The following is a 115,343-nucleotide window of genomic DNA, read 5'->3' on the forward strand; positions in this document are numbered from 1 at the left end:
TGGCCAAAATATCGACGTTGGCAGCGACAGGTTTGAGCTTATGGTAGCGGTCAGGGCGAGAGACGAGAGAGGTGCGTGGTTTGACGGACTCAATACGGCCAAATCCAGTATTGGAGTCGGCATTCCATCGCACTTGGTCACCAGCGGCTAGCATCGGCAGGTTGGTACGTACATGACAACGCCAAATATCACCCAACTCAAGCGTTTGCCAAAATGGTTCAGGATCATCAGGCCCAATCTCTGGCTGCTCAGGTATCACAGCAGGCAAACTGGTGACTTGTACTTCTAGTTGCTTACCGTAATGCGCCATGACCACGCCATCCATCAAACTGTCATCGATGCTGTCTTGACTTAACAATTGCTGCTTGTCGATGCGACGAATCTGCTGTTTGGTCAGTTTGCGTTGCCGGATTAATGCCATGGGTTTGAACCTATTAAAAAAATATTGCTAAGTGTAGCGTGAAAATTTGCTAACATACAGCCTAAAGCGTCTATACCAGACGGTGGTTTTGTAATGTTTTAAGTTTTTGAGACGTTATGAATCCGTCAGCGCAATATAATATCATTTGAGCATGACCATTTATATGTGGTTTATTTAGTTCACATTGCCCCAAAGTTGTTCCAAGATTTATTGACCATAGGACAAAATATGAGTACCGATGACCATCCCAATAAAATCAAAATCAGAAACCAAGGCAAAAAAGGGCTGGTATGGATTGACCTAGAAATGACAGGTCTTGATACCGTCAATGACGAGATTATCGAGATTGCCACTGTCGTCACTGACGAAGATTTGAATGTATTGGCAGAAGGCCCTGTGTTTGCCATTAAGGTATCTGATCAAGTCTTAAATAAGATGGATGATTGGAATACCAAGCAGCATGGCCAGTCAGGATTGGTCGACCGTGTGCGTCGTAGTACCGTGACATTGGCAGAAGCCGAAGCTGAGACCATTAAGTTTTTAAACAAATGGGTCGATAGTGGCAGGTCGCCAATGTGCGGCAACTCAATCTGTCAAGATCGTCGCTTTATGGCACGCCAAATGCCAGAGCTTGAGCGCTTCTTTCATTATCGTAACCTCGATGTGTCCTCTATCAAAGAGCTTTGCTTCCGCTGGCGCCCTGATATCTTAAGAAACTTTGAAAAAGGCGGCAGTCATTTAGCCCTAGATGATATCCGTGATTCTATCCGTGAGCTAAAACACTATCGTCAGCATTTCTTTAAGTTAATTCCTTAAAGCGAAAAATGCTCTATATACAAGCGAGCAATTGCGAGACAGTAAAAAGGGTCTGTTGATAGTTCAACAGACCCTTTTTGTTTTTAATATATATGCAAAAGCTACATCAAACGAGTGCTTTAAATTCAAACAATCCAAACTCAGCATCATTACTACTAAAACTATCATTTGATTGTTCATCATCTATCACTGCACCAATAACGGCACTGACTTTCGGCTGGCGTGTCTCTTTGTCTAGTAGTCGCCAATCACCTAAGACATAACGAATTTTATCATTGGCAGTTTGATGAATGTCTGGACGATGCGTATGACCATGTAGTAAGGCATCACTATCAGCCATCACCGTACTGACTGCGTCTGCATTGACATCCATGATATGGGTGGCTTTATTGGCGTTATTTCTCTGACTCTTCTGTCGCATTTTATCAGCGATTGCCAAGCGTTTTTCTAACGATTTATTGAGTAAATACCATTGAGTCAAACGGTTGCGCATTATCTTGCGAAAGAACTGATACTTTTTATCATCGGTACAGAGCGCATCGCCATGCTCTAATCGGTAGTTTTTCTGCCCAACGTTTAGGGTGTATGGCTCATAAATAAGCTCACCACCGAATAAATTACAGAATGGTTGATCTAATAGAAAATCACGATTGCCATGCATCACCAAAATCTCACAGCCATCCACTCGCAGTGCTTTTAACTTCACGATAAGCGGGGTGAGCCAATGGGTCTGGCGTTCATCCACTGACAACGATAGATAAACATCATCACCTAGCCATACTTCGAACCAATCACCTAAGATAAATAGGCGTTTGAGAGCAGGTAAGGCAAGGCAATCATCAAGCAGCGCCAAAAAAGCCTGCACTAAGGCAGGCTCTTCAGGCGATAAATGCAAATCGCTAATCAAAACTTGCCGCACCTCATGAGGGCGGGTCGTGATTAAATGATTAAAATTTTGCATTTATCTTTATCCTCGTGACTTATCAGAATGCTTTTTGAAAAGTTATTCTAATAAGTGCTTATTGAGTAAATATGACTACTTAGCCTGCTAATGAGAAACAATTACTGAGTAATGATGGTCGCTGAGTTGATAACGACTGGCTCTTTTGGCACATCAGCATGCATGCCGAAACGACCAGTAGGAACGCTTTTCATTTTTTCAATAACATCCATGCCGCTTGTGACTTTACCAAATACAGTATAGCCCCAACCTTGCATGTTTTTGCCAGTGTGGTTTAGGAAATCATTGTCTTTCACGTTTACGAAGAACTGGCTGGTTGCTGAATGCGGATCTTGCGTACGCGCCATCGCAATCGTACCTTTGTCATTTTTTAGACCGTTGTCTGCTTCGTTTTCAACGGGAGCATTGGTTGGTTTTTCGTTCATTTCAGCGTCCATTCCGCCGCCTTGAATCATGAAACCATCAATGATGCGATGAAAAATCGTACCGTCATATTGACCAGATTTCACATAGTTCAAAAAGTTTTCTACGGTTTTTGGTGCTTTTTCTTCATTGAGTTCGATAACGATCGCACCCATACTGGTGTCTAGTTCTACTACTGGTGGCATGTCTACCATGTGATATTCCTCTTTCGATTGCAGCGCCTTAAATGATGCTGTCAAGTGGTGGGTAAAAAGTTGGTTAATAAAAAGTCATGGGTAGTCTAACGGCTTTTTTAGTCTGTGTCATGTATCAGGCTGTTAATGCGTTCGCAAAAGCTGATAGAATAACGCAACTTTAACTTTTTATTATCATTTTTGATAACCTGTTTTTAATAGTTTGGTTTGAATTTTCCATGATGTGTGATGGCATGCATCATGAACTGACAATTTGCGTTAGGAGCAATACCCGATGAGTGAGAACTCAAGCAATAATGCACAAAAAGACGAACACAAAAACGACTTTATTCGTAATATTATTCGTGACGATATCAAAGCGCAAAAACAGCAACAGATTGTGACGCGTTTTCCGCCTGAGCCAAACGGCTACCTACATTTGGGTCATGTAAAATCTATCTGTTTAAACTTTGGTGTGGCCAAAGAGTTCGACGGTGTGTGTAACCTGCGTTTTGATGACACAAATCCAACGGCAGAAAAGCAAGACTTCATCGACAACATCGAAAACGATGTGAAATGGCTAGGATTTGAGTGGTCAGGTGAAGCGCACCATGCGTCAGGCTACTTTGGTCAGTTGCATGCATGGGCAGTACAGTTGATTGAACAAGGTGATGCATATGTTGACTTGCAATCGCCTGAACAGATGAAAGAAAACCGTGGCTCATTCAATGAGGCAGGCACGCCGTCTCCGCAGCGTGATGCCAGTGTTGAAGAAAACCTAGCACTATTCAATGATATGAAAGATGGCAAGTATACTGAAGGCAAAGCCGTGTTGCGCGCCAAGATTGATATGGCAAGCCCAAACATGAACATGCGTGACCCTGTCATCTACCGTGTCATGCATCAAGCGCATCATCAAACAGGGGATAAATGGTGCATCTATCCTATGTATGATTTTGCCCATCCGCTCTCTGATGCGCTCGAAGGGATTACTCACTCACTATGTACGCTAGAGTTTGAAGACCATCGCCCGTTCTATGATTGGGTCATCGAAAAAGTTGGCTTTGCCACGCCGCCGCACCAGTACGAGTTCAGCCGCTTGAATGTGGACCATACGTTGACCAGTAAACGCAAACTTAAGCAATTGGTTGATGAAAACATCGTTAGTGGTTGGGATGATCCACGTATGCCAACGGTCGCTGGTATGCGTCGCCGTGGTTATACGCCAGAGGGTTTACGTGACTTCTGTGAACGTGTGGGCGTGACGAAAGTAGATAGCGTGGTTGATTTTCGCTTATTGGAGTTTAGTATTCGTCAATCATTAGAGACGACGACTGCCCGTGGTATGGCAGTACTCAAACCGTTAAAAGTGACCATCACTAACTTTGCAGAAGCGGTTAGCAGTTGGGAATCTCTAAAAGCGGATAGCGTCAACGCGCGTTTTGATGATGCCGCACAAACCTTATGGTTGACTCAGCCGAACCATCCCAATGTCGATATGGGTGAGCGTGAAATCCCATTCACTGAGACGATATATATCGATCAAGGCGATTACGAGATTGAACCGCCAGCAGGCTATAAGCGCTTGTCACCAGAAAAGCCAGAAATTCGTCTGCGTAATACCTATGTGTTGGCAGTGACTGAGCATATTACGGATGAAGCGGGCAATGTGGTCGAACTAAAAGCCACCATTGATCCGACTACCTTGGGTCAAAATCCCGAAGGCCGTAAGGTTAAAGGTGTCATTCACTGGGTATCGGCCAGTCAAGGCGTTTCAGCAACCGTGCGTATGTATGAGCAACTATTTAGTGTTGAAGACCCAAGCAGCGTTGCTGACGTCCATCAAGCATTGAATCCTAACTCATTAACTGAACTCAATGCCGTGGTTGAGCCATCACTTGCCAATGCTAATGCTGGCACGCGTTTTCAGTTTGAGCGCGAAGGTTATTTTATCTCTGATAGTGAAGACCATAGCACTGATAAACCAGTCTTTAACCAGATCGTTAGCTTGCGTGACAGCTATAAACCTGCTTAACACACAACAAGCAATGCAAATGGCATTTGTTTTGAGACAATACTGAACAATAGTGGTTTGCAAGCCCGCCCATTTCTAGTACGCTAGGGATGGGCTTTTTTGTGCATCTGTAAAATTGAGTATCGTAATATTTGAGGAAATAAAAATGGCAAAGTTTTTAAACAGTAGTGGTACGACTTATCATCTAGAAGAATTGATTAAAAATACCTCTGAGAGATAAGGGTCTGTTGAACATTCAAATATTAGGGCTGCTGATGGCTAAAATTGCACCAAACTAGGCGCAAGCCGACGATAATGTCGAGACCTTAGCTAGGCTTGTAACAACGTTTGGGATAATTTTAGCATCAGCCTTTCAGGGCAGTACTATTTTTTGCCAATATATGGCGAAATTGTTTCACCTAGAATAACTATGCATCAAAAATTTCACTGCATATTGTCTAAAAAAATAGTGACTGCCAGCACCACATTTGAATGTTCAACAGACCCCAATTATTATTAGTCCGTATCTAAAGCTTAATGAGCGTATTAAAGAATTATTAGAAGACCATAATCGTCTCAAAATTGATATTAGAATCGTTTATGGTAAAAATGATCTGCACCCTGAAGAAATAAATTGGCTCAAAAACTTAACCTTTATTCGTACCAGTTTTTGCAAAAATCTGCATGCGAAATGCTATCTGAATGAAAATGAGTGCATCATTACCAGTCTGAATCTGTATGAGTTTAGCCAAGTCAATAATAATGAAATGGGCGTGCTGATTTATCGTAATGAAGACAGTAAGCTTTATGCCGATACTTATGAAGAAGCCCAACGCATCATCCGAATCAGTGATGAAGTGAGAATGTCGCTTGAAAAAGTGACTGAAATTGAATCTGGAAACGATGCTAGCACTGATAAAAAATCCGCCTCTAATCACACTGCGGCAAGTGCTAATAATGCTAATACAACGGCAAAACCTATCACAGAAGCGGCGACACCGAATTACTCTAGGTTGACGACTGCCAAGCTTGCTAAAGAACTGGGGTTTAAAACTCAGGAGTTAAATGATAAGTTGTTGGCAGTAGGTTATTTAGAAGCGCAAGATGGCGAGCTAGTATTGACTGATGCTGGACGAGCAGCTGGTGGCACTAGTAAAAAGGGCAAGTTTGGTGAGTTTTGCTTATGGGATGCAGGGATGGTCATCTAGTTGACCCTCTAGAAATGTATGGGTTTATTTATTGCCAAATAGAATAACCGTATTACAATCCGTCACAAGACATTCATAACCAGTTTGTTAAGATAAAGTCAGTTTTTACTGAGGCGCTCTGTGTTATATTTGATCACGGAGCACGTCGATGATAATAATAGAGCGCGAGGCCGACGTGTCGATATAAGCGTTCATCAACATAGCTAAGGAATAGAGCATGGCACATTTACGTTTAGGTGATACCGCACCAAATTTTGACGCTACAACCACAGAGGGTGACATCAATTTCCACGAGTGGGCGGGTGATAACTGGGTTGTTTTCTTCTCACATCCAGCTGACTTCACGCCAGTTTGTACGACCGAGCTTGGCCGTGCTGCTGCACTTAATGGTGAATTTCAAAAGCGTGGTGTCAAGCCAATCTGTATCTCAGTTGACGGTATAGATGATCACCATGCTTGGGCAAAAGATATCGGTGAGACACAAGGGACTGAGCTGAACTTCCCAATCATTGCCGATCCAAACAAAGAAGTGGCTGAGCTATATGACATGATGCATCCAAATGCAGACAGCACTCATACCGTACGCAGCGTATTCATCATTGATCCAAGCAAAAAAATCCGTTTAACCTTAACGTATCCTGCGAGCTGTGGTCGTAACTTTGACGAGATTCTTCGCGTTATTGATGCTCTGCAACTGTCTGACGAATATAACATTGCGACGCCAGTAGATTGGAAAGATGGTGATGACGTGATCATTCCACCAAGTGTGAAAAACGAAGATATTGCTGCTAAATACCCTAAAGGCTATACAGAGGTTAAGCCGTATCTACGTACCACACCTGCACCAAATAAGTAAGTTGAGCGTACTTGCCCTGTGATAATAGATATTAAGCCCTATAACGTAACGTTATGGGGCTTTTTGCTGTTCATATAACAGTAGCGGTGGGTTTAGCAGTTCACTGACTATATGATGGCAAAAGAACCATAGATTATGTCTAGGTAATATCGTCTTTGAATGATATATTTTTAATGAGCGTTATCTACTATAAAAACCAATAGTACCCATTTGCTTTTCAATCCATATTTTAAGGAGTTTGCCATGAAAAAACTATACGTCACCCGTACTGCACCGAATCCACGCAAAGCACTTATCTTATTAGCATCAAAAGGTATCGATGTTGATGACATGGACGATATTGATGTCATTGACATAGATTTTGCTGCTAATGAGCAGAATTCAGATGAGTTCACTGCAATGAATCCGATGCGTACTGTGCCAGTTTTAACCTTGTCTGATGGTACCGTACTCAATGATTCACAGGCCGTTTGTGAATACCTCGACCGTGTCTATGGCGAGCGCTCAGTGATGGGTAATGACGTCATACAACGCGCACAAGTTTGTTCTATGCGCCGCATTGCAGAGTTTGAAGTGCTATATAACTTCATGTTGGCATTCCAACACAGTAATCCCGCTAAAGCCCAACGTGTTGAGCAAGTGCCAGAGTTTGTTGCGCCATCTATCGCACGAGGGGTCAAAACACTCGCGTACTTTGAAAGCATACTAGAAGGCCGTGAGTATTTGGTCGGTGAGCAATTGAGTTTTGCTGATATTGTTCTATATATAGGTTTAGACTTTGGTAAAGTGCTCAAAGTTGATCCCAATGAGCAAGGTAAAAATCTTGCCCGTTTTTATCACATGATGAATGAGCGTTTTAGTATCAAAAACATGGCAAAAGCCAAGCCTACTCATAAAGAAGACTGAAACAAACACTAAGAATTAAGAATCATTTATAATCAGCGGTCTTAGGTAGTTGATAGTAATGTCAATTGCCTAAGACTATTTTTATGGGTGTATGACAAGTAAGAATAACCCGTAAAATAGTAGTTATACCAAACCCAAGAAATACGATTAGCTGCGTCAAACTCGTTTAGTCTACAATGCGTAGTACTTGCACTTGTTTTCCTTGCTACTCTAATTTTTGTGAATGGTATTACTATGACTACATAAAATTAAACACTTTGTTACAACCGCTATAGTCATCAGCGCTATAGTGGTGAAATCATTACGCTTTTTGTGTTAGATACGGTTCGCCATCTGACCCTAAAATTCGTAATTTAGCCTCAAAGAGTTGATGGTTTAAAGCTTAGTTCTGCAAAAAGGATAATCGCGATGCATGTAAATGGCCAAAAGGTATGATTGTTATGACATCGTTTGTTAGAAAACAGCCTGTTCGTTTGATGTTGGTATTAAGTATGCTAGCTACCGGTTTGGCATTAAGTGCTTGCCACGGGTCTGCTGACGAAAATCAAGGGCCAGACGATACGGATGTGGCTGCTAGTGAAGTAAATAATACAGCTGCTGATAGCAATACTGCTAATCAAGATGTTATTAATACCGATGCGATGGCCAGCGAGGCGATATCCGGTAAGATGAGCATTGAAGATGCAATGATTAGCAATCTTTCACGTTATCGTTGGACACTGATATCTGCAACGGACAGTCATGATCAGCCATTAGATATGTTGATGCAAATCACAGACCAAGTGCGACTGTCACTCAACCAGTATCAGGGTCAGAATACCTTAAACTATAGTGTTGGTTGTAACACCATAAGTGCGACTTATCAGTTGCAAGGTGCCGCTTTGACCGTTGAAGATAGCATGAGTACTAAAATGTCTTGCGGTGATCTTAACAAGGCTGAAGACAACTTAAGTACGCTAATGCAAGGTGATAGTGAACTGGTATTGGCAATGGCTAACAATGCTAGCGTTGACAGTCTCAAAAGTGATACACCAATATTGACGCAGACTACCAGTGATGCAGCTACTTTAGTTTGGCAAGGAAAGCTGACCCCACAAGCCAGATATAATAGTAAGGGCGAGGCTGTATTTTGGGCAGTAAGTGCAGACATGGTACCGTGTGCTGATAATAACTCACAGATGTGTTTACGAGTGAAGCCCGTTACTTATAACAGTCAGGGTATTAAAATCAATGAAGGTAAATGGCGCGTATTTATTGGTGAAATCGATGGTTATCAGCATGATGGCCAGCATGAAGAGGTGTTACGTCTACAGCGCTATCGATTAGACGGCAGCGATACGGCAGAGGATGATACTTCCAACACATCAGATGAAGAATATGCTTATGTATTGGATGCAGTCATTGAAAGTTCAGTAGTAGAATAGATTCGTTCATTATCGTTATGAATATATTGGGTCAATGATTCAAAAAACACGCGTCCATGTGAAGCGTGTTTTTTTATGGTTGTTTATATTTAACGTAAATTACCTAAATCTTCTTCCGTTAAGCGCCAACGGCCTTTCTTTTTAGAAGCCCCGCGTCCACGCATAGCACTATTCAATATCAGTTTGTTCATTGAATGGCTTGAGTGTGCGTGACAGATGGCGCAGGCGAGTCCATCAGCAGCATCCTGTTGTGGTACCACATCTAGAGACAATATACGGCAGACCATCTCTTGCACCTGCTCTTTTGCTGCGGCACCATAGCCGCAGACGGCTTGCTTGATTTGGCGGGCCGTATATTCTGATACTTCTAGGTCCAGTGCTACCATAGCAGCAATCGCTGCACCTCGCGCCTGACCAAGCTTAAGCGCAGAGTCTGGATTTTCAGCCATAAACACCTGTTCAATAGCCGTATAGATAGGCTCGTCTGCATATTTCAAATGATGCTGGGTGATTCGTGTCAGACCATTAAAAATACGCTTAAGTCGTTCAGGCATCTCTTTGGTATCCGTACGAATAGTACCTGCATCGATATAAGTCAGTTTGTCGCCGGTTTGTTGAACAATTCCATAACCCGTCATGCGTGAGCCTGGATCAATCCCGATAATAATGGCCATAATATCCCGTCTTGCTTACATTTTATTTTATACTCAATCCTATATAAATCGGATAGGGTGTCAGACTCGTTCAGCCTACTCTCGTAGCACTTTTACTTACCGTCCTTTTATCCAAATTATATTGTACCGACTATATGGCTTAAAAATTAGCCGTAAGTTTGATAGTATAGCAATCAATCCCCATATACATCATATGTTAGCCATCTTAATTTGCATGGCGCTCAATTTATTGGTTTTTATTTTATAGGACGACACTTTATGGGTCAGATAGTTGGTATTGCCATCGTTTGGTTTATTATCGAGATGCTGCTTTGGTATTTGCTTGCTCAGTTTATGAGTGGTTGGTGGGTGTTTATGTGGTTTATCATTGCCGCCGTCATCGGTATCTCACTGTTGCGTAAAGGAATGGCAGCACTGAATCCAATGGCACAGCAGATGAAAGCTGGTGGGATGACGAATCCGTCGATGCGTCCGCAAGAGTCGACCATGATTAAAAGTGTCGCGATGGCAGCAGCGGGTGTTTTACTGCTTATACCTGGGGTGCTCAGTGATTTGCTCGCATTATTGGTCGTATTGCCACCAGTACAGAAAAAACTTAAAGACTTTGCCAATAACTATGTCATGAACAATCAGCAAAAAATGATGGAAATGATGGCGAAGCAGATGGGTGGTCAAATGGGCGGCGGTCAAAATCCGTTTGGCGGTATGGGTGGTCAGAACCCATTCGGTGGAGCAGGCGGCACGAACGGTCAAACCCCATTTGGTCAGCAACAACAAAACCCGTTCGGCGATGTGTTCAAACAGCATACGACTGTTGATGGTACAGCAAAAAATATTCCTAAAGATGTGAAAAAAATCACAAAGTCAGCTAATGATGAATAGTGTATCGTCTATAGACTAGGAATACAGAAAAGTCATAAAAAAGCCCCTTTCGTCGATGACAAAAGGGGCTTTTTGTTGGTTGTAACCGTATTATCGTAAACTTATTTGTTATGAATAAAACGGTCAATAACCGAATAAAACAACCGAAGTGCCGCTGTAAGATGGTGACCCATGAACCGTGAAGTTCAGGGCGGATGCGTCATCATCTCTGCAGGTTTCCTGATACACCGCAAGCGGTGCAGGCATACACAATGAGATGATAGGTACCACATCCTGGTAAAGCATTATCGGCTCAGGGAATAAACATCTACTAGCCAACACTTCAGAATATATTCATATTAACTAATGGTTTGAGTGATTGCAAGTATGATTTACAGATTGATACGTAGGGTTGATGATTACAAGATTCATGTCGAGTTTTAACCCTTTTTCCAATGATACAAGAGCATATTAGATGCTTAATTACTAGTTAAAAATAGCGATTTTTCAGCTATTTTAAGATGTGTGTTAATATAGAGGGCTTTAAACATCCTAATACAGCATCATAGGCGTTCATTCACTTGAGGAGCGGTAATTCATGACCCATAATCACCAACAATCAGAATTTATCAACGATAGTCAGGCTCAACTCAATAATAAAAAAGACAGTGATAACAATAAAAAAACACCGCATGTCTTAATGATATTAGATGGTTTTGGGCATCGTGAAGACGATAAGGACAACGCAATTGCTGCTGCCGATATGCCAAATCTTGATAAGATTTATCAGCAGTATTCACACGGATTGATATCTGCTTCAGGAGAAGACGTTGGTTTGCCAGACGGTCAATTTGGCAACTCAGAAGTTGGGCATATGAACTTGGGTGCTGGCCGTGTTCTTTATCAAGACTCAACTCGTATCTCAAGTGAAGTGAGTAATCGTGAGTTTTATAAAAACGAAGCATTAGTAAATGCCGTAAAAGCGGCAAATGAGCTTGGTGGCAACGTACATATTATGGGGCTGTTGTCGGACGGTGGCGTGCATTCGCATCAAGACCATATCGAAGCGATGTGCCATTCAGCACTTGTCCATGGTGCCAAAAACGTCTTTGTGCATTGCTTTTTAGACGGCCGTGATACACCGCCAAAGTCTGCTGATAAATACATCAATCGTTTGCGTACGCATATCGGTAAGCTCAATGAGCATTATGAAGGTGGTCGAGTACAGATTGCGAGTATTATCGGTCGTTATTATGCGATGGATCGTGACAATCGTTGGGATCGCGTACAAAAGGCCTATGAGCTTATTACGGAAGGTAAGGCTGATCGCTTGTCGACCCGAGCTGACGGTGCTGTACAAGCCGCTTATAAAGCACGTGAGACAGATGAGTTTATCAGTCCTACGACTGTGATTGGACGTGATGAAGTGCCATACACGGTTGATGACAATGATGCTTTAATTTTTATGAACTTCCGTTCTGACCGTGCCCGTGAACTTGCACAAGCATTTGTACTGCCGGATCATGAGTTTTCTGGGTTTGCACGTAATAAGCAACCTAGACTGGCGGCTTTTGTGATGCTGACCAAGTATTCAGATATTTTAGCGGATAACTCAAAGACTAGCATCGCGTATTATCCAACGTCATTGACCAATACACTTGGTGAATATCTGCAAGACCAAGGTAAGACACAGCTGCGTATCGCAGAAACCGAAAAATACGCTCACGTGACATTTTTCTTTAGTGGTGGCCGTGAGGATGAGTACAACGGTGAGACACGTATTTTAGTGCCTTCTCCAAATGTTGCCACTTATGATTTGCAGCCTGAAATGAGTGCGCCTGAAGTGACAGATAAGTTGGTAGAAGCGATTGAATCTGGTAAATATGACGTGCTGATCGTGAACTATGCCAATGGGGATATGGTTGGACACACAGGTATCTTTAATGCTGCTGTACAAGCGGTAGAGGCGTTGGACGTATGTGTGGGTCGTGTTGCGACTGCAGTGCGAGCAGCTGGAGGTGATATGTTAATCACGGCCGATCATGGTAACTGTGAGCAGATGCAGGACTATGACAGCGGTCAAGTACATACTCAACATACTACTGAACTGGTACCTTTTATTTATGTTGGTGACAAAAAGTTAAAAGTGCGTCATGGTGGTAAGCTGAGCGATATCGCACCGACTATTTTGGCACTGATGAATATCGAAGCACCAATTGAGATGACGGGTGAAAGCTTATTATTACCAGTATCGTAATTGATAATTAAAAGATTTTAGCCTTCGTATTCTGATAGCAGATTATCGTTGTTAGACACTAAAGTCTTTGGACACTAAAAAAGGAAAGATATCTATTATCTTTCCTTTTTTTGATACATTTTGCCTAAGTTATTTGCAATACTATTCTAGTCTTAAACATACGCTTGATGTTATGTTATGAGGCATGTTTGATAAATATATCTATAATAATAACGTTGTACATTCTATTATTTAAACGAGTTCTCTTATGCATCCTATCTATTCTGTGCGATCGTCTGTCTCTAAGCGATTGGGTAAACCAACGCTGAAGATATCTGCCACACCAACTTTTTTTAAGCCTGTATTAATGATAGGTTTACTGGGATTGAGTACTTTTGGTGTCTATGCACAGGCAGAAATACTACCTAACAAGGATGCAGGTAATCCTACAGCCAACCTACAACTTATCAGTTTAAATGATGACGAGATAGCGGCCAAAAATGACACTAATAATTTAGCAGATATTGCTGATATGCTTGAAGCTGCAGACGATGCGGATGACTCAATAGATAGTGTGCCAGATGAAAGTGCTTTAACTGACGATACGGATGATATCGATACCAGTATTCCTTCTGACGTTGCACAAGTATCACTGAATGCCATTTCTCCAGAGACGCTTAAGACGTTCGTCGCAGTAGTGGATTTAGTGCGCCGCGAATATGTGGATACGGTGAATGATGAAGAGCTATTTAGTAATGCGATGAGTGGTATGCTGACCAAGCTTGACAGTCATGCTGAGTTTTTAGATGCTGAGGCTTACGAAAACCTACGTGCTTTTACAGAAGGTGATGTGGGCGATGTCGGTATCAAAGTTACTTATCAACCTGTGGCTGGCTACTGGGTAGTTACAGACGTCGATGATGACTCACCTGCTGATAAAAAAGATATCGCTGTTGGTGATTATTTGCATCAAATTGGCGATCTTAAACTGGATGCTAATAAAGAAAGTAACGATATCAAGCAACTCCTGACAGGGATTGCGGGTACGCAAGTAGATATCGTAACCTCGAGAGCTGGTCGCCGCAAACATACCACTACCTTACAGCGTAATAATAGTCACCCTCAAGTCGTTGAAGCAAAGCTCATCAATGGTATTGCCGTTATTAAGTTGCCTGCGTTTCAAAATAATAGCCGTGAAAAATTATTGGAAAGCTTGATTGATTTAGAAGCACCCGTATCTGGTATTTTGTTAGACATGCGCGACAATCCAGGTGGTGTATTAACGTCAGCGGTGAGCGTTGCCAGTTTATTCATGACTGATACTGATGTGGTACAAGTAAAAGCTCGTCAAAGTGACACACGGACTCTATCGACTCAAGGTGCCGCCTTATTCGAATCACTGCCAGTCGTTGTTTTACAAAACAGATATTCGGCATCAGCAGCAGAGGTATTGGCCAGTAGTTTACAAGCACAACAGCGAGCCACTATTGCTGGTGAGATCAGTTATGGTAAGGGGTCAGTGCAGTCAGTCATCCCGCTCAATGATGAGCAAGCCGTTAAATTGACAGTTGCTAACTATATGACAGCATCAGGCAAAAAGATAGATGGTATCGGTGTAAAGCCTGATGTCACATTATCAGGCAATGAGGGCACATGGGAGCAGCAGGCACTCGAGATACTACAAGCACAAAAGTTAGGTTCAGGTATTCGTTTTGTTCGAAAGCCTACTGAAAATAACAAAGCGCCATAGGCCGAAGGTAGCTGGCTAAGCGCTATTTATTATAGGTAGGCTATAGTGTCATCATCACTATAGTCAATCCTTTATAAAAGAGTGACAGCGTTAACCTCGCTTGAAGTATCACATATACATTTGCGCTCGGTTGCCTTGAATCTCTTTTGAACTGAATCAACTATATAAAGGTTTATGATTCAGACTCATCCTCAGATATCTCTAACTTTTTCATGCGGTAGCGTAAAGAGCGAAAAGTCGTACCTAATAGTTCGGCAGCCTGAGTTTTGTTCCATCCGGTTTTTTTGAGCGCAGTAATAATCAGTTGCTTTTCTTGCTCTTGCAAGTAAGTTTCTAACCCTTGAGCGGGTAATTGGCCTTCAGATAACTCGCTTAGATTAACCTTTTCATTGCCTTCCTGTTGAGTAGAGTCAGGGTTGATGGACTCTTCATCGTTATAAGATGTTGTAGGGTTCAGTATTTCTGCTTGATTGACTGATGAACGCTGTCTCATAGCAGGGAAGTGCTGAGTGCTAGTGCGATAAGGGTGCAGATTGGTTGGTACTTGCTGGATCTGCGGTGCTATTGCTTCATTTGCTTGTTGTATTGTTTTTTCACTTGCTTCTAGCGTTGAAACGACTGCTCTATTCTTTAGCTCAGTTTCTGGTATTTGCGCATGACTGATATCAATATCTGTAAGGCCTAAGTGATTGACGTCGATTTGTGAGCTCTCTGCTAGAGTCACGGCTCGCTCAAGGATATTGCGTAGCTCACGGACGTTGCCAGCAAAGTTATGATGTTGCAAGCGCTCGCAAGCCTCATTGGTCAAGGATGGTGGCGTCTCTAACTGCCATTCATTAGTAATCATTGCTAAAAAATGCTCAGCTAAAACAGGTATGTCGTCACGACGTGCATTTAGAGTAGGGAGTTTTAGTTCAATCACATTGATACGGTAGTACAAATCTTGTCGAAAAGCACCACCTTGTACCAATTGACTTAAGTCTTTATGGGTCGCAGACAATATACGAATATCTACTGGCACTTCCTTGGTATCACCGATGGCTCTTACTGTTTTTTCTTGAATAGCACGTAGTAGTTTTACCTGCATTGCGAGCGGCAAGTCTGCTACCTCGTCTAAAAATAACGTGCCACCATTTGCTTGTTGGAACAGTCCTTGTTTGTCAGCGACAGCACCAGTAAAGCTGCCTTTTTTGTGACCAAAAAACTCTGACTCCATGAGCTCTGAAGGTATAGCACCGCAGTTGACTGGCACAAAGCTACCATCTCGTCGCGGGCTCAGATCATGAATCAGTCTGGCAACCACTTCTTTACCTGTACCCGATGCGCCTGATAAAAAAACAGGCGCTTGTGAGCGTGCCAGTTTTAAAATAGTTTTTTTCAGAGGATGCATCACGGCAGAATTACCGATAAGCCTGCTGTCTAACATCTTTTGCTCAGGTGAGGATTCAGGTGTAGCACTTGCTACATTGTCTTGGTGTATAACCTTCAAGGCATTTTCGACCAGTTGGCGTAAGCGCGGTAGCTCTAGTGGTTTATTAACGAAATCAAAAGCACCAAGTTTGAGTGCCTCAATCGCTAGGTCCATACTGCCGTGGGCGGTAATAACCGCTATTGGAGTGCTAGAGCTGTCACTTATTTCCTTCACTAACTCTAACCCTGACCCATCAGGGAGGTTTAAGTCGGTCAAGCAAAAGTCATAGTCATTGTCTTTCCAGAATGATCTTGCTTGTGACAACGTATATGCGACATCACTTTTGATGCCCATTTTGGTCAAAGTAATTTGCATTAATCGGCACAAATCTACTTCATCATCGACGACTAGCGCGGTTGTTGTCATACATTATCTCATTGTGTTCAATAGCTATAGTCTGTCCTATATAATTCAGGTACGATGTCAGGAGCGTTCAGTCTACTGTTTGTAGTACTTTCTCTCGCCCTTTTTGTATCTAAATTATCTTACAACTGACTATATAGAATTAAAAAAATAAATAGTAAACCTTAAAATAAACATAACTCAATGGTAAAAATTTTGCCACAGGATAAGACTGCTATTTACAAAACGCTTTTATTCACGTTTTTTTGTTCATTGATCCGTATGTACCAGCATCAGCAGAAGGCGCTATCAAGCGAAAGCATGTTTTCTTATGCTCAGGTATATAAAGTAAACGAGTCTGGTTGGCCTCACAAAATGCTTGTGATAGGTACAGTCCTAAGCCTGTACCTGCTTGATCTGTAGTAAAGAACGGATTAAATAAATGCTTTAAACTTTCGGTGCTCACGCCAGCACCATCGTCTAAAACATCAATTATAACATCGTTGTCGGCACAATAAATCTCGATTTCTACATAAGCATGAGGGTTAGCATAGCTACTATAACGTAGGCCATTATTGATTAAATTGATCAAAACTTGCTCTAACTGATGAGTATCAAATGATATGGTAGGTTGCGTTTTTACTCGTAAAAAAATATCATGTCCTTGAAAATAATTTTCTAAAAAGGTTGGCATCCACTCAGCCAATACGATCGATTGTTGACTGGCTGCTTGCTGGCGCGACAGTTTTAATACATCTTCTATAATACGATTGACGCGCTTGGTTTGCGCAAATATCATCTTATAAAGCTCATAATTACCAGACAGGTCATCATTTGAGTTACTAACCGCTGTGCTTCCATTTGTGGTATTTCTTTCCTCGATCTCTATCACATCTTCCATTAATAGCTGACTGGCCTGAGAAATAGCCGCTAAAGGATTTCTTATTTCGTGAGCGATACTGGCGGTCAATTGTCCTAGAGATGCCAGCTTTAACTGTTGAGCACTGGCTTGCTCACGGCGTAAATCTTCTAGCATTATTAGCTTGCTACCATCCGTTAGTGGAATGATATGTACGCGTAGCTTACCAAATATAGAGGCATTTGCTACTGAAGGCAGGTCGTACGTAAAGGTGCAAGATTGACCCGCTGAGACTGACAAACAGGCATGCAAGAGCTGCGTATGTTGTTTGCTCAGCTGTTGCTCAAAGTCGGTTAATAGTTCGGTGTAGCTCTCATGTCGTGTACTACTATCTGCTTCGTTAGATACGCTTGGTAATGTTATTGATGCATTATAGGGAAGGCTAAGTAATTGATGAGCGGCAAGGTTAGCTAATACGACATGCTGATTATCGATGACAATGACACCATTAGCCATTTGCGTGATGACTTCTTGATTGATAACGTTCAGTCGTTCTACTTCTTTAGCATGACTCGCTGCTACTTTTTCTAACTGTACTAAGCGATAGGAGATCGACCAACTTAATCCGCCAACTGCCAAAAAACTGGCGGACATGAGTAAAGCATTACCTAAATTGGCCAAATTCATACTATTAGCAATCGCATAAAAAAATTGCTGATAAATGACAAAGATAATAGCAAGTAGCGTAATGATTAGTGCTTGTGAGCTGTGTAATAGCATAAAACTCGCTGCGACTACTACCATATACAGCATGGTTAACTGCAAATCAGGTGCGCCAGCTGTGTAAAGCAATAAGCTTAAGATAGTAACGTCTAAGACCAAGCCAAAGGCTAGCTGACGCCGCATCTTTTTGTGCACGACATAAAACAGTCCTAGCAGGATTAAACTCAGTAAAATATAAAAGCTGAGGACGGTTTGTTGCAAAAAGCTTGGTAGAGAGGCGATATTGCCAGTCTGAGCGGTGATATACACCATCAACATAGAAAATAGGCCAACGATGAAGCGGTAACTGCTATAGATCAGCCCTAATCTGCGTAACTGTATCAGCGGAAGGGTTTCATCTTGATGCAAATAATGCGTAATAGCAGGCTTCATAAATTGACCATGGCAAAGAAAGGGTGGTTAAACGATTTATGGTTGGATAAGACCGTGACGAATGGCCAAATGAGTCAATTTAACATCACTATCCACACCGACTTTTTCGTAAATGCGATAGCGATACGTATTGATGGTTTTAACACTGACGAATAACTGATCGGCTATCTGTTGAGGACTTTGACAGTTAACCACCATCATAGCCACTTGCTTTTCACGGTCACTTAACAATTCAAACGGTGAGTTGGCATTATCTGATAATAGAACATCGGCCAATTGTTCAGCAACATCTTGACTGAAATAACGTCCGCCTTGATAGATTTTTTTGACTGCTCTTATCATCTCATCAAGTGGTGTACCTTTAGTGATGTAACCGTTGACACCTGCTTTGATAAGCATTGAAGGATAGGGCTGTGCGGACATACTACTGACGGCTAGTATTTTAACGCCTATATCAAGCTGAATTAAGCGTTTAGTTGCTTCGAGGCCACCGATATTAGGCATGTTGACATCAAGTAATATCACGTCAGGGCGCAGATGTTTAGCCAGTTTAATAGCCATATCGCCACTATCAGCTTCACCGATGACTTCAATGTCGATACTGTCTGATAACATACGGCTAATACCCATTCTCACCAAATCATGATCATCTACTACCAATACTTTAATCATAACGATACTCTTTATTATTTGTCAGAATGAAGGTGTTGACTGATGTTAAATGACAAGTAGTTTCAAGTCATCTGAACCATTTTTTAGTTCTGAAAACATCATATACTGCTAACATATTGTGTCGTTATCGCTGCGCAATATAACGAAATATAAATGGTTGCTTTGTGCACGATGAACATATGTTTCTGAAATGTGAAGCATTGTTTCTATAGTATCAAGTGGTTGTAGCGAAATTTGAATTAGGTCAAAATAAACTACTAAATCAGTTTGATAGATTAAACTTAAATGCAATCCATGATACACTAAAAATACAAAAACTCTATATGAGTACTCATAAACACATCCATAAAGGCTACGTACGTTTGTGGCGTCAGGCAGTGTATAACTGGCGTGATAACGACAGCAGGGGGCATAATGAAGCAACTACCATTAACCAAACAGCAATTAATCGCTGCTATGATTTCATTGAGTTTGGGCAGTGCTGCACAAGCCGCACTTACGATTAATGGTAGCGCTGACAACGGTTCTAGTGCCCGCATGAGTTGGGGCGGTGCGGACAGTCTATCTGAAGCACGTAATATCATGTACAAGTCTAACAGCTCTACTATCAAAAAAATTGATAATGGTTCTGGTTCAACGACTTCTAATAGTTTTGGTAGTAGCAGTAATAGTTACAATACCACTTACCGCGGTGCATTCGGTAGTAGTGATATGATTCCTATCAGCACTGACTCTCGTAGTGTCGCTGTCATTGATGCCGAGACTGGCGAGTCTATTTACGAAAAAGATGCTGATGTTGCACGTCCGATGGCCAGTATTACTAAAGTAATGACGGCTATGGTTGTACTTGATGCTGGTCTCGACATGCGTGAAGAGATTACCCTTGATCCAGAAGATTTCGTCGGTCCTAAGCGTGCAAGCTCGAAGCTAAAGTCTGGCGATCGCATGAATCGTGCTGAAATTTTATTAATGGCATTGATGAAATCAGAAAATCCGGCTGCAAAAAGTCTAGCGCGTAACTATCCAGGTGGTTATAGTGCCTTTATGCGAGCGATGAACCGTAAGGCTCAAGACTTAGGCATGACGACCGCTTTCTTCGGTGACCCAACAGGGCTTGATAAGCGCAACGTCGCTTCACCAAAAGATCTTGTAAAAATGGTACGTGCTGCTGGTAATTACGATGTCATTCGCCGTTTCTCTACTACTAAGAGCTATGACTTTTTTGTCTCAAACTACTCAAGTGGTAACCGTACATATAAAGCCAATAACACCAGTAGTTTGGTCCGTGATGGCAGTTATCCAATCGGTATCTCAAAAACAGGATTTATCAATGAAGCGGGTCGTTGCGTAGTAATGGAAACTCGTGTCAATAACCGCCCAGCGATTATCGTGATCTTAGGGGCGAACAGCTCAGCCACGCGTTGGGGTGATGCCAAAAATATTCTGAACAGTCTAGCGACACGCCGCACGGTGTAAGCTTATTGGTTTGGTACTTATAAAAAAGCTGTTATATCACATAACAGCTTTTTTATTGTGTGAATATTAAGGACACATTATATGATTCAGTCATCAAATTTTTTAATGCCGCAGTTATACTTGTTGACCAACGACGATGAGTTTTCACTTCTCTATCAAAAGTTAGAAGCAGCATTAGCAACTGGCTTAATTGCGCTACTACAAATCAGGCGCAAGAAGATACTCGCATTACCCGATGGTGACTCGCAACTATATGATGAGGCTCTACAGATCGTTGATTTGGCCAGTGTGTACAAGGTTCCAGTTGTCATAAATGATGATATTGGCTTAGCAGCGAAGCTGGGTGTCGGTGTGCATCTGGGTCAAAAAGATGGCAATGTTAGTGATGCTAAGCAGTCTTTAGCACCCAATCAAATTATCGGACGTACTTGTCATCGTGACTCAGCATTAGTTAAAGAAGCAAAAAGTGATGGCGCAAGTTACGCTGCAATGGGTGCAGTCTTTACTTCTACAACTAAACCAAATGCCGATATCGTATCCCATGAGCAGCTTGTTTTGGGTTGTCAGCAAGGCATAGACATGTGTGTGATAGGTGGTCTAACGGCTGAAAATATCTCGACTCTAGCAGGGTTACCTATCAAATATGTCGCGGTAGTAGGCGATATTATGGATTTACCAGTCGCACAAATCGCTGAACGTTGCCAACAGTGGAAGCAGGCATTTTCTAAGTGGGAAAAGCCTGCTTTATAATCTATTTATTGAAAATAGAAGCCAAACGTTATTCAGCATGTTCCATACATAGTGTGGCGTAGGGTAGGGCTTCTAAGCGTTGCACTTCGATCTGCTTGCCGCATACCTCACACTCGCCGTACGTACCGTTTTCGATACGGCTTAAAGCATTATCGACATAAATTAAACTTTGACGAGCTTCACCCATGAGGTTTTTGCGCATGTCATTTTGACGATATGAGATGGCTTGGTCGTCCCAATGCTCATTGAGATCGTCTTGTGGGTTTTGAATATGGTCTTCAATTTTATCGATTCGAGTCTCATAGTCGTTTTTTAGTGTTAACAGGTTTTGCTTGGCAGTCTCTAAGTTGATGCTCATTGTATTCTCCTAAGGATGGGTTGTTTTTATTATCCACACTTCTATCGTAGAGATGCTGACGGTTAAGTACCACCACAAAATGTTACTGGCTCTTTAACAAGGCTCAAAGAATAAGCGTTAAGTTTTTGGCAAGTTCCGTATGAGCTTTTGACAGAAAACTGGTAGAATGCACCGCCGTTAATTTTTGCCTAAACAGATATGTTGATAATCGAATAACAAATATAAAAAATTATCACAAAGGTAAAGCTCAACTCAAGAATATGAAGATCAATATAGACAACAGTTGATCACCTTCTTTTATAAAAATCATGTCATAACACATGTCATAGCAATAGTAACCGTAAATTAACCAATAGATTGATGCATAGGAGCAGGTAATGAATTTTTTGCGTATGAGTGAGCTGAGCTTGACGGATAAAGTCGTGTTAGTTCGAGAAGATCTAAACGTACCTATCAAAAATGGTAAAGTTACGAGTGCTGCTCGTCTGCAAGCAAGCCTACCTACTATAAAGATGGCACTAGAAAAAGGCGCTGCAGTTATCGTTTGCTCACATCTAGGACGTCCGACTGAAGGCAACCCTGAAGCAATATATTCATTAGCGCCTGTTGCTGACTATTTGAGCGAAAAACTAGCAGCACCAGTGAGTTTGAATCGTGATTATTTGACGCAAGGTGCTTCTATCAAAGCTGGTGAAGTCGTACTACTAGAAAACGTGCGTTTCAATGAAGGCGAAAAGAAAAACGATGCCGCTTTAGCAAAAAAATACGCAGATTTATGCGATGTATTTGTGATGGATGCTTTTGGTACGGCACATCGTGCGCAAGCATCAACAGAAGGCGTTACTCAAGCTATGCGTCAAGCGGGCAAAACAGTTTGCGCAGGCCCTCTATTAGCTGCTGAACTTGATGCACTGAGTCTAGCACTTGAAACGCCAGCTCAGCCGATGTTAGCTATTGTCGGCGGATCGAAGGTATCGACGAAATTAGAAGTTTTGCACAGTTTGGCAGAAGTATGCACACAGATTATTGTTGGTGGTGGTATTGCCAATACTTTCTTAGCCGCTCAAGGTCATAGTGTTGGTGCATCATTGTATGAAGCAGATTTAGTAGAGACGGCTCGTGACATCATGAGTAAAACTGAGATTTTATTACCTGAGTACGTCGTAGTCGCTGATAAAAATGATATCGACTTCGCTGACTTTACTGGCTCACTGCAAAAGGCAGCCGCAACGATTAAGTCTGTTGATGCGATTGGTGACGATGACATGATATTGGACATTGCACCAGAGAGCGCAAAGCAGCTTGCCGATGCGATTATCAATGCAAAAACGATCTTGTGGAACGGCCCAGTGGGTGTGTTTGAAGTAGACGCTTTCGGCCAAGGTACGCATATAGTGGCAAATGCTGTTAAAGCCAGCCAAGGTTTTTCAATTGCTGGTGGTGGCGATACATTAGCAGCCATCGATAAATATCAAATTGCTGATGGTGTCAGTTATATGTCAACGGGCGGCGGTGCGTTTTTGGAATTTGTAGAAGGTAAGGTGCTTCCAGCGGTTGCTGCTTTGCAAATTGACGCTTAATTAAGTCGATGTTACCTAGCCGTTTGGTAACATTAGACGTACAACTAGAGCTAAGTATCTCATGTAGGCTATCGACATAATGTAATGGCTATCGCTTTTTTAGTCTGTCTTCAGACCAGTTATAAGCAATAGCCGTTGATTATTAAGTCATTATTATTTATCTATATACTTAAAATTATTATTGCATGTCTCATTTGCACTCTATAAAATAGTGCCACCATGTATTTTGACATGTCTTATTTACGAGAGGTTTATTATGTTAAAACGTCATTTGTTACTTGCTAGCGTACTTGCTGGTACTTTTGCAGTTACTGCATGTAGCCAACAGACAGAAGAAAACGCTGAAGCGACTACTGAGTCTGCTGCTGACGACATTTCTGCTGAAACTGAAGCGACTGCTGCTGACGCTGAAGCGGCTGCTCAAGACGCTGGTACTGAAGTTACCGAAGGCGCAGAAACTGCTGGTGCTGCTGCTACAGATGCATTGCAAAACACTGGTGATGCTATCGCTGAAGGTACTAGTACTGTCGTTGAAGGTACTGCTTCTGCGGTATCTGAAGGCGCTACTGCTGTTGCTGAAGGTGCAGACGACATCGCTGTTGACGCTGAGCAACAGTACTAAGTTAAGTAACAAGCTAAGTAACAAACCAAGTAATAAGCTACTTCATTACTGACTTATTGACGCGCTATTGATGGAATAAATTAATAGGTTAGTAACGAACATAGATTTTTGTATTATAAGCCCTCATGATATATTAGAGAAGCCTTGGTGATTACCAAGGCTTTTTGCATTTTTATGATTAACTTAAATTTTTTATAGAAACCAATACATGAGCTGACTCCTTGCAGAATTTGCTAAAATAAAGCATAGACTAAACATATAAACAAATAGTCAGGCAACGACTACGAAGACAGAGCAATTTTTGTTATAATCATCGCGTATTCATTGTCCTGAAATGATTCACTATTATGCTGATTGGCAGTGCTGTTACTGTTATCAAGCAATGCTTTTTGCTAATGGCTTTTAAAGCCATAATTTCAAGAGCTATTTTTAAAATACTATTCAAAACTCAATCAGAGAGCGTTTTATGGCCTTAATATCTTTACGTCAACTTCTAGATCATGCCGCTGAACACAGCTATGGTGTTCCTGCCTTCAACGTCAATAACCTAGAGCAGATGCGTGCAATTATGATGGCTGCAGATGCCTGTGATTCACCTGTTATCGTCCAAGCCAGCGCTGGCGCACGTAGTTATGCAGGGTCAGCATTTTTGCGTCATTTGATTATTGCTGCTATCGAAGAGTGGCCACATATTCCAGTCGTTATGCATCAAGATCATGGCATGTCACCAGCGATTTGCCAACGTTCAATCCAGCTTGGTTTTTCATCAGTGATGATGGACGGCTCACTGGGCGAAGATGGTAAGACGCCGATGGATTATGATTATAATGCTAGCGTTACTCGTGAAGTCGTTAAGATGGCACATGCTTGCGGTGTGTCTGTAGAAGGCGAAATAGGTTGCTTAGGTAGTCTTGAGACTGGTATGGCAGGCGAAGAAGACGGCTCTGGTGCAGAAGGCGTATTGGATCATGAGCAACTATTGACCAGTGCTGACGAAGCTGAGCAGTTCGTTAAAGACACCAACGTCGATGCGCTAGCTATTGCTATCGGTACGAGCCACGGTGCGTATAAATTCACGCGTCCACCTACAGGTGACATCCTGTCTATTGAACGTGTAAAAGAGATTCATGCCCGTATTCCTAACACTCATTTGGTGATGCATGGTTCATCATCAGTACCGCAAGAGTGGCTAAAAGTCATCAATGAAAATGGTGGTAATATTGGTGAAACTTATGGCGTACCTGTTGAGCAAATCGTTGAAGCGATTAAGCATGGTGTCCGTAAGGTCAATATCGATACAGATTTACGTTTGGCCTCAACAGGTGCTATTCGTAAATTTCTTGCAGAAAACCCTAATGAATTTGATCCGCGTAAATACTTCAAAGCATCTATGGTCGCAATGTCAGACATCTGCACCAATCGTTTTGAAGCTTTCGGTTCTGCAGGTCAAGCGCATAAAATTCGTCCAACTAGCCTTGAAGGTATGGTGAACTTTTACCAGTAAAATTTGTCTGGTGAAAAGTCGCGAACAATAACATGGCAGCTGATGTTCTTTATGCTGATATTCTTTATACAATGGCCTATGTAAGAGGTAGTGAGTGATGATTGGATTGATTACCGGACAAGTGCAATATTTAATGGCACCAACCGCTTGTATCATGACTACCTCTGGTGTTGGTTATGATATTGAGCTGCCATTGCCTTCATTTTGTCAGCTACATCTCAATGAGCAGGCAAGTATTTGGACGCATTTTCATGTGCGTGAAGATGCGCAGCTGCTCTATGGATTTATCGATCGCAAAGAGCGAGATGTCTTTCGTCAGTTGATTAAAATCAATGGCGTTGGGGCCAAAATGGCATTGGCTATGTTATCTGCGATGTCGGCAGCTGAGCTCAAAATGCACGTTGAGCAGGATTCGGAGACAGCTCTGACTCGTATTCCAGGTATCGGTAAAAAGACGGCGCAACGTTTGCTGATTGAACTAAAAGACAAGCTGAAAAATATTGAAGTGGATAATAGCAATTTAGAGTTTGCTATTCAGCCTGCTGAGATTTCTGCCGAAGACAACATCATCGCTGAAGTAGAAGGTGCTCTGATTAGTTTGGGGTATAAAGAAAAAGAAGCTCAGCAAGCGATCAAAGCCGCTAAGAGTAAAGGTGATGTCTTTGCAGATACGCAAGGATTGTTAAAAGCTACGTTACAACAGCTATCAACGTTTAAGTAGTTTTGGCTACTGTTGTCATTAATATTTGAATATTCAGCAGACCCTAATACATATCGAATAAATAAGCGACATTAATTGTCGCTTATTTTCGTTTTGGCAGATAACTTTTGATGTTTTGCATGACTTATAGGTGGCGTTTGGTTATGCTATTTATTACCTAATTTTTCAACATAATGATAAAAACTATGATGCAAGATCGTTTGATTAATCCGCTAGAAGGAGCAGGAGATGCTCCTGATTCCAATATTCGACCAGCACTATTGGCTGAATATATTGGCCAGCCAGTCGTACGTGAGCAGATGGAAGTGTTTATTGGTGCAGCGCGAGGCCGTAAAGAAGCGTTAGATCATACCCTCATTTTTGGCCCGCCAGGTCTAGGTAAAACCACGCTTGCTAATATTATTGCTCGTGAAATGGGCGGTAATTTGCGCTCGACCTCAGGGCCAGTGCTTGAGCGTCCAGGAGATCTGGCAGCCATGCTGACCAATTTAGAGGAAGGTGACGTGCTATTTATTGATGAGATTCATCGATTGAGCTCAGTTATCGAAGAAATATTATATCCAGCAATGGAAGATTTCCAGCTAGATATTATGATTGGTGAGGGGCCCGCTGCCCGTTCTATCAAGCTTGATCTGCCTCCATTTACCTTGGTTGCAGCGACTACTAGAGCAGGGCTATTGACGTCGCCACTACGCGATCGCTTTGGTATTGTACAGCGACTTGAGTTCTATAATATTGCTGACCTAACGACGATTGTCAGTCGAGCAGCACGTTTGATGCGTGTGCCTATGAGTGAAGATGGCGCGGTAGAGATTGCTCGTCGTGCGCGTGGTACACCGAGGATAGCCAATCGATTGCTACGCCGTGTTCGTGATTATGCTGAAGTAAGAGGTGATGGCAGTATCAATGGTGCGATAGCGGGCAGTGCGCTGGATATGCTGGCCGTTGATAGACGTGGTCTCGATCATTTAGACAGACGCTATATCGAAATATTGCATGAGCGTTTTGATGGTGGTCCTGCTGGTGTCGAAGCGGTAGCAGCTGCTATGGCGGAGGATAGGGGCACGCTAGAAGATGTGATTGAGCCGTATCTGATTCAACAAGGCTATGTGCTGCGTACGGCACGTGGTCGCGTATTGACCCAAATGGCGATTGACCAAATGCTATAGTATTCAGTATTCAGTATTCAGTATTCAGTATTCAGTATTCAGTATTTAGCATAAAAAATGCACCTGCTTCTCATTAAAAGCAGGTGCATTTCTTTGTTTGAGTCTAAAGTTACGAGGCTTTTTCTGAACTAAGTAAATAAAAGATAAAGCTGGTCTTTAAGCCAATATACGCCAAATCACAACTAAGATAGCCAATAGGTAGAAAATAGGTGATAGCCAGCCGATGACTTGCGTAGCAATAGCAATAAATATAGCAAACCCTGCCAGTGCTAGCCAGTCACGGCGACGGTCGTTAAGCATGTCAGCACGAATTTGCTGTATTTCTCGTAGTTGACTGTCTTGACGTGATCCTTGTGAAGCAAGACTTTGTAAGCCTTGATCCAACAATTTTGGAATATCAGTGGTAGACAGTAACATCTCAGGTAACTGTTGACGAAGCTGCTGTAAGTTACGCATAGGGTCTAACTGCTCTTTGATCCAACTGCTTAGAATGGGCTTGGCAAGTGACCAGATATCAAGATCAGGATATAAATCGCGACCAAGGCCTTCAACATGTACCAATGTCTTAAGTAATAGCATGAGTTGCGGTGGAATGCTCATATGATGACGGCGTGCAATGTCTAGAATCTGCATTAAGACACCAGCAAAGTCGATATCATTAATGGATTTTTTTAGCATTGGCCCAACGGTGCGCTTCATATCGCGCATCAAGGCGTGTTTATCAGTATTTGGTGGTATCCAACCTGCTCGGCTCACAATATCAACCATTGCCGTAAAGTTGTCATTCATGACTGACAACAGCATACGCGCGACGATAAGTTGATCATCTTTCGACAAAGTGCCCATGATGGCGCAATCTAGACCGATATAACGTGGCTCATGACCTAAATCGACCGCTGCCATACCTGCGCGTAGTGTTTGAATTGGTGGTGTTTCTACGAATACATTACCCGGATGCATATCGGCATGAAAGAAGTTATCACGGAAGACTTGAGTAAAAAATATCGTTAAGCCTTTTTTAGCCAGTGCGGCACGGTCATAGCCCAGTTGGTCAAACATCTCAACTTGTGAGATGGGGACACCTTGGATACGCTCCATCACCATCACATTTTTGGCCGCATCATAGACTTCAGGCACATACATTAATGCTGAACCCAAGAAGTTATTGCGCATTTGAGTCGTGTTGTCTGCTTCAAGGGTTAAATCTAACTCGTTAAGCATGACTTGACGGTAGTCTTCGACAATATCAATAATATGTATGGCACGTGCCGCTTCGATACGAGCAGATGCCCAGTTGGCTAATTCACGTAGTAGCTCAAAGTCAGCAACAATGGTGGTACGGATATCAGGGCGAACCACTTTTACCACAACTTCACGGCCATCATGTAGAGCAGCCGTATGAACTTGAGCGATAGAAGCAGCCGCTAGGGGTTTGATGTCAAAGCGTGCAAATAGTGTTTCGATAGATTGCCCAAAACCATCCTTAGTATCCTGAATTTGAGCGACAGCAATATCAGCGTCAAACGGTTTGACTTTGTCTTGTAGTTGAACCAGTTGCTCAATAATCTCAGGCGGTACTAAATCACGACGTGTAGAGAGCAGTTGTCCAAGTTTTAAAAACAGCGTACCCATATCTTCAAGCGCATATTTAATCGCATTGGGTTGATGCTTTTTACCCCAAGCAGCTGGATGCATACGAATTAGACGTGCTAAAGGTTGCAGCTGCGGTGCTTCTTCGACCGAAAAATGGGTATCAATGCGATACGTAGCGGCGATACGCCAAAGCTCAAATAAACGGGCGCGATGAGATAATAGCATGAGATATATGTACTCTAAATAAAGTCAGAAATAGGGTAGGCGTAGCGATTGCCTATTGATGAAATGAGTTATTAAGGAAACGTACCTGTTCATCCTTGATAGCCGCGAGTTTGGCCTCTTCACGTTCGACATCAGCACGTAGCTTTAGGAGTTGTTGCTTGAGGTCATTCACTTCTGCTGCCTCAGCAGGATTAGGAGAACTATTACCAGCTACGTCATTTGCCCAATCACTGACATCGTTAAAAGCACGCTTAGCACCATGACGCCAGCTACCTTTGAGCTGCGAGATAAGCAGATGCAATTGACTCGCCATTGGTTTACCAATGAATGGCTCAAGCTGTCCAGCTACGTCAGGATCAAAGCCTGCGACCAATTGTTTGAGCTGCATCAGCACTTTATAGTCACCAGCGATAGGTAGATTGCCCTCAGTGCCGCGCATCAGGTTGAGCAGTTGAGCGGGGTTTTCTACGGTAATGGTACAGTCTGGCTGACTGTGACCCAGACGTGATCGTTCAATACTGGCTTTTTGGCGTTCATTCATCTGACCGCTTGGTTCAAATACACTATCGGTCGTGACGGGCTCAAAGCGTAAACGCTCATTAGTAAACAGCACATCTAGATTGATTTCAGGCATGTCCATATTCAGTCGTAAGACTTTGCCAGCCAGTGGTGCTAGACCTGCTTGAGTAATCTCATCACTAGCAATGGCAAGGTTGATCAGCTTTTCGGCACCAGCTAATAGGAGGACAGTCAGCATAAGGCTCTCGCATCGTTAAATGAGCGCCTCTGCATTAGCTGCATCAGCGCATAGTATGGTCGTGTCAGGCTCAATAAGGTCTTACTAATCGTACGTTGTCGTTACGCTTTAAAGCCACGATGGACAGCAACGATACCAGCAGTTAGGTTATGGTAATCACAATTTTCAAAGCCCGCTTGTTGCATCATTTGTTTCAGTGTTTGCTGATCAGGGTGCATGCGAATTGACTCTGCTAAATACTTATAGCTTTCTGAATCATTGGCAATAATTTTACCCATTAATGGTAGTGCGGTAAAAGAGTATAGGTCATACGCTTTTGATAATGGCTCAAAGACAGGCTTTGAAAACTCTAATATCAACAAACGACCGCCCGGCTTCAACACGCGATACATGGCTTTTAACGCGGCATCTTTGTCTGTGACATTACGCAGACCAAAGCTAATGGTTACTAAGTCAAAGCTTTCATCGTCAAAAGGTGCAAGTGTCTCAGCATTGGCCAATACAAAATCAACGTTATTACAGCCCGCATTGATCAGACGCTCACGACCTACTTCTAACATAGCCGCGTTGATATCGGATAATACTACGTGGCCGTTTCTACCGACTTCACGGCTAAAGACTTTGGCCAGATCTCCAGTACCACCCGCGATATCAAGCACATGCTGACCTGAACGCACACCTGACAAGCTTATGGCATAACGCTTCCATAGACGATGGATACCGAAAGACATTAGGTCGTTCATAATGTCATATTTTTTGGCAACAGAGGTAAAGACATCCGCCACGCGTGCCTGCTTTTCTGCTTTATTGACTGTTTTATAACCAAAATGTGTTTCTTCTTCGCCATCAGTATCAGAGGTATGTGGATTATTGATGTCATCACGCTGGTTGAAAAGTGTTTGTTTGGCGGCTTCTACCTTGGCAGAGACACTTTCTACTTTGCTATGGGTATTATCGATGGTGTCATTGGTTGGCATAGTGGTTTGTTGGCCTTGTGGTGTTCCAGTCGGTAAGTCTTGGACTTGAGTAAAGTCATTACTCTTTGCACTGGTGTTCTGGTTTTTTACATTGGCTGTTGGCAGAGTCTCTACGTTAGCAGTTTGTGCTGCTAGGACTTGGGCTGTGATATTTTGATTGTTGGCGATACTATCTTTTACCAGCTGATCTTGTAAATGACCGTTGGTTGTCGTTGGTTGGTTGAGATGCGTATTTTTATTATTTGCAGTATCGGTCATGGTGTTGTCCTATCATTCATTTTTATGATTGTCTTTCTAAGAGATATAAGGTGGCGGTGACTCAGGTGTATTATGTATCCTATGATACACCAAACGTCATTGGCTTACCGCCATTATCCGTATCATGGACTTGGTCAATAATTATCAGCTCACGCTCACAAAAAGGCTCGATAAAATCACTCACGCTTTTGAGCGGTTTCATGGCTTTAAACCCTGTATCAATGAAGTCGTAAAGTGGTTGGAAATTGTAGCGATACGCAGTGCCTTTAGCTAGGGCAAAGGCTTTTTTGAGCATGAACGAGTTCAAGTGCTTGTCAGTGCGGTAGCAGACCTCTTTCAGGTTACGAATCTGTACTCGGCGCTCGTCAGCTTCATCGACAGCACGATACGCAGCCAGCATATTCTCTTCATTAACTGGTAACGCTGCAGCGACCAGCCATTGAGCCAAATGCAAGTCTAGCTCAATCGCTAAAATCGCCGCTTGGATACCCATGCTACCTGCTTCTAACGCAGACTCTTTCGCTAGACGTTCTAGTTTTTGGGCTTTAGGTAAAATGCGTGCTAACTGTTTGGCCAGCAATTTGAACTCATCCCCGCCGTATAGCTGCGTTAGAAAATAATCTGCCATCAGCTGGTTTTTTGGCTGTTCAAAGAGGTCGCTGTGCGTGTGTTTAATCCGTGTTTGTTGCCATGATTGTACGTCTTTGAGCTTGGCATCTAATGCCAAATCTTCATGATAGGGCAGCGCCCAAAAACGTGTCAAATGCTGTTGTAAATCGGCTAAAGCGGCCATAGTACGTAAACCTACAAATAAGTAAAAGTAGTAAAAAGAATATAATCAAAATGATAATTTATACTTAGTGTCTTACACTGATAAATAGTTATTAAAGCATGTATTCTAGATGGTGTTCACAATAAAAGAAAATAAAGTAGAATACAAATGTCAAACTGTTACATAGCATCGTTATTTACTCGATTAATCGAATGCTATGATTAAAGGACTGCGTTTTAAATCATAGGACGATTAGGTTATGAGCAAACAGAATAATACGACTGGACCAACCGAGCTAGAGTCAGTCAGTGCGCAATTTAGTGAGCAGGTTGTCGATCAGCGTCTGACACCCAATCCCCTCAGTCAGTTTTCTATGGATACAGATTCGCTGAGACTGGCCTTGGTTACCGCTCAATACGCTCTACGAGCTACGCGGCAACAAACACCGCCCACTCTCAATAAGCCGACAGGTTTATTAGTATTGGTTAATGGAATGGAGCAGGCAGGCAAAGGAACTGCGGTGAAGCAGCTGCGAGAATGGGTTGATCCTAGGTTGCTTAAAGTTGAGGCTACGATAGGTTCTTGTCCATTGGCGTCTCAGCCTATTTGGCAAGCGCATACTCACGTTATGCCACGTCATGGTGACGTGATGGTGTATTTCGGGAACTGGTACGCTGATTTGCTTTACAACGCTATGCGAATGGCGACATCAGACAGTGATAACGAACAGTCAAAAATCAAGCAGTCAAAAAGTAAAAATCCAAAAGATAAAAAATCGGTCAACGTGAAATCGCTGCCTATCGCTAAATGGCAAGCATATCTAGAGCAGCAACTTATCAAGCTACAAGCCTTTGAGCAAGATCTCGTTGCCAACCAAACTAGACTACTGAAGTGCTGGTTTCATGTCGATATTGAAACCCTACAGTCACGGCTGAATGACAAAGAAGCTGATCCACATTTTTTATATCAAATTGACTGGAACAGTCAAAAAGTCATCGAAAAGTTTAATGAAGTTGCCGCAGCCGTACTACGACAGCAAGATGACTGGATCATTATCGATGGTGATGATAAATCACAAGCAGCCGATCAATTTTGTCATGAAGTGCTACATGCGATGCAAACTGCACTAGTGAGTAGTAAAGCAAGCTTGATTGAAACGGCTAAAAAACAAAAATCATCCGATAAATCAGAATCTAATGACCAGACAAATGCAGCGCTGGAGCTAGAAGTATTCAAATCGGTCAAAATACCGAAGCAATTAAAGCGCATCGTTGATGTAGACATAGATAAGTCTGATTACCGTCAAGCATTGGCAGAGAAGCAAGCGCGTTTTGCTGAATTACTACGGGCGCGTAATGGCCGGCATGTGGTATTTGCTTTTGAAGGTATGGATGCGGCTGGCAAGGGTGGGGCCATTAAAAGGTTGGTCGCGCCGCTCGATCCACGTGAGTATCAAGTTTATAACATTAGCGCGCCAATGCTATATGAGCTACAACATCCTTATCTATGGCGCTTTTGGACGAGACTACCTAATGAGCAAACTGATCATATCAGTCGTGTCGCCATCTTTGATCGGACTTGGTATGGACGTGTACTGGTTGAGCGTATCGAAGGGTTTGCAACTGATGACGAGTGGCAGCGCGCTTATGATGAGATCAATCGTTTTGAAGCGGACCTAGTCACCGCAGGCACGATAGTTATTAAGTACTGGCTGGCAATTGATAAAAAAGAGCAGCTTAAGCGTTTCGAGGAGCGTCAAGAGACACCTCACAAACAATTCAAACTAACGGATGATGATTGGCGAAACCGTGATAAATGGTCTGATTATGTACAATCTGCCGCTGATATGTTGGCGTACACAGATACCAAAAATGCTCCTTGGTGTGTCATCGCTACGAATGAAAAGCGCCAAGCACGATTGGACGTGCTAGATCACGCTATTGAGCAGTTATCTTCAGCATATGATAGCTAGTACTTGTTTTTATACTGGCTTTTATACTTGGTTAACTTGTATCACTTTTAAATTGAATCGACTATAGTCAGCCATAAATAATAGAGTTATATCGCTCAAACACTGGCAGTTACAAATCTCGCAATATCATCATGCATTATGCGCTCATATTTAATATAATAGAGCGCGTAACAGCGTCTGCTAACTAATAATTTTAATTTAGCACATAGCGCGTTTGGGTTATTTAATACAGATACCTTAATAATTACGACAGAAATTGTTACAATAGCCATTAGTAGCACCACAAATATCACTATGAAATATCTAAGCCGCAAGATGCTGTAATCAGATGATTTGGCAATATAACTTGCGGCTTTGTGACATGTTGAGGGATGCGTTCTTCGCCTTGGCCATAGTTAGTTTAAGACCATTTAAAAGCATGTTGCGTGTTTCATGTATGCTACGCCATAAGATGCTACAACAAGCCTTATGAGTAGCAGCGCAATGTTATCAACCTCATATAATTTCAATCAGCTTACGCAGGACGTATTAACGTATGGGTATTAGTAGCAGTTCTACAGAGTCAGTCAAAACCGTTGGCTCGATGAGAATAAATCTATTTTTTGGCATTTTATTGGTTGCAATGACCAGCTACTTTTTGTGGTGGGGTCTAGATTACACGATGCGTCAGCAAACGACGCTATTTATTGTGGCGACTGCTTTTGGTGTCTTTATGGCATTCAATATCGGTGGTAACGATGTCGCCAACTCTTTTGGTACGTCAGTAGGTGCAGGGACTTTGACTATCCCGCAAGCATTGGGTATCGCCGCGATATTTGAAGTGTCAGGTGCTGTGCTGGCAGGTGGTGAAGTAACCGATACGATTCGAAGTGGCATTGTCGATCTAGATGGTCTCTCAGTCGCGCCCAACCAGTTTATTTATGTCATGCTCTCAGCACTTATTGCTGCTGCATTTTGGCTGTTATTTGCGACCAAAAAAGGTCTGCCAGTTTCGACCACGCACGCGATTATCGGCGGCGTGGTTGGTAGCTCCATTGTATTAGGTATCACGTTAGGTGGTACTGAAATGGCGTTATCAACTGTGAATTGGGGTAAGATTGGTACTATCGCCATCTCTTGGGTTCTATCACCGTTACTAGGCGGCGTTTTGTCCTATCTGCTATATGGACAGATCAAGAAAAATATTATTGAGTATAATGACAAAACAGAAGCCTATATTGCGACGCTAAAAGGTAATAAAAAAACCTTAAAGCAAAATCATAAAGAATACCTGGACGGTCTGACAGAGTCTGAGCAGTTGGCTTATACGTCAGCTATGTTACGCGATCAAGAAATCTATAAAGATGATGATTGTGTTGTTGAAGACTTAGAAACGGATTATTACAAAGAGCTGTATGAAATTGAAAACGAACGCAGCAACCTCGATACGCTAAAAGCATTGAAGCAATGGGTACCTATAATTGCGGCTATGGGCGGTGCAGTCATGGCCTCTCTGGTTGTCTTTAAAGGTCTAAAGAACGTCAATAATGGTATGACGACGTTGCAAGGCTTTTTAATTATGGGGATGATCGCAGCGCTAGTATGGCTGGCAACCTATATTTATACCAAAAGTATCCGCGGTAAGCATAAAGAAGACTTGACTAAAGCCACGTTTATTATGTTTAGCTGGATGCAAGTCTTTACGGCATCAGCATTTGCTTTTAGTCATGGCTCGAATGATATTGCCAATGCGGTTGGTCCTTTCGCTGCCATTATGGATGTGATTCGTACCAATAGCATCTCGACTGAAGCGGCAGTACCACCTGCGGTTATGTTGACTTTTGGTGTGGCATTGATTGTGGGTCTTTGGTTCATCGGTAAAGAAGTGATTCAGACGGTCGGTACCAATCTGGCGAAGATGCATCCAGCTTCTGGGTTCTCAGCTGAGTTGGCTGCTGCTGCTGTCGTGATGGGTGCATCAACGATGGGTCTGCCCGTATCAAGCACGCATACCTTGGTAGGTGCAGTACTGGGCATCGGTATCGTCAATAGAGATACCAATTGGAAGCTTATGAAGCCGATTGGCTTGGCATGGGTTATTACCCTTCCTGCGGCAGCCTCAATGTCTGCAATTAGCTATCTGATATTGGTAAATATCTTCTAGGACTAATGCTATAGAGTTCACCAATAAAGCCTATCTTAGCATCATAAAAAACGCTTATCAGCATCATGCCGATAAGCGTTTTTTTGTATCAAATACAGGTTCAATCAGTGCCAAACTGTAGGCGTTTTTTGGCAAAGAATCGATCTAAGCGATCCATCGCGTCTTCCAATTCATGTAGATTGGGCAGGAATACTAAGCGAAAATGATCAGGTTTGTCCCAGTTAAATCCAGTACCTTGTACCATTAAGACATTTTCTTCAATCAGTAAGTCCATCATAAAGTCCATGTCATCCGTGATAGGGTAAACGTCAGGATCTATCTTTGGAAAACAATAAAATGCACCTTGGGGCATAGTGCACGAAATACCTTTGATAGCATTGAGACGTGTTACAGCCATTTCACGCTGTTTATACAAACGACCTGTCTTGGAAGTAAGGTCTTTCATACTTTGGTGGCCACCCATCGCTGTTTGAATCGCATATTGCCCCTGAACATTAGAACACAAGCGCATAGATGCGAGCATGTCTAATCCTTCGATGAAGTCTGTTGCGTGTTGCTTGCGACCAGAGACCATCATCCAGCCTGCACGGAATCCAGCGATACGGTGCGACTTTGATAAGCCATTATATGAAAGGACTAGCACGTCGTCAGTCAGCGTACTCATTGGCGTATGTACGGTGTCATCATAAAGAATACGATCGTAAATCTCATCGGCCATAATGATGAGATCGTGCTCTTTAGCGACGTCGATGATTTGTAATAGCAGCTCATCGCTATAAAGCGCACCAGTCGGGTTATTCGGGTTAATAACCACGATGCCCTTTGTCTTACTGGTAATCTTAGACTTGATGTCCTCGATATCAGGATGCCAGTTGTCTTCTTCGTTACAGCGATAGTGTACGGCCGTACCACCAGACAGATTGGCTGCTGCTGTCCATAGCGGGTAGTCCGGCATTGGAATGAGCACTTCATCGCCATCATTCATCAACGCTTGCATGGTCATTACAATCAGCTCAGACACGCCATTACCCAAATAAACATCACGCACATCAACAGCTGATAACAATCCTTTCGATTGATAATATTGCAATACTGCTTTACGTGCAGAAAAAATCCCTTGAGAGTCTGAATACCCAGTCGCTTCTGCTAAGTTCATCGCCACATCACGCAAAATCTCATGCGGCGCTTCTAGACCAAACGGTGCTGGGTTACCGACATTTAGTTTTAATATGCGTTTGCCTTCCGCTTCCATCTTATTAGCAGTCTGTAGTAGGGGACCACGAATGTCGTAACAGACATTTTGTAATTTATCAGATTTTTTAATTGTATTCATAGAGTGACCACTCTTAGGATTGTGTTGTGAGTTTTTTTGAGCGTTAGAGGTTGTAGAGACTGTTTTCGATTGATTTTGATCTGTATGATTGGGCTGTATGTCTACAGGTAAAGCAGCAGATGAATCGTTATTCTTGCCTGAACCACCATTTATGGATTTTGTCGTCGCACTGGCCTCATTTTGAAGTTCGCCACGCAGTAAATAGCCTTCGCTACAGCCTAGGATGCGTGCTAACGTCGGCAGCTTAGACGAGACGATACCGTTTGTGCCACGCTCCCAGTTAGAGATAGCGCCACGACTGACCTTCGCGCCTGCTGCCGTCATCGTCTGTGCCAATTGCTCCGCAGTGAACCCTTTATCGCGGCGCAGCTGTACAAGTCGCTCAGCTTGTGCACTCTTATTCTTATCACTAGCCATAATCAGTTAAGCCTGTGTTCATCAATAGGTTTGTAATAAACGGATTACTTTAATTGAAGAGTAATGTTTATGTACTAATGCAAGATATTATTGCATAAATAATTACAATGCAAGTTAACTTTGAAATTATTAGAAAAATGCAAGTAAATCTTGCATTCGTAAGTATATGAGATAGGTTTATACTAAAATGACACATGATTACCTATTACTAATTGCTTTACCAACATAATATTATTGTAATATATACCTTGAATATTGGAGCAGTAACCAATAGATAGGGCGCATCGTTTTTAGAAAGCAATAACGATAAAACTCAAATAGTAGCAACATAAAATATTAGATAATACCTATCTAACTAAGGGTAAATTATGCAAGATAATCAACTTAGCAAAGAAGAAATCAGCCAGTTAACAGAAACTGACTGGAAAGAGCGTTTAAGCGCTGACGAATATCATGTGCTGCGTGAGAAAGGCACAGAGCGTCCGTTCACAGGTGTTTATAATGATGCGACCGATGATGGCGTTTATCGTTGTAAAGGCTGCGGTGCCAGCTTATTTGACTCAAGTAATAAGTTTGATGCTAGCTGCGGTTGGCCAAGTTTTGACCAAGGAATCGATAACAGTGCTATTGAAGAGCATGTCGATAACTCGCTGGGCATGACTCGCACAGAAGTAACCTGCAGCAACTGCGGCGCGCATTTGGGTCATGTATTCCCTGATGGGCCGAGTGAGACAACAGGCATGCGTTACTGCATCAACTCAGTCTCTATTGATTTAGATAAATCTGAGAAGTAGTTGTCAGCTGGTCAGATAAGCTTAGAAGTATAAAAAGGAAGCATTTTGCTTCCTTTTTATTTGTTGGCACTCTTTTTATTTATTGGTAGTATGGTTGTGGTTGCTACTAAGAATATAGTAATGCTTAAAAAACAATTAAAACAACGATGCAATCAATTTAAGGATAGATGATGAATGCTATTTATGATTTTACGGCTGAGCGCATGGATGGTAGCTCGCAAGCGTTTTCAGATTACCAAGATAAAGTGCTATTAATCGTCAATACCGCAAGCAAATGTGGATTTACGCCGCAGTTCGAAGGTTTAGAGTCGTTATATCAACAGTACAAAGATCAAGGACTGGTGGTTATCGGTTTTCCTTGTAATCAATTTGGTAGCCAGGATCCAGGCAGCAATGATGAGATTGGTGCGTTTTGTCAAAAGAACTATGGTGTCAGCTTTCCAATGATGGCAAAGGTTGATGTGAATGGAGAAGATGCTCATCCAATTTATGAATGGCTCAAAGAGCAAAAGGGTGGGGTGTTGACAGATGGTATCAAATGGAATTTCACTAAGTTTTTAGTCGATAGCAAAGGTCAGGTCATCGACCGCTATGCACCAACGACCAAGCCAGAAGCTATTAAAAATGATATTGAGCAAGCATTAGCCAATAAATAAGTATCGAACTCAAAAAATATTGGTTTTTTATAAAATTATAAAACCAATAAAAACATATGCTTGCTAGAAATATCGACGAAAATGCAAAAAATATGTCAAAAAGTCGAAAATACTGTTTGACACCCAACTGTAAATCTATATAATACACACCCACAGCAGCAGAGCTTAGTGACAAACTTAAGAGTTCAGTTGATGTTGAATAAATTGCATAGCAATTGTTCGCGGGTGATTAGCTCAGTTGGTAGAGCGTCTGCCTTACACGCAGAATGTCGGCGGTTCGAATCCGTCATCACCCACCACTACTTTAGCGAAGTGGACCTCTTCATAAAGGTAAAATGCTAAAGAGACCTAAGCAGCGGTAGTTCAGTTGGTTAGAATACCGGCCTGTCACGCCGGGGGTCGCGGGTTCGAGTCCCGTCCGCTGCGCCATATTTAAAACAAATTTAGACTTTCGAGTTTAAGCAAGTTTCGCCTCAAACATTAGATTGTTTGAGGTTTTTTTGTGTCTGTGATATCACCTAAAACTCAGATTGGTGTGTGGCTAGACTTTCGAATAGAAAAGAACAGACCATCTAAAGCATTTATGTCCTAATGCTGTCCTTATCCTGTACCTGCCTATTCTATTTTTTACTTTATCGTGTATCGCATTTTACGATTGGTCGAAGAAAAATATTACTTCTTTTATTTCTACTTAAGGTTTGATCAGATAATCTTTCTCATTTCTAAGTTTGAATGACGTTTAACTTTCAACATAGGCTGGCTGGCAAACAAGACAATCACACCAACTAATGAAAACACACCAAAGGAGTAGAATGCAGTAGCAGCACCATACCGATCCACAATCAAACCAGTAAAGATAACAGGCACACTAAGCCCTATATATGCCATCAGAAAATAGCCTGCACTCGCACGTGCCTGCTCATTGCCAGCCGAGCGTACGACTCCTAGCATACCTCCTAGATAGACAAAGCCATAACAACTACTGCTAGCTAAAAAAGCGGCCAAAAGAATCACTGGAAGGTTGGCGCTCAACGTCCCCCAAGCCAACAAAGTATATGCTGGCAGTAAGATTAAGAGGCCTAGCTTGCTTGAAACTTGAGGGTCAAGTTTTCGGGCGATTGGCTGAACAATCAATCCACAACTGATGGCTAACATAGAGGATATCCCTGCATATTTAGCCAGTCCCTGTGAGGCCAGTACTGATGGGATAATGGATAACACCAATCCGGTCGTTGCCCAACAAATCAAAATACCGCTGCCATACCAGATGACTTCACGGTTAAAATAAGGTAGCCGTAGCATAGAGGTGGGCAAATTAGTGCGTTTAGGTGCTGTCTCTGGTAATTGATATAACAAAAACATAGCGAATATCCCGCTCGCTAGCAGTAAGAAAAAACTGGCTGGCTGATCGGTTTCGTAAAACATCAAAGAAACTGTCGTCAAAGCAGGGCCAAGACCAAAACCTATCGTCGTACTGGCCGTCACCCACGCTGTCGCACGCATCGTATCTGATGAGCCAAGCAGCTCAATCATATAGGCAGTCGCCGTAGCAGCCATCAGAGCCGTTCCCACACCCAGTATGAATCGTGCTACTGCTAACGCTCGTGTGTAAGGATAAAATAGCATGAGAGCCGTCGCTGTTATTGATAACGCTAAAGCTATTAAAATTGTCTTGCGCCGTCCAATTCGATCAGACAATCCGCCAAAAGCCAACAATACAGGTATGACGCCTAATACATAAAAGGAAAACGCTATCGTAGTTGCTAGTACGCCATAGCCATCATTGTGTGCGTAAACGGCATAAAGCGGCCCTTGGATATTGACGCTTGTCGTTATCACACATAAGGCAAAGGCCAGATATTTATTATATTTTTTAGTGGTCATATATCGCTGCTTTTTGAAGAGTGATCATTGAATTGACTGAGGTTAGAGCGATTCACAGTAGAATGACACCTACCTCTACATCGTTTTATGTTCAATGATTAAAACAAAAGCGCAGTAGGTTATCTACATACAATCCAGTACAATTAGACATAACTGTTTGGTCTATAGAACCCATACAGTTCGAACATCAAATCAATATATTGTCCCATCTACAATTTTGAGACAAGACATCCATAGAAGCTGACCTACCAAAAACAGTAAAAAATATGAATAATAAATTCACACGTATCGAAATTGTCATGGCTGACGTAAAAGAGAAAATAGCGACTGTCATTTACATGCCAGAGTCGCGGTTACCATCCATCCGTGCCGCGGCCAAAGACTATGGGTTTTCACCATCTACAGTAGTTGAAGCCTATGAGCGCCTGCAAACCGAGGGGATTATCTATTCTCGTCCTGGTGCAGGATTTTATGTGGCAGAGACGACAGCGCCGCTATCATTGACAGATATAGCGCCAAAAATTGACCGAGTGGTAGATCCATTGTGGGTATCACGGCAGTCGCTGGAGCCACCCGATGGTGCGCTAAAGCCAGGCTGTGGCTGGTTGCCCGCGGATTGGCTGTTTGAAGTAGGTATGCGCCGTGGCTTGCGAAATGTGGCAAAGGCTGACGCGTCCATTATCAGTGAGTATGCAACGCCGCTAGGACTGTTAGCATTGCGTCAATTACTCACGCGACGTATGGCAGGATTGAGTATCAATGCAGAACCGTCACAGATAATACTGACAGATTCAGGCACTCAAGCGATAGATTTGATTTTTCGATTTTTACTGACACCAGGTGATACGGTCGTCGTCGATGATCCTTGCTATTTTAACTTTCGAGCACAGCTGCTTGCCCATCGAGTCAAAGTGGTTGGCGTGCCTTATACGCCAAATGGGCCAGATGTAGATGCCTTTGCAGCGATTTTAGATGAGCATAAGCCACGCCTGTACATCACCAACGCTGCTATTCACAATCCTACTGGCGCAACGTTATCACCTGCTACGGCATACCGTGTATTACAGTTGGCCCAAGCGGCTGGTTTATACATTATCGAAGACGATATTTTTGCAGATTTTGAAGTCAAGCCTGCAGCTAGATTGGCGGCTTTAGATGGGTTATCACGAGTATTCTATATCGGCAGTTTTTCTAAAACGTTATCCGCATCCCTACGCTGTGGTTATATTGCCGCGCCTATAGAATGGGTCGGGAGTTTGGTAGATTTAAAGATAGCCACTGGCTTTGGTGGCAGTCAGTTGGCGGCAGCTGTTGTTTTCTCAGCGTTGACTGATAGCGGCTATCGCAAACATATGAATGATATCCATACTCGGCTAGCAAGCGCCCGTACTCATACGTTACCACGACTGGCTAAATTAGGCATCGTACCGTGGCTGCTTCCACAAGCGGGTATGTTCCTATGGTGCCGATTACCTGAGAATAACAATGCGACCGAATTGGCCAATCGCTGTTTATCCAAAGGTGTGGTATTGGCACCGGGCAATGTTTTTAGTCAATCGGACAATGCTGAAAAATTTATGCGATTCAATGTGGCGCAAATGAGTCATTCAAAGATCTTTGAGGTATTGGCTCAATCGATGACTTAGGTCGCTGCCTTAATATAAAGTAGTTAATATGAAACCTATGATAAGGGGGTATAAGTTGCCTTGCTTCTCAATATTTCAACTTTTATATGATGTTTTTTAAACGAATTTAAACTTTTGAGTTTAAGCAATTTTCGCCTCAAGTATTAGTTTACTTGAGTTTTTTTTGTGTCTGCTGTGTCTGCTCAAATGCCTTTTTTGTATAGGCCTTTTCTTTTAATCTTCTTTACTAAAACATCTACGCATCAAATTTCCGCCTTACGGGTGTATATCTTGTGGATGAAAATCGTAGAATCAACAATATATTAGCAAGCAATCCCTTTGTAATGTTAGTAAATAAAAAAGTAAATTTTTGTTGCGATAATATTGCTGTTGCATTAGTATCTTCGAATTATACTAAACAATTGTTATTGCCGCAGTGAGTCTGTTATTAGCAATAACCTGTCGCAGATGACTACTATGCGCAGACTAATAATTTAATGATCGACCAGTTATCTTTATAACTAATACCCCTTCTCTTGAGTAAGACATATGCTTGGATTCAAAATAAAGCGAAAACTAGACTTTTACCTAAGCGTATCTCTATTTGTATTTATACTAATAAGTATGACTACAAAATATGCTGGTATAGGATTCCCTAAAGAAGACTCCCTCTTTTACACGACAGGTATTTTAGGTCTTCATGACAATGTGCGTCACACTAAACACCTAACGCTTGATAATGTCGCGGGTAAAACAGAGACTCAAGTTTTTGCATGCGGTTATTCATTCTTCGATAACGGAAGAAGTAGTGATTGTGGGAACAATTTTTATAAATCCTATCTAAATGAAGAAGCGACCATAGGGTGGTACATACAAGATAAGTTTTTAATATTCAAAAACAATGTACCTCAAGTGGTAACTGTAGAAGTTGATGATAAGGTGATTATTAGTTACACGGATACTCTCAGAAATATTAATAGTAATAACAAAATCTCCAAGTTTATGATTTTATTTGCTTTTCCATTGTCAGTGTTTATGTACTGGCTATTTAGTAAAGTGGGTAAAAAAACCAATTAATAATTGACCAGTTATCTTTATAACTGAAACCTCTTCCCTTGAGTAAGACATATGCTTGGATTTAAAATAAAGCGAAAACTGGACTTTTACCTAAGCGTGTCTCTATTTATATTCATAAGTATGAGTACACAATATGCTGGTATAGGATTCCCTAAAGAAGACTCCCTATTCTATACGACAGGTATTTTAAGCCTACATGACAACGTAGGTAACTCTAGACATGTATAGATATATACCGGCGCTGAAAACAAACAAAGTCAGATTTTTTCTTGTAGTTATTAAGTGTTTGGGAATAATGAAAACAGTGGACGTGGTTCAAAAAAATTCTACGATCCATATCTTGATAAAGAAGTAACAGTAGGCTACTACCAACAAAGAAAGCTATTATGGTTTAAAAATGATATGACACAGCTTGTCACTATGCAGTCAGGAGATGAAATTATTTACAGTTATGCTACTACTATTAATATCATACGTGGTCGTAACAAAGGATATATATTTATGATTATCTTTTCTTTGCCGTTTTCTGTCTTCATGTATTGGACAATTGATACGCTTCATAGAACAGGTAAGTAGTTATAAATCAATGTATTAATATTATGGAGAGTTTTGATGAATAATTAGCTTGTGAACTGCTACAAGATCAAAAGCCATTACAACAAAGAAAAACTCATTATTTTGGGTGATTTTTCAAAATGACGTGTTAGATAACTTTTATAAGAAATAATTTATGTTCAAAAATCTCAGAAAATTTAGCGAGTTATCGAAATCTCAAAAAATCCATATCGTTATTCTCTTATTAACATTGTTTTTTTTCCCATCTAAACTTCTTTTAGAATGGAGCGGTAGAAATTTTCCTTTAAAGTCCGAGCTCCATTATAGTGAAGGGGTATTAGACTATGAAGGGTTTGGTGTCACTCTAAAATCTATAGAAGAACCTAGTAAAGATATTGTTTTTAGTTGCCATTATACAGCTTTCACGACTAGAGATTCTGGCAGTTGTATGGATCGTAAGAATATTGAACCTTATTTAGATAAACCTGCAAAGATAGGCTGGTATTTTCAACCCGATTTTTTAGGGTTTAGTAATGATTTCCCACAGCTAGTAACCTTGGAAGTTGAAGGGGAGCAGAAAAGATATTATGAAAAAACATTAAAATTTACTAAAGATGCAAACATGATTTTTTTAGGCATAACTTTATTTATAAATATTTTTTGGTTATGGATTTTTATGAAAATTGTTTATCCAAAAGATACAATTTATGAAGAAAAGTAATTCCCAAATCACATTGAAGTCAGATACTCATAGCTAGTTTGAATAATAGATAGCCCTATAAAAATTGAGAAAATCAACAACGCTCATTCCTTGCTTTATCTGATGAGTAAATTGCAAGAATATCATCACATTCTTAGTTGTGAACCAGTATTTACTTTGACTCACAAAAAAAACGCCTTTAATCAAAGACGGTTTTTTGTGTTAGCTTACTGTTAGACAGTCTATTTATACTAATCCTGTAGATAGCTTAATAAACGCATAAACTCAATGTACATCCACACTAGTGTGGCAAGTATACCAATACTGAATAGCCACTCGTAGTCTTCTGAGATGCCCATTGCCACACCGCGGTCGATATTATCGAAGTCCAATAGCAGTGTAAAAGAAGCAATAACAATAACAAATAAGCTAAAGCCAATAGCGATAACGCCGCCTTCAAACAAGAAAGGTAAGCTTGAGCCAAATGCCAAAGAAAGCACCCACTGAGCCACATAGACCAGCATGATAGCGATAACGGCTGAGGTCACAATTGAACGGAACTTTTGAGTCACTTTAACGAGACCCGAACGATATAGTCCTAGCATAACGGCTGCGGTGACAAAGGTTGCACACATAGCAGTCACTGGCACACTTGGATACATTCTCATAAAGAACAGTGAAATGCCGCCTAAAAATATACCTTCTAGTAGTGCATAAGGTACGGCTAAAGTCTTGGCTTTTTGTGGCTTAAAAGTGATGAAAAGAGCCAGAACGAATGCAGCAATCATGCTACCGAAGGCTGCCATCGTGATAAAACCCTGCGATAGACCTGCCATAAGTGCATAAAAGAAAAAGCCCACACCAGTGATAGCTGATAGCCCAAGTAATAGACTGGTCTTTTGAATAACACCCTTGACCGTCATTGGATTCCCGCCGATCGCAAGTTCTGCGCGACTGACAATAGGATTGGCCATATATATGTCCCTAATAATAAAATATAAATGAGTTAGATAACAGCTACTTTAGCAAATCCGCCATTATTGTCAACTGTGTTTGCGTGACGGCCATAAAGGCCTGACGACATTCTGTAGTTGCTTATTGAATTATAATAATGTGATGCTATATAGCTAAATAAACACGTCTAAGAGTAACGTATGATGGCTTCTATATGGGGTCGATTACGACAGTTAACAACGATAATTCATAAACATGCTAGTCTAAGCGCTCATTTATCGCTATCATTACCTAGTATTTTACCGTTATACCGAGCCGTTTTATGGAAAACTCAGCGCAGTCAGCCAGATTGCCACACTTACATGAGTCAGAGCTGTTTCACGCTATCAAAAACCCTGCTTTTAGGCGTATCGGATTGATGGGCCGTGCAGGCAAGCGTAGTGTCACCCAAAGCCTCGTGCAGATTGCCCAAACGATCAATGATATGAATCTCACATTGATTATGGATGTAAAGACGGCCAACTTACCAACATTGAATCTCACTGAGATTGAAAAAGTTAAAATCGTTAAGCGCAGTCTCATCGGTGAAATTTGCGACTTAGTCATCGTTGTCGGTGGGGACGGATCTATATTGCATGCCGCCGAAGCTTTAGCACGTTACCGTGTTCCTGTGCTGGGCGTTAACCGTGGTCGGCTTGGGTTTTTGGCAGATGTAAAGCCTGATGAGGCCGCGTTTAAGCTACGCCAAGTCTTGATGGGTGATTACCAGCTAGATCATCGGTTCCTGTTGACTATGGAGATACGAGAAGGTCGTAAGATTATCCACGAAGACATGGCGCTCAACGACATCGTATTACATGCTGGAAAATCAGTACACATGATTGATTTTCAGATGAAAATTGACGAGCATGATGTTTATAGACAGCATAGCGATGGTTTGATAGCGGCGACACCGACTGGGTCTACCGCTTACGCACTGTCAGGTGGTGGCCCTATCATTCATCCAAGTATGGATGCCATCTGTCTAGTACCTATGCATCCACATACGCTATCTAGCAGGCCTATTGTGGTGAGTGGTAATAGTGAGGTGTGTATTCGTATTCACGAAGATAATCGAACTCAGCCGATGGTCAGTGCAGACGGTAAGCCGAGTGTGCCACTTGAGCAAGAGCAGCGGCTCTATATTCGCAAGCACCCTGATAAGTTAACACTGTTGCATCCACCAGGGTTTGATTTCTATGAAGCTTGTCGTACAAAGTTGCACTGGAACGTCCATGCTGAAGAATTCAGTCTGGATGTCGATGATGATATTATGGATGATGACGAATAACTTTATCCGTTATATAAAAACGTTAGATAGAATATGCTATAAAAAAATAGTAGTGGAGAGTAGATAAGATGGATAAGCAAACGATATTGGCAAGTTTGACGCCAGAAGTGGCTGATAAGTTTCGTATGGCGATTGAGATAGGTAAGTGGCCTGATGGCCGCAAGCTAACCGCTGAACAGCGTGAAACTTGCATGCAAGCCATCATGGTTTGGGAGCATGAGCACCTACCACCTGCTGAGCGTACTGGCTACATTCATAAACCAGTAAAAGACGATGGGTCTGTCGTTGGGGCAGAATGTGATGTTGAGCATGAGCATCATTATCCCAACATGCCGAATCCTAAAGGGGCTGTGCAACCTGTCAAGTTTCGTGATAAATAAGCATTTATTATCGATGTAAATCACAATAAAAAAGCCACGCTATATATAGCGTGGCTTTTTTATTGCTTGACGATTTATTAAAGTGCAGTCGTATCAACGCTAGGGCGCACGGTTAGTGGGTTTTTTTGCATCAAAAACCCTTGCCAACCCCAATGTAAAAAATTACGAATATTGGCATGATCGGTACCATTAGGGGTTGCTTGAACTTTGGCATAATGCTCACCGAATAGTTTTAGCGTGTCTAATTGATCAAGGCCATGGAGCTTAGCAAAGCCAAAAATCTTTGCACTGCCTTCGTTTTCACCAGCGGCATTATGTACCATGCCATTAACAAAAGGGGCAGGTGCATAGCGATAAAAATCATCAATAAAACTGATGACATCATTGAATCCAATGGCTTTTTTGTTCAAACCATTAAGTAGAGCCGATATGTCTGATTGGCGAATACTCATAAATAAATGACCTCAGAGCAGATTAGAAAAGTGAAAATATATCGATTAGCGATTAAAATAGTCTTCATCATCGAAAGAAGGCGCAAAACTGCCTTGCTCAAGATGTTGCATTTGCGACTGTACAGAACGCTCATGCTGAATACGTTGATAAATCTCTTCGCGGTGTACGGCAATATCTTTAGGTGCATTTACACCGATACGTACTTGATTGCCTTTGACACCTAGGACAGTCACACTGACCTCATCACCAATCATTAGCGTTTCGCCCACGCGGCGTGTCAAAATTAACATGCGTCACACTCCTTATGTCGCATCAACAAATTATTACTCATTAGATTACTTCTCAATTGCAGGACATCACCGCAGTATTAAACATACTATATATCGGCATAACTAAAATAATTAGCGTAGTGCCAATGGCGGCAATGATAGGTAGATTCATTTAGCCCAAATGAAAGCCCATTATAGGGGGCATGGCAGAGACTGTCACGAGTTTTCACAAAACTATTAGGTAACTACTAACGTCAGCAATAATAAAAAATAAAAATAGGATCTCAAGAGACCCTATTTAATTGAACGTATTATTGAATGTTATTAGTAACCCATGAGTGCTAGCTGCGCCAGCCAAATCTATTACTGTTAATTAAAATAATAGTCCAACCACTATAAAGAACACATCAGGATTATAGATGGCTATTATAGCCCAGCGATTTTACTTTCGCCATCTTCGCGATCCAAACCAAATGCGGTATGTAGTGATTTAACCGCTTTTTCTAAATGCTGGTCTTGAATCAGTACAGAGACTTTGATTTCGCTGGTCGATATCATTTGGATATTGATGTTGTTTTCAGCGAGCGTCTGGAACATAAGACTAGCGACGCCAGCGTGCGAGCGCATGCCAACACCCACTAGTGAGACTTTGACGACTTCACTATTACCTAAGACTTCTTTTGCACCAATCTCGTCTTTGACTTCTTCATTCAGCACTTTCATGGTTTTGTCTAAATCAGAGCGATTGACAGTAAAAGTAAAGTCGGTTGTGCCATTGGTCGAAAGGTTTTGTACGATCATATCGATTTCGATATTGGCGCGTCCAATCGGGCTCAAGATAGCAGAGGCAATACCAGGGTGGTCAGGTACACCGCGTACTACAATTTTCGCTTCGTCTCGGTTAAAGGCGATACCTGAGATGATTGCCTGTTCCATACTATCTCCTTCGTCTATCGTAATTAAGGTGCCGACATTGTCTTGAAATTCTTGGTCAAAGCTACCGTCTGTGTTTTCATCAAAGCTAGATAGTACACGCAAAGGTACACCATATTTACCCGCGAACTCTACTGAACGAATCTGTAGAATCTTAGAGCCAAGACTTGCCATCTCAAGCATTTCTTCAAAGGTAATTTTTTCAAGTTTCTTAGCTTTTGAGGTGACACGAGGGTCAGTGGTGTAGACGCCATCAACATCGGTATAGATTTGACATTCATCCGCACCCAAAGCAGCTGCAATAGCGACACCAGTAGTATCAGAGCCACCACGCCCTAATGTGGTCGCGTTACCTTCTTCATCAATACCTTGGAAGCCTGCGACGATGACAATATTGCCAGCATCTAATTGCTCGCGAATATTTTTATCATCGATGCTTTCGATACGGGCTTTGTTGTGGGCGCTATCAGTCTTAATCGCGACTTGACGGCCAGTAAATGAGCGCGCACCGATACCAAGCTCTTTAATCGCCATCGCGAGCAATGAGATAGAGACCTGCTCACCTGTCGAAACCATTTGGTCATATTCACGAGGATCAGGCTGAGTGCTAATTTGGCGAGCCAGATCGATCAAACGGTTGGTTTCGCCGCTCATGGCAGATACCACAACGACCACTTGATGACCGTTGTCATGCCAGCGTTTGACTCGTTTGGCGACGTTTTTGATGCGGTCGATACTGCCCATCGAGGTGCCGCCGTATTTCTGTACTATTAACGCCATAAAAATCTACCTATTATTCATTAATGGCCTTTTGTTATCATCAATGAGAGCCAATGTATTCACGTGCCTCTCAATCAATGTTTGCATAGACAAAGCCGTATTATAAGAGTTGCGCCCTATGCCTTTCATTTATTCAATGGTGCTTATATTTAATGGTACTTATTATTCAATAGTGCTTAGCAGTCAATGAATGAACAATGTGTTCAAACGTTGACCTTTATATCATATCTACGTCACCACGTTAAGTGCTAGTGCGGCTTAGATGTATGGCGATTGGTTATAATGGTTATAACCAATCACGTATTGTACATTTGATCATACAGCTTTTCGCTCAGCTTACTGCTTAGCCAAGCTGTTCTGCAATCCAAGCAGGTAGTGCATCAATGACTGCTGCACTGTTGCCAGACTTTGGTGCGCCGCCTTGAGCATAGTCAGGCTTACCGCCACCTTTACCACCCAGCTCACCTGCCAAGTGACGAATGATATCACCCGCTTTTACTTTGGCTGTGACAGATTTCGCCACACTGGCTGCTAGGGCTAACTGATCGTCTTTATCACCCACCAATACAATCACACTGTCTGGAAGTTTCGATTTGATATCGTCCATCAGCGTGCGGATTGACTTACCATCGACACCGCTTAACATGCTGATAAGTACAGGCGTACCTGCGATAGTCTGCACGTCATCAAGTAAGTTGGCTGCTTGGGCACTGGCGATTTTTTGTTGCAGGCGTTCTAATTGTTTTTCTAGATCGCGTTGCTTATCTGCCATGGTACGTACACGCTGTGCAACTTCCGGGCGTTTTACTTTAAGCTGACTTGCAAGCTCGCTTAATTGTTGCTCGCTTTGCTGAATGTTTTTGACCGCATTCATACCAGTAACGGCTTCAATACGGCGAATACCAGCAGCAATGCCTGACTCGCTCGTGATTTTCAACAGGCCAATATCACCAGTACGCTGTACATGCAAACCGCCACACAGCTCGATAGAGAAGGGCTTGCGTTGACCATCTACGATACTGTCTGTACCCATGGTAAGCACGCGAACGTCACTGCCGTACTTTTCACCAAACAGCGCCATTGCACCGTTTTTCATGGCTTCATCAATCGACATGTTCTCGATACGGGCAGGGGTATTGGCTTGAATTTGCTCATTGACGAGACGTTCGATACGGCTGATTTCAGCAATGCTAACGGGTCTGTCATAAGAGAAATCAAAACGTAATACTTCGCTTGATACTAGTGAGCCTTTTTGCGTAACCTCATCACCCAATACTTCTCTTAGCGCGGCATGTAACAGGTGAGTAGCCGAGTGGTTTTTGGCACTGGCGGCACGGATACTAGAGAGTACTTGCGCATCAGCCGTTTGTTTGGCGTTAATCTCACCCATGGTGACAACACCATAGTGGATAATGGCTTGACCAGATTTTTTGGTATCTTGAACTTCAAAGACACCAGATGCGGTACGAATTTCACCCAGCTCACCAACCTGACCACCACCTTCGGCATAAAATGGGGTACGGTCAAGCACAACAACACCTTCCATACCTTCATTCAAGCTGTCTGCCGAATTGCCGTCTTGATAAAGCGCATCAATCGTTACGCCTTCTTCTTCAAGTTGCTCATAACCGATAAAGGTCGTTGGCGTCTCTACTTGAATGACTCTGCTATAATCGACGTCGAATTTACCAGCATCACGCGCACGCTCACGTTGTGCTTGCATGTGCTCATCGAACTCAGCCTCATTGATAACGATACCGCGCTCACGAGTGATGTCAGCGGTCAAATCAAGTGGGAAGCCATAAGTGTCATACAGCTTAAAGGCTGCTTCACCAGATAGCGTGTCACCATCTTGCAACCCTTCGAGCTCGCTGGCAAGCAAACGCAGCCCTTGCGCTAGTGTCTTAGCAAACTGTGTCTCTTCTTTTTGAATGGCATTTTCAATAGCGCTTTGCTTGTCTTTTAGCTCAGGATAGGCGTGGCCCATTTCAGCAACCAATGGTGCGACCATCTTATAGAAAAAGTCACCATCTGCACCCAGCTTGTTACCATGGCGCACCGCACGACGGATCACACGGCGTAGCACATAGCCACGGCCTTCATTGCTTGGTGTAACACCATCAGCAATCAAAAAGGCAACGGCACGAATATGATCAGCGATGACTTTCAATGATGATTGCTGCTCATTATCAATCTCTAAAATCTCAGCTGCTGCATCCATCAAATGGATAAACAAATCGATCTCGTAGTTGCCATGGACGCCTTGCATGATCGCACTAATACGCTCAAGACCCATGCCTGTATCCACACTAGGTGCTGGCAGTGGTAATAGCGTACCGTCTTTTTGACGGTTGAACTGCATAAATACACAGTTCCAAATCTCGATATAGCGGTCGCCATCTTCTTCAGGTGTGCCTGGTAGGCCGCCCTCGATATCTGCACCATGATCATAAAAGACTTCGGTACAAGGACCACAAGGACCAGTGTCGCCCATCGTCCAAAAGTTATCTGACGCATACGGCGCACCTTTGTTATCACCAATACGAATGATACGATCGCTTGGGATGCCGATATTCTTGTTCCAAATATCAAAGGCTTCATCATCGGTTTCATAGATGGTGACATAGAGACGGTCTTTATCAATTCCTAACCAGTCACTCGATGTCAAAAACTCCCAAATATACTCAATACCGGCTTGCTTAAAGTAATCGCCAAACGAGAAGTTACCGAGCATCTCAAAGAACGTATGATGACGGGCAGTGTAGCCAACATTATCTAAGTCATTGTGTTTACCGCCAGCACGTACGCACTTTTGCGAGGACACAGCACGTGTATAGTCACGTGGCTCCATGCCCAAAAATGTCTCTTTAAACTGATTCATACCGGCATTGGTAAATAGTAATGTCGGATCGTTATGCGGAATCAGACTAGACGATGGGACTGTAGTGTGCTGCTTGCTTATGAAAAAATCGATAAAGGCTTGGCGAATATCGGCTGAGCGAAATGGCTGGCTCACAGCGGCTCCTTACTGACGGATAGAATTGAGTAGATGAAGTAAAATAATTTTGCAAGCGATTTTAGCACAAACGCCCAAGCTCTTGGTACAAGAGTTACAACTGCAGGGTTATTCTGTGGATATAGTCAATACTATATCAACCAGATAGCGCGTCAGGATTGCTAATTCTACTAGTCGTAGTGCTTTCACTTGCCTTCATTATTGTATCCAAATTATCTTGAGACGACCATAGCCAGTATTTTAAAGCATTACAAAATCTGGCTCGCAAATGAATTAGTTGGTCAAAATCGCTGCATCAGTTTCGTCCAATCTATCTTGTATCAATGGATTGGATTCAATCACCTGTACTGGCAAGTAGCGCAGTTGTAGTTTAATGGGTAAATATTTGGGAAAGTTTGTCGCCATATCTTGGGTAATCGCTAATTCAATTTGACGGACATCGTATGAGCTAGGCGTTGTTTCCCCGCGAATAACAGCACGTACGACTTGGTTGTCATCGACAGTTTCGAATTGGGTATTGGTTAGCACGTTGCCCTTATCAATGAAGTAACTATTGATGGTTTCTTTAACGCTACTCTCAAACACTTGCTGTTTTGCATTGGTCTGTAGATTGATAGTTAAATAAGTACCCAAGCCGCCTAGCAATAATAAAGTCACAGCGTTACGTCGCAAAAAAGTTAAGTAGGTGTTTGATTTATAATCGTCATCAACCAAACGGCGGAACCCTAGCAGCCAAAGCACTAAGGCATTGGTAAATTGAATCGCAATAATGTTGGTGATGGCTAATAAAAACGCACCGAGTCCGAGCTGTAGCTCACCATTAGCCAATAAAATACCACTAGCAGCCAGTGGTGGCACCAGTGCTGTGGCAACGGCTACGCCCACAACGGCAACCGAGAGGTGCGGCGAGACCATCGCATAAGCACCAGCAGTACCACCTGCTAGAGCAATCATCAAATCCATGGATGTTGGCTGAGTACGGGACAGTATTTCTGCTGTTAAAGGCTGATCTTTGTGTAGCCACCCCACGATAAAGCCAACCAATATCACCAATGACACACCGATGAGCATGGTGATAAGTGACCTGCGCAGTAGCGGCATACGATGGTCAATAATGGCTAATGCGACACCAGTAATCGGTCCTAGCATCATGGCCACTAACATAGCTCCAATGACCACCGCTGCTGAGTTGGTCACCAGTCCATAACTGGCGATAATGGCAGACAGTATGTTCATGATGAAATACATTTTGCTAGGCAGCGCATTGGCTTCAATTCTTACTCGGACTTCTGGATAATCTACTTTTTGATTGCTAAATTGCTCGGCAACAAACTGTTTATAAGATTCTAGTTTGGCCTCTTTTTGTTCTTTAACTTCTTCCTCTTGTGCTTCTTGATCGTTAGCCTCGTCTTTTACAGTATCCTCTATATTTTTCTGACCATCTTGTTTTGTGCCAGTTTCAGGCTTATTTGCAATAGCGTTTGTTGATTCGTTGACTAACTGCTCTGTATTCGTATTATTTTTTAGCGAGCGGTCTTCTATATCACTATCAGAAACGGTTACTTCAGCGTCAGCTTCTTCTTGAGAGGCTTGCTTAGTGCTGTCATCATCATCTTGAATTCTTTTTGTAGCTTCAGAGTTCGCTAAGTTAGCACTCTCAAAATCAGTGCTATTTGAATCTATTTCAGTCTCTGATGTTAGGTCTTCAGGAGAAGGCTGTGATTTATCATCAGAGGTGTCGGATTCAGAGGTTGTGGTATCAGGTGTCTCTAATGTCGCAACTGCTACATCTGGACTGATCGATTCTATGATTACTTTTGCGTCAGGATTTTGTGTATCTGCCATGTCCTTATCGGATTCATTTTCGTCATGATGCTCTAAATACTCTGAAGATTCAGCATTTTTTGCAGTGATGTCTGGCTCAGAGTTATCAGTCTCATTCGCTACTATAGCGTGTTCTTTTTCAGGCTTAGTCATCGCTAATGAGTCTTTGGTAGCGCTCGTGTTATTAGACGATTTTTCTTCAGATGAGGTCATAGCAAGTAGCTTTCTTAAAAAGTAAAAGAAAGTCGTTATTGTAATGATAAATGGAGGAAGGTATATGAGTTTTTTGCGAACAAGAAGGGAAGTTAGTCGGTAACTGATAATAGCTGAAAGGTAATATTTATGATATTGAGACTACCAGAACAAAACCTTAATATTAACATGGCTTTTGCTCTGAATCATCTGTTATGGCTATTCTATGGGTCTATATTAAATACTTACTTTTAATGTGGGTTTAGTGTATAAAGGTACTATATCCACAATAAAAGTAAGGAGTATCTTATGAACTGGCCATTATTTTCTGTCATTTATTCAATAGCAGCAACCGTTACCATTGGTGTGTTTATAGTTGCCACGTTAGTAACAGGTTTTAATGAGATATTGCATGTGCAAATAGCAGTCGCGTTGGGAATTTTGGTATCTATCCCAGCAGGATTATTCTTTACCAAAAAAGTCGGTAGTATCACTGGCAATGAGGAAGGGTATAAAGTGTAGGGCATTTTGAACACTCACAGATAGTCTCTGTCAGCGCCACGATTGAATGTTTAACACGCTTTAAGATATCTTGAGGATATTCAACCATCATTTATGTTCAACCATAAAAAAGACCTTGATATATTTCAAGGTCTTTTTTAGTAACTATAATAGTGAAGCGTTATTGAAGTTCAACTACTGCGCCATTTTCAACGTTTGCATAAACCTCTAGCACATCCCAGTTGGTCAAACGAACACAACCTGCTGATCCTTGACGACTGATGCCTTCAGGTACTGGTGAACCATGTAAACCATAAGAAGGTTTAGACAATCCCATCCAAACAACGCCTACTGGATTATTTGGTCCTGGTGCGATCATATGCACTTTCTTTTGAGCACCTTCGCCGACTGTTGACTTATACCAAGGCATTTTTACTTTATTGATGATCTTGAACGTACCTTTTGGTGATGGTGTAGCAGCACTACCGACAGTCGTCGGATAGGTAGCAACCAGTTTGTCACCATTGTATGCATACAGGGTTTGGTCTGCTTTGTTAGCAACAATACGGTTGATACGTTGGTTAAGCTCGCCACGGTTGTTCAATACTGTGATGGTTTCACCAACTTTGTATTCTTTGTTCTTGTTCAACTTATCAAGGTAGCGTACGTCCATGTGGAAACGTTCGCCGAGCATCTCTTTGATGTCTTGATAATACAAACCTTTCATTTTTGACTTGGCTTCTGAACCAGAAGGAGTAGTCGCAAAGTTGGTATCAAGATCTGCTTTAGTCAGCGTATAGGTGACCAGTACAGGCTTATTAGCAGGAATGTTTTTGATCAAAGCATCCCATGTTTTTTGGTCCATTTTACCGTTAGCAGTCAAACCTTTCATGGTTTGAAAGTTGATAAGGGCTTTTTTACTGTTCATACCCCATCCACCATCGATAGGACCAGGAGACGCATGGTTCCAATCCAGTAACGCTTGCATCTTGATAGTCATCGCTGAGTTGACTTTCATGTTTGGTGACCAGACAGAACTATTCACTTGCTTGGCATAGTTTGATAGGTTCAAGGTAGTGTGTCTTTTACCATCTTTGTCTTCGATATTTTTGATGGTAGGGTCATCACTAAAGTCTTGACGTTTTTCGTTTTCAGGCAATTCAAAAGAAAGTGGATCAGATGAATCGATAGAGGCTAGGTTGCTAGGAGCAGCAACCGCTTGACCTTCGCTTATATCGTCAGTACGGTCAGCCTGCTCATCTTTACGCATCAGCTCAGCTGCGCTCATATTATCAGGCGCCGCCGCTTTCGGTGCTTGTTTTGAATCGATTAGCTGCGTCATGTTGTCAGTCGCTGTACGACTGTCTAACGAGTTGCTGCGATTTTCTTGCACATTGAGGCTAACTTTTTTCGCAAGCGAATCCGCTGTACGTACTGGCAATGTGCGAGTCGTATCGGCAGTGGCAGCAATGGCACTAACGCTGACAGCAGCGATAGAAATAGCAGTAATAATAGGCTTTATTTTCATCATGTTGAATCACTTGTAGTTGGTACTAATGTGGCTATTATGCGCATAATTTGGATGCTTCGCAAACTTTAGACACATCTTTTTTCACTTAATGCTTGCCAAACGTCAACTGCTGACGTATTCACTACAGTTGGGTAATAACTGAGCGAGAGTTTAGATAGGGTAATAGCTCATGATATGACTGAAGTTAATTACATTTCCTATTATCTCTACAAACACAAAAATGCAAATATTGGCGCTACTTAGTGTTTATGTCTATAATGTATAATTAGAATATTAATTAATAGATCGGCTTTTAGTAGAAGCGACTTAACCCACCCACATGTCGTCAACGAACATGTAATCAGCAAGGTATGATATGTCAGAAGACCAAACAATGAGCGCAGAAGAGTTTCAAAACCAGTACTTCAATGACGATAGTCTAGAAGATAATATGGCGTTTGATTTGGAGTCTGGGCTTCTCGGTGAGGACGATCAATTTGCCAATTTGCATGCAGAGCTAGAAGAAGCGCGAGAGCAGCTCGTTAGTATTCGCGATTTCATTCGTTTTTCAGTGACTCAACTACGCAATTATGATGTGGTTGTCGCCCAAGGTACTACCGATGAATTCGCAGAGGCGTCTGCCATTGTATTGCATTCATTGTCTCTAGACTGGTCAGCGAACGAGCAGATTCTTGATTGTCGTTTGACGACTTCAGAGAAACAGCTAGTGCTAAGCCTGCTAGAAGAGCGCATCGCTGAACGTAAGCCACTCAGTTATTTGATTAACTTGTCATACTTCTGTGATTTGCCTTTTTATGTCGATGAGCGTGTTTTGATTCCACGTTCACCGATAGCAGAATTGATACGTCAGCAGTTTCATCCTTACTTTGAGGTGACTGAATTGGCCAAGCCTTTAGGAATCAGTCCTAACGAGCAAGGCGCAGCATTTTACGATCATGGTTTAGACGTCAAGCAACTGTCGCAGCCTGAGCGTATTTTGGATATGTGTACCGGTTCTGGCTGTATTGCTATCGCGCTTGCGACCCGTTTCGTCGATGCATTGGTTGATGCTGTCGATATCGATAAAGGTGCGCTGGAAGTAGCGATGGTCAACGTTGATCATCATGATCTTGGTCATCAGGTTAATGTGATTGAATCAGATCTGTTTGCGAAGATTCCTACTGAAAACCAGTATGAGCTCATCGTCACCAACCCACCGTATGTCGATGCGGCCATCATGGCAGACTTGCCACCTGAGTTTTTATATGAGCCTGAGCATGCACTAGCTGCCGGTCAAGATGGCTTAGACTTGGTACATCGTATCTTGTTTGAAGCACCAGACTATCTAAGTCCAGAAGGTCTGCTAATCTGCGAAGTGGGCGATAGCGAATGGGCATTAAAACAAGCCTATCCTGAAATCCAGCTTGACTGGTTAAAGTTTGCCCACGGCGGTCATGGTGTTTTTGCGATTACCTATGATGAGCTCATGACCCATCGTCAGTTGTTTGCCTCTTATGTACAGCTATTAGACAGCATTCAATAGTCAAATATGGGTCGTGACTAGGTACTGATTATCATAACAATCGGTCATTTTCGTCACAGTCACAAACGATTGATAAAATAAGCATAAGTTGTGTTTACTTATTTAAGGATAGATATGGCAGGCAATAGTATCGGACAGGTTTTCACTGTCACTACGTGTGGAGAGTCGCATGGCGCAGGCCTTATGGCTATCGTCGATGGCGTGCCACCCGGTTTGGTTTTGTCTGAAGAGGATTTGCAAGTAGACTTAGATCGCCGTAAACCGGGCACGTCTAAGTACTCGACTCAGCGCCGTGAATCTGACGAAGTTGAGATTATCTCTGGCGTCTTTGAGGGTAAAACGACAGGTACGTCTATTGGCTTACTGATTCGTAATACCAATCAAAAATCTAAAGATTATAGCGAGATTAAAGATACTTTTCGTCCGGGTCATGCCGACTATACCTATAGTATGAAATATGGCTTTCGCGATTATCGTGGCGGTGGTCGTTCATCAGCACGTGAGACGGCGATGCGCGTTGCGGCTGGTGCTATTGCAAAGAAATATCTGCAAGACCGTCTAGGCGTGCAAGTCCGTGGTCATGTGACTCAGATTGGCAATGAATATAGTAACGTCACAGATGTTAGCCAAATTGATTGGGAATTCGTAAATAGTAATCCATTTTTTTGTGCTGACAAAGAGGCGGTGACTCGTTTTGAGTCATTAATTGATAACTTGCGCCGTGAGGGCACCAGTTGTGGTGCTCGTCTAGAAGTTATCGCAAGCGGTGTCCCTGTTGGACTTGGCGAGCCAGTTTTTGATCGATTAGATGCAGATATTGCTCATGCCATGATGAGCATCAATGCGGTAAAAGGCGTTGAAGTTGGTGATGGTATGGCAGTGGCTGGGCAGTTCGGTCACAGCTCTCGTGATGAGCTAACACCAGACGGTTTCACTGCCAATCATGCTGGCGGTATACTGGGCGGTATCTCATCCGGGCAAGACATCCGTGTCAGTATCGCTTTGAAGCCAACGTCTAGTATTACCACCGCTGGCAAGAGTATCAATACGCAAGGTGAGTCGATCGATATGCTGACCAAGGGTCGTCATGATCCGTGCGTTGGTGTCCGTGCCACGCCTATCGCAGAAGCCATGCTAGCGATTGTATTGCTCGATCATTACCTGCGTCATCGTGGTCAAAATGGCGATGTGAAGCAGCCGGTAGAGTCGATTACTTAGTCGTTTGGTTTAGCTAATTATTCAAGAAAAGTCTTTTCTCTGTCGATGGGTTTCATTGATAAGGTAAAAGACTTTTCTATTTTAGAACTTATAAGCTATCGAACTGTAATGAACTTTACCAATGAGCTTTTACACCTTGAAGCTACTTATCCTTCTGTGACAATGATATTTTTAGCAGAATGTAAAAATATTCTTCTATAACAAAAATTCTTGTTATATCCTCTAGCTTCTGCGTATTGCTCATGAATAATAATTTCATAGTCGCAAAAGCCATCTGCTGAAAATATAAAGTCGCTACCTTGACTCTCTATAATTGGGACAAGGTCACCATCATTATCATATACGCGCGTACCCCAACCTACTGATATGTCTATCGGCTGCTTTGCTGTTTGAGTACTAAAACGAATTGAATATTGCGTCTTACCTTTAGGTGTGATAACTAAACTTTGTTGCTTGTCTATCTCTTCTAAGCTTGGGTCTGTGCTTTTAGAAAAATACTCGCCTTTTACTGAGTAAATATCATAGTCTGTTTTATTGATTAATTTAATATGAGTAGCAAAAAATTCGCTGTAAATAAACAATACTGTAAGAAATAGTAGTAACAATTTTAGTGGTTTGTTTCGTGATGACATAGTAATCATAATATGCACTTAATAATTTAAGCCGCTATTTGATAAGCATCAATAGCCACACACCGCTGATGGCGAAATACCAATAATACCTGCTGACTGGGAATAGCGAGCCAATGTCCAAACTCAATACTATCGATACCTTGATTTGACAAAATCTGTGCGCAATGATGACGACTATATCCTAGCAAGCTCTCAATCAATTGACCTGCGATAAGCTTGTTATTAACAATATGGTTGGTAATAAGTGTGTGTTGCATCGTATTTCTATCCTTAATCTGTCTTACGAATTTGAATAACGCTATCGTAAGATAATAAGATAGAAAACCTGTGTAGGAATGATGGAAGTTTAATGAATTTTATTCGCGAGCTAAAGGCAGCGTAATGCTAACCATCACACCAGAATGTAGGTATCTAACAGCACTACTCTCGCCAGTTTCAGAACCTTCATTGCTATGCACGTTGTTAATAGCAACATGACCTCCGTGGTGTTCGATCACTTGTTTTACTAACGTTAAACCAAGGCCAGTGCCTTTTTTGAGAGTGTTGCCAGACGTGCTAGGCTGTTCTGGTTTGGTTTCTGCGATTGATTGCTTATCAAATGAAGGCTCTGATGACTGATTGGGCTGGCTTGCTGCGCTATAAGTGGCTTGGCTCTGATGCGACAAACTAAAATAGCGGTCGAAGGCTTTTTTTACGGCATAGTCGGGTAGTAATTTGCCATCGTTAAATATATCAATGGTTACTATCTGCACTGTATTGTGAATATGAATATTGACCGTGTTCTCAGCAAAGTGTATGGCATTATCTAATATGTTCTGTAGCACTTGCACTAACCAGAACTGATCAGCAAAGACACTGGTATTTGCCAATATATTCGGCTGTAAACTTGTGGTGTCAGTGAAGCGTGCATCATCGATATAGATGTCAATAGGTGCTAAAAGCTGCTGTTGCAATTTGGCGGTATTATTTTTTGCAAGGGTTTGTAGTAATGGTAATAGAGGCGTCAGCTGTTGGTTTAGCTTAAAAGTTGGTTGCTCAATTTTGGCAAGTAACAGTAATCGATCAATGAGCTGCTGCATTTTTATGCTTTGTTCACCGATAGTTTGGATCAGCATCTGCCGATCTTCAATGTCTAATGCGCTGCTGTCGAGTCCATCGTCTTCTAACAATTCACTGCTGGCACGAATGGCGGTTAGGGGGCTTTTCAATTCATGGGTGAGGGTATGGACATAATCAGTCACATAAGATCGATTCTCCAATCGATGCTTCATAGATTCAATCGTATCTGTCAGACTATTAAGCTCATGACCTAAGTAAAAATAGGGTTTTTTGGTATCCTCAGCTAATGCGCTGGTATATTGAGTAACCAAGGTAATGCTTTGCTTAAGCCACCATGCCACCAGTCCTGCCAATATCAGGGCAGCGATGCTCATAAACAGCGCCGTGATTAGCATGCGGTTGCGCGTATCATCCAAATAAGGCAGTACACTAGCGACAGGCTTACCAACGCTGACGATGCCAATCAGATTGCCAGCGGCGTCTTTTATAGGCTGTGCCACATACATGATAGTGCCATCACGCTGATTGTGATCTCGCGTCGTACTTCTTGCGCCATATTGACCTTGTAGGGTCAAATAGACATCGTTCCAACGACTATAATCTTGCCCCTCATCATTGTCAGGGTAAGGCAGAGAGTCATATATGACCGTGCCAGAATGGTCTGTAACATATATCCGAAAACTGCTATAGCTTTTATTTTTATATTCGGGCTCTCTGGTTTTATTCTTCGCTGGCGTGCCAATGAATGCTGAATCCAGTCTTGCTTGATAAGCCTCCTCATATAGCTGCCCAGACGATAATGGCACTTGCAAGCTGACCGCAAGCAATTTACTGGTATCTAATAACGTGTCTTCGATGACTTGCTGCGCTGTTGGTTTGACATAGCCAAATAGCTGAGTAAACACAACCACACCGCAAATGGTTAATACCAACGCAACGGCTAACCAAATTCTAAAAAATATACTCAGATTTAGCAGTCGTTTTGGCTCAGTCGTTTGCTGCGCGGTGCCAATAGGATGTAACTTTGCATACCAGTTACTTTGATTAGCATTAGCAGGATGATCAACGCTATTATTAGCGTGGTTATCAACGATATCATTCGCTTTATTGGTCATATTTTTATCAGTGTTGCTTGCAGTTATAGAAAGTCAGTACTAAGTAAAATATAGCTAAGCGGGACATAACGCATAACCCAATCCACGGTGTGTATGGATGACATCGATGCTAGCATCTACGGTAGCCAGCTGCTTACGAATTGACTTGATATGGCTGTCTATCGTTCTTGCCAAGCGATGATCTGGATAGTCACTGACCGCATTTAATAGCTGTTCACGACTGAAGACTTGATTGGGTGCTTGTAATAAGGTCAATAAGATTTTGCGCTCGGTATTGCTCAGCTCTAGCTTTTGCTCTTGCCACATCAATGAGTAATTGAGTGGTTGGTAATGCCAGATACCAGACTGACATTCAAACGTTAATGCTTGCCCAGTCATATTATTAGACGGGTTGTCACTATCTACTGAGGTGGTAGGAGCGGATGACTGTTGAGACAGCAATTGCTCACGTCGCCAAATGGCTTTTAGGCGAGCGACCAACTCTCGCGGGCTAAAGGGTTTGGCACAGTAATCGTCGCCACCCATCTCCAAGCCCAAAATACGATCGACCTCATCACTGCGTGCCGTCAAAAACACGATGGGGATGTCTTTTAAGGCATCAATATCAGGTGTATGACGTATTTGTTGACACAAGCTGAGACCGTCACCATCTGGCAATCCAACATCCAAAATAATGGCTGATAAATCGCTTGCGGCCTCACTATGTAGCATCGGCAGTACACTACTGGCATTGTCCAGCCATGTAATTTGCCAGCCTTCACGCTTGCAAGTGACCTTGAGCGACATCGCGATGGCGGGATCATCTTCTACCAGTAAAATATGAGTCATGACGGTATACTTATTTTAGAAAAATGTGTAAAAAATGGCTGATTGACGCGATGGTTAATAGATAACAATCGCATAGATACTGTCAGTGTCCACTTTGCTGAATACAGTTTGTATTTGGAGCTATGGAAAGACTCCAAAGTTGTTGGGATTATCCTAGCATAAAAGTCCCAAGGCATTTTGGGAATGCTTGTCAAAAGCGATGAAAAATTGATGGAAAAAATGAGAGGCTAATTATTTTCACGTTTCGCGGTGTTGATATGACAGTCGTTGATTAACTGATTGGTTCAAAGCAGGCTTTGAGCCAATCTGTGAACCAAGCTCTGTATCAATACTTCAGCATATAAAAAAGCCAACCAAGTTGCGACTCAGTTGGCCTTTTGATTATTAGCAGGACTTGTTTATAAATGTATAGGGTGTGTCCTCATTTCAAAAATGGAGGTAAAAATGAGATAAATTGCCGTCAAACGAGAAAAATAGTGTAGATAATATCGAGATATTAACCAGCTATTTGACGCTGTTTGGCAAAATTTAGCCATTTTTAGCCCAGTTAGAGGACTATCGCTTGAATTGAGGACATACCCTAATACGGCCTAGCTCAAACCTTTACAGTTTGCGTAGTACGTAACGGTTGCGGGCCAGTCAGAAAAAATACCTTTTACTCCAACCTCTTGCGCCAGTACATCGATATAAGTCATCATGTCGCCATCATTATTAATGGCTTTGCCTAAGTCAGTATAATACCAGTCGCCACCTGCTGCTAACGGCCCTGAGCGCTCAATTGACCAAGTAATAATATCTAAATTAAGTGCTTTGGCTTGTTTGGCATAAGCGGAAGGTACCATTTTACCTGTTGCGTCAGTGGTTACTAATATCCAAGGTGGGGGGGCAATGGTTTTAATGCCACGCGCTTTTATGTTGGCTAGTGAGTGCTTCCACGTGCTAGGATCATTTTTATCAAAGGTTTTGCCAGTTGCGGTCTCATTGCTATCGTCAATTAAATAGATAGCATTGGCACCAAAATCAGGCTCGTTTTTAATCCAATAATCTACATCTTCGATATTAAACGACTGCGCAAACACGTCACTAGCAGCCACGCCTGCGTCTTTATAAGTGTCAATTAATTGCTGACGATAAGCATCTACGCTATAGCCATTAAATGGCATGGTAACGGCTGGTGCTTTTAGCTCTGGCGTGTGCTTCATGCCAAGGTTTTGAGCAAGCTTAATATGTTCTTTTAATGTGAGCACTTGACCGTTTTGTGAATATAAATCAGTTCGCCATGCAGCCGTTGCATTCATATAATCATTGAGATTGGTGGCTGTTTTATCCGCAGCATCCATTTTTCCTGTCAGAGTCTTGAATTCACTTGCGCTAATGTCTGAGGTGCGGCATTCAATGCTGTCAGCATTGGTCAGCAGACCGTTGGCGTCTATCATTGGCGGCACGGTGCACTGTTTGGCCAGTGGGGTAGCAAGGATATTAGTAGTGGTATGTAGATCGTCTTGCGCATGGCGGCAGACCAGCTCGCCGTCATTGGTAAAAGCCACATCGCATTCTAAGATGCCTGCGCCCATTTGCGCTGAGGCGACATAGCTGTCATAAGTGTGTTCAGGTAATTGCAGCGGTGCACCGCGATGCGCGATAGAAAAGTTCGTTTTGCTAGGCGTTTGCGCACTACAAGCCATCAGCTCGTCTTTTAATGGTCCTGCATCCATGTCATTGACCAAGTAGAATGGCCGCACACCATATGTATAGGCTTGAGGTTTGGCATGCGGGTTTTTTGGTAGTTGTTTTAGTGATGGCTTAATGGTTTGGTTGGATGTTTGAGTCAATGTGGTATTGCGTATATCGTCTGCGGCCATTGATAGAGTGCAAGTGGCCCCTAGTGCTATGGCTATACTGACCGTCTTAACGGTTTTAAATGGCATTTTTTTAAGTTGATTGAGCGTCGCCACTGAATTATCTAACATTGTCATGTAAACTGTCCCTACAAAAAGTGAAAAATAATAAGTACAATATTGCTGTCATTTATCCATCCCTTACGTTACCTGATAATTTTTAAAAGATAATGACAGGCGAGTGATTGTTACAAAAATATTTCACTTCCAATTCTCAAAGCTAAACTATCAAAATTGTATTAAGGATCAGTCATGACTGACTATTTAGACGCTGTTATTGTTGAGCATAACCCTAGCCAAAAAACCATTAACCGTGCTGTCATTTGGTTGCATGGCTTAGGTGCTAGTGGTCATGACTTTGAGCCTGTGGTACCGCAGCTGGGCTTGGCTGATGATATGGCTGTACGATTTATTTTCCCACATGCACCAAAGCGTGCAGTGACGGTGAATGGCGGTATGGTCATGCCAGCTTGGTATGATATTTTAGAGATGAGTTTAGAACGTAAAATCGATGTTGCACAAATTGAAGAGTCTGCCCAACAAATCAATGATTTGATCAGCCGTGAGGTTGAGCGCGGTGTCTCTCCTGAGCATATCGTTATTGCAGGGTTTTCGCAGGGCGGGGCAGTGGCTTACCATGTGGCACTTGGCTATCCAAAGCGTTTGGCTGGTTTGATGACACTCTCTACCTACTTAGCGACGAACGATAATATTAACTATAGTGCTGCTAATAAAGACATGCCAATTCTAATCGAACACGGTAGTCATGATCCGGTTGTCCCTGTTGTTTTGGGTGAGCAAGCACAGCAATTATTGTCTGATAAAGGCTATAACGTGGCATATCATACTTATCCGATGGCGCATCAAGTATGTATGCCACAGATCCAAGCGATTGGTACATGGTTGAATGCAGTACTTGCTTAGACAGTTGAGCTGTAACGTAATGTAATACAGGGTTTATAAAGGTTGAAACCTACCCACTACCTACTATATAATAGTCGACCTTATTGGGGATGTTCTGGCTTCGACGCTGGTAATGAAACTCAATGATGCATGTCGAGAGTATATGTCCTCTCGTTAATCCAACATATATTGTTATAGTCGCAAACGACGAAAATTACGCTCTAGCAGCATAAACCCTGCTTACTAAGTTGCTGATCACCTACAGTTGGTCAACTAAGTTGAAGCGTCCGCATGTAGGCTCGCCACAAGGGATTGTCTCAATCGCTTGGGTTCAAAAGTAGAGAATCGGCTAATCCATCCTGACTGTCGGATCGGTGCAGACTAAAATTAAAGACAGAAACTAAACATGTAGATTCATGAGCGTAATGCTGGCGGACGCGGGTTCAACTCCCGCCATCTCCACCAAATATTAAAAATCCGATCACCTAGGTGGTCGGATTTTTTTGTCTAAATTTTATGTGTTTGTATCCAAAATGACCACGAATGAGTGTTCAAAAACAGATTATAAAAAATAGTACAGTATTTTTTTGCCAATTAAGGTCATAGTATTCGCTTGTTTTAACCAATGATTCTGATTATTCTTAGTTGTGGCTTATTCGGCGTATCAGACGATATACCGATAAGAATAAGCGGACGTTCAAACAACTACAGGGAATGTACTATGTTAGGAAAAATGATGTATCAGCCATTGCTGATCAGTGGTCTCATTGAACATGCTGCACGCTATCATGGTGATACAGCGGTTGTCTCCAAAGAAGTCAATGGACAGATAATACATACTGACTGGCTCAGTGTGTCTAACAATTCAAAACGTTTGGCCAATGCGCTGGCTACACTTGGATTGAAGTCCTCAGAACGAATCGCTACACTGGCTTGGAACAATCATCGTCACTTAGAAGCGTGGTATGCGATTTCGGGCAGTGGCATGGTCTGCCACACTATCAATCCTCGATTGTTCCCTGAGCAGCTTAGCTACATTATCAATGATGCTGACGACCGTGTATTGTTCTTTGATGTGACCTTTTTGCCATTGATTATGGCCATTAAGGAACATATCAAAGGCGTCGAGCATTTTATTTGCTTGAGCGCTCGAGATGAGAAAGTTGTAGCGCAGTTGCCAAATGTACTGTTCTTTGATGAGTTGCTAGCAGCGCATTCTCCTGATTTTGAATGGCCTCAGTTTGATGAGTCTACGGCCAGCTCGTTATGCTATACCTCAGGCACGACAGGCAACCCTAAAGGCATTTTATATACTCATCGCTCTTCTGTACTCCATGCAATGTCATTATGTATGCCTGACGTCTCAGCATTATCTGCGCAAGATGTTTTATTGCCAGTAGTACCCATGTTTCATGTCAATGCATGGGGCACGCCTTATGCTGCTGCATTAACAGGTTGCTCTCTCATATTGCCTGGTCCCAATCTAGACGGTGACAGTCTGGTCTCTCTCATTGATGATTATCAAGTAACCGTCGCACTAGGCGTTCCAACGATTTGGCAAAGTCTATTGACCGCTGCAAAATCTAGAGGCAGTAAGCTTGAGAGTATGACGCGAACCATCGTTGGCGGCGCAGCATGTCCGCCATCAGTCATCAAAACATTTAGAGAAGATTTCAATTGTGATGCGATACATGGCTGGGGCATGACTGAAACCAGTCCGCTTGGAACGATGAATCAAATAAAAGCCAAGCATAAATCACTGAGCAGAGATGAAATCAATGAGCTACGCAAATCTCAAGGTCGTCCGCCTTATGGCGTTCAGCTACGTCTGATAGACACTGATGAGCCATTGCAGCGCGTAAAAGAAGATGGTCTGTCTCAAGGTCGTTTGCAGATTAAAGGGCACTGGATTATCAATGACTATTACACCGAGAACCCTGACGCCATCACTGAAGACGGCTGGTTCGACACGGGTGATATTGCCACTATCGATGCAGATGGTTACATGAATATCCGTGATCGCTCAAAAGACTTGATAAAATCTGGTGGTGAGTGGATATCCTCAGTGGAGCTTGAGAACATCGCAGTCGCGCATCCGGAAATCAAAATCGCGGCGGCCATCGCTGCAAAGCATAAAAAGTGGGGCGAGCGCCCAGTCTTGATCGTCGTGAAAGAAGACTATTCAGCAATCGACGAGGCACAAGTACTGAGCTTTTATCAAGACAAAATAGCCAGCTGGCAGATACCAGATAAAGTTATTTTTGTAGAGAGTATTTTGCTGAACGGTGCTGGAAAAATGGTGAAAAAGGATTTACGTGATGATCATGGCGATGCCCTGTTGGCTATATCGTAGTATATTTTGACGGCATAAATGCATAAGGTATTTAGTCAGTGAATTGGTATTGAGAGATGAATGTAATGATAAAGGGCTAATAGTCTATGACTTTTAGCCCTTTGCTTTGGGCATGTTTTGGGTATCGAGGTTTATATTGATTAATGCAAAGACACTATTTTAAGGTTTAGCATTTATCGAAGAAAGTATATTAAATAAAGATTGATAAAAGAATGTCACAGTAATATAGTTCGAATTTATATTATTCATTTACTGAGGATTTTATTTATGAGAACTTGGTCAGCATTTTTTATCTCTATATTTATGCTAGTGCCTGTCATGCAGGCAAATGCAAAGAATACACCTTGTTCTGGCAAGATGGGTGGCATATCGCATTGTCAAGGTGCTAAGTTCGTCTGTAAAAATGGAAAGATCAGTCAGTCTAAAAAATCATGTAGCTAATAAATGCTAATAGTTTAAAAAAATAATTGATATATAGATTGTTCTCTACGAATAAAATAAGAATGATTTGGTGCAAACGTTAACGATAAAAACTATCATAAATCTTAGTTTTAAATACCTTGAGACAATAAAAATCCGATCACTACAAGTGGTCGGATTTTTTTATGGTGTAGTTCATTATCCCAAAGTTTTTCAATAATTAGTTTGTTATAGAAGTCAGTAACTGGTATTTCGACATTATAGTTGATTCAGTTTAAAAGAGGTACAAGGCAAGCGAGGTTAACGCTGTCACTCTTTTATAGAGGATTGACTATAGATAATAAAACTATTTACCTTGATAAACTGGCTTACGCTTTTCTACAAAGGCTGTGACACCTTCGATAAAATCATCCGTCTTTGCCATCATAGTCTGTTGTTCAACTTCCATATCTAAGGCTTCATTTAGACCCATAAAAGCATGCACATTGAGCATATGTTTCATTGAAGCCAATGCTTTACCTGGCAACTGACTTAAGCGGTTTGCTAAAGCCTGTACGCTCGCGTCTAACTCATCAGCACTAACCACACTATTCACTAGATTTAAGCGCGCCATATCTTCGGCTTTGAGCTTATCACCCAACATTACCAGTTCAGTAGTTTTAGCCGCGCCCACTAGTTGGTTTAGCAAGTAGATACCGCCCGCATCTGGAATTAGGCCAATATTGACAAAGGCTTGTACAAATTTGGCATTATCAGCCGCAATACGGAAATCACAAGTTAAGGCTAAGTTCATGCCTGCGCCAGCTACTGCACCTTCTAACTTAGCAATAATAGGTTTATGAATATTACGCAACTTTAAGCTGACTTCTCCAGCACCTTCCACCATGCCTTTTAGCTTGCTTGAAATAATGTCTTTATCCAGACCTTCAGACAGCATTTCTTTGATATCGCCGCCGCTAGAAAAATTGCCACCTGCACCTTGTAAAATAATGACACGCACTTGGTCATCGGCATCGGCCTCAGCAAGCGCTTTCAACACGCCATTTTTTAGAGGCGTACCAAAAGCATTTAGGCTTTTTGGGTCATTGAATGTAATGGTAGCAATATGCTGTTCGACTTGATAATCGACTAAAGGCTGCGACATGGTATCTATCCTTGTATAAGTTTTTATAAGTATCGTATGGTCGATCACATATAAGTCAGATACGTAAAATCTACGGTTTGTAGTACTTTCACTAGCCTTACTTATATCTGAATTATATTGAACTGACGATGTAGACAGCATATTACTATAGCAGTTTGGCATGATTATAAAAGTGGGTTTTGTGGGCGCTCAAGACACATCGAAATTTGATAGGTTATGCTAAAATGCCAAAAGCTGTGTCAGGGAATTATTCATGAAGATGCTAAAATTCTGAGGGATATATTAGCCTCTCTTATCTATCAAACAAGGAAGTTATTATGCCAGTCATTAAAATCAATGATGCAGATATTTATTATGAAGACAGTGCACCAAATGATGTGCAAAAACCGGTCATGGTATTTGCACACGGCCTGCTGTGGAGTACGCAAATATATGACGAACAAGTCAAACATTTCCAAACAGATTATCGCTGTATCGCTTTTGATTTCCGTGGACAAGGTCAATCGCAAATTACCAAGTCTGGCTATGATATGGATGCGCTCACAGAGGATACACTTGGCCTGATTGCTGCGCTTGGTATTGATAAATGTCACTTTGTAGGATTGTCTATGGGTGGTTTTGTCGCTCAGCGAGTTGCAATTAAGCGTCCTGATTTATTACTATCGCTTACCTTATTAGCAACGTCTGCTGATCCTGAAGATCCTAAAAATATGCCGCAGTATCGTAAACTTGTCCAAGCCATTCGTTGGTTGGGTAGCAAGCGTGTGAGTAATAAACTCATGCCTATTATGTTCGGCGATACTTTTTTGGCAGACAAGTTGCGTAAAGTGGAACGCAAGCAATGGCTTACGATGCTACAAGGCAATCGTAAAGGCGGAGTAATTAAGGCTACGATGGGTGTGATTGAGCGTAAAGGCATCTATGAGCAGCTCGGTGATATTACAACACCCACATTAATTATCGTTGGTGATGAAGATGTAGCGACCCCTTATGCAAAGGCTGAGCGCATGCATTTTGCGATTGCAGGGTCCAAGCTAGCGATTATTAAAGGTGCGGGTCATACATCATCTGTAGAAGAGCCAGAGCAAGTAAACCGAGTCATGAGTCAGTTTTTAGAAAACTGTGTGTAGTCAGTGAATGACTAAACCGCTACAGCGCTATCCTTCTTAGATGTACTACTCGTACAATCTGTAGTCGGCTGCCTTGTACCCATTTTATAGTTCTTTGACTGTAGTGTATTAAAGCCTCATTCTCAAGGTTAAACTTCGCACAAAAAAGCCGCTATCAAATGGTGATAGCGGCTTTTTTGTGACATACATTAAATATCCGGTTGCTACATTCGAGAGCTGTATTCACTACTGCCATCATCAATAGTTCCAAACACTTCGGCGCGATTCACGACCTCAGTCGCCCAAGCACGATGCGTGGCTGGCTCTAACATGGTGTTGTTGTATTTGAATACCGCTTTGGCTTCGCTATGAAGAATCGCTTGCGCCTCATCCAAGGTGCTGAGTGGTACGCAATATGCTTGCTGTACCAAAGCGATTTGGCTTGGATGAATGACAGTTTTGCCAACCAAACCTAAGCTAACATCGTGGGTCAGCTCCTGCATAAACAGTGTTGGTTGATCTAAGTATTCAAACACAGGTGCCGTCAGATAAAAGCCATGCGGCACAAAGCAGCCCAGTAGCTGATAGGCTAGGGTGCCGATTGGCGTATCATAGACAATACTGTGCTTAGGTCGCCTGAGACGTAGCGCGGCAAACAAGTCATTGCCGCCGATGCGTAGTGCAAATACTGGCTGGCTAAAAGCTTCTTTAAAACCGATGGCCAGTTCTTGATTGTGATGTGGATTGAATAAGGCAGCAGTCTCAAGCGTGGGCATTAAGAGTTGCTCGGCACTTAGATTTTGACAAGCCATGCGCCAGTTGGATAAGCTATACATATCGACTTTTGGCATGACGAATCCATCGATAAGATCGATATGAGGGTAGTCTGCCAACTGCTGTAGCATCATCGGATTGCGCGGACGAATGAACACCAACGGCCTGGTTGGATATTGCGTTTTGATGTCTGCTTTTCTAGATGGATTATTGATACTATCGACATGCGCAGCCCACGTATCGAGCAATGCTTGCAAGCGTTCAAGCGCCAAATCGACATCGCTGTGACTGACTGCATCCTCTAAACAAATAATAATGCTATTAATCGTGGGCAGCTTGTCACGCTTGATGACTTGCCATATATCTTCGCGAGTTGCAGGCATATAAAGGCTAGCACCAAGCTGATAAGGATGATGGGTGTGCGGTTTAACCATCGCATGACGCTCAGTAAATAGATGAGCGTAAGACTGGGAATGGTTGTAGATATTGGCTTCGTTGTGTGGCGTATCTGACATAGTTGGCATCATAAGTAGTGATAAGTAAGTAATTATAAAAGATCGAAGGTATTATCAAGTGGCATGGCTCAAGGGTCATTACTTATCAACAGCTCTAAGTTCAATAGCTCTAAATATAGACATTGAAATGTAGTTATTAAAATATAGCCATTAAAACTAGAAAATAGCCATTAGCTGTCTTTGGTGCGTTGCTTGATGAGAGTGATGGCTTGATAAGGCAGTATTTTATCACCTAATACACTGATAGCGATATCTCGTTGCGCACATAAATGTCTGAGCAGTATCGTATCTGGATGATCGGCTGTTGCTAGCAAAATACGTTCAGGATCACGGCGCAATATGGCCCTCGTTGCTTCTGCAATGGTCGGCTTGATTCGGTTACGATTGTCGATAGCATAATCTGCTGCGAGCGTATCGATTAAGTCAGCTGTTTGATAGCGGGGTTGTTTGTATAGTGATAAATACTTCAAAGAATTGGTCAGTGTACGACGTGCCGCATCGATTTGATCGACAAAGGCTAAGCTGTGATCTGACGCTACCAAGTTATCATAAAAAACACTGCGATGCAGCCCTGATTGTGGCTCGGTATATAAGCTGCGTGATATGAGCCCTGACACGGTGCTGTTTAATAGCCCTGATGGAATCAACCAGTCTTCTTCGCTTGCCGCAAGCCAAGCGACGCCAGCCGGATCAGCAAGCGTCAATAATGGAATCACACCTTTACCCTGATGAAAGATATTGGCGAAATTTGAATGGCTAGGATTGCTAAATACCTCTAGGCTACGAGATAGCTCTTGGTAAATAGCGCCTTTACCTGTCCATCCGTCAACGAATACAATTGGGCTGTTTGGATGTAATTTTAATATTAATGCTAGGGCTACAGAATCCAAACCTCGGTCACGAATGATGCTAATACCGTAGTGTACGCTTGGCAAAGCGTAGTGGCTATCAGTATCTGCTAATGCACGCTGCAACAGTACCCCAATCGGTAAACCTGCGCGCACTAAGCTGACCAAAACTAATGGATTCTCAGTATTAACGGTTTGTTCAAAAGTACCTTGTAATGTATAAGCCAAGTTAGCGATATCAGCCGCAGTTCTGTTTGTGCCTTGCTCTAGCGCCTGATGATAGAGTCGCTCATGCATCGCTGTTGGTGCATCTTCTAACGTCAACATATCAGAATAGTGACGCTGGCCACTTTGGATAAGCGCTTCTTTTTGGCTGACAGGTACATCAGCCACGGCATCTTTATCAACGATATCGAGTAGAACAGTCACATCACTGGCAAGGTAACTGCCTGAACCGTAACTTTTTAAGTCAGCTGTTTTTGTATTAGTGTTATTTGAAGTCATGGTAGCAATATTAGCTCTCATTATAGAAAAGGTGAGGGTTGTGAGAGTGGCTAGCCTAGCCTATCACAAAGGCTGTAACTGCGACTGTAACTGCGAATGCAGCTGACCATGATTGGGCATCCCATACCAGTCTAACAGTTGCAGAAATGGCAAGTCCGCTAGGCTGTCACCAAAGCCAAAACTAGGTCGCTGACTGTCTAAATGATGGTCTAACAAAAACTTTACAGCATGATGCTTATGCACGGCACGCGGTAATATCGCTAGATTATTTGCATTCACGTGTACATAAAAATCTTGATCAAAATCACGTACTAGGGATGGCAGCTTTTCAGCCAAATCTATCAATGCCTGATGGTTTTTGTGAGCATGTTTAATGGCCAGATAAATGGTTAATTCTTCATCAACAGAACCATTATGAAAGCTATCGATATGCGGTGTAAATACGAGCTGACTGCCATCACTTTTGCTGTAATTGGCGAATACTTGACTCAGTTGATTTAATTTATCCTGCAATGGTGCAAGCTCGTCATACATATGCTGTTGCCACTGGGCTTGTAGCTTGCCATCCTTGCTGAGAATAATCGCACCATGAGTCAGGACTTGCCAACTGTCAAAGGGCAGCTTCACGCGTTTGATTTCACTACGGTCACGGGCAGTGACGACTACCAACTCAGTGCTCGCAAGTAGCCAATTAAATAGCGCCGCTTGACGTTGACTCATAAAGCTTAATGGCTCGTCTTGCTTATTGACGGTCGCACAAACCAACTGCTCAGGTTCCGTAGTGGGTAAGTTCCACGCGTCAATTTTGCGTTGAGTTTGGAATAGCGTATCGTCTAAATCCATGAGTGCATAGGGTTTTACGATATTTGCATTGGGTTGAAAAAATGGGGTGGTCATAGAACCGTTCCTAAACGTTAAACAGAATGTTATATAGTAAATTAAGGCGTAGGACTAACCACCAATACATTGTCCAAACCTTGCCACATGTCATCAACGCTATCGCTTGAAGTCTCCACGCACAACACAATCAAATTCCAATCGCTAGGCTCAACGTTATAGGCAAAGTTAGTCATACCAAGCCCATAATTATCGCTAAAGCTTAGCATGGTGGTAATCGCACCACCTAAAGCAATGGGTGATCTTGTCAAAGCGCTAAAGTTAACCGTAGCCGTTGCCTCAGAGTCTTTAGCCTGACTTTCAAGCCATTCAGCCAATAAAAACGGCAGCCATACAAACTCATTACTGCCTAATACTAGAATTCGTTCAGGCAACTGCTGTTTGTCAAACGGTGCTTGATCACTAAAACTCGTCAATGCTGCTTGAAAGCTCTTCAGATAGTTATCGAATCCATCGGTACTATCGAGTGTGGGGAAGCGTCCCCACTTGCCCGTGTTGCCTAATGACTGACTACCAGCGTCAGTGGTATCGACCGATGGCATGATGATGGGTTCAGGATTGGGCGCATCCGTCCATTGCCAAGCGCCAGATAATAGGTGATGACGATGAAAGTCAATGTTCGGCAAGCGAGCAGATATGGAGTCGTCTATATCTGCTGCATCTTGATTCTGACTTAGAGACCAGTCAACCAACGTGGTGAGATGCACTTGCTCTAATTGGCTTAGCCCTGCATTGCATAATGCTGTGACGACATTGACGCAAGTATTACCCGTTGACGCTTCATCGTCGACCATAATCAGAGTTTTACTGGCCAGTAGCTGCGCTTGCGTGGCTTTATCAGAGCTTTGATAAATGAGATGCTGGCTAGCATGGCTGTGGTCTTCGCTGAATGTGGTCAGCAACGTTTCACTGTTATCATCATTGTGTTGCGCATGACGCGTAGAGTTCAACAATAAAGCATTAGGGTAACGCGTTTGTAGTGCTTGATGGACGCCAGCCGATAAGCCAACGGCCGTCTCTGCCATACCAATAACCAAAATCGGCTCAGGTAAATCGCTAGGCACTAAGTTTGCCAAATCCGTAAAAGCACTACGCATCGTACTAGGCGCTACCGGAATATGACGGCCTAAAACCTTTGATACGAATAAAAATGCACGTTTTGGGTTAATACGTTGGGCAAATCCGAGTAAGTCTTCTAATTGATAGTTGTCATCTTTTTGCGAGTCATTTTTAGCCGCTGCTGGATTAATTTTATAGGTCAGATCAAGCGTACCACGAGGTAAAGAGATACTTCGCTTATAAGTTTTATTAGATGTCGTATTGTTTTTAGAATCAGTTATCACTTAGTTCTACTCCATATTTTTCACAGAGATAACGTAGGTCGCCATCTATATTTTGATGTTTTGGCACAAACTGCCATTGGTTGCCAGTTCGGTTTAACGTAAATAATATTAGGCTTTTACCTGATTTATTTTGGACGTCAAATTTGCCTGAGAATAATAATGTATTTTGTTGCTCATCAGTGATATTTAATTCAATACTGGTTTGCTGTGGGTCAATTGCTAAGCTTCCCAATTCACTTGATAGCACGAAGTTAAGTTGTTCAATGCTAGTAGGTTGATGGTTTAGATCACAACTAAACTCAGAGACTGATGTATTACTTTCGAGCTGTTGGTTTAGCTCGATTGAACCATCCTCGCTATGCGTTTGACCATAAAATATCATATCTTCATCACCGCGTACCTTTGCAGTGGGAGTCACTCTAAATAAGACGGCATCGATAGTAGGTGCTGTTGATATTTTGACAAGAATAGGAGCAGCTGGGAACAGGTTAGAAGTTGGCTTAGTATTAATTGTTTTTTTATTAGCAGTTGTAGCGGCTGTTAATGCCTTCTGTATTTTAATCTTTGCCCACATGCCATTAGATTGCTTTCTAATATCATATAAACGCAATGCAATCATTAAATTAGAAAATTTATCATAGCCATACTTATCGAGTTTGATGTCATTATGGTTTTTACTAAGCTCGCTGGCTATATAAGATAGATTCGACCAACCATTATGGGCGTTAATATTTTCTTTGATTATTTTATTTAATAAGTTAATTAAGTGCGTTTGTGTTTGTAACTGTTTAGTCGTCCATTGTTTTGATGAATTATTATTAGGTGCTCTTTTAGGAGAAAGGGTTGTTTGCGTAGAATTGCTATTATTCTGATCGACCAATAAATCTTCTACGTAAAAGAATTTATCACAAGCCCGCGAAAACGCGCTAACCGTGTTACGCTTTCCAAAGCCAAATACTTTTACATGGTTTTTGCGAATGCGTAAAGCCAGTGAGGTAAAGTCACTATCACTTGATATGAGACAAAATCCATCATAGTTATTGCTATACAGCAAATCCATGGCTTCGATGACCATGCCTATATCAGTGGCATTCTTGCCTTTAACATAAGCGAATTGCTGCATAGGATCGATAGCATATTTAAGTAATGCTTCTTGCCAACTTTGAATATGAGTATTTCCCCAATCACCATATATTTTTTTGCAAGTAATATGACCAAGCTTTTCTATTTCTTGCAAAATATGGCCAATATTTTTTGCTGATGCATTATCAGCATCGATAAGTATGGCTATATTTTTGAGCTGAGCTGACATTTATATTCCCTAATACGTTTTCTTTAAGTCACTGTTTTATATTTTTTAGGTTCGTTCCATGATTCTTTAACCTCAACCTTGACAGCCAACCAGCCATAGCGCACTACGGCTTTGTTTGCTCAACTGCGGTGTGGTTAGTGGTGGCACTTTTGTATGAGGCGAGTCTGATAAATCACCTAAGCCAATGCCAGCACTGGCCAGTAGGGCAGATAATAACTGAAATTTCACTGCATAGTTCATGTTTTGTGCATGCTCGTGGACGAGGCTAGAGGTTACCATGCCGACAACTTCACCAGTAGGCAGTAATAAAGGGCTGCCACTAGATCCGGGCTGAATGGGTGCGGTGAATTGCATATAGCGAATATCATCGCCAAACCCTGTCAGACCTGAGATACAACCTTGCGTGACTTGCAGTTGGCTACTTAGTCCTGACAGCGGGAATCCCAATGTCGTAATGGTCTCTCCCAAATTATCAGAGCATCGCTGTGCTAATGGCAAATAGCTAGGCAGAGGTTCGCTCACTCGAATAATAGCTGAGTCGCTGCCAATATCGCTGAGGACTACTTGCGCTTCGCGATCAGGTTGGCCTTGCTGACGGATACCAATCATCGCCGCCGACTCAATGACATGATAGCAGGTCAATAGGTGATAGGGGTCAATAGCGAATGCCGTTCCCGTCCAAGTTTCGCCAGGCTGAACGTGACGTGGGGGACGCGACTCGTTGTTTGGCTGAGTTCGCTGTTGCTGCTGAGCCGCTTGAATTAGCGCATGCGTATCTGGCGGACGGGTATCGAGACTGATTCCGACTCGATGCTCTACGCTTGCTAGTCCTTGCGTAGAGCTTTCACCCAGTGCACGGCATTTAAACTGGCCATTACGTCGATATATTTCCAATACAATGGCGGCTTTAATATGACGCTCATTTGCAGTGAAATCATATTTAATCGCGCCATTATTGAGTGTTAGACAGATATTGTTGAGCTCAATCGCTGGCAAGTTGAGGCTTGGATCATGATAAACATATGCAATCAGTTGCAAAGAAACAACAGCTTGCGTATCAAACAGTTTGGTCAAATCTAGCTGCCATACGTTTGGATTATTATTATCGTCTAACTGAGCCCAGTCCTTAGGCTCATGAAGATAGGCAGGACTACAAGCTGCTTTACGATGTTCATCTAACGGCAGCCATATCAGTCCAAGTTGCTGCCCAAATATAAGCTGGTCTGTTGTAGAAAAAGCAACCGAACAATTAGATTGCGTGATAATCGTATTTGCTCCTAGCACTAACGCGGTCTGTACAGTCATCATATGCCTCTAATTGAGTTGATTATAAATCATTATAGACAGTTTTTAGATAGCTGTTTAAATAACTATGGGGTCATTATAAAAAACCGATATTTGTCTATTGTAGTGGTTTTTGTTTATAATTTGGCATAGAATGATTAAAATACCGTCATGCCGATCTTGAATAAAAACATCTAGCAAATAGTGAGATTCAAAAACCAATCCAAGCTATCCTTTTAAAGCCCTGCGATATATTTATAATTAGATAAGATAACTTTCCATTTTTATTCACCACCACCTATCGGATAATATTGCCATTTATCCGACAATATTAAGTTAAGTCTTGTCATAATATATCTATTCGGTAATAATGCTGCTTAATTACTTCTATAAAGTAACTAAATTTTATCAGATTAGGATTAAGTAGTAGTTGTATATCTAAATACCATCTATGAGTACCCCTCTTGCCTTAAAAGTATAAGAAAATAATGATATATAAAGCTGTGCTTAATTATGAGTGATAAAAAAATTATCAAAAGATTAAAATATATGGATTTGGTTGTTTTATAACACTCATAATTAAAAGAAAAAAATGTATTAAACACTGCTTTCTCATTGTATTTGTGCGACAACAAAGTCGGCAAACCACAAGTCTGAAACTGAATTTATATTAATCGTTGAGCTTGGCCAGATAGTTTGTTATCAAGAAAGTTTAGCGATATTTTTAGAAAAGGAGTAATCTTTGAAATTTTCTTGTTCATTGGAAACGTCTTCTGAGCGGATTCGTTTGGTTAATGTTATCTCGCCACTTATTAAAGCAGGTTACCAACTCGTAACCCAAAGACAAGAGCCTTCAGAAAACGGTGGCAACATTATTCATGTTGTTGCCAAAAGCCAGGGATCAAAGACACAAGAAGATTTAATCGATGATCTTTCTTCTATCGAAGGCTGTACACTTTTTCAGCTAGAGATAGATGGAGAGGGAAGTGCGGATACAATACCATCAGCAGTAGCATCAGCACCACCACCGGTAACACAAGATTTGGATCAGAAAAATGCGTTAGCAGCTATTGGTGCACAGTATCCTGATATTGCCGATATCGTTAGGCACTATGAGGCCAGTTTGCCACATGAGAGTCGTGCTAAGGCAATGCATGAATTAGGACGCAAAGTGGGAAGTGGGATCTACAAGCGTGACTATTCACTTGGTAGCCCATTAAAAATGCCAACCACGATTAATCGCGAACTTGTACCAGCATTAAAGAGCTTTTCTAAAGTTAAAGCTAAGAACAATTTGGTTGCCTTGACTAAATGTCCATTCTGCAAGTTGTCAGATAGCAACCATTCAGGCTGTCACTTTGTAGTGGGTTACATAGATGGTTTCTTATCAAGTAATCCTGCCGTAGACAGAGTTCGGGTTGAGGAATCAAGTTGTGGCGCTGGCACTACCAATATTTGTGAATTTATCATCTGGTAGAAAATAATTATTCATAGACAGTTGAATGCCTATGAAAAACAGTAATAAATGCATAAAGCAATGTCAGTTCATTAAAATGCACATTGCTTAAGCTCAGTTTTTATTAAATATAAAGGTCGAAAAAATGATTGAAGTTGAATATAACCTGCTTTTGGTGTTTATCTCATATGTTATTGCCGTAATGGGCTCTTACGTTGGTCTAAACCTTGCCATTCGCGTGCCATCAGCCAAACCAGGAGGCGATCTGTACTTTTGGGTAGCGTTATCTTCAATCGCGATCGGTGGTGCCATTTGGTCTATGCATTATATTGGTATGATGGCCGTTGATATGAAAATGCCGGTCACTTATGATTTGGGTTTGACCGTTATTTCAATGCTACTTGCTATTTTGTTTGTGGCCGTTGGTATTGTTATCGTTGGACGCGGCGCGTCAAGTATTGCCAAGTTGATCAGTGGTGGCGTGCTTACTGGACTGGGTGTTGCAGCAATGCACTATACAGGTATGGCTTCAATGCAGATGGATGCAACCATGTCATATAATATACCACTGTTAATCACTTCAATCGTCATTGCTATCGTGGCAGCTATCTCTGCGTTATGGTTGGCATTTAACCTACGTGGTACGGTTCAGCGCTTTGGTAGTGCATTCATTATGGGTATCGCTGTTTGTGGTATGCATTATACTGGTGTAGCAGCGATGGAGATGAGCGTTACAGCGGGTCACACAATGTCTATGAGTCATACACATGATGGTGCGATTAATTCATCGATTATCATCTTTATCGGTTCAGCGATTGTACTTGGCTTACTATGGTTCTTAGCATCTAAAAATGCTCCTAAACAAGAAAACTTAGTATTCGGCGAGTAATGATATAGTTGATTCAGTTAAAGAGAGAGTCAAAGCAACCGAGTACAGAGGTATATGTGATATCTCAAGCGAGGTTAACATGTCACTCTTTTATAGAGGATTAACTATAAGCCATTGTTGTTCTGTTTATTGAATGGTTAATACAATAAAAAGGTTTTTAGATATTATTCTAAAAACCTTTTTTTGTGTGGAATAGCTGATGTATAGCTAAGGGATTATCTACAGTCTAATCCATTGTAGTTTCTTCGATTTTTACACCCATCATGATTGAACGTACTTGGCAAGGTACTATCTTTTGAGCGATATCAGCTAGCCTTGGTTTATCAGTCAAGCCTAACCAGTATGCAAAGCCGACCTGTGTTAAATCCACACCGCTATGAGTTGTGTAGCCAATACCACCAGATGGGCGACTATTAATCTCAAGTACACGGTGCTGACCCTCATCATCGGCCTTGGTTTGTACACTGACGATACCATCACAGTTGAAAGCTTTGATTAATGGAATGACGACATCCATAACGGATTGCTCGTAGCCGATATGCTGGATTTTCCCTGTTTTATAACGAGTAATAGCGGCCAGTACTTCACCATATTCGCATGCTACATCGATAGAGTACTCTTGCCCTGACAAGTAAGGCATTAATAGCATTGGAATAGGGCGCTCATGCACCATTAAGCTGTTTGTATACGCATTTATAAATTGGGCAGTGCTGATTTTCTTCTCTTCGGTAAAGTATAAATGCTCAAAGCTATCGTATTTCTCTTCTTCTGTTTTACCTAAATCTAACCGCCAAAACCCTTGCGCAAAAATACCAGTGACTGGTTTGACACACAAAGGCTGATGGCCATGTTCGGCAAGTAGCGCCTCAAGCTGCTCAGTCGTATCAAAGCGCCACGCATCAGCGACAGGTATGTCATGAGAATGGCACTGTTGCATAAAAGCAAATTTATCATCGATTGATTCTAACGATGCAACACTGGTTGCGCCGGTCAATAAGCGAATACCTGCTGCATCAAATACCTCTCGATGGGCCTCATAATCAATACCATTTCGACCAGTCAATAATACCTTTACGTTGTGCTGTTGAGCCTGTTCTAGGACGAACTGCCAACGCGGTATAACGGGCTCAGGTTCAACGTCCACTTCATCGAGGCTACCTATAGAAGCTATAGTAGGTTCAAGATAGACATCATCCGCAAACTCAAAAATTTCAGGTCTATCGTGACGGTGTGAGGCGATGATATTGAATGGTGTCTCAGATTGGGTCTTTAATGCTTGTAAGCTGGCTAACATATCACGCTGGCTTGACTGGCCTTCGGCTAACCAAGCTGCAGTTGGCGTTGTATGGTGACTATCGTTAGCAATGTTATGCATAATTCTCTCAGCAGTATCATAAGTGTTAGATATAATTGGATAACGAAATACCGTTATCGCAAAACCAACAGCAATCTAGATAAGCTAAAAATGTAGTTAACCATCCAAGTCATCATATTGCTGATAGTAGCGCTATTATATACAAATGCTAGGCGTTATAAATGATACTGATAAAATAGTATGAACAAGAATGCTTAAGATTTATTGTGGGGTTTTTAGTACTTAACAGAAGGCGTGTACCGACTAAAAATCTTGTAATAACCGTGCTACTATATGCTGATAGTAGACATAATAAATACATCGATATAATAAATAAATGAAAGGATGAGTAATGAGTCAAACCCTAATTGCAGGTGCCAATGCGCCACTACCGACGGACAATATTAGTATTCGTATCTTAAGCCAAAATGCGATTGATTGTGCTGCTTATCGCCTAACTGCCGATGGTAAAGTGCGCGGTGATGGAGACATGATATTTTATGGGCAGACACGTAGCGATGATAGCAGTGTCAGCTTTCGTGGTCACGACAGCGATGGCTTTTTTGACATCAATTTGCCAGCTCAACCTGCAAATATTGAAAAGATAGCGCTCGCATTTTCTAGTGATAAAACACTTGCTCAAGTCGGTGATGTTGATATTCAAGTATTACAAGGCAGTCAAGTACTGATGACTTGTCAGCTCAGTAGCGCAGGCCGTAATGAAAAAGCGATTATTTTAGCTGAGTGCTATCGTAGGCAGGGCAGTTGGAAGTTTAGATTTATTGCTCAAGGTTTTGAAGGTGGTCTAAAACCTTTGTCAGAGCATTTCGGTGTTGAGATTGCTGATGAAGCGCCAGTTCAGAATCAGCCACAGAGTCAAGCCCAAAACCAGTCACAGAGTCAGGCTCAACCTATCAACACGCAGCGTCCAATCAATACTCAAAAACCGGGTAGCGCCCCTCAAGCAAACACACCACCACCGATACCAGCCAATCCCGCCATAAATCTGAGTAAAGTTACCTTAACTAAAAATCAATCTAGCATCAATCTCAAAAAACGCGATGATTTTGGTAAAATTACTGTGAACTTAAACTGGAATCAACGACCGAATGCTGATCAGCAAGCACCTAAAAAAGGTCTCTTGGGTGATCTGTTCAAGCAACATAAAGCGGGTGGTATTGATCTGGATGTTGGTGCGATGATTCACCTGAAAAATGGTGAAAAGACGCTTATTCAAGCATTGGGTAATCGTTTTGGTAGCTTGCAATCAGCGCCTTATGTTTGTCTGCGTGCCGATGATAGAACAGGGCAAATAAGTGGTGGTGAATGGCTGGATATCAATGGTCAGCAGTGGTCGCAGATTGAGGAGGTCTTTATCTTCGCCTTTATCTACGAAGGGGCTCCGAACTGGGCACAAACAGATGGCGTGGTCACCATTGCCGTACCAGAGCAGCCACCGATTGAAACGCGTTTAACAGAAGGCACAGGCAACTTGCCCATGTGTGCAATCGCTCGTTTGGTCAATCAACAAGGCAGTATCAATGTTGAGCGTATCAATCAATACTTTAAAGGTCACCAAGAAATGGACAAAGCCTTTAATTGGGGATTTAGCTGGAAACGTGGTAGTAAGTAAGTCGCATCATTGAAGGTATCTCTATTTCAGATAGTAGATTAAAGACAGTTTGGAGAAAACAATGAATAGACCAGAGCCTTTCACTGTAAATGAGGTTATCCTTTCTCTAATGAAAGTTTTAGAGGATAATTATTTTAAAGTTATTTTTGATGAAATAGACAGAAGCCCTGATTTAGAAAGTACAACTCCTGGGCTTATAGTAAATCCAGATATTATTACGATTTATATGGGTAAAGAGCATATTGTAATAGAGTTTTCTGGCTCAGAAGTTTTGAGAAAGGATTTTAAAGAGCGTTATGGTTTTGAAGTAAGGTTTTTTGACTTTTCGCTAAATGATGGTAGTTTGTTAAAAAATATTTTGGGGTTTGGGAAAGATTATAATAATAGATTTTCTCCTCCAATTTTTGGTGATGTATTCGATTTAGTATGGGCAACGGACGACGGATATGAGAAGCTTAGAGAGTTAAGATGGAACTATTTTGCTCAAGATATGATGTTGATAATGGGTTCTTCTATACCAACAGTAGTCTCAGGTAGCGCATGTAGTTTAATAAATTCTTTCTTTTTCGATGCTAATGAAACGGGTTTGAAAACTAGACACATAAAATGGATGAATTTCATTCCTATTATTTATGATGATGCTGATAGCAGGCATGATACATTTAAGATTAATGAGGGACTTATAAGAAAAATAGCTATTGAGAATGCGCATACTGTTTATCCCTTGCCTGAAGAGTATAAAAATATTCACTTGCCAAAGATTAATAGATTTATTGAGCTTTGGGGTAATGAAGAAACATCAGAGCCACAGATAACTAAATTCTTAGAAGAAAATAGTTTTATCTTAAAAATGGCATTTGGTGCTACTGATATATATGCTGAAAAAGAATGTATTTGGCAGACAGAAAACAAAAAATCTATCAGACCTGACTTTTTTATCAAACGACCTCATAGAGTCGATATTGTAGAGTTTAAACTCCCTACTATGAAAAGTAGCTCTATTGTAGGTAGAGAAAATAGAGAGTCTTTTTCCGCTCAGTTAAACTCTTATGTAGCCCAGACTAGAACGTATGCTAATTATTTTAATGATCCAAATAATAGAATATGGGTACAAGAAAAGTATGGTATAGACGTCTACAAACCCCGACGTATCTTGATCATCGGACGTAGAGCAAATTTTGATAGAGAAGAGTGGAGAGAAATAGTTGCTGATTATAATAATTTTGAGGTTATGACATTTGATGATTTGGTAGATGGGGTCGTCGCTCAGTTCTATCATGAATGAGAACTGAATTACTGTATAAAAATACGCTGTTGAGCTATGTCAGCAGCGTATTTCCTTAATTGTAAATAGCTCAATACCTACGCATGCGGTGTGATAGCAGGCATCAAGTCATGAAAAGTGCGACCAGACGCTGTTTCACCAATGGCATGCATTTTCCATTCATTGTTATGGCGATAGACTTTTGCCATTACCATCGCTGTGTGTCCACCTTGCGCTGATAAGTTATAGCGGGCAACTTCTTGGTTGTTATTGGCATTGACGATACGACAAAATGCATTTTCTACGGTCTCAAAAGTCTGACCAGTAAAGCTATTGACGGTAAATACCAGCGATACAACATTAGCAGGAATTCTAGATAGGTCTACGTTGATGACTTCATCATCGCCATCGCCATCACCCGTACGGTTATCACCAGTATGTACAATGCTGCCATCTTTTGATTTTAGCTGACTGAACCAAATAGCATCGACCGCCTGTTTATTGCTATCAAACATGATGCATGAGGCATCAAGATCGATAGAGTCGCCACCACTACCGCCACCGAATAATTTACCTAAGAACCCACCTTTTTTCTCTTGTGGACCTTGTGCGACGTCCCAGCCTAAACCTAGTTTTACCTGCGTGAGGTCACCACCAGCTTCTTTGCTAAGTGAGATTTTTTGACCTTTTTGTAAGCTAACTGCCATATGATTATCCTTATAGTATCAATATTGAGAAATATGAACTGAGTGTAGTGTTACCACTCGTCTTCCTTGCTATCTAAGTTTTTAAAAATGTTGTAATAGTTCTGAGTAAAGCGTCGAATAAAAACTGTATATGACAACGTCCAGTTATAAGATATTACCTAACAAGCCATTACTACCACCGCGACCGCCTGAGCTACTACCCAGGACACTTTGTAGCCAGCCTTGGTAGCTATCACGATTGCGTGAACAGATAATGACTTTGCCAGTACCAGAGAAGTTCAATACCATGCCTTCACCACTGGTGACGGAGTTGATGATATTGCTCATGAATCCTTTTTTCTTGCTGGTAGATACTGACAGCTTATAATCTAAGTTGGAGTCCCAGCAGACCACGTGACCATTATCGATGATAACGTCTTTACCTGCTTCTACATCGATCTCGAATAGTGAGCCAAACCCTGATACCACGACCTGACCTTGGCCTTGTGTTTGCATAACCATAAAGCCACCAGTATCACCAAATACTGCACCGCCAAGGTTGCGTTGAATATTGGCTCTGATATCGACTCCAGTTTGTGCCGCGACAAAAGCGCCATCGCTCAACGTATACTGCTGAGCACCGCAATCAATGATTTGCATATCACCATCGAGCGTGGGCGCAAGCAAGCAATCACCTTCACCATTGACCGCTTCGATTTGCTGTTGAAATAATGACTCATCATTAGCAAAACGGCGCATAAGTGACTGCATCAACCCGCCTTGCAGCTTACCTTTGAGCTCAAGGTTTGATTCCATCATCACCATTGCATTGGCTTCACAATAAATCGAGTCGCCTTTTTTGAGATTACAATGTAAAAAAGGTTCGATGGTACCGATTAAGCTAAATGTTGCGGCCATGACTTGCAAATCCTTATTCTAATTTTTTAATATGTGCGCTTGATAGCTATGTTTATGGCTGTTTATGTATATGGTTCTATATAAGCTATCTTCAAGACTTTGGCTTTTTGGGTTAGCCAATTAAAATTAAAGCCATCAAATGCGTTAAAAGGGCACACTTGATGGCTTATTTATATCGTAATCAACTATATGATTGCGATATTTATTTTGCTAAGCGATTACGTCAAAGCTAAAATTAGTCAAAGCTAAGCTTATACGTTTACGCCATAAGAACCCGCTAATGGTCCAAGACCACCGCTGAAGCCTTGACCAACGGCACGGAATTTCCAGTCGCCGCTGTGACGATACAACTCACCAAAGATCATGGCCGTTTCAGTGCTGCCGTCTTCTGATAGGTCATAGCGTGCAATTTCACTGCCGCCATTGTCATTAACGATACGGATGTAAGCTTCGCCTACTTGACCGAAGTTTTGGTTACGGGCTTGACCTTCATAAATGATGGCACAAAGTGCTACTTTATTAACGTCAGCTGGAATGCTCGCTAGATTTACTTTGATAGCTTCATCATCGCCATCACCTTCGCCAGTACGGTTGTCGCCTGTGTGCTCAACAGCGCCATTGTCTGACTTTAGGTTGTTAAAGAAAATAAAATCTTGGTCGTTACGTACTTTACCTGCTTCATTGACCAAAAAGCCAATCGCATCCAAGTCAAACTCTTGACCGTCAGTAGCGCGTGGATCCCAGCCAAGACCGACTGTAATATTGGTTAAGCCTGGCGCTTCTTTTGATAAGTTTACGTTGCCGCCTTTTGTTAAGCTAATAGCCATATAAATATCCTATTGATTAATAATTGATTAATAAAAAAATGAACTGAAAGTGGTGCAATGGTTGATACGTAAGCACAGACAATAGTGCTACCTGTATATCACGGCCTGCGTATCATTACGTTTTACTATACTAAGCGTTTGCTTAGTAAGCAAGGCGTATTTTGTGCACTTACTATATGTTTCCTAAGAGACATAATGTCTCTGTATATCTGATACTTTTTAACAATCTTAATAGCAATACTTAAGGTATTGTTATCAAAAGTAAATTGTTGGTCTACTACCATTTGTAGATTAAATAAGAAAAATCGGTATTTAGCTAATAAGAGCATATTTTCCTAAAGAAAGCTTTAAAACGAAAAAGGGTCATGCCAATATATTTAGCATGACCCGAAGTAAAACTCATCATGTTTAACGGTGCACATCATTTTGAATAACTCACCGATAAAAGCATTAGATGATAGTCTTTAATCACCGAAAACCGACCAGCCAGTTTCTTGTACAAACAGCTCTAATGCTTTGGTTCCAAGCTTAGAGTTTCCTATATGATCGAGCCCTGGAGACCAGACGGCGATAGAACCTTCACCTGGTGCTATCGTTAAAATACCACCGCCAACACCACTTTTTCCTGGCAGACCGACACGATAGGCAAACTCACCAGAGCCATCGTAATGACCACACATCATCATCAGCGAATTAATCCGGCGAGAACGCTGTGCATTAATAACTCTAACGCCTGTGTGTTCATTGATGCCATTAGATACTAAAAATAGGCCAGCTTGAGCTAACTGTTGGCAGTTCATCGCGATTGAGCATTGATGAAAATAAGTACCCAACACTTTATCTACATCATGCTTTAGACGACCAAAGGATTTCATAAAATAGGCCAACGACGCATTTCGATCTTTATGTGCCATTTCAGATGCGGCCACTTTGTGATCAAAACTGATTGAGTCATCGTCTGCGATAAAGCGAACAAATTGCAGTATCTCGCCCAATGTCTCTTTTGGCTCATGACCCATCATAATCGCATCTACTACCGCAATTGCACCCGCATTGATGAAAGGATTACGTGGCCTGCCAGATTCATGTTCTAGCATCATGATAGAGTTGAAGGGGTCACCAGATGGTTCGCGACCGACGTGTGTCCAGAGCGCATTACCTAACTTGCCAAGACCGATGGTTAAGGTAAATACCTTTGAGATACTTTGAATAGAAAACAGTGTGCCAGCATCTCCCGCTGTATAGACCTGTCCGTCAGGTGTCGCTACCGCAATACCGAACTGATTTGGGTCGACATGAGCCAGTTGCGGGATATAATCTGCCACTTTGCCACGATCGGTTTCATTTGCCATTTCTTTAGCAATGTCATCAAGAATTTTTTGTATATTGATCATGTAGTCGTATTTTTATGGTGTTGTTAGAGGGTGGAGATTTTAACTGAATAAAGGATGATAGTAATCATGGAATTGTATTTTAATGGTTGGTTATCTTAATTATTGGTCAATCTGGTATACCGATGAATGCCTCATATATTTATAACTTGTTACTTTAATTAGGCTATAAAAAAGCAGGTCATATCAATTTTTTGATATGACCTGCTTAAATACATCACTAGATGCTATATGAACGACATGCCTTAATTCAGACTTGCCTTTTCAGCCTTACGATAATTAAGTGATGCAACAAATGCCCAACCAATAAAGGTAATGCCGATCAGACCAGTAATGAGTTCTGGTACATGGAACTTAACCGACAACAGCATGATAATTGCCAATGCACCAATCGCATAATGTGCGCCATGCTCAAGATAGACAAACTCGTCAAGCGTACCTTTATCGACCAAGAAGATAGTCATAGAACGTACAAACATTGCACCAATAGCAAGACCCAACATGATGACAATAACGTCGTTGGTAATGGCAAATGCACCAATAACACCATCAAAACTGAATGAAGCATCAAGAACTTCTAAGTATAAGAAGCCGATGATACCACCTTTCATGATAGCGCTAGTCGCTGCTGCACCCGAACCGCTTTCTTCGTTTTCTAAGCCTTCTTCGAGATCACCTTCGAGCATGCCAGAGACAACCTGTACGCCAAGGTAAACAAGAATACCCCAGACACCTGCAATTAAGACGGCACCTGACTGCTCAGCGCTGGCCCATGATACGGCAATCATTAAGACGATGAGAGCGACAAACACGCTCATAGCATCGACTTTGCCGAGCTTAGCCAAACGGCTTTCTAGCCAATCAAACCAATGAACTTCTTTCTCATCAAAGATGAAGTTCAAGAAAACTAATAGTAGGAAAATACCACCAAATGCTGAGATTTCAGCGTGATGCGCCATTAGTCTGGCTGAGTATTCTTCTGGTTGATACAGCGCTAGATTGATAACTTCCATCATGCCAAGATCAGCGGTAACCGCGACGATGACAATAGGGAAGACCAAGCGCATACCAAATACTGCAATCAAAATACCAACGGTTAAAAATATCTTCTTCCAAAATTCGTCCCAGCCCTTGAGGACTGAAGCGTTGACCACCGCATTATCAAATGATAATGAAATCTCCATGACGGCCAAAATAGCGGTAATAGATAAGGTGGATATCATGCCACCCATACCGCCATGTGAATATCCCCACCATGCCGCTACCGCTAGGGCAATGGCTGTGAAGATAAAATCTAAATAAAAATGTCTCATGACACATCCTGTCTGGTTGCGTAAAGCTAAGGTCGGCCTATTATAGACACAAACTGCAAAAAAGTGGTTATTGCTAACCACCTTTGATAGGTAATTCTAAACGAAACGCAGAGCATTACTAGTCATTTGGTCACTATAAATTGTGACTATTTGCAACTATGTCAGCTCTACGTTTTGGACGTGATAACGACGACTGATAACCACCTAAATGTTAATAAAATAGGGTTTTAAATATCAACGCCATATTGCTGGCACATCGCCTGTAGACCACCTGAATAGCCTTGACCAACGGCGCGGAATTTCCATTCACCGTTATGGCGATATACTTCGCCAAATACCATTGCCGTCTCGACAGAGTAGTCTTCAGCCAAATCAAAACGTACGACTTCGGTGCCTGTTTCTTCATTAACGACACGGATAAAGGCGTTGGCTACTTGGCCAAAGTTTTGACTACGTGCTGCAGCATCATGAATAGTCACGGTGACGACAATTTTGTCGACATCAGCAGGCACTTGAGTTAGGTTTACTTTGATAACTTCATCATCACCATCCCCTTCGCCAGTACGGTTATCACCAGTATGTTCAACGGCACCATTGTCAGATTTAAGCTGATTATAAAAGATAAAGTCATGGTCGCCGCGCACTTTACCAGCGCCACTTAGCAAGAATACGCTCGCATCAAGATCAAACTCTGCACCTGATGTGGCACGCTCATCCCAGCCAAGGCCGATAAGTAGCTTGGTTAGGTTTGGATCCGTTTTGGTTAGCGATAAATTACCGCCTTTATTAAGTGATAAAGCCATGAGAATATCCTTGTTATTAGAGTAGGGAGAGGTGCAATATTAAAGCAATAACCATGCAAAGAAGTACAGCTAAGCGAGAAAAGTAGATAGTGGGATTAACATTATCAAAAAACTATCGCCGCAAAACTATTGCTTAATAACGCCCTATCATAACAACAAAAAATGACCCAATCAAAGCTGATTGGGTCATTGTTATGTTTCATAAAAAATTGAGCGTAAAACTTAAGATTTAGTGGCTTATAGATGACCGTTTATATGATTAGTCATCTGTAGGCGCTTATCTAAAAGCTGTCATTTAAAAGCTCTGGTGACAGCCATAGCCATAAGATTATAGACTATCGCTTAAAAACTTTGACGATGACGAATCTCAAAGCTCTGATGGATTGGCTTTTTGATATTGAAATCAAAGCCAATGGTTTTTTGCGTAATCTCAACAATATCGTAGCGCTCAGTCAACTGCTCATCGAGCTCAAAGCGGGTAAAGTTGTTTGAGAAATACAACACACCATCTGACGTTAAGCGATTCATGGCGCGATTGATAAGGGCAGCATGGTCACGTTGTACGTCAAAAGTACCTTGGAACTTTTTAGAGTTTGAAAAGGTCGGTGGATCAATGAAGATAATATCAAACTGCTCGGTATTGTCTTTGATCCATTCGAAGATATCAGCAGCAACGAATTGGTATTTATTGCGGCTAACGTCCAAACCATTGAGTACAAAGTTTTGCTTGCCCCAATCTAGATAGTTCTGTGATAAATCGACACTGGTGACTTTTTTCGCGCCAGCCAATGCAGCGTGAACACTCGCTGTACAGGTATAAGCAAATAAGTTCAATACCGCTTTGCCGCGGCTGTTGTCCTTGATTCGTGCACGCATGTTACGGTGATCGATGAACAGACCGGTATCAAGATAATCTGTAAAATTCACGTAAAGATAAGCGCCGTCTTCGCGCGCAACATGAAACTTGCCACGTTTTTCTGTGGTGTTCTGCTTGCTATATTGATCATTACCAGACTGGCGTGCACGCGTTTTGATAAAGATTTGTTCGCGGTTAATACCGAACACTTCACGTATCCCCATCAATGCTAAGTTGAAGCGCTTTTTAGCTGTTTCAGGTGGGATAGTCTTTGGTGGTGCATACTCTTGCACATGAGCGTAGTCGCCATATAAGTCAATCGCGACTTTGAAATCTGGCAGGTCAGCATCGTAGACACGTACATTACTGACGTTGTCTTTTTTCGCCAGTTTTTTAAGCTTGGCAAGATTTTTTTGCAAGCGGTTGATGAAGTCTTGTCCATCCTCTACTTCAATCTCACGTTTTTCAAAGCGACTCACGAGGTTGCCCGTTTGTCCTGCAATCAAGGTACCATAGCGGAAATAAACGGTGATGGCACCATTATGACAACGCAACGTTTTTGGTTCTTTAATTGGTAAGATATCGACTTGTTCGACATGAGATGCCAGTATGCCAAGCATTGGATCAACACCACTACCGGCAAAGCTATCTTGCAAAATAAGACCAATCGCTTGATATAATGGCTTAATCATTTCTTCATCACCCAAACGCTCACCATAAGGTGGGTTGGTAATGATTAAAGGATTGCTCAATCGACCATCACTGACGAGGGGGCTTAGTACAGCACCCAACTGGTCAAGGGCGCGTGTCTCGATATCGAGCAGCGGCAGTAAATCTTGTAAGCCTGCGGCAATGATGTTTTTTTCTGTGGCGAGAATCGCGCCACTATCAGCGTCGAAACCTAAGATTAGCGGTAGGGTGTCAGGCTGCTCGTTTGCAATCTCCAACGCGTCGCGGAAACGTGTCTGTGCATCATTAATCATTTCTTGCCAGAGCACATCGTCATGATGCTGCCATTGATAAAAACCAAATTGATTGGCGGCTTTATCGATACCAACCGCATAATCACAATGCATGAGTAACGCTTCAATGATGAACGTTCCAGAGCCACACATAGGGTCGATTAAGGCATTGTAGAAAGGCGCATTACCCTCTTCGTTCTTTTTATGCCAACCAGCACTATAAAGCAGGGCGGCAGCCAAGTTTTCTTTTAAAGGTGCGTCTGTCATGGCCACACGGTAGCCACGGCGATGCAAGCTGGTACCTGATAAATCTAAATATAGTTCAGCTTGTTTGTCATTTACGGTGGCAAAAATAGAAAAATCTGGATTTTTGCTATCGACGTTAGGACGGCTGTCATAAACTTCATTGAAGGTATCGGCAATCGCATCTTTAATACGCAGCATGGCGAACTGCTGGCTAACGGCAACGCGCTTGTCTACAGAGAGACGAATCGCAAACGTTTGCTCCAAGCTAAATTGCTCAGTCCAATTAACCGATTTTGCCAAACCATAAATCTGCTCAGCCACGTCGTACTCGGCATTGATGTTTTTACGTTTAATCAGCATTAACACACGAGAGGCGACTCGCGACCAAAGGCAAATAGTATATAGGTCGCGCAAAGTACCTGTAACCGCTAAACGGCCCGTACTTTTGACTTCGCTGGCAATACCAAAACTGGTCAGTTCGGTCTGTAGCGGTGCCTCAAGCCCATCGGCACAAGTGATGATAAGGTCAAGCGACAACTCTGGCGAAGCTGCTACTAAAGTTGAGGGCGCGGTTGTTTCGGTCATACGGATACCTGTGGGCTAAATTGATAATTAATGCACATCATAGAGTAAGATGTTTAACCGGCAATTTTACCATATTTCAATAAGTTTAGTTTAAAAGCTATCTAGGATTATAAGATTGAATGTCACAGTAGTTAATAAACCAGTAATAAACTGGTAAGTTAACGCAATATTTGTTTTATACTAAAAAAATGGAGACGATAACCACAGTAATCGTAGCAGATGACCATCCAATATTTTTGGAGGGTTTGATACTTTTGCTTGCACGTGTAGAAGGGTTGAATGTTGTAGGCCATGCGACTGATGGCGATCAAACATTACATCTAATAGAACAGTATGAGCCAGATATTGTCTTAATGAATGTCACCATGTCTGGCATGAGTATCGAAAACATCATTCTCTCGGTCGAAAAGCAATCACTCATCACGCAATTGATTGCATTGACTACTGTCAATGATGGTGCTAAAGCAAAGCAATTACTCAATATTGGATTGTCAGGTTATGTGTTAAAAAATACGGCCTTTGTAGATTTATTAGCCATTATTAAGCAGGTTCGTACAGGCAAAAAATTCATATCCCCGTCATTACTCGCTAGTCTGAAACCTATCACAGCAGAAATCAATAAACCCCAACTCACTAATCGCGAAATTGAAGTGCTAACCTGCATCGTAAAAGGGGATAGCAATAAAAAAATCGCGTGCGATCTTGGTATCTCACAGCGGACCGTTTGCTTTCACATGAGCAACTGCCTTAGAAAGCTAGAAGTTTCTAACCGTACACATGCCATAGTACAAGCAGTCAATCATGGGCTGATAGATATTGACTTAAAAGTATATGATTTGAAAAATGGTTGAGCTGGATTGAAGAAGCGGTAGCACTAAATTGGAGTCTACATTAACGAATAAACCACCCATCATAAAATGATAGGTGGTTTATTAATTGATAATTAACGTCTTCAAAATTCTATGACTTCTCCATTACTCTCTTGTCAGGTTTCTCTAAAGAGTTATAGATCTATTTTAGAATCGTTTTAGAGTAGCGCTTTTTTTCATTGACATAGATTTAGGCTGAGCTTTAGATTCCACTTTGACTCTAGCAATCTCTTTCTTACCATCACTAATGACGAAGCTACCGGCACTACCATTAGAGCCAGACGACTTGTTTCCGCCAACTTGCCAATTAACCCAATAATCAGCAGATTCGCATGTTTGGGGGAAGAATTTGTTACCACCATTAAAATATGTACCTACTTGTACACGATACCAGTTGTTCGGTTTCATGTCATAACTTGATGAAGTATTACCATGATTTATAGGATTAGTGATGTGGAAATTGGTATAAAATGCGTCAATACTAGTGCCCCAACCTGGTGACGTAGGTACGGGTGAACCTAATGCACCTGGTCCTTTATCATATATAGTCCATTTGGATATCAATGCATTGATAGGTGGCTTCATGCTATGCACATAGTTCAAGTAGCTTTGCATCTGATTGTTAAATTGTGATGTCGCTGAGAAATTAAGACGATATTTTGCATTTGATCCGCCACCGGGTTGAAATACCGGGGTTAATTGTCGAATGATAGCTTCTTCATTGATGGGTGGGCAGCAGTTATCAGCAGGTATATTAATGACGACATCATCAAAATCTATTGGAACCAAATCACCTAAATTTGTAGCCTCATCAAAAATTATGGGACCCGGTCCAGTACCGCCATCGCCATCGTCAGCACAACCTTTGATATTGACAAAGGCTTCATCAAAATTCATTGAATTATCCATCGCTATGACTAATGAATAAGTATTACCTGCTTGTACTTGGCCAGTGTAAGACACCAAAGTCCAAGGGTCTGTGTGAGAGTTACCACCTGAGAGAGCGACAGGGTTAGATTGACCAACGATTGAACCAGTAAATCCTGTTCCGTTACGCAAGGTGACAGTAGCGTTGCCTCCACTATCGCCTCTTGTAGAAAAGTAGCCACCAAAAGTTGCTTCACCAGTACAGGATGATGTGAAAGTTTGATAGAAGTCATTACTTCCATTAGTAATATCAAGATAATGTCTAATAGTCCCTGACGCAGTACCCGATGCATCACTCCGAGGGCCATCTCCCGTGGAATTAATGCCTTGGTTGGTTCTGATGACGTTTGAAGAATTACCCGAACCTAATACCCAAGGAGTAATAGGGTGACCTATATGGTTGCCAAACCCACTGGCAGGCGGACTTAGCTCAAAGCCTCCATTAATCAGTTGATTTGCAAATGCTCCCGTTGTCAATATTAAACTAGCACCAGCTATGCTCAAAGCTTGAGTGAGTCTTAATTTGATTTCCATGCGCAGAACTCCCTGTCAGTAATCAATTGATTATGCCCCTAGATATTTTGTCAAACCTATTCAACGGTCTATTAGTATCTGTTTGCAGCATAACAAGGATTTATCAAAGATGTACCTGTAGATATCTACAGGTATAGAGTTAGGGCATGTCATCAATTAGCAATGTAATAAACAGTCTATTGAGTGCATAATTTTTTTATTACGCTAACAGAACAGCCATAAACTATTATTGGTTTTATTTGATATTAAGGCTGAATGTTGTTTTCAGGCTGAGCATGGTTGTCTGGTGCTACCCGTTGTGTCGTCGTTGCAAAGGGTTTAGTCGCTATGGGATAGTCGACGTCTTTTGGCATCAGCAAACGCATATGTGGATAAGGCGTTGAGATGTTTGCTGCATCGAAAGCGCACTTGATATCTTCTCTCAAATGTTCTTTGATTTTTGGCATACGTGCCACAGCTGCTGGTTTCACCCAAAACCGTACAATAAAGAACACACCATACTCACCAATCTCTGCTACGGTGGCCGAGGTTTCAGGACGGCTAAGTACCACCTCAGTGTCGGTCAGTACTTGCAAAATCTCCTTACGGGCAGTGTCAATATCATCTTCGAAAGCAATACGTACACGAACATCAAAGCGTATAAAGTTTTTGGAGGTTAGGTTAATCACTTCGGAGGAGGCAACATTAGAGTTTGGAATAATGACAGTGATGTTGTCTCGAGTCAGAATGTGAGTGGTACGTAAGGCGATGAGTACCACACGGCCCTCATTCTCATTGATATGAATCCAGTCGCCAACTTGAAAGGACTGCTCAAGTAAAATAGTAATACCAGCGATAAAGTTAGCAAGCGTCGATTGAGCAGCAAAACCGACTGCTAAACCTACAATACCCAAACCCGCTACTAGTGAGACGATATCAAAGCCAAACTGCGCCATAACACTGGCAAGTCCGAGTACCAATAGCAGCACGGACAAGATATTTTTAAGGAGCTGCTCTATGGAGGCGTTGAGGCCATAATGCTGTAGCACTCTGTGAATGATTTGTCCCGAGGAGGCCCAGAGCACATAATAGATACCGGCCCAGGTACTGGCCTTTACCGTCGCTTTGATGGTATCTGGTTCAAAGTAAATCTGACTCATAATGGCGATTAAACTGGCCACAACCCATATATAACGTAGCACTGAGCGAACAATTTTAGTTCGACGCTCATTTAAACGTATCTTTGCTTTGCTTTGCTTGAGGATATAAATAGCCAACCAATAAAAAAACCCTAATACCGCAAGCAGTATTAGGATTTTGATGCCAGTACTTGCCAGATCCACTGCTTGAGATGACCAGTCAAGTGACTCTTCATCTGCAGATCCACCAAGCGCAAGATAGAGGCTAGTATGGAGATCACGTATGATCTCTTTGAAAAAATCAGTAATACTAGCGATTGGCATTTTTTGGTCCATGCAGATTTTGGTATATGCAAAGTATTTAACATAAGATATAGGATTATAAGTTACCTTAAATCATCAGTGCAATCAAACACAAGAGATGTGCTGATTGACACTGAGTATACCTGTTTTGCAGGTGCGGCTGAGCTGATAATTAAGAGCTATTTTTCTGAGTATCTTGATACTGATAAGGTATCTCCATTTTATGCTGTACATCACGTAAAGCAGTGCGTAGACCTTCCAATATCGTTGGGTGATAAAAAGGCGTGTCAAGCATGTCTTTGACACTCAAATCATTGGTAATCGCTGATGCCAAAATATGACCAATATATTCAGCGTCAGGGCCCACCATGCTAGCACCTAAAATCTTATCCGTTTTTTTACAGCCATAGATATGTAATAGACCACAATTGACGCCCATCACACGACTACGGCCTTGATTGTCAAAGCTGACGCTGCCGATCACATGCTCTAGATTTGAGTCTTGTTGAATTTCTGGTAAGGACATACCAACATTGACGATTTGCGGTGAGCAAAACACGATAGAGAAGGGTGTGGCGGGCGGGCGAATATAGGCATTTTCTTCGTTTTCGCAAACCATACTTCCCGCACTATAGCCTTCATCACTGGCCACATGTAGCAATGGAATATGTGTGTTGGCATCACCCACAATATAAACGTTTGAATCACCAATCTTGCCTGTTTTTTTACTCAAATATTTTGGGCGATTTTTGTCATCAAGTTCGACACCTAGGTTTTCAACGCCTAGCTGTTTGATATTATTACGGCGTCCTGTTGCGACCAGTACGTATTCACCTTGCCATTGTTTCGACTCGCCAGCACTGTCTTCATAATCAATAAATGCTGCTTTATGCTCTGCATTTGTCTGGGTACCGACGTTATTAATCTCACTACCCAAGTGCATGGTTAACTCACCACTCAGGCAATCAATCGCTTTGTTATTGATATCGTCATCTTTGAGTCCGGCAACACGTTTGACTCGATTGAATAATGTCACGTCCACGCCCAAACGTGTCAACGCTTGAGCTATTTCTAACCCTATCGCACCTGCGCCAACGACTGCCATTGACTTTGGTAAATCTGTGAGCTCAAAGACACTATCAGAAGTGAGTATCGTATCGCCCAGCTTATCCGTCCAACCGTCTGGAATGAACGGAGAGCTACCAGTCGCGATAATGATTTGCTCTGCCTCGATTAGTTCATCATTGACTTCGATAAGCCCCTGCTTATTGATATGAGCACGACCATCTATCTTCTTATCGTCAGGCCATCCCTCGACTTGCTTTTTGATGTAGCTAGCAAAGTGATTGCGCTCATCACGGACACGCTGCATGACTTGCTTGCCATCTATCTGAACGGTAGCATGAACACCAAACTTAGCAGAACTTTTAGCATCATGAGCACGCTCAGCGGCTGCAATCAACAGTTTGCTTGGCATACAGCCGACTTGGATACAAGTGGTTGTCCAAAAGCCATCATTGATAATGACAATGTCGTCATGAATTTTGCTGGCTTGGCGAAAGGCATTTTGACCAGCGGTACCTGCACCGATGACGGCTACAGATACTTTGCGAGTGACTTTGGGTCCTGCATTATCAACACCAGTCTCAGATTGTTTATTCATAGTATTCTCACATTATAGAGGCGGTAGCCTTGAATGCTTTTATTGGTATTTGGCACCGCGTTATTATTGTCGTTATTGTCAGCGCTTATTTTAAAGTGACTTTGTATATAAGTAACTTTATATATAAGTGACTTTATATAAAAATGGTTTTATACAAAAGTAACTTTATATCATTTATGACTGTCGTGATTTATGGCTATATTGGTTAAGAGGCTATGTTGATTAAGGTGCTAATATTTCAAGCAACCGTTCGGTGTAGCCTTTGGCACGTAGATTGCGCTGAGCGTGAGTTAGGGTGCCATCCGTATCGAAAACAAATGCGGAACGGACTAAGCCGAGCGTTATTTTCCCATACATATTTTTTTCTTTAATAACGTCAAAGTACTGACACAGTTTTTCGTCAGTATCACTAATAAGCGCGATGTTTAGGTCTTGTTTAGCGATGAATTTTTCGTGAGACTCAACGCTATCACGTGAGACACCGATGATGTCATAGCCTAGTTCATCAAAATCATTGAGATGAGCGGTAAACTCTGTCGCTTGCGTGGTACAGCCAGGCGTATTGTCTTTTGGATAAAAGTAAAGAATGAGTCCTTTATTGGTATTGCTGATCATCTCTTTTAAATTTATCTCGTCATGGACGAAGTTGCCATCTAGCTCTCGTACTATCGTGACTGGGAACTCAGGTAGTGTGAGGTTTTCTGTGGTTGGCTTTGCCATTATAAAGTCCTTATTAATTTTGATGATATAGTCAACCCTCTATAAAGGAGTGACAGCGTTAACCTCGCTTGACGTATCACATATACATCTGCAATCGGTTGCCTTGTCTCTTCTTTAAACTGAATCAACTATATATTGGCTGTATTTAGTTATCGTATTCTTATTATAGGGGGATTCATTAGAATTCATAATGAGTTTTACATTTTACTTGTCTATTCCCAACAAAAAAGACTGGTAATGACCAGTCTTTTGTATGTTCAGCAAGTTGCAGGCTAAGCAGGTTTTTGTGGCTGCTTTAAGTCTAAGCCAACGGTGCATTGTTGCAGCTCTTTTTGCATTTTTTTGACATAGGGTAGGCCAGAAGGGTCTTTTTTATCTTGCGCGTAGCTTTCTATTTCCCACATTTGACCGATGGTCATGTTGCTACGGACGTCAATGGTGCAATTACACAGCTTGGTAGCAGTGCCTTTATCCGCGACTTTGTATTTGACCGCACCATCAATGCAAGTATTGATATTTTCTTTTTTGATATCAGCAGCGTTCGCTTGTGGCATCGCAAAAATAGCAGCTAGAGCTAAAGGTAATATTGGTAGTAACTTCATAAACATCCTCTTACAGGTGGCATCAGTTTTTATATTTTGTACGCAAAACACTAATAGTTGATGATTGATATGGACACTTGTGTCTTTCAATAAAGGCAATCGCCCATACCATAGCAAGTATATTGACTAAAATACAATGGCGACATGCTGTGTTAATGCAAGCGAATGTTGCGCTAATGTTGAGCACTGCCATTATTTAGTATGAATCTTAATAAGACTCAGCTTATACTATTTACTAAGATTGATAGTGGGTAGGGTCAGCAACGCCAGCTTGTTCAAAGCCTTGACGACGTAATGTACAGCTATCACACACACCGCAAGCAAGGCCGTTTTCATCGGCACGGTAGCAAGAAATGGTCTGCCCATAATCGACACCGAGTGATAAGCCAAGCTCAATAGTTTTTGCTTTGGACAACTGCTGTAATGGTGTTTGAATCGATAAATGGTGTCCGGTGACGCCTGCTTTTGTAGCAAGGTTGGCCATATGTTCAAACGCTGCGATATACTCTGGACGGCAATCAGGGTAGCCTGAGTAATCGACTGAGCTGACCCCGATGACGATATGGTTGGCATCAGCCACTTCTGCCACTGCTAGTGCATACGATAAAAATATGGTATTGCGGGCAGGTACATAAGTGTTAGGAATAGCGTCGTTATCGATTTCGTCACGGTTTTTATTAGGGAATTTATCTGAATCACCGTCAGGAACGATCATACTATGATCTGTCAGGGATGAGCCACCGAGTTGAGCGATGTCGATATCGATAATTCTGTGATTAACTTCAGCCGTCTCAGCGATAGTCTTGGCTGCGACAAGTTCACTATTATGACGTTGACCATAATTGAAGCTGACGGCTGTCACAGAGGCATAGCGTGCCTTTGCCCAATATAAACAAGTGACCGAATCAAGCCCGCCTGACAATAGTACGACGGCATTTTGGTAGTTATGAAGGCTATCTAATTCGCTATCAAGCGTTGTGTTATCGGCGGTACTTTGTGAGGTAACGTTAGTCATAATGGTATCTATTATTGGTTTACGAAAAACGGTTATTTTAGCAAAAATCCAACCGTTACAGAACCATGAAGCCATTATTTAATGTCCTCTTTTCAAACTGTTAGCAAATTTTGTTATAATCGCTGCTTTTAAAGCATCAGTGTTAGTGCTTGCCCATCATGTATGACAGCACTGTAATAGCAGTTTGCTGTATAGCAAAATCACCCTTGTAAAGATATTGAGTAACTTATGACCGCAGCGACCTTGTTTACGCCAAAAATTACGCCAGAGTTTGATGAGATGTCTGCTGATGCAGGTATGGCTGACTATACTTTAGAGACTGATGGCATGGAAGATGATGATGCCGCTGAGGATGAGTTGATGGCGGAGCAGTTATCACCTACTCAATCAGCACAGTTCCGCAAGCTACAGAAAAAACTGCGTAGACAAGTATCTTGGGCGATTCGTGATTTTAATATGATCGAAGAGGGTGATGTGGTGATGGTCTGTGTGTCAGGCGGCAAAGACAGTTATACGCTGCTTGATATTTTATTATTGCTCAAGCGCATTGCACCGATTAGTTTTGATATCGTCGCGGTGAACCTCGATCAGAAACAACCTGGCTATCCCGAAGATATTTTGCCCGCATATCTGAACGAGCAAGGCATTGCTCACTATATTTTAGAAAAAGACACTTATAGTATCGTTAAAAGCGTGGTACCAGAAGGTAAGACTTATTGCTCTGCCTGCTCACGTTTGCGTCGAGGCTCGCTATATGGCTTTGCGAAGCAGATTGGTGCCACCAAGATTGCACTGGGTCATCACCGCGATGATATGTTGGCCACGTTCTTTTTAAACTTATTCCATGGTGGTACGCTCAAGTCTATGCCACCTAAGCTACTGAGCGATGATAAGCAAAACATGCTTATTCGCCCGCTGGCTTATGTCGAAGAAAAAGACATCATTGAATATGCCAAATTGAAAGAATTCCCAATCATTCCATGTAACTTGTGTGGTAGCCAAACCAATCTACAACGAGCCATTATCAATGATATGCTGCGAGAATGGGACGATGCTCATCCACAGCGTTTGGCGTCTATCTTTAAAGCGATGCAAAACGTTGCCCCATCGCAATTAGCCGATCGTGAACTGTTTGACTTTGAAGGGTTGAGTCTTGATCGTGATGACAACGAGCGTTTGTTTGAAGGGGATAATATTCAAGCAGGGCAGACCGATAGTCTTGCCGAAATTGGCTTGCCTATATCACCAAAGACCCAAACGTTTAGTCCGAAGTTTATGAGTAATAAACAGCAACAGCCAGAATCGGATAAAGCGTCAGAAGTCAGTCGTACAGCACAGAAAATCCCAACGATTAATCCAGTTGTTTGATGTTTCTATACTGAACCAGCTATCGCTAAAACCTTTAAATTGACTATAAAAAACCAGCTCATTATCTACTAATGGCTGGTTTTTTTACGTCTTCAGATTATGTCTGATCAATCAGGTTGTTTTTTTTCGAAAGCTTGTAAGGGTACAAAACTAACATTTGAACGAGGTAGCTTGGCGACATCTTGCATACGCCAGTTGTTTGTACCACCATTACTGACTTGCAGATAGTATTTGGCTTTTACTGGATCCATATTGACTCGCGCACTATATTTATTACCTTCTTGGTGCTTTAGTATCACATCATGGTCTTTTTTGATATCAGTGGCATGCGAGATAGACAGATCTAGCTGTTCTGGATAAACAAGCGGCGTACCATTCAATAATTTACCTGATTGCAAGCTTTGCTCAGGATAATCTAAATAAAAGGTAACATCCCCATTATCAGCAAATTGCATTTTGCCATGTAGGTCTAAATCATAAGTCAGCTTGTCACGTGACACATCTTGATAAAGGGTCTTGCCATCCATGTACCAATCGTCACGTACGACACTGTCCCGAATCTGATAAGAGTAATAAACAAAGTAGATACAGGCCACTACCACAAATGCTGGCATGCCAATCACAAAGATAACGACCATGTAATTTTTATACCATGGCTGAGTGTCTTGATGCTTAAAGTTTGATGCTGGAGTAGACATAAAGTACCTATTAATCAGATATCTGGTTTGTCAGACATCTATAAACTGTATCAACGAACCATCTGACGGCTACATGCTGCCAATGTAATGATAAACGGTTTACCTGCTAGTCATAGACTAACAGGTAATATGTATAATTATATACTAGGGCGTGTCTTCAATTCACTCGATAGGCATCTAAATGGGCTAAAAATGGCTAAATCTTGCCAAACATCGTCAAATAACTGGTTAATATCTCGATATTATCTGCGCTATTTTTCTTGTTTGGCAGCAATTTATCTCAGTTTTATCACCATTTTTAAAATGAAGATACGCCCTAGCGAAGCACTCAATAGTTTATTGAAGCTTATTGAGTAGTAAAGACATTCTGCTTACTGACTTTGTATTGTCCATCTTCACTGGTCACATTTAGAGTGACTGGCGTCTGTTCGAAATCGATAACATCTGGATCTCCATAAATGCTAACTGGCATATCGAAGCTTTCGCCTGCCTCTAGTGGTACGTCATTAAATCGTAGCTCTAAACTCAAACCATCTTTCGGTGCTAATGTTATTTTATAAGCATGAGGATTCTGCGTTTTATTGGTCAGTTTAACAATATAACTGTTCTCAATCATGCCTTGATTGTTTATGGATGACAACTGATTACGGTCACGACGAATATCAATCTCTAAGGGCACACGATCCGTCAATGCATAAACTAGACCACCACATAAAATAGAAATAACAGCTAAATAAGCAAATAAGCGTGGACTGAATACACGAGTATCTTCTTTTTCTGCCAGCTGTCGTTCTGTCGTGTAGCGGATGAGCCCACGAGGGTAGCCCACTTTATCCATAACGTCATTACAGGCATCAATACAAGCGGCACACTGAATACAACCCACCTGCAAACCATCTCGAATGTCGATACCAGTGGGGCAGACCTGCACACACATCGTACACTCAATACAGTCGCCCAAATGCTCAGGATTTGTACCTTTTTTGCGTGTGCCACGTGGCTCACCACGCTCATAGTCATAAGATACAACCAAGGTATCTTTATCAAACATGACACTCTGAAAGCGGCCATAAGGACAGATCTGGATACACATCTGCTCACGCATATAACCTGCATTGGCATAGGTGGCAAAGGTGAAAATAAACATCGATACCCATACCCATGTTGGCCAATCAGGAATTGGGACAACACCAATCATTTGCCAGCTTTGATACAGATAATCTGTTCCAGCGACGTAGCTTACAAAGGTCGCCGCTGTGATAACTGAAAGTACAAACCAAATAAAATATACAGCAGAGCGTTTAAAGGCTTTTTGCGCGCTCATTGGTTCTTTATCGAACTTTATACGCTTATTGCGATCACCAATGATCCACTTTTCAACATACTGATACAGGTGTGTCCAAATCGTCTGTGGACAAGCATAACCACACCATACGCGGCCTGCATAAACGGTCACCATAAATAGCATAAATGCAGCAATAATGGCAAAAGCAGCAATGAAATAAAAGTCTTGAGTCAGAAATGTCGTACCAAAAATATAGTAATGCTGCGAGGGAACATCAAACCATATTGCTTGTCTGCCATTATAACGTAGCCATGGCAAAAGCAAAAAAGCGGCCAATAGGGCATACATTGTGATAATGCGGATATTTTGATAAAAGCCTTTGATAAACCTAGGATGAACACGGTGCTTGGTGGCATCCAAGTCAATTTGCTGTACAGGGATTTTATTGGGTTGTTGTGCTGACATAAACGTGCCTCTTTAAAAAAAGAATCAGTTTGCTGGCATGATGAACAAACATCTTTAATCATAAGATGTATGAGCGAACGATGTTATCAATGTCAGTAGGTAGCGGATAAATCTTTGTTAAACCATCTACCAAATGATCGATTACGAATGACTTCATGAAAATGAAAAATAGCTCCATAAATCAGCGATTAATGAGCTGTTTTTGAGTGCGGCTATTTTAGCATTCTCCTTACTATAAATGGGGTAATAATAATAAAAAGCAATTAATATCTTACTCTAAAAATATGCCAGTTATGCACTAGCCAGTATCCAAATTTCATACACATGCTAGCAAAAGTATATAAAAAAGGGAGAACTGCAATAACAGTTCTCCCTTTTTTCAATCTCATTCATTTACTACAGAGCAATCTACTAAAAGTATTAGTTAGCAGTAGCTTCTGCAGTTGGAGCAGGAGCAGCAGTTTGCTGTGTCACAGGTGGTGTTGTCTTATCTGATAATGAATAAACATAGGCCGCAAGCAGCATAATACGTTCATTCCCCAGTTTAGTCTGCCATTGTGGCATTACACCAGCACGACCATAACGTAAGGTGTCACGAATAGTTTCACGCTCTCCACCGAACAGCCAGATGTTATCTGTTAGGTTTGGTGCACCTGTAGATACCATACCTTTGCCTTCTGGACCATGACAAAGTACGCAGTTAGTAGGCTGATTAAATAACGTCTTACCTTGTGTAACTAACGTTTGGTCTAGATCGTAATCGTTTTGATTGCCAGAGATTGATAGTACATACTCAGCAACCGCACGCACACCATCTTCACCAAGGTTTTCACGCCAAGCAGGCATTGGTAGTTTTGCAGGTTCTTTCTTGTAATCTACACCAATGTGCCAGCCGTTATGTAAGGTCAGCAAGATATTTTCTGGCTTTCCACCATGCAACCAATCATTATCAGTCAGATTTGGATAACCTGTTGCACCTTTAGCATTAGAGCCATGACATACAGAACAGTTCTGTAAAAATAAACGGCTACCAACTTTTAAAGCATTTGGATTTTCAGATAGCTTCTCAACATAAGGTGCAAGTTCTGCAACTTTGCCATCAATCTGAGCTTTTAAGTCTGCTGGTGCTGTTTCGCTATGACGCAAAGTCGATTGCATATCTGCAAGTGTGGCTAACGTTGATGTTGCACCACTGGCATCTGCTTTCGCTAAGATATTCTGTTCAAAGTTAGCCGTAAATACTTTGTTGTTCTGTTCAAGCTCACTATTTAGCTCGTTATGAGAGGTCCACGGTACCGTTTCACCATCGACTTCTACCGTGGCAATTCCTTCCCAATGTTTGGGGAACATAGCTGGGAAAAATACCCAATAAGCAACACCCCAAACGATCGAACCAAAAAATATCACTAGCCACCATTTAGGCAATGGTTTGTCGTATTCTCGGATGCCGTCATATTCATGACCAGTGGTGCCATCTTCTTCTACGTCAGGTTTGTATTTTAGAACAAATAACAGAACCCCAAGAATAAAAAGCCAGCAGCCGATACTGATTAGCGTGATCCAAGAACTCCAAAAAAATGTCATCATTTATCCTTATTGCGCTGCTCTTCAGACAAAGACTTTATATCTTCATCATCAAGCGCAAGTTGTGCATCTTCTTCGAAGCGTTTTTTGTTTTTTGGCGAATACGCCCACCATGCAACACCTACGAAGGCAATAAAGGCAGAAACGGTCGCAATTGTTTGTAATTCACCAATACCCATTAGCGCTGTCCTTCCATCGCGGTGCCTAGTTGCTGTAGATAGGCAACCAAAGCATCAAGTTCAGTGGCACCAAGAACAGCATCTGGCGCTCCTTCGATATCTTCTTCAGTATAAGGAACACCAAAGCGATCACGGAATAGGCGCATTTTTTCTTGAATGTTTGCACCATCCACTTCATTCTCAGCAAGCCAAGGGAAGCCAGGCATTACTGATTCAGGAACCAATGAACGTGGATTGATCAAATGCTGCTTTTGCCAGTCTTCAGAGTAGCGTCCACCAACACGTGCTAGATCAGGTCCAGTACGTTTAGATCCCCATAAGAATGGGTGATCCCACGTTGATTCTGCAGCACGCGAGTATGGTCCATAACGTTCAACTTCAGCACGTAGCGGACGAATCATTTGGGTATGACATACGTGACAACCTTCACGAATATAAATGTCACGGCCTTCGAATTCTAGTGCAGTCCAAGGTTCCATAGTGGGAAGGGGAGCGTTAACCCCGCCTTCTTCAGGACCCTTGTTGTCATATATTAATGGTACGATTTCAACTAGCGTTGCAAAGCTAATAGCAATAACGATACCGATGACCAACAAGCCTGTATTTTTTTCAATAATTTCATGCGGTGTACCAGCCATGATAGCTCCTTATACGTTAGCTGCTGAAGGTTTATCAACACTAGTTTCATGATCCGTTGGATCAGCCACATCTACAGGCTTACCTTCTGGCATCTTAAGTGTTTTATAAACGTTATATGCCATCACAAACATGCCCGACACATATAAGAAGCCACCAAAAGCACGACCAATATATGGGAAATGTGAGAACTCAACAGTATCAACGAAGCTATATACCAAAGTACCATCTGGATTGGTAGCAAGCCACATCATGCCTTGGCCAATACCTGAAATCCACATAGACACGATATAGAAGATCGTTCCTGCAGTCGCTAACCAGAAATGCGTGGTGATTAAGCTAATAGAGTACATTTTTGGTTTGTTGAAGATACGTGGTAACAATACGTATAGTGAACCAATAGTAATCATACCAACCCAGCCAAGCGCACCTGAGTGTACGTGTCCTACTGTCCAATCCGTGTTATGCGATAGCGCATTGACTGTCTTAATAGACATCATTGGGCCTTCGAACGTCGACATGGCGTAGAACGACAATGCAACAATCATAAAGCGAATGATTGGATCGGTACGTAACTTATCCCAACTACCCGATAACGTTAGTACACCGTTAATCATACCACCCCAAGATGGTGCAAATAGGATGATTGAGAATACCATTGCTAATGACTGCGTCCAATCTGGAAGCGCTGAATAATGCAAATGGTGACCACCAGCCCACATATATGAAGCAATCAATGCCCAAAAGTGAACGATAGACAAACGGTACGAGTAAATAGGGCGGCCAATCTGTACTGGAACGAAGTAGTACATCATCCCAAGGAATGCTGCCGTTAGATAAAAACCTACCGCGTTATGTCCGTACCACCATTGCACCATCGCATCAGTTGCACCGCCAAATAACGAGTAAGATTTAAATGCGCTAACAGGAATCGCCATGCTGTTTACGATATGCAGTAGTGCAATCGTAATAATAAAAGCTGCAAAGAACCAGTTAGCTACATATATATGTGAGGTTTTACGTTTGATGAGCGTACCGAAAAAGACAATGGCATAAGATATCCATACCAAAGCAATCAAAATATCGATTGGCCACTCAAGCTCAGCGTATTCCTTAGTCGAGGTCAAACCTAGAGGAAGGGTAATAACTGCTGATACGATAACCGCTTGCCAACCCCAAAAGGTAAACCAAGCTAAATAAGGCGCAAATAATCTTGTCTTACAGGTACGTTGAACAATATAGTAAGACGTTGCGAACAGGGCAGAGCCACCGAACGCAAAAATGACCGCATTGGTATGAAGCGGTCTTAGGCGACTAAAAGTCAGCCATGGAATGTCAAAGTTGAGTGCTGGCCATGCTAACTGTGAAGCAATGAACACACCAATACTCATGCCGACGATGCCCCAAACTACGGCCATTATCGCAAAAAATCTTACGATAGTAATTTCGTACTCACGGTCCACTGGGGCGACTGCTGTGTTTTGTAAACTCATTGGATGATTCCTTTACAGCCCGAATTATCAACAGAATTAACTAACTCTCCGCACTATTTGCATCATAATAATTGATGGTCAAATAGTAGTTGCGGTACATGCTGTTTTTTGGATTGCTTATAGTTTTAACGTTATTAGCTATCAATCTAAGCCATATATTGGCTGGTGCTCATGTACAGAGGCATTTAAAATTACAGCGCTCATGGCCAATCGATAGTAGGATTATTAATAACTGTTAAGGTGAATAAGAAAATGCGCCGTTTTTGAGCATCAAACATCTAATGAGGCTAAGTATTTATCTTAATTATTACCAATAAATCTGTACCAATGAAGATAGATACCAATATCCATAGGGCCATGAAAATGCACTGACCATAGACGTATGCTAGCGGCGGCTGACAAAAAAACATGTTTACGTAATGTTTAGTTAAAACTCCCGACTCTGTTTAAGGGTATTGTAACGCAATCCTAATCAAATATCATCAGAACTATGCGGCAAAATACAAACTCTTTGGTAAAAACTCTAGCGAGCAACTTATTATTGCTACGCTATCCACCTATTTTATACACAATTTTGTCATGATTCTAGAGGCGGTCTTTGGTTAGAAATGGATAGTGATTGTCATACGTTACTGTCAGTATGAAAAAGAATCTTGTAACAATGGCAGCATGAGTCATGTAAATAAGTTTTACTTATCATCAAGTCGACCCTTATAATGAGGCTAAATATGATGGGTAGCAGCGTTTTTATATCGTTGCTATCAGAAACTATTTTATAATTTGATGTTCAGTCAGGCGAGGGTGAATAAAACCTTAGCCTCACATAATACTAATTAAGGACAATAATATGGCAGTTTTTTTGACAAATGAATGGTTTGAGCAAGTTGAGCAAATGGGTCAAGAAGCGGGCGAGCTTAACTTACCGCCAGCACTTGCAAATATGATCGTCAACTTGAAATTATCTGATACGGATCAAGATATTGAAGCCAACTTCACTAATGGCTTATTACATCGCGGATTAAATGACGCGGCGACCACTACCTTGCTACTTGATCGCAGTATCTTGCAATCTATCATCACTGATTTTGATACCAATCAAATCATGGGTGCATTTATGAGCGGTAAAATTCGTGTTGAAGGCGATATGTCACAATTGATGGCAGTACAGACTGCTCGCCCAAGCACTGAACAAAAAGAACTGTACTCTCGTATCAAATCTATGACGACTATGGCGTAGTTTTATATTCACATGGTTTTATGTGATACGCCCTAGTTGACATAAAAAAAGCCTCTAATTCATATTAGAGGCTTTTTTATTGATAGATTTAATAGCAACATGTTTTTGTTTGATTAACTAGCTTTTGATTGTTGTGTTGTGCTTTTTTGGTTTTGCTTATAGATAGCCGCCTGTAGCCAAACGTTGGCTTGTATATAATCATGCACTTTAATGATGGCTGTCTCTGCGGTGTTGAGCGCACCAACACGTATCACAAATGGATCTGCGTCTTGTTCACGTAGTATGACGACATCAAACAAAATAATAGATTTGCCATTGAAGACAGTCTCTTGTTTGCCAAGCACTTGACCTTGACACCATGCTTCGTCTTCTTGTCCTAGTGTATCGCCAAAGAGATATGCACACATATGACCTAAGTTGATCTCGACAGGCGCCATCTGTTCTTTGGTCTCAGGTTTCCATTCTTTGATTTGCTCTTGTAAATCGTCTGGTATCTTTCCATCATTGGCGGCAACAATGTCATTAAAGGCACGATGATAGCGAATCGACTCTTGATCTTCGACCATAATCACTTCGTTTTGTTCGCTGTGTTTGATCTCGTGCGCCCAAGCGCTAAGGTTTACGAAGTACGACGTATCTCGCTGATATAAATGACGATTGGTGGTATAAAGCTGATCAAATGCATAAATGATACTGCCATCAGCCGTATGTAAGCGTAGTACAGCATCATGTGATTTGTCATTAGCGATGATACGCTCAATTTTACAATTCAAACCATATGGGCTATCGACACAAGGGTAGGCATTGATAAAGCACTCAGGCTTACCATTTTTCATCGCCAACACTTGATTGATGTGACAGGGCTGATTTTCAGATAGTAATAGGCAGCTGTCTTGCGAGCTGACATTGCTATTAAGACCTTTAGGCATCGCTGCTTGTTCGATCATTTTCTGTAGCCATTCTGGTACGTCATGGCTCATATCATCAGTCAAAATTCGCCAATGATCAGCGTGACCTGCAGATTGTTCGTCAGTTAAGGTTACCTTAGTAGGAGATTGGATGTTTTTATATTGGTAATTAATGGTCATGAGAGTACTCAAAATTAAGTCAGCGTGAAGTCTGTCGCTAAAGCTGCGATTGCTGGTCATCATAACCTACTATGCTAAATATGGGTCTATGATGGCTAGCAACGTTGTCATCAGCAAAAGGTCAACAAACTACAATGAATGGGTAATGACAATTGTCCTTAGCATACAATATATAGGTATTGACGCAAGTAATAGCAAGTCCCACATAAAAAATAGTAACAAAACCCTATTTTTTAGCAAAAAACATACTCAGTTTTTGCTAATGATTGGCACATATCAGCCGATTTGTGTCAAACTAGCTCCCTTTTGACGGCTGTCTTAAGCCCGTCTGAAACCCAGTTTGTGTGCTCGTTTTATAGCATATAGCCAATACTTTATAAGTTGGATACGGTGTCAGTCTCGCTTAGTTTACTATTTGTAGTACTTTCACTCGCTTTCCTTGTATCCAAATTATATTGAACCGACTATATATAAAGTCGCACGTAGATAAGATAAAGAGTTTGAATATGTTTCGTCCTTTAGCGTTATTTATCGGCTTACGATATACCCGAGCAGAGCGTAGTAATGGTTTTATCTCCTTTATATCGCTGATCTCGATGATTGGTTTGACTCTTGGGGTTGCCGTATTAATCACGGTGTTGTCGGTCATGAATGGTTTTGATCGGGAGCTAAAAACCCGTATTTTGGGTATGGTCCCGCAAGCAACGGTCGTCTCATCCGAGATTATTAGTGACTGGGAACAGTTGGCAGACAAGATCAAAGAAGACCCAGAAGTGGCAGCAGTAGCGCCATTTATCCAACTGCAAGGGATGTTGACCTCAAATGGTCAGGTTGCAGGGATTATGGTCACAGGTATTGAACCTGAGTATGAAAAAAAGGTCTCTATTATCAATGAGCACATGGTTGAGGGTAGTATTGATACCTTGCAAAACGGTGACTTTAGTATTGTGCTGGGTGAAGAGATGGTGCAATCATTAGGATTGCAACTCGGTGATAAAGTCACGTTAGTTCTGCCAGAGGCATCACCGTCAGCAGCCGGTGTCATACCGCGATTTAAGCGCTTTACCTTGACGGGTATCTTCACCATCAGTCCAGAAGTCGATAGTCTGATGGCCTTTATTCCTATGGGTGATGCTGCAAAACTGTTACGTTTGCCAGAGGGTGCGCAGGGTGTCCGTATGAAGCTCAACGATATCTTTACTGCGCCAATTGCCTCAGAGAAAGCAGCTGCGATTGCCCCTGATAGATTGTATCCAAATAATTGGACACAGACTCATGGCAATCTGTTTGGTGCCATTCAGATGGAAAAAGCGATGGTAGGCTTACTGCTCTTTTTGATTATATTAGTTGCAGCCTTTAATATCGTTTCTAGTCTCGTCATGCTTGTCACTGATAAGAAAGCGGACATTGCAATCTTAAAAACCTTTGGTGCATCACCTCGTTTGATTACCCAAGTGTTTATGGTTCAAGGTGTGGTCATCGGTGTCATCGGTACGGTTGCTGGCACGATATTGGGTGTGATATTTGCCCTCACAGTCAGCGATATTTTGGGTTTCATCAATCAAGTCTTTAACCTGAACCTATTTGATGCGTATTTTGTGAACTATTTGCCATCAGAGTTGCGTTTGCTAGATGTGGTGTTGATTACTGGTGCCTCGTTTGTATTGAGCTTTTTGGCAACGATTTATCCAGCACGTCGCGCGGCTAAAATTCAGCCAGCACAAACATTGCGTTATGAGTAAATAATTTTATAAAGTATCAACTATATAAATAGAATAAAGGAAATACCATGTCTGCCATTTTAGAGGCGAAAAACATCAACAAGATATATGATGAAGGGGCAGTCAGTACGCAAGTATTGACTGGCTTGGATTTGACGGTTAAGGCTGGCGAACGTATTGCTATCGTTGGTACCAGTGGCTCAGGTAAGAGTACATTGCTACATTTGCTAGGCGGTCTTGATACACCTACTACGGGTGAAGTGTGGCTACATGGTCAATTATTAAATAGCATGAATGAAACCGAACGTGGTGCGATGCGTAACAAGCATTTAGGGTTTATTTATCAGTTTCATCATCTGTTGGCTGAATTTACGGCTATCGAAAACGTCGCTATGCCGCTACTGATGCGACCAAAAGTATCAACAACTGAAGCACGTCAACAAGCGATTGATATCCTAGAAAGTGTCGGTCTTGAGCATCGTTTGATGCATCGACCAGGCGAGTTATCAGGTGGTGAGCGTCAGCGTGTGGCGATTGCCCGTGCACTTGTAACCAAGCCATCGCTTATCTTAGCAGATGAGCCAACCGGTAATTTGGATTATGATAATGCCCAAAGCGTTTTCGGACTGTTGACCGAATTACAAAACACGATGCAAACGGCACTATTGATGGTGACGCATGATCGCAATCTGGCCGCATTGGCAGATCGTCAGCTACTATTGCGCAATGGTCATTGGGAACAGTATTAAGCCCCTTATGTCTGACAAGGATAAACATGATGAATGAAAATGAAGATCCAATCGAAGCTTTTGGCAGTGCCGAAGAAGGTAATGCGCCGCTACATTCTTATATGGATCCGGCATTGTTCGATACGATTAATAGACAGGCACAGATAGATCTGCTGACACCTGTCTTTGATGCTATAACTCTGGCTGGTGTTGATTACGATCTCAAAGCCCAAGATAGTGCAACAGGCAAACGCTATACACTATTCAAAGGTGAAGAGGTGATTGAGGTCTTTGTGATGGATAGCAATCTCACCAGTAATATCACGGAAGCTATAGAAAATAGCAAAGACGTGTAGTGTAGATAGCCTAGCGTACAGACAGTTGATGCTGTTAGTAATCTATAATCTAATGGCATCTAGCATAATTTAGGATTCAGGCGGTTTGTCAGAAGGTATATCCTGACGGTTTTGCCAGCTGACAACCGTTTTATAGCGCCAAATAGCTTTGAATGCTAACCCACAAATAATACTAGTCAACACTGCTAAAATCGTGAGTCCAATACAAAATGCCGCAATCGATACAGTGCCGCGATAGGTAATAAATGGATTGGCACCATCTGACAATACCCATAAACTAAAATCAGCGATCATTCGTCCAATAAGTCGAAGACTGAGCACGGGTGCGTCGATAATTTTGGCGCCGATGTAATAACCAGCATAAAAAATAGGCAAGCTAGTAAGCGGATTGGTAATCCAAGTCAAACCGAGCGCCATCGGAACATTAGCACGGAAGATTAATGAACCAACCAACGCTATTAGCATCTGTCCCGGCAATGGAAAAAATGCGCTAAGCACACCAATGTAGACCGCTTTATTTAGGCTGTGACGATTAAAGTGCCATAATCGTGGATCAGCTAAATGCGGTGCAAACAGTTTTAATGTGCGAC

At 41.9% G+C, this 115,343-nt stretch carries 97 protein-coding genes, 2 tRNA genes, 2 other RNA genes and 1 pseudogene (2 of these 102 cut by a window edge); 46 read left to right on the plus strand and 56 right to left on the minus strand.

The annotated features are described in order from the left end of the window. Window positions 1–421, minus strand: the 5' portion of a protein-coding gene (gene rsgA / locus DFP82_RS04820) for a ribosome small subunit-dependent GTPase A (RefSeq protein ID WP_110922609.1). The gene continues 683 nt to the left of window position 1, outside the view; 421 of the gene's 1,104 nt are visible here — the first part of the coding sequence; the start codon lies at window positions 419–421; the stop codon falls past the left edge of the window. A gap of 228 nt (window positions 422–649) precedes the next feature. Here rsgA and orn point away from each other — a divergent pair, with 228 nt between their 5' ends. Then, window positions 650–1,237: an oligoribonuclease gene (orn, locus tag DFP82_RS04825; protein WP_110922610.1), complete on the plus strand. Its 588-nt coding sequence runs from the start codon at window positions 650–652 to the stop codon at window positions 1,235–1,237. Between the two features lie 106 nt (window positions 1,238–1,343). Here orn and DFP82_RS04830 read toward each other — a convergent pair whose 3' ends face one another. Beyond that, on the minus strand, window positions 1,344–2,198 hold the full coding sequence (locus DFP82_RS04830; protein WP_110922611.1) for a UDP-2,3-diacylglucosamine diphosphatase: 855 nt from the start codon (window positions 2,196–2,198) through the stop codon (window positions 1,344–1,346). Between the two features lie 101 nt (window positions 2,199–2,299). Next, window positions 2,300–2,815 (minus strand): peptidylprolyl isomerase, encoded by a 516-nt coding sequence (locus DFP82_RS04835; protein WP_110922612.1) that lies wholly within the window; start codon window positions 2,813–2,815, stop codon window positions 2,300–2,302. 274 nt (window positions 2,816–3,089) lie between these two features. Here DFP82_RS04835 and DFP82_RS04840 point away from each other — a divergent pair, with 274 nt between their 5' ends. From DFP82_RS04840 to DFP82_RS04860, 5 genes are all read left to right on the plus strand, one after another. Then, entirely contained in the window at window positions 3,090–4,829 is a 1,740-nt protein-coding gene (locus tag DFP82_RS04840; protein ID WP_110922613.1) for a glutamine--tRNA ligase/YqeY domain fusion protein, read from the plus strand. Window positions 4,830–5,296: 467 nt separating this feature from the next. After that, window positions 5,297–6,016: a phospholipase D family protein gene (locus tag DFP82_RS04845; RefSeq protein WP_245905642.1), complete on the plus strand. Its 720-nt coding sequence runs from the start codon at window positions 5,297–5,299 to the stop codon at window positions 6,014–6,016. A 217-nt stretch (window positions 6,017–6,233) separates the two neighbouring features. Continuing rightward, the gene (locus DFP82_RS04850; RefSeq protein ID WP_110922614.1) at window positions 6,234–6,872 is read left to right on the plus strand and encodes a peroxiredoxin; all 639 of its coding nucleotides are present in this window, start codon (window positions 6,234–6,236) and stop codon (window positions 6,870–6,872) included. 243 nt (window positions 6,873–7,115) lie between these two features. Further along, complete coding sequence (locus tag DFP82_RS04855; protein ID WP_110922615.1) at window positions 7,116–7,778, plus strand: glutathione S-transferase family protein; 663 nt, start codon at window positions 7,116–7,118, stop codon at window positions 7,776–7,778. A 440-nt stretch (window positions 7,779–8,218) separates the two neighbouring features. Then, window positions 8,219–9,202: an META domain-containing protein gene (locus DFP82_RS04860; RefSeq protein WP_181416244.1), complete on the plus strand. Its 984-nt coding sequence runs from the start codon at window positions 8,219–8,221 to the stop codon at window positions 9,200–9,202. Between the two features lie 89 nt (window positions 9,203–9,291). On the opposite strand, the gene ruvC is transcribed toward DFP82_RS04860, so the two are convergent. Then, window positions 9,292–9,876, minus strand: a complete 585-nt coding sequence (gene ruvC, locus DFP82_RS04865; protein ID WP_045446965.1) for a crossover junction endodeoxyribonuclease RuvC — start codon at window positions 9,874–9,876, stop codon at window positions 9,292–9,294. Between the two features lie 258 nt (window positions 9,877–10,134). On the opposite strand from ruvC, the gene DFP82_RS04870 reads away from it, so the two are divergent. After that, a complete protein-coding gene (locus DFP82_RS04870; protein ID WP_110922616.1) occupies window positions 10,135–10,758 on the plus strand; it encodes an FxsA family protein in 624 nt (207 codons plus the stop codon). 136 nt (window positions 10,759–10,894) lie between these two features. On the opposite strand, the gene ssrS is transcribed toward DFP82_RS04870, so the two are convergent. Then, window positions 10,895–11,090: non-coding RNA, 6S RNA (gene ssrS / locus DFP82_RS04875), on the minus strand. Between the two features lie 245 nt (window positions 11,091–11,335). Here ssrS and gpmI point away from each other — a divergent pair. Continuing rightward, window positions 11,336–12,994, plus strand: a complete 1,659-nt coding sequence (gpmI, locus tag DFP82_RS04880) for a 2,3-bisphosphoglycerate-independent phosphoglycerate mutase (RefSeq protein WP_110922617.1) — start codon at window positions 11,336–11,338, stop codon at window positions 12,992–12,994. 247 nt (window positions 12,995–13,241) lie between these two features. After that, on the plus strand, window positions 13,242–14,723 hold the full coding sequence (locus DFP82_RS04885) for a S41 family peptidase (protein WP_110922618.1): 1,482 nt from the start codon (window positions 13,242–13,244) through the stop codon (window positions 14,721–14,723). Window positions 14,724–14,895: 172 nt separating this feature from the next. On the opposite strand, the gene DFP82_RS04890 is transcribed toward DFP82_RS04885, so the two are convergent. The 3 genes from DFP82_RS04890 to DFP82_RS04900 all read right to left on the minus strand — a co-directional run bounded on the left by DFP82_RS04890 (window position 14,896) and on the right by DFP82_RS04900 (window position 19,222). After that, window positions 14,896–16,560, minus strand: a complete 1,665-nt coding sequence (locus tag DFP82_RS04890; RefSeq protein WP_110922619.1) for a sigma-54-dependent transcriptional regulator — start codon at window positions 16,558–16,560, stop codon at window positions 14,896–14,898. A 232-nt stretch (window positions 16,561–16,792) separates the two neighbouring features. Then, window positions 16,793–18,550, minus strand: coding sequence for a sensor histidine kinase (locus tag DFP82_RS04895; protein WP_110922620.1), 1,758 nt, complete (start codon window positions 18,548–18,550; stop codon window positions 16,793–16,795). Window positions 18,551–18,586: 36 nt separating this feature from the next. Continuing rightward, window positions 18,587–19,222: a response regulator gene (locus tag DFP82_RS04900; RefSeq protein ID WP_110922621.1), complete on the minus strand. Its 636-nt coding sequence runs from the start codon at window positions 19,220–19,222 to the stop codon at window positions 18,587–18,589. A 414-nt stretch (window positions 19,223–19,636) separates the two neighbouring features. On the opposite strand from DFP82_RS04900, the gene DFP82_RS04905 reads away from it, so the two are divergent. Together DFP82_RS04905 and DFP82_RS04910 are read left to right on the plus strand one after the other, a co-directional pair. Further along, entirely contained in the window at window positions 19,637–20,698 is a 1,062-nt protein-coding gene (locus tag DFP82_RS04905; protein WP_110922622.1) for a serine hydrolase, read from the plus strand. Between the two features lie 81 nt (window positions 20,699–20,779). Next, entirely contained in the window at window positions 20,780–21,448 is a 669-nt protein-coding gene (locus DFP82_RS04910) for a thiamine phosphate synthase (protein ID WP_110922623.1), read from the plus strand. A gap of 28 nt (window positions 21,449–21,476) precedes the next feature. Here the strand turns inward: DFP82_RS04910 and DFP82_RS04915 are convergent, their stop codons facing one another. Continuing rightward, the gene (locus tag DFP82_RS04915) at window positions 21,477–21,806 is read right to left on the minus strand and encodes a TraR/DksA family transcriptional regulator (protein WP_110922624.1); all 330 of its coding nucleotides are present in this window, start codon (window positions 21,804–21,806) and stop codon (window positions 21,477–21,479) included. Window positions 21,807–22,183: 377 nt separating this feature from the next. Here DFP82_RS04915 and DFP82_RS04920 point away from each other — a divergent pair, with 377 nt between their 5' ends. The 5 genes from DFP82_RS04920 to ruvB all read left to right on the plus strand — a co-directional run bounded on the left by DFP82_RS04920 (window position 22,184) and on the right by ruvB (window position 27,402). After that, the gene (locus DFP82_RS04920) at window positions 22,184–23,386 is read left to right on the plus strand and encodes a phosphoglycerate kinase (protein WP_110922625.1); all 1,203 of its coding nucleotides are present in this window, start codon (window positions 22,184–22,186) and stop codon (window positions 23,384–23,386) included. A 256-nt stretch (window positions 23,387–23,642) separates the two neighbouring features. Next, entirely contained in the window at window positions 23,643–24,008 is a 366-nt protein-coding gene (locus tag DFP82_RS04925) for a hypothetical protein (RefSeq protein WP_110922626.1), read from the plus strand. Window positions 24,009–24,474: 466 nt separating this feature from the next. After that, on the plus strand, window positions 24,475–25,512 hold the full coding sequence (gene fba / locus DFP82_RS04930; protein ID WP_110922627.1) for a class II fructose-bisphosphate aldolase: 1,038 nt from the start codon (window positions 24,475–24,477) through the stop codon (window positions 25,510–25,512). Between the two features lie 97 nt (window positions 25,513–25,609). Further along, window positions 25,610–26,233, plus strand: a complete 624-nt coding sequence (gene ruvA, locus DFP82_RS04935; RefSeq protein ID WP_110922628.1) for a Holliday junction branch migration protein RuvA — start codon at window positions 25,610–25,612, stop codon at window positions 26,231–26,233. 188 nt (window positions 26,234–26,421) lie between these two features. Further along, window positions 26,422–27,402 carry a Holliday junction branch migration DNA helicase RuvB gene (ruvB, locus tag DFP82_RS04940; RefSeq protein WP_110922844.1) on the plus strand — a complete coding sequence of 327 codons (981 nt, stop codon included), beginning with the start codon at window positions 26,422–26,424 and terminating at the stop codon, window positions 27,400–27,402. A 156-nt stretch (window positions 27,403–27,558) separates the two neighbouring features. On the opposite strand, the gene DFP82_RS04945 is transcribed toward ruvB, so the two are convergent. The 4 genes from DFP82_RS04945 to DFP82_RS04960 form a co-directional block, all read right to left on the minus strand. Then, on the minus strand, window positions 27,559–29,220 hold the full coding sequence (locus DFP82_RS04945; RefSeq protein WP_110922629.1) for an ABC1 kinase family protein: 1,662 nt from the start codon (window positions 29,218–29,220) through the stop codon (window positions 27,559–27,561). A 52-nt stretch (window positions 29,221–29,272) separates the two neighbouring features. After that, a complete protein-coding gene (locus DFP82_RS04950) occupies window positions 29,273–29,977 on the minus strand; it encodes a ubiquinone biosynthesis accessory factor UbiJ (RefSeq protein WP_110922630.1) in 705 nt (234 codons plus the stop codon). A gap of 101 nt (window positions 29,978–30,078) precedes the next feature. Then, window positions 30,079–30,954, minus strand: a complete 876-nt coding sequence (ubiE, locus tag DFP82_RS04955) for a bifunctional demethylmenaquinone methyltransferase/2-methoxy-6-polyprenyl-1,4-benzoquinol methylase UbiE (protein ID WP_181416254.1) — start codon at window positions 30,952–30,954, stop codon at window positions 30,079–30,081. 337 nt (window positions 30,955–31,291) lie between these two features. Next, window positions 31,292–32,005: an FFLEELY motif protein gene (locus tag DFP82_RS04960; RefSeq protein ID WP_110922632.1), complete on the minus strand. Its 714-nt coding sequence runs from the start codon at window positions 32,003–32,005 to the stop codon at window positions 31,292–31,294. Between the two features lie 238 nt (window positions 32,006–32,243). Between DFP82_RS04960 and DFP82_RS04965 the strand changes: the two genes are divergently transcribed. After that, complete coding sequence (locus DFP82_RS04965) at window positions 32,244–33,956, plus strand: ATPase (RefSeq protein WP_110922633.1); 1,713 nt, start codon at window positions 32,244–32,246, stop codon at window positions 33,954–33,956. Between the two features lie 535 nt (window positions 33,957–34,491). Continuing rightward, window positions 34,492–36,099, plus strand: coding sequence for an inorganic phosphate transporter (locus tag DFP82_RS04970; protein ID WP_110922634.1), 1,608 nt, complete (start codon window positions 34,492–34,494; stop codon window positions 36,097–36,099). 100 nt (window positions 36,100–36,199) lie between these two features. Here the strand turns inward: DFP82_RS04970 and DFP82_RS04975 are convergent, their stop codons facing one another. Continuing rightward, on the minus strand, window positions 36,200–37,852 hold the full coding sequence (locus DFP82_RS04975; RefSeq protein WP_110922635.1) for an aminotransferase class I/II-fold pyridoxal phosphate-dependent enzyme: 1,653 nt from the start codon (window positions 37,850–37,852) through the stop codon (window positions 36,200–36,202). A 365-nt stretch (window positions 37,853–38,217) separates the two neighbouring features. Here DFP82_RS04975 and msrB point away from each other — a divergent pair, with 365 nt between their 5' ends. From msrB to DFP82_RS04995, 4 genes are all read left to right on the plus strand, one after another. After that, window positions 38,218–38,643 carry a peptide-methionine (R)-S-oxide reductase MsrB gene (gene msrB / locus DFP82_RS04980; protein WP_110922636.1) on the plus strand — a complete coding sequence of 142 codons (426 nt, stop codon included), beginning with the start codon at window positions 38,218–38,220 and terminating at the stop codon, window positions 38,641–38,643. Between the two features lie 170 nt (window positions 38,644–38,813). Next, entirely contained in the window at window positions 38,814–39,299 is a 486-nt protein-coding gene (locus DFP82_RS04985; protein ID WP_110922637.1) for a glutathione peroxidase, read from the plus strand. A gap of 223 nt (window positions 39,300–39,522) precedes the next feature. Continuing rightward, window positions 39,523–39,598 (plus strand) — tRNA-Val (locus DFP82_RS04990). A gap of 53 nt (window positions 39,599–39,651) precedes the next feature. Next, window positions 39,652–39,728: transfer RNA gene (locus DFP82_RS04995), tRNA-Asp, on the plus strand. Between the two features lie 273 nt (window positions 39,729–40,001). Here the strand turns inward: DFP82_RS04995 and DFP82_RS05000 are convergent. Continuing rightward, a complete protein-coding gene (locus DFP82_RS05000; RefSeq protein ID WP_110922638.1) occupies window positions 40,002–41,183 on the minus strand; it encodes an MFS transporter in 1,182 nt (393 codons plus the stop codon). A 266-nt stretch (window positions 41,184–41,449) separates the two neighbouring features. Between DFP82_RS05000 and DFP82_RS05005 the strand changes: the two genes are divergently transcribed. From DFP82_RS05005 to DFP82_RS05020, 4 genes are all read left to right on the plus strand, one after another. Beyond that, on the plus strand, window positions 41,450–42,829 hold the full coding sequence (locus DFP82_RS05005; RefSeq protein ID WP_110922639.1) for an aminotransferase-like domain-containing protein: 1,380 nt from the start codon (window positions 41,450–41,452) through the stop codon (window positions 42,827–42,829). Window positions 42,830–43,432: 603 nt separating this feature from the next. After that, window positions 43,433–43,885, plus strand: coding sequence for a hypothetical protein (locus tag DFP82_RS05010; RefSeq protein ID WP_146221327.1), 453 nt, complete (start codon window positions 43,433–43,435; stop codon window positions 43,883–43,885). 282 nt (window positions 43,886–44,167) lie between these two features. After that, a complete protein-coding gene (locus DFP82_RS05015; RefSeq protein WP_110922641.1) occupies window positions 44,168–44,461 on the plus strand; it encodes a hypothetical protein in 294 nt (97 codons plus the stop codon). Between the two features lie 154 nt (window positions 44,462–44,615). Further along, on the plus strand, window positions 44,616–45,161 hold the full coding sequence (locus tag DFP82_RS05020) for a hypothetical protein (RefSeq protein WP_110922642.1): 546 nt from the start codon (window positions 44,616–44,618) through the stop codon (window positions 45,159–45,161). Window positions 45,162–45,391: 230 nt separating this feature from the next. Here DFP82_RS05020 and DFP82_RS05025 read toward each other — a convergent pair whose 3' ends face one another. Then, window positions 45,392–46,114 (minus strand): Bax inhibitor-1/YccA family protein, encoded by a 723-nt coding sequence (locus DFP82_RS05025; RefSeq protein WP_110922643.1) that lies wholly within the window; start codon window positions 46,112–46,114, stop codon window positions 45,392–45,394. A 302-nt stretch (window positions 46,115–46,416) separates the two neighbouring features. Between DFP82_RS05025 and DFP82_RS05030 the strand changes: the two genes are divergently transcribed. Further along, the gene (locus DFP82_RS05030) at window positions 46,417–47,424 is read left to right on the plus strand and encodes an NAD(+) kinase (RefSeq protein WP_181416247.1); all 1,008 of its coding nucleotides are present in this window, start codon (window positions 46,417–46,419) and stop codon (window positions 47,422–47,424) included. A gap of 68 nt (window positions 47,425–47,492) precedes the next feature. After that, entirely contained in the window at window positions 47,493–47,804 is a 312-nt protein-coding gene (locus DFP82_RS05035) for a YeaC family protein (RefSeq protein ID WP_110922645.1), read from the plus strand. Window positions 47,805–47,881: 77 nt separating this feature from the next. Here DFP82_RS05035 and DFP82_RS05040 read toward each other — a convergent pair whose 3' ends face one another. The 5 genes and pseudogenes from DFP82_RS05040 to DFP82_RS05060 all read right to left on the minus strand — a co-directional run bounded on the left by DFP82_RS05040 (window position 47,882) and on the right by DFP82_RS05060 (window position 55,292). Next, window positions 47,882–48,256, minus strand: coding sequence for a HopJ type III effector protein (locus tag DFP82_RS05040; protein WP_110922646.1), 375 nt, complete (start codon window positions 48,254–48,256; stop codon window positions 47,882–47,884). A gap of 123 nt (window positions 48,257–48,379) precedes the next feature. Beyond that, a pseudogene (gene csrA / locus DFP82_RS05045) lies at window positions 48,380–48,547 on the minus strand (carbon storage regulator CsrA); the annotation flags it as partial. 405 nt (window positions 48,548–48,952) lie between these two features. Then, window positions 48,953–50,239 (minus strand): aspartate kinase, encoded by a 1,287-nt coding sequence (locus DFP82_RS05050; RefSeq protein ID WP_110922647.1) that lies wholly within the window; start codon window positions 50,237–50,239, stop codon window positions 48,953–48,955. 343 nt (window positions 50,240–50,582) lie between these two features. Next, window positions 50,583–53,255, minus strand: coding sequence for an alanine--tRNA ligase (alaS, locus tag DFP82_RS05055; protein ID WP_110922648.1), 2,673 nt, complete (start codon window positions 53,253–53,255; stop codon window positions 50,583–50,585). 273 nt (window positions 53,256–53,528) lie between these two features. Further along, window positions 53,529–55,292: a TIGR00341 family protein gene (locus DFP82_RS05060; protein ID WP_110922649.1), complete on the minus strand. Its 1,764-nt coding sequence runs from the start codon at window positions 55,290–55,292 to the stop codon at window positions 53,529–53,531. 288 nt (window positions 55,293–55,580) lie between these two features. On the opposite strand from DFP82_RS05060, the gene DFP82_RS05065 reads away from it, so the two are divergent. Further along, entirely contained in the window at window positions 55,581–55,793 is a 213-nt protein-coding gene (locus tag DFP82_RS05065; RefSeq protein WP_110922650.1) for a hypothetical protein, read from the plus strand. A 160-nt stretch (window positions 55,794–55,953) separates the two neighbouring features. Here the strand turns inward: DFP82_RS05065 and DFP82_RS05070 are convergent, their stop codons facing one another. Beyond that, window positions 55,954–57,303, minus strand: coding sequence for a L,D-transpeptidase family protein (locus tag DFP82_RS05070; protein ID WP_181416248.1), 1,350 nt, complete (start codon window positions 57,301–57,303; stop codon window positions 55,954–55,956). A 355-nt stretch (window positions 57,304–57,658) separates the two neighbouring features. Here DFP82_RS05070 and prmB point away from each other — a divergent pair, with 355 nt between their 5' ends. Next, window positions 57,659–58,825 (plus strand): 50S ribosomal protein L3 N(5)-glutamine methyltransferase, encoded by a 1,167-nt coding sequence (gene prmB / locus DFP82_RS05075; protein WP_110922651.1) that lies wholly within the window; start codon window positions 57,659–57,661, stop codon window positions 58,823–58,825. A gap of 114 nt (window positions 58,826–58,939) precedes the next feature. After that, the gene (gene aroC, locus DFP82_RS05080; protein ID WP_110922652.1) at window positions 58,940–60,043 is read left to right on the plus strand and encodes a chorismate synthase; all 1,104 of its coding nucleotides are present in this window, start codon (window positions 58,940–58,942) and stop codon (window positions 60,041–60,043) included. A gap of 146 nt (window positions 60,044–60,189) precedes the next feature. Here aroC and DFP82_RS05085 read toward each other — a convergent pair whose 3' ends face one another. From DFP82_RS05085 to DFP82_RS05105, 5 genes are all read right to left on the minus strand, one after another. Continuing rightward, window positions 60,190–60,684 (minus strand): hypothetical protein, encoded by a 495-nt coding sequence (locus DFP82_RS05085; RefSeq protein ID WP_110922653.1) that lies wholly within the window; start codon window positions 60,682–60,684, stop codon window positions 60,190–60,192. A gap of 17 nt (window positions 60,685–60,701) precedes the next feature. Beyond that, on the minus strand, window positions 60,702–60,932 hold the full coding sequence (locus DFP82_RS05090) for a hypothetical protein (protein WP_110922654.1): 231 nt from the start codon (window positions 60,930–60,932) through the stop codon (window positions 60,702–60,704). A gap of 99 nt (window positions 60,933–61,031) precedes the next feature. Then, window positions 61,032–62,849, minus strand: coding sequence for a two-component system sensor histidine kinase CreC (creC, locus tag DFP82_RS05095; RefSeq protein WP_110922655.1), 1,818 nt, complete (start codon window positions 62,847–62,849; stop codon window positions 61,032–61,034). A 54-nt stretch (window positions 62,850–62,903) separates the two neighbouring features. After that, a complete protein-coding gene (locus DFP82_RS05100; RefSeq protein WP_110922656.1) occupies window positions 62,904–63,677 on the minus strand; it encodes a response regulator in 774 nt (257 codons plus the stop codon). Between the two features lie 590 nt (window positions 63,678–64,267). Continuing rightward, complete coding sequence (locus tag DFP82_RS05105; RefSeq protein WP_110922657.1) at window positions 64,268–65,653, minus strand: glycerophosphodiester phosphodiesterase family protein; 1,386 nt, start codon at window positions 65,651–65,653, stop codon at window positions 64,268–64,270. Between the two features lie 174 nt (window positions 65,654–65,827). Here DFP82_RS05105 and DFP82_RS05110 point away from each other — a divergent pair, with 174 nt between their 5' ends. From DFP82_RS05110 to DFP82_RS14680, 4 genes are all read left to right on the plus strand, one after another. After that, complete coding sequence (locus DFP82_RS05110; protein ID WP_110922658.1) at window positions 65,828–66,499, plus strand: alpha/beta hydrolase; 672 nt, start codon at window positions 65,828–65,830, stop codon at window positions 66,497–66,499. A gap of 85 nt (window positions 66,500–66,584) precedes the next feature. Further along, window positions 66,585–66,943: a transfer-messenger RNA gene (ssrA, locus tag DFP82_RS05115) on the plus strand. A 256-nt stretch (window positions 66,944–67,199) separates the two neighbouring features. Next, window positions 67,200–68,831 carry a long-chain fatty acid--CoA ligase gene (locus DFP82_RS05120; protein ID WP_110922659.1) on the plus strand — a complete coding sequence of 544 codons (1,632 nt, stop codon included), beginning with the start codon at window positions 67,200–67,202 and terminating at the stop codon, window positions 68,829–68,831. A gap of 267 nt (window positions 68,832–69,098) precedes the next feature. Beyond that, a complete protein-coding gene (locus DFP82_RS14680; protein ID WP_181416249.1) occupies window positions 69,099–69,272 on the plus strand; it encodes a YdcA family protein in 174 nt (57 codons plus the stop codon). A 325-nt stretch (window positions 69,273–69,597) separates the two neighbouring features. On the opposite strand, the gene DFP82_RS05125 is transcribed toward DFP82_RS14680, so the two are convergent. Further along, window positions 69,598–70,395 (minus strand): enoyl-CoA hydratase/isomerase family protein, encoded by a 798-nt coding sequence (locus DFP82_RS05125; RefSeq protein WP_110922660.1) that lies wholly within the window; start codon window positions 70,393–70,395, stop codon window positions 69,598–69,600. Window positions 70,396–70,712: 317 nt separating this feature from the next. Between DFP82_RS05125 and DFP82_RS05130 the strand changes: the two genes are divergently transcribed. Further along, complete coding sequence (locus DFP82_RS05130; RefSeq protein ID WP_110922661.1) at window positions 70,713–71,525, plus strand: alpha/beta fold hydrolase; 813 nt, start codon at window positions 70,713–70,715, stop codon at window positions 71,523–71,525. A gap of 203 nt (window positions 71,526–71,728) precedes the next feature. On the opposite strand, the gene DFP82_RS05135 is transcribed toward DFP82_RS05130, so the two are convergent. From DFP82_RS05135 to DFP82_RS05160, 6 genes are all read right to left on the minus strand, one after another. Next, window positions 71,729–72,793 carry an HpcH/HpaI aldolase/citrate lyase family protein gene (locus DFP82_RS05135; protein ID WP_110922662.1) on the minus strand — a complete coding sequence of 355 codons (1,065 nt, stop codon included), beginning with the start codon at window positions 72,791–72,793 and terminating at the stop codon, window positions 71,729–71,731. 170 nt (window positions 72,794–72,963) lie between these two features. Further along, window positions 72,964–74,145 (minus strand): cysteine protease StiP domain-containing protein, encoded by a 1,182-nt coding sequence (locus DFP82_RS05140; RefSeq protein WP_110922845.1) that lies wholly within the window; start codon window positions 74,143–74,145, stop codon window positions 72,964–72,966. Window positions 74,146–74,208: 63 nt separating this feature from the next. After that, window positions 74,209–75,042 carry an HAD hydrolase family protein gene (locus tag DFP82_RS05145; RefSeq protein ID WP_110922663.1) on the minus strand — a complete coding sequence of 278 codons (834 nt, stop codon included), beginning with the start codon at window positions 75,040–75,042 and terminating at the stop codon, window positions 74,209–74,211. Between the two features lie 41 nt (window positions 75,043–75,083). Beyond that, a complete protein-coding gene (locus DFP82_RS05150; RefSeq protein WP_425450591.1) occupies window positions 75,084–76,304 on the minus strand; it encodes a phosphoribosyltransferase domain-containing protein in 1,221 nt (406 codons plus the stop codon). A 70-nt stretch (window positions 76,305–76,374) separates the two neighbouring features. Beyond that, a complete protein-coding gene (locus DFP82_RS05155; protein WP_110922665.1) occupies window positions 76,375–77,697 on the minus strand; it encodes an NYN domain-containing protein in 1,323 nt (440 codons plus the stop codon). Window positions 77,698–77,769: 72 nt separating this feature from the next. Continuing rightward, entirely contained in the window at window positions 77,770–79,005 is a 1,236-nt protein-coding gene (locus DFP82_RS05160) for a trypsin-like peptidase domain-containing protein (protein ID WP_245905643.1), read from the minus strand. Between the two features lie 718 nt (window positions 79,006–79,723). On the opposite strand from DFP82_RS05160, the gene DFP82_RS05165 reads away from it, so the two are divergent. Together DFP82_RS05165 and DFP82_RS05170 are read left to right on the plus strand one after the other, a co-directional pair. Further along, on the plus strand, window positions 79,724–80,458 hold the full coding sequence (locus tag DFP82_RS05165; protein WP_110922667.1) for a hypothetical protein: 735 nt from the start codon (window positions 79,724–79,726) through the stop codon (window positions 80,456–80,458). Between the two features lie 124 nt (window positions 80,459–80,582). Beyond that, window positions 80,583–81,326, plus strand: coding sequence for an MHYT domain-containing protein (locus DFP82_RS05170; protein ID WP_110922668.1), 744 nt, complete (start codon window positions 80,583–80,585; stop codon window positions 81,324–81,326). A gap of 226 nt (window positions 81,327–81,552) precedes the next feature. On the opposite strand, the gene DFP82_RS05175 is transcribed toward DFP82_RS05170, so the two are convergent. Further along, window positions 81,553–82,701: an ATP-grasp domain-containing protein gene (locus DFP82_RS05175; protein ID WP_110922669.1), complete on the minus strand. Its 1,149-nt coding sequence runs from the start codon at window positions 82,699–82,701 to the stop codon at window positions 81,553–81,555. Window positions 82,702–83,032: 331 nt separating this feature from the next. Here DFP82_RS05175 and DFP82_RS05180 point away from each other — a divergent pair, with 331 nt between their 5' ends. Then, entirely contained in the window at window positions 83,033–84,313 is a 1,281-nt protein-coding gene (locus tag DFP82_RS05180) for a TerD family protein (RefSeq protein WP_110922670.1), read from the plus strand. A gap of 61 nt (window positions 84,314–84,374) precedes the next feature. Next, complete coding sequence (locus DFP82_RS05185) at window positions 84,375–85,598, plus strand: Shedu anti-phage system protein SduA domain-containing protein (RefSeq protein WP_110922671.1); 1,224 nt, start codon at window positions 84,375–84,377, stop codon at window positions 85,596–85,598. 77 nt (window positions 85,599–85,675) lie between these two features. On the opposite strand, the gene DFP82_RS05190 is transcribed toward DFP82_RS05185, so the two are convergent. The 7 genes from DFP82_RS05190 to rlmKL all read right to left on the minus strand — a co-directional run bounded on the left by DFP82_RS05190 (window position 85,676) and on the right by rlmKL (window position 94,164). Continuing rightward, window positions 85,676–86,284, minus strand: coding sequence for a TerD family protein (locus DFP82_RS05190; RefSeq protein WP_110922672.1), 609 nt, complete (start codon window positions 86,282–86,284; stop codon window positions 85,676–85,678). A gap of 144 nt (window positions 86,285–86,428) precedes the next feature. Then, the gene (locus tag DFP82_RS05195) at window positions 86,429–87,181 is read right to left on the minus strand and encodes a TIGR00266 family protein (RefSeq protein ID WP_110922673.1); all 753 of its coding nucleotides are present in this window, start codon (window positions 87,179–87,181) and stop codon (window positions 86,429–86,431) included. Window positions 87,182–87,432: 251 nt separating this feature from the next. Then, on the minus strand, window positions 87,433–88,008 hold the full coding sequence (locus DFP82_RS05200) for a TerD family protein (RefSeq protein ID WP_110922674.1): 576 nt from the start codon (window positions 88,006–88,008) through the stop codon (window positions 87,433–87,435). Window positions 88,009–88,472: 464 nt separating this feature from the next. Beyond that, a complete protein-coding gene (locus DFP82_RS05210) occupies window positions 88,473–89,402 on the minus strand; it encodes a glutaminase (protein WP_220034717.1) in 930 nt (309 codons plus the stop codon). Between the two features lie 242 nt (window positions 89,403–89,644). Next, window positions 89,645–90,712 carry a DUF475 domain-containing protein gene (locus tag DFP82_RS05215; protein ID WP_110922676.1) on the minus strand — a complete coding sequence of 356 codons (1,068 nt, stop codon included), beginning with the start codon at window positions 90,710–90,712 and terminating at the stop codon, window positions 89,645–89,647. A gap of 227 nt (window positions 90,713–90,939) precedes the next feature. Next, window positions 90,940–91,515: a TerD family protein gene (locus tag DFP82_RS05220; protein WP_110922677.1), complete on the minus strand. Its 576-nt coding sequence runs from the start codon at window positions 91,513–91,515 to the stop codon at window positions 90,940–90,942. Between the two features lie 342 nt (window positions 91,516–91,857). Beyond that, entirely contained in the window at window positions 91,858–94,164 is a 2,307-nt protein-coding gene (rlmKL, locus tag DFP82_RS05225; RefSeq protein ID WP_110922678.1) for a bifunctional 23S rRNA (guanine(2069)-N(7))-methyltransferase RlmK/23S rRNA (guanine(2445)-N(2))-methyltransferase RlmL, read from the minus strand. A gap of 188 nt (window positions 94,165–94,352) precedes the next feature. On the opposite strand from rlmKL, the gene DFP82_RS05230 reads away from it, so the two are divergent. Then, window positions 94,353–95,015 (plus strand): LuxR C-terminal-related transcriptional regulator, encoded by a 663-nt coding sequence (locus tag DFP82_RS05230; protein WP_110922679.1) that lies wholly within the window; start codon window positions 94,353–94,355, stop codon window positions 95,013–95,015. Window positions 95,016–95,180: 165 nt separating this feature from the next. On the opposite strand, the gene DFP82_RS05235 is transcribed toward DFP82_RS05230, so the two are convergent. From DFP82_RS05235 to queC, 6 genes are all read right to left on the minus strand, one after another. Continuing rightward, window positions 95,181–96,494 carry a hypothetical protein gene (locus DFP82_RS05235; protein ID WP_110922680.1) on the minus strand — a complete coding sequence of 438 codons (1,314 nt, stop codon included), beginning with the start codon at window positions 96,492–96,494 and terminating at the stop codon, window positions 95,181–95,183. Window positions 96,495–96,739: 245 nt separating this feature from the next. Continuing rightward, complete coding sequence (locus tag DFP82_RS05240; protein ID WP_245905645.1) at window positions 96,740–97,936, minus strand: mechanosensitive ion channel family protein; 1,197 nt, start codon at window positions 97,934–97,936, stop codon at window positions 96,740–96,742. 151 nt (window positions 97,937–98,087) lie between these two features. Then, window positions 98,088–99,578, minus strand: a complete 1,491-nt coding sequence (locus tag DFP82_RS05245) for a dihydrolipoyl dehydrogenase (protein WP_110922682.1) — start codon at window positions 99,576–99,578, stop codon at window positions 98,088–98,090. Window positions 99,579–99,800: 222 nt separating this feature from the next. Beyond that, window positions 99,801–100,298 carry a peroxiredoxin gene (locus DFP82_RS05250; protein ID WP_181416251.1) on the minus strand — a complete coding sequence of 166 codons (498 nt, stop codon included), beginning with the start codon at window positions 100,296–100,298 and terminating at the stop codon, window positions 99,801–99,803. Between the two features lie 272 nt (window positions 100,299–100,570). After that, complete coding sequence (locus DFP82_RS05255) at window positions 100,571–100,900, minus strand: hypothetical protein (protein ID WP_110922684.1); 330 nt, start codon at window positions 100,898–100,900, stop codon at window positions 100,571–100,573. A 235-nt stretch (window positions 100,901–101,135) separates the two neighbouring features. Continuing rightward, window positions 101,136–101,915, minus strand: coding sequence for a 7-cyano-7-deazaguanine synthase QueC (gene queC, locus DFP82_RS05260; protein ID WP_110922847.1), 780 nt, complete (start codon window positions 101,913–101,915; stop codon window positions 101,136–101,138). A 360-nt stretch (window positions 101,916–102,275) separates the two neighbouring features. On the opposite strand from queC, the gene ttcA reads away from it, so the two are divergent. After that, window positions 102,276–103,283, plus strand: a complete 1,008-nt coding sequence (gene ttcA / locus DFP82_RS05265; RefSeq protein ID WP_425450592.1) for a tRNA 2-thiocytidine(32) synthetase TtcA — start codon at window positions 102,276–102,278, stop codon at window positions 103,281–103,283. 107 nt (window positions 103,284–103,390) lie between these two features. Here ttcA and DFP82_RS05270 read toward each other — a convergent pair whose 3' ends face one another. The 6 genes from DFP82_RS05270 to ccoN form a co-directional block, all read right to left on the minus strand. Beyond that, window positions 103,391–103,981, minus strand: a complete 591-nt coding sequence (locus tag DFP82_RS05270; protein WP_110922686.1) for a FixH family protein — start codon at window positions 103,979–103,981, stop codon at window positions 103,391–103,393. 346 nt (window positions 103,982–104,327) lie between these two features. Then, the gene (ccoG, locus tag DFP82_RS05275; protein ID WP_110922687.1) at window positions 104,328–105,731 is read right to left on the minus strand and encodes a cytochrome c oxidase accessory protein CcoG; all 1,404 of its coding nucleotides are present in this window, start codon (window positions 105,729–105,731) and stop codon (window positions 104,328–104,330) included. Between the two features lie 420 nt (window positions 105,732–106,151). After that, window positions 106,152–107,315: a cytochrome-c oxidase, cbb3-type subunit III gene (gene ccoP, locus DFP82_RS05280; protein ID WP_110922688.1), complete on the minus strand. Its 1,164-nt coding sequence runs from the start codon at window positions 107,313–107,315 to the stop codon at window positions 106,152–106,154. Then, entirely contained in the window at window positions 107,315–107,494 is a 180-nt protein-coding gene (locus DFP82_RS05285) for a CcoQ/FixQ family Cbb3-type cytochrome c oxidase assembly chaperone (RefSeq protein ID WP_057760804.1), read from the minus strand. The genes ccoP and DFP82_RS05285 overlap by 1 nt, the downstream gene beginning before the upstream one ends. Then, window positions 107,494–108,132 (minus strand): cytochrome-c oxidase, cbb3-type subunit II, encoded by a 639-nt coding sequence (gene ccoO, locus DFP82_RS05290; RefSeq protein ID WP_110922689.1) that lies wholly within the window; start codon window positions 108,130–108,132, stop codon window positions 107,494–107,496. Before ccoO ends, DFP82_RS05285 begins: the two co-directional genes overlap by 1 nt. A 9-nt stretch (window positions 108,133–108,141) precedes the next feature. After that, a complete protein-coding gene (ccoN, locus tag DFP82_RS05295) occupies window positions 108,142–109,623 on the minus strand; it encodes a cytochrome-c oxidase, cbb3-type subunit I (RefSeq protein ID WP_110922690.1) in 1,482 nt (493 codons plus the stop codon). 847 nt (window positions 109,624–110,470) lie between these two features. Here ccoN and DFP82_RS05300 point away from each other — a divergent pair. After that, window positions 110,471–110,860 (plus strand): SCP2 sterol-binding domain-containing protein, encoded by a 390-nt coding sequence (locus tag DFP82_RS05300; RefSeq protein ID WP_110922691.1) that lies wholly within the window; start codon window positions 110,471–110,473, stop codon window positions 110,858–110,860. A gap of 113 nt (window positions 110,861–110,973) precedes the next feature. On the opposite strand, the gene DFP82_RS05305 is transcribed toward DFP82_RS05300, so the two are convergent. Further along, entirely contained in the window at window positions 110,974–111,948 is a 975-nt protein-coding gene (locus tag DFP82_RS05305) for a hypothetical protein (RefSeq protein ID WP_110922848.1), read from the minus strand. Between the two features lie 506 nt (window positions 111,949–112,454). Here DFP82_RS05305 and DFP82_RS05310 point away from each other — a divergent pair. From DFP82_RS05310 to DFP82_RS05320, 3 genes are read left to right on the plus strand one after another with little or no spacing between them, the layout of a single operon-like run. After that, window positions 112,455–113,690: a lipoprotein-releasing ABC transporter permease subunit gene (locus DFP82_RS05310; RefSeq protein WP_110922692.1), complete on the plus strand. Its 1,236-nt coding sequence runs from the start codon at window positions 112,455–112,457 to the stop codon at window positions 113,688–113,690. 47 nt (window positions 113,691–113,737) lie between these two features. Further along, window positions 113,738–114,418, plus strand: a complete 681-nt coding sequence (gene lolD, locus DFP82_RS05315) for a lipoprotein-releasing ABC transporter ATP-binding protein LolD (RefSeq protein WP_110922693.1) — start codon at window positions 113,738–113,740, stop codon at window positions 114,416–114,418. 26 nt (window positions 114,419–114,444) lie between these two features. Beyond that, window positions 114,445–114,753: a hypothetical protein gene (locus DFP82_RS05320; protein ID WP_245905646.1), complete on the plus strand. Its 309-nt coding sequence runs from the start codon at window positions 114,445–114,447 to the stop codon at window positions 114,751–114,753. 69 nt (window positions 114,754–114,822) lie between these two features. Here DFP82_RS05320 and DFP82_RS05325 read toward each other — a convergent pair whose 3' ends face one another. Next, a protein-coding gene (locus tag DFP82_RS05325) for a DUF2062 domain-containing protein (protein WP_227686660.1) crosses the window boundary here: on the minus strand, window positions 114,823–115,343 show its 3' portion. 55 nt of this gene lie beyond the right edge of the window; the window shows 521 of its 576 coding nt (coding positions 56–576); its start codon lies beyond the right edge, outside the window — the gene reads right to left on this strand; its stop codon occupies window positions 114,823–114,825.

It is taken from the genome of Psychrobacter fozii (assembly GCF_003217155.1).
GTDB lineage: Bacteria > Pseudomonadota > Gammaproteobacteria > Pseudomonadales > Moraxellaceae > Psychrobacter > Psychrobacter fozii.

Coding starts and splice junctions, on each gene's coding strand:
- orn (WP_110922610.1), top strand. CDS start 650: ATGAGTACCGATGACCATCCCAATAAAATCAAAATCAGAAACCAAGGC.
- DFP82_RS04830 (WP_110922611.1), bottom strand. CDS start 2,198: ATGCAAAATTTTAATCATTTAATCACGACCCGCCCTCATGAGGTGCGG.
- DFP82_RS04835 (WP_110922612.1), bottom strand. CDS start 2,815: ATGGTAGACATGCCACCAGTAGTAGAACTAGACACCAGTATGGGTGCG.
- DFP82_RS04840 (WP_110922613.1), top strand. CDS start 3,090: ATGAGTGAGAACTCAAGCAATAATGCACAAAAAGACGAACACAAAAAC.
- DFP82_RS04850 (WP_110922614.1), top strand. CDS start 6,234: ATGGCACATTTACGTTTAGGTGATACCGCACCAAATTTTGACGCTACA.
- DFP82_RS04855 (WP_110922615.1), top strand. CDS start 7,116: ATGAAAAAACTATACGTCACCCGTACTGCACCGAATCCACGCAAAGCA.
- DFP82_RS04860 (WP_181416244.1), top strand. CDS start 8,219: ATGACATCGTTTGTTAGAAAACAGCCTGTTCGTTTGATGTTGGTATTA.
- ruvC (WP_045446965.1), bottom strand. CDS start 9,876: ATGGCCATTATTATCGGGATTGATCCAGGCTCACGCATGACGGGTTAT.
- DFP82_RS04870 (WP_110922616.1), top strand. CDS start 10,135: ATGGGTCAGATAGTTGGTATTGCCATCGTTTGGTTTATTATCGAGATG.
- gpmI (WP_110922617.1), top strand. CDS start 11,336: ATGACCCATAATCACCAACAATCAGAATTTATCAACGATAGTCAGGCT.
- DFP82_RS04885 (WP_110922618.1), top strand. CDS start 13,242: ATGCATCCTATCTATTCTGTGCGATCGTCTGTCTCTAAGCGATTGGGT.
- DFP82_RS04890 (WP_110922619.1), bottom strand. CDS start 16,560: ATGACAACAACCGCGCTAGTCGTCGATGATGAAGTAGATTTGTGCCGA.
- DFP82_RS04895 (WP_110922620.1), bottom strand. CDS start 18,550: ATGAAGCCTGCTATTACGCATTATTTGCATCAAGATGAAACCCTTCCG.
- DFP82_RS04900 (WP_110922621.1), bottom strand. CDS start 19,222: ATGATTAAAGTATTGGTAGTAGATGATCATGATTTGGTGAGAATGGGT.
- DFP82_RS04905 (WP_110922622.1), top strand. CDS start 19,637: ATGAAGCAACTACCATTAACCAAACAGCAATTAATCGCTGCTATGATT.
- DFP82_RS04910 (WP_110922623.1), top strand. CDS start 20,780: ATGATTCAGTCATCAAATTTTTTAATGCCGCAGTTATACTTGTTGACC.
- DFP82_RS04915 (WP_110922624.1), bottom strand. CDS start 21,806: ATGAGCATCAACTTAGAGACTGCCAAGCAAAACCTGTTAACACTAAAA.
- DFP82_RS04920 (WP_110922625.1), top strand. CDS start 22,184: ATGAATTTTTTGCGTATGAGTGAGCTGAGCTTGACGGATAAAGTCGTG.
- DFP82_RS04925 (WP_110922626.1), top strand. CDS start 23,643: ATGTTAAAACGTCATTTGTTACTTGCTAGCGTACTTGCTGGTACTTTT.
- fba (WP_110922627.1), top strand. CDS start 24,475: ATGGCCTTAATATCTTTACGTCAACTTCTAGATCATGCCGCTGAACAC.
- ruvA (WP_110922628.1), top strand. CDS start 25,610: ATGATTGGATTGATTACCGGACAAGTGCAATATTTAATGGCACCAACC.
- ruvB (WP_110922844.1), top strand. CDS start 26,422: ATGCAAGATCGTTTGATTAATCCGCTAGAAGGAGCAGGAGATGCTCCT.
- DFP82_RS04945 (WP_110922629.1), bottom strand. CDS start 29,220: ATGCTATTATCTCATCGCGCCCGTTTATTTGAGCTTTGGCGTATCGCC.
- DFP82_RS04950 (WP_110922630.1), bottom strand. CDS start 29,977: ATGCTGACTGTCCTCCTATTAGCTGGTGCCGAAAAGCTGATCAACCTT.
- ubiE (WP_181416254.1), bottom strand. CDS start 30,954: ATGCCAACCAATGACACCATCGATAATACCCATAGCAAAGTAGAAAGT.
- DFP82_RS04960 (WP_110922632.1), bottom strand. CDS start 32,005: ATGGCCGCTTTAGCCGATTTACAACAGCATTTGACACGTTTTTGGGCG.
- DFP82_RS04965 (WP_110922633.1), top strand. CDS start 32,244: ATGAGCAAACAGAATAATACGACTGGACCAACCGAGCTAGAGTCAGTC.
- DFP82_RS04970 (WP_110922634.1), top strand. CDS start 34,492: ATGGGTATTAGTAGCAGTTCTACAGAGTCAGTCAAAACCGTTGGCTCG.
- msrB (WP_110922636.1), top strand. CDS start 38,218: ATGCAAGATAATCAACTTAGCAAAGAAGAAATCAGCCAGTTAACAGAA.
- DFP82_RS04985 (WP_110922637.1), top strand. CDS start 38,814: ATGAATGCTATTTATGATTTTACGGCTGAGCGCATGGATGGTAGCTCG.
- DFP82_RS05000 (WP_110922638.1), bottom strand. CDS start 41,183: ATGACCACTAAAAAATATAATAAATATCTGGCCTTTGCCTTATGTGTG.
- DFP82_RS05005 (WP_110922639.1), top strand. CDS start 41,450: ATGAATAATAAATTCACACGTATCGAAATTGTCATGGCTGACGTAAAA.
- DFP82_RS05010 (WP_146221327.1), top strand. CDS start 43,433: ATGACTACAAAATATGCTGGTATAGGATTCCCTAAAGAAGACTCCCTC.
- DFP82_RS05020 (WP_110922642.1), top strand. CDS start 44,616: ATGTTCAAAAATCTCAGAAAATTTAGCGAGTTATCGAAATCTCAAAAA.
- DFP82_RS05025 (WP_110922643.1), bottom strand. CDS start 46,114: ATGGCCAATCCTATTGTCAGTCGCGCAGAACTTGCGATCGGCGGGAAT.
- DFP82_RS05030 (WP_181416247.1), top strand. CDS start 46,417: ATGGAAAACTCAGCGCAGTCAGCCAGATTGCCACACTTACATGAGTCA.
- DFP82_RS05035 (WP_110922645.1), top strand. CDS start 47,493: ATGGATAAGCAAACGATATTGGCAAGTTTGACGCCAGAAGTGGCTGAT.
- DFP82_RS05040 (WP_110922646.1), bottom strand. CDS start 48,256: ATGAGTATTCGCCAATCAGACATATCGGCTCTACTTAATGGTTTGAAC.
- DFP82_RS05050 (WP_110922647.1), bottom strand. CDS start 50,239: ATGGCGTTAATAGTACAGAAATACGGCGGCACCTCGATGGGCAGTATC.
- DFP82_RS05060 (WP_110922649.1), bottom strand. CDS start 55,292: ATGACCTCATCTGAAGAAAAATCGTCTAATAACACGAGCGCTACCAAA.
- DFP82_RS05065 (WP_110922650.1), top strand. CDS start 55,581: ATGAACTGGCCATTATTTTCTGTCATTTATTCAATAGCAGCAACCGTT.
- DFP82_RS05070 (WP_181416248.1), bottom strand. CDS start 57,303: ATGATGAAAATAAAGCCTATTATTACTGCTATTTCTATCGCTGCTGTC.
- prmB (WP_110922651.1), top strand. CDS start 57,659: ATGTCAGAAGACCAAACAATGAGCGCAGAAGAGTTTCAAAACCAGTAC.
- aroC (WP_110922652.1), top strand. CDS start 58,940: ATGGCAGGCAATAGTATCGGACAGGTTTTCACTGTCACTACGTGTGGA.
- DFP82_RS05085 (WP_110922653.1), bottom strand. CDS start 60,684: ATGATTACTATGTCATCACGAAACAAACCACTAAAATTGTTACTACTA.
- DFP82_RS05090 (WP_110922654.1), bottom strand. CDS start 60,932: ATGCAACACACACTTATTACCAACCATATTGTTAATAACAAGCTTATC.
- creC (WP_110922655.1), bottom strand. CDS start 62,849: ATGACCAATAAAGCGAATGATATCGTTGATAACCACGCTAATAATAGC.
- DFP82_RS05100 (WP_110922656.1), bottom strand. CDS start 63,677: ATGACTCATATTTTACTGGTAGAAGATGATCCCGCCATCGCGATGTCG.
- DFP82_RS05105 (WP_110922657.1), bottom strand. CDS start 65,653: ATGACAATGTTAGATAATTCAGTGGCGACGCTCAATCAACTTAAAAAA.
- DFP82_RS05110 (WP_110922658.1), top strand. CDS start 65,828: ATGACTGACTATTTAGACGCTGTTATTGTTGAGCATAACCCTAGCCAA.
- DFP82_RS05120 (WP_110922659.1), top strand. CDS start 67,200: ATGTTAGGAAAAATGATGTATCAGCCATTGCTGATCAGTGGTCTCATT.
- DFP82_RS14680 (WP_181416249.1), top strand. CDS start 69,099: ATGAGAACTTGGTCAGCATTTTTTATCTCTATATTTATGCTAGTGCCT.
- DFP82_RS05125 (WP_110922660.1), bottom strand. CDS start 70,395: ATGTCGCAGCCTTTAGTCGATTATCAAGTCGAACAGCATATTGCTACC.
- DFP82_RS05130 (WP_110922661.1), top strand. CDS start 70,713: ATGCCAGTCATTAAAATCAATGATGCAGATATTTATTATGAAGACAGT.
- DFP82_RS05135 (WP_110922662.1), bottom strand. CDS start 72,793: ATGTCAGATACGCCACACAACGAAGCCAATATCTACAACCATTCCCAG.
- DFP82_RS05140 (WP_110922845.1), bottom strand. CDS start 74,145: ATGACTTCAAATAACACTAATACAAAAACAGCTGACTTAAAAAGTTAC.
- DFP82_RS05145 (WP_110922663.1), bottom strand. CDS start 75,042: ATGACCACCCCATTTTTTCAACCCAATGCAAATATCGTAAAACCCTAT.
- DFP82_RS05155 (WP_110922665.1), bottom strand. CDS start 77,697: ATGTCAGCTCAGCTCAAAAATATAGCCATACTTATCGATGCTGATAAT.
- DFP82_RS05160 (WP_245905643.1), bottom strand. CDS start 79,005: ATGATGACTGTACAGACCGCGTTAGTGCTAGGAGCAAATACGATTATC.
- DFP82_RS05170 (WP_110922668.1), top strand. CDS start 80,583: ATGATTGAAGTTGAATATAACCTGCTTTTGGTGTTTATCTCATATGTT.
- DFP82_RS05175 (WP_110922669.1), bottom strand. CDS start 82,701: ATGCATAACATTGCTAACGATAGTCACCATACAACGCCAACTGCAGCT.
- DFP82_RS05180 (WP_110922670.1), top strand. CDS start 83,033: ATGAGTCAAACCCTAATTGCAGGTGCCAATGCGCCACTACCGACGGAC.
- DFP82_RS05185 (WP_110922671.1), top strand. CDS start 84,375: ATGAATAGACCAGAGCCTTTCACTGTAAATGAGGTTATCCTTTCTCTA.
- DFP82_RS05190 (WP_110922672.1), bottom strand. CDS start 86,284: ATGGCAGTTAGCTTACAAAAAGGTCAAAAAATCTCACTTAGCAAAGAA.
- DFP82_RS05195 (WP_110922673.1), bottom strand. CDS start 87,181: ATGGCCGCAACATTTAGCTTAATCGGTACCATCGAACCTTTTTTACAT.
- DFP82_RS05200 (WP_110922674.1), bottom strand. CDS start 88,008: ATGGCTATTAGCTTAACAAAAGGCGGCAACGTAAACTTATCAAAAGAA.
- DFP82_RS05210 (WP_220034717.1), bottom strand. CDS start 89,402: ATGATCAATATACAAAAAATTCTTGATGACATTGCTAAAGAAATGGCA.
- DFP82_RS05215 (WP_110922676.1), bottom strand. CDS start 90,712: ATGAGACATTTTTATTTAGATTTTATCTTCACAGCCATTGCCCTAGCG.
- DFP82_RS05220 (WP_110922677.1), bottom strand. CDS start 91,515: ATGGCTTTATCACTTAATAAAGGCGGTAATTTATCGCTAACCAAAACG.
- rlmKL (WP_110922678.1), bottom strand. CDS start 94,164: ATGACCGAAACAACCGCGCCCTCAACTTTAGTAGCAGCTTCGCCAGAG.
- DFP82_RS05230 (WP_110922679.1), top strand. CDS start 94,353: ATGGAGACGATAACCACAGTAATCGTAGCAGATGACCATCCAATATTT.
- DFP82_RS05235 (WP_110922680.1), bottom strand. CDS start 96,494: ATGGAAATCAAATTAAGACTCACTCAAGCTTTGAGCATAGCTGGTGCT.
- DFP82_RS05240 (WP_245905645.1), bottom strand. CDS start 97,936: ATGCCAATCGCTAGTATTACTGATTTTTTCAAAGAGATCATACGTGAT.
- DFP82_RS05245 (WP_110922682.1), bottom strand. CDS start 99,578: ATGAATAAACAATCTGAGACTGGTGTTGATAATGCAGGACCCAAAGTC.
- DFP82_RS05250 (WP_181416251.1), bottom strand. CDS start 100,298: ATGGCAAAGCCAACCACAGAAAACCTCACACTACCTGAGTTCCCAGTC.
- DFP82_RS05255 (WP_110922684.1), bottom strand. CDS start 100,900: ATGAAGTTACTACCAATATTACCTTTAGCTCTAGCTGCTATTTTTGCG.
- queC (WP_110922847.1), bottom strand. CDS start 101,915: ATGACTAACGTTACCTCACAAAGTACCGCCGATAACACAACGCTTGAT.
- ttcA (WP_425450592.1), top strand. CDS start 102,276: ATGGCGGAGCAGTTATCACCTACTCAATCAGCACAGTTCCGCAAGCTA.
- DFP82_RS05270 (WP_110922686.1), bottom strand. CDS start 103,981: ATGTCTACTCCAGCATCAAACTTTAAGCATCAAGACACTCAGCCATGG.
- ccoG (WP_110922687.1), bottom strand. CDS start 105,731: ATGTCAGCACAACAACCCAATAAAATCCCTGTACAGCAAATTGACTTG.
- ccoP (WP_110922688.1), bottom strand. CDS start 107,315: ATGACATTTTTTTGGAGTTCTTGGATCACGCTAATCAGTATCGGCTGC.
- DFP82_RS05285 (WP_057760804.1), bottom strand. CDS start 107,494: ATGGGTATTGGTGAATTACAAACAATTGCGACCGTTTCTGCCTTTATT.
- ccoO (WP_110922689.1), bottom strand. CDS start 108,132: ATGGCTGGTACACCGCATGAAATTATTGAAAAAAATACAGGCTTGTTG.
- ccoN (WP_110922690.1), bottom strand. CDS start 109,623: ATGAGTTTACAAAACACAGCAGTCGCCCCAGTGGACCGTGAGTACGAA.
- DFP82_RS05300 (WP_110922691.1), top strand. CDS start 110,471: ATGGCAGTTTTTTTGACAAATGAATGGTTTGAGCAAGTTGAGCAAATG.
- DFP82_RS05305 (WP_110922848.1), bottom strand. CDS start 111,948: ATGACCATTAATTACCAATATAAAAACATCCAATCTCCTACTAAGGTA.
- DFP82_RS05310 (WP_110922692.1), top strand. CDS start 112,455: ATGTTTCGTCCTTTAGCGTTATTTATCGGCTTACGATATACCCGAGCA.
- lolD (WP_110922693.1), top strand. CDS start 113,738: ATGTCTGCCATTTTAGAGGCGAAAAACATCAACAAGATATATGATGAA.
- DFP82_RS05320 (WP_245905646.1), top strand. CDS start 114,445: ATGATGAATGAAAATGAAGATCCAATCGAAGCTTTTGGCAGTGCCGAA.